A 113,880-nucleotide genomic window follows, 5' to 3' on the forward strand; every position below is an offset into this window, starting at 1 on the left:
CGTACTTCGCGTGCGCCACGGCGAGGTTCGCGTCGATCATCGGCGTGTCTTCGCAGTGCGTGATGATCGGCGTGGGTGCATAACGGAAGATGCCGTCGAGCACCTCCGGATTGTCCACCAGCATGTTGCCGGTCGAGGCACCCATGAACACCTTGATGCCCGGAGCGGCCAGCGGGTCCAGGCTGCGAATCGCCTCCAGGTTGTCGTTGCTGGCACCCATATAGAACGCGTAGTTCACCGCCGAGGTTTCGGCGCCGCGGGCGTACTTGGCTTCCAGGGTGTCTCGATCCAGGGCGGGCGGCTTGGTGTTGGGCATCTCCATGAAGCTGGTGATGCCGCCGGCGGCGCAGGCACGCGACTCGTGGGCGATGTCGGCCTTGTGGGTAAGGCCGGGTTCGCGGAAGTGCACCTGGTCGTCGATCATGCCCGGGAACAACCACAGACCCGTCGCGTCGATCACCTGTTCGCCGGGGCGGGCGTCCAGATCGCCGGCGATGGTTTCAATGCGACCCTGCTCTACGCGAAGATCTGCATGGAAACGGCGGCCTTCATTGACCAGTTCGGCGTTCTTGATCAGCCAGTCAGTGGACATGGTTTTCTCCAGGGGTGCGGCAACGGCGGAAGGTGAATTGCTCGGGAACGGGGTCGTGGCCGCCTTCGCACAAGGGCTGGCAGCGCAGTAGTCGCCAACCAGCCAGTGCGCTGCCGCGCAACGGACCGAAGCGCACGACCGCAATCCGTGCATAATCGGAGCAGCTGGGATGGAAACGGCAGCGCTGACCCAGCAGGGGGCTTAGCCAGCGCTTGTAGAAGCCAAGCAGTAGAAGTATTAGTCGGGTCACGACGGTTTAAAGCTGCCGAGACAGCTTGTGGCATAGAGTGCCGCAAGTATTCCAGAAGCACGGTTGCCGGTGTAAGGCACATGGGCTATAACACCCGGCCGCCAAGGCCAAAATGGTGAAGGGATATGGCGAAAACGACGCGTAGTGCTACAGCCACCAAGTCGCAGAAGGGAAAACCTGCGGGCAAGGTGAAGGACGTCAAGGCCAGCAAGAAAGCTCCTGCCGTCGGGCGGGGAGCGAAGAGTGCGCCGGCCAAGGCCGCCGTCAAGGCGGCCCCGGCCAAGAAACCAGCTGCCAAGAAGGTTGCAGCCAAGCCGGCTGTAGCGAAAAAGCCGGTGGCCAAGAAAGCCGCGAAGTCCCCGGCAAAGCGCGTCGTTGTGAAGAAGGCTGCTCCCAAGCCGCCGGTCAAGAAAGCCACGCCGGCCAAGAAGCCGGCACCCAGCAAGGCCGTTGTGAAGAAAGTGGCGAAGCCCGTTGCCAAGAAGGTGACGGCGCCCGCCAAGAAGCAGCCACCCCAGGCCGTGGCCAGGCCGGCTTCAACCCCGGTGAAGGCCGCCAAGGCGCCACCGGCCAAGCCGGTCGCCAAACCGGCTGCCAAGCCTGCACCGGCCAAGCCCGCTCCCAAGCAGGCGGCGCCGGCTCCGGTGAAGGCAGCGCCAGCGCCCGTCGAGCGGGCCAAACCCGCAGCTCTGCCCTTTACGGGTAAAGTAGCGAGTGCTACCGCTCGTCATACCACTCCTCAAAAGCAGAAAGCCCAGCAGTCCTCGATGAATAATCCTGCAACTCTCGACAATGGCATCACCCGCGAAGACGGCCGCTACGCGCTGCCTTCCACCACCACGATCGACCTGCCCAAGGGTTACCGTCCCTCGAACGACGAGGAGTACATGAACCCGAAGCACCTCGCCTACTTCCGCAACAAGCTTCGCGACTGGCGTGACCAGCTGGTGGAAGAATCGCGCCAGACCATGGAAAACCTCCGTGACGAAGTGCGTGACGTAGGCGACGAAGCCGAGCGCGCCACCCGTGAGACGGAAAACTCGCTGGAACTGCGTACGCGCGATCGTTACCGAAAGCTGATTTCCAAGATCGACAAGGCATTGCGCCGCATCGAGGAAGGCCGTTACGGCTACTGCGAAGAGACGGATGAGGAGATTGGTGTCGAGCGTCTCGATGCCCGCCCGATCGCCACGCTGTCGCTGGACGCGCAGGAGCGTCGCGAGCACCTGCAGAAGCAGATGGGCGACTGAACTCGTCCCTTTCGAACAGGCAAAGCCCCGCCGATGCGCGGGGTTTTGTTTTTCTGGGGGGGCGGGGGATGAGGCGGGTAGGGGGGCGTCTCGATCGCTTCAATGCTTCGACACGAAGGCCTTCAAAGCTGGCGCAGAGGTCGGTTTATGCGCCGCCGCTACCAACCACCCATCCCGCTTTCTCAAGCCAGCGTTGCCGCCGCATAGGCTTTCAGCTTGGCGAGCATGGCCGCCAGTCCATTCGATCGCGTGGGTGACAAATGCTTGGCCAGGCCGATGGCCTCGATAAAGCGAGGTTCGGTCGCCACGATGTCGCGTGCGGAGCGGTCGGAATAAACGCGCAGAACCAGCGCGATCAAGCCGGAGACGATGGCCGAGTCGCTGGTTGCCTGAAAATGCAGCTTGTCCGCGCTGCCATACGGTACCAGCCATACCATCGACTGGCAGCCATGCACGCGGTATTGCTCGGTCTTCAGGTCATCGGGAAACGGGGGCAATTGCTTGCCCAGGTCGATCAGGTATTGGTAGCGCTCAGTCCAGTCGCCAAAAAAGGCGAACTCGTCGACGATATCTTGCTGCGCCTGCTCGGCGTTGGGTGTGGCAATAGCGTTCATGCGTGCATTATCGCGCGTTTTGCCCCGATTCCCTCTCCCTGCAGGGGAGAGGGCTAGGGTGAGCCCCCGAAAGGGGGTAAAGGGCGAGTGCTCGCGATAAGGCTGCTACAACGCCGGCTCTGAATGTGGGTCTATCGCAGGATTGGCCCCTCACCTCAGTCCTCTCCTCGCTCCTCAACGCCGGGGCCATCCATGGCCCTTCCCCGCGTGCCCCGGAGGGGAGAGGAAGTAAGAGCTTCAGCCCTTCACCACGCTCCAGCGCGTGCCCTGGGCACCGTCTTCAATGGCGATTCCCATCGCAGTCAGTTCGTCGCGAATCTCATCGGCACGCTTGAAGTCGCGGGCGGCGCGGGCAGCGCGCCGTGCCTCCAGCAAGGCCTCGATGCGAGCTTCGTCAATGTCCGATGCATCGCTGGACTGCTTGAACCAGTTTTCCGGATCCTGCTGCAGCAGCCCGAGCAGGGCGCCGGCGCCTAGAAGTGCCCGCTTCGCTTCGTGCCGGGCATCTGCATCGCCGGCCTGGCGGGCGGCATCAGCCAGCTGCGACAGTTCAGCCAGCGCCTGCGGCGTATTGAGGTCGTCGCACAGCGCCGCTTCGACGGCGGCGGGTACCGGCAAGTCGGTCATGTCGACCTCGACGTCACCCAGGTCGCGCAGCACGCGATACCAGCCCTCCAGCGTACTGATTGCTTGGGCAATGGTCGCATCGGACCAGTCCAGCGGCTGGCGGTAATGACCCCGCAGCAGCAACAGGCGCAGGGCTTCCGGCGGATGTTGCTTGAGCAGTTCATGCACCAGCATCACGTTGCCCAGCGACTTGGACATCTTGCGGCCGCCGAACGTAAGCATGCCGTTGTGCATCCAATAGCGGGCGAAGATCCTGCCGCCGTGCGCGCAGGTGGACTGCGCGATTTCGTTCTCGTGATGCGGAAACTGCAGATCCACGCCACCGGCGTGGATATCAATGGTTTCGCCTAGGTGCGCTTCGCTCATGGCCGAGCACTCGATATGCCAGCCCGGACGGCCGCGACCCCAGGGACTGTCCCAGCCGGGCAGTTCGGGCGTGGATGGCTTCCACAGTACGAAATCGCCAGGACTCTGCTTGTAGGGGGCAACTTCCACGCGGGCACCTGCCAGCAGTTCATCTGGGTCGCGGCCCGACAGGGCGCCGTAATCGGCGTAGGAATCCACGTTGAACAGCACGTGGCCTTCGGCCGCATAGGCATGTTTGCTGGCGATCAGCCGCTCGATCATCGCGATGATCTGGGGAATGTGCGCCGTTGCGTGCGGCTCCATGTCCGGCGGAGCGATACCCAGCGCCGCCATGTCTTCGCGGTAGGCTTGCGTATAGCGGCCGGTGATGGTCTCGATGCCCACGCCCAACTGCTGGGCAGCGGCATTGATCTTGTCGTCCACGTCGGTGATGTTGCGGGCGTAGACCACATGGGGATAGTGGCGGCGCAGCAGGCGCACCAGCACGTCGAATACCACCGGACCACGTGCATTGCCGATGTGCACGTAGTTGTAGACCGTGGGCCCGCACAAATACATCGTTACCCGGTCGGGATCGAGCGGGCTGAACGTTTCAACGCGGCGCGTCAGGCTGTTGTGAAGCGAAATCGGCATCGGCAGGAAATCCGGGCGGTGGGAGCGGGCGCAGGCGGGCGCAAGCCGGCCGCGCATCTTAACAAGCTGCTGCTGCCGCCGCAGGCACCTGATAGGGGTGGAGTGGGTGAACAGCGACAGTTAATCGCAAGACTTTAAGTGAGTTCTAAGCGTCGATTCAGTGTGAATTTGTTGCAATGGCTGCTATGAGGCGCATAGATGCGCCCAACATGCCCCTGAGCGGAGGTCGTAATGACCAAGATGGTGTTTCCCGCGCTGGTGCTAGCCTTGATGGCCTGTGGCCTGACAGTTACCAGTGCATTTGCGCAGGATGCGCGGTACCAGAGTCAAAATCCGAGTCAAAATCAAAGCCAGAACGACGACAACACCCACTATGGCTGGGCGGATGTGTTGCGCGTCGACCCTGTCTATGGGGTTGCCCGCACCGAGGTGCCACGCCAGGAATGCTACGACCAGCAGGTGGTGCAGACCGCGCCGCCCCAGGGCAGCGCGGCCGGCACCATCTTGGGTGCTGTCGTGGGCGGTGTGCTGGGAAGCACCGTCGGCCGCGGCAGTGGCCGTACAGCGGCCACCGTGGTTGGCGCGGTCGCTGGTGGTGCCGTCGGCAACAGTGTGTCGGCCAGTGGCGGTGGCCAGTACCAGGGCACCGAGACCCACTGCCGCCAGGTGGCTGCAGTGAGCGAGCAGCGCCGCATCATGGGTTATGACGTGGAGTATCGCTATCGCGGCGAAGTCTATGTTTCCCGTCTCAACTACGACCCGGGCGAGCGTCTCCGGGTACGGGTAAGCGTCGCGCCCGCCGACTGACCCTGCAGCCTGACCCATTCAGCAACGCCGCCGCCTTCGGGCGGCGGTTCGCTGTAGGGGCGTCTTCATCCAAGCCGGCTTGTTGCATGGCAGCGAAAATCCCGTCATGATGCGCGTTCAACCTCCCGGAACCTCCATGTCCGCAGCCGTCTATACCGCCACCGTACTCACCAGCGCCCGCATGGCTGCTGGGATGACGTCGCGTGCGCGCCGACCGCTGGTCCGACATTCGGCCGGGTAGGCTGTCGCACGCATTTCATGTGTATCGACGACAAAACCCGGCCTGCAGCCGGGTTTTTTTGTTTTTGGATTTTGAACTGACATGGGCTGGCCCGCCCTGAGACCACTGGCCTTCAGGGCCAACGACAAGACAAAGGTATTCACGAGATGACTCTTCGCCATTTTCTGACCACCCAGGACTACAGCCGCGCCGAGATCGACGCGCTGTTGGAACAGGCGGCCGCCTTCAAGCGTTCCCCGCGCGGCCAGCAGCTGGCTGGCAAGTCGGTGGCGCTGATGTTCTTCAACCCGTCGATGCGTACCCGCACCAGCTTCGAGCTGGGCGCTTTCCATATGGGTGGCCACGCCATCGTGCTGGCGCCAGGCAAGGACGCATGGCCGATCGAGTTCGAGGTGGGCAGCGTGATGGAAGGCGATACGGAGGAGCACATCGCCGAAGTGGCGCGCGTGCTGTCGCGCTATGTGGACCTGATCGCCGTGCGTGCATTTCCGAAGTTCCAGGATTGGTCGGTGGATCGCGAGGACAAGGTCATCAAGGCGTTCGCGCAGTACGCGACGGTGCCGGTGATCAACATGGAAACCATCACCCATCCGTGCCAGGAGCTGGCACACGCGATGGCGCTGAAGGAACACCTGGGCAATCTGCAGAACAAGAAGTATGTGCTCACCTGGACCTATCACCCCAAGCCGCTGAACACCGCAGTGGCTAACTCCGCCTTGTTGATCGCCACCAAGATGGGCATGGACGTGACCTTGCTGTGTCCCACACCTGACTACGTGCTGGACGAGCGCTACATGGAGTTCGGCTACCAGAACGCCATGCAAAACGGCGGTTCGCTCAAGGTCAGCCACAACATCGAAGAAGCCTATCGCGGCGCCGATGTGGTCTACGCCAAGAGCTGGGGTGCGCTGCCGTTCTTCGGCAACTGGGAGCAGGAGAAGCCGATCCGCGAGGCGAGCCGGCACTTCATCGTGGACGAGGCCAAGATGGCGCTGACCAATAACGGTCTCTTCAGTCATTGCCTGCCGTTGCGTCGCAATGTGAAAGCCACCGATGCCGTGATGGATTCGCCGGCGTGCATCGCCATCGATGAAGCCGAGAACCGCCTGCATGTGCAGAAGGCGGTGATGGCGTCGTTGATCGGTCAGCGCTGAGTCGAGGCGAAATCAGCTCATGTATATGCCCACTTATTTCAAGGAAACACGAAGCGAAGCGCTGCATGCGTTGATGCGCGCTTACCCCTTCGCCACGCTGGTGACGCATGGCGATGCAGGCCTCACCGCCAATCATCTGCCGTGCGAGCTGGTCGGTGACCACTTGCATGGCCACGTCGCGCGCGGCAACGAACTGGCGCGTGCCGATGGTGCCGAGGTGTTGGTGATTTTTCGCGGACCGGAAGGCTATGTGAGCCCGAACTGGTATCCGAGCAAGCACGAGACCGGGCGCGAAGTGCCGACCTGGAACTATGCGGTGATCCATGTGCATGGGCGCCTGCGCGTGGTCGAGGATCACACCTGGCTACGACTGTTGCTTGAGCGCCTGACCGATCGTCACGAAGCGGGCCAGCCCAAGCCGTGGCACGTATCCGATGCGCCGGCCGACCATATCGAGAAGTCGCTGGGTGGCATCGTCGGTCTGGAAATCAGCATCGATCGCATCGAGGGCAAGTTCAAGCTGAGCCAGAACCACCCGGCAGCGAATCGCGCCGGCGTGGTCGAAGGCTTGCGTCAGCGCAGCGGTCGGGGCGATGCCGAGCTGGCGGATCTCATGGTTCAACAAGAGGAGAGCAGGTCGTGAGCAAGGGACATCAGCATCGCTACAAAGTGGACGTGACGTGGACCGGCAACCAGGGCACCGGTACGAAGACCTACCAGGGCTACGGCCGTGAGCATGAAATCCGCATCGCTGGTAAGCCGGTGCTGGCGGGTTCGTCCGATCCCACGTTTCGTGGCGATGCCAGCAAGCACAACCCGGAAGACATGCTGGTGACCTCGCTTTCCACCTGCCACATGCTGTCGTACCTGCATCAGGCCGTGCTGGCCGGTGTCGTCGTGACGGCTTATGAGGACAACGCCGAAGGCACGATGGAAACCGATGCACATGGCGGCCGCTTCCTTGAAGTCGTGCTGCACCCGGTAGTGACCATCGCGGCGGGCAGTGATCCGGCCAAGGCTGAGGCGGCGCACGAGCCTGCGCACCACGCCTGCTTTATCGCCAATTCCGTGAATTTTCCTGTGCGCTGCGAACCGCGCATCGTCGTCGAATCCGTCTGACCTTTTGTTCTTATTTCTTCTCCAGGATTGCCAGTCATGAGCAAAGATATCGTTCTCGCCTTCTCCGGTGGCCTCGACACCAGCTTCTGCGTGCCCTACCTCAAGGAGCGCGGCTGGGCCGTGCACACCGTGTTCGCCGATACCGGCGGCGTCGATGCTGAAGAGCGCGCCTATATTGAGCAGCGCGCCAAGGAGCTGGGTGTCGCCAGCCACGTTACCGTCGACGGTGGCCCGGCGATCTGGGAAGGCTTCGTCAAGCCGTTCGTGCAGGCGGGCGAGGCTTACCAGGGTCAGTATCCGCTGCTGGTGTCCGATCGCTACCTGATCGTGGATGCGGCCATCAAGCGCGCTGGCGAGCTGGGCACCAAGGCGATTGCGCATGGCTGCACCGGCATGGGCAATGACCAGGTGCGTTTCGACCTGGCGGTGAAGGCGCTAGGCGACTACGAGATCGTGGCGCCGATCCGCGAGATCCAGAAAGAGCACACCCAGACGCGCGCCTATGAGCAGGCCTATCTGGAAGAGCGCGGCTTTGACGTGCGCGCGAAGCAGAAGAGCTACACCATCAATGAGAACCTGCTGGGCGTGACCCTGTCCGGCGGTGAGATCGATCATTGGAAGACCCCGGGCGAAGGTGCGCGGGGCTGGTGCAAGCCGCGCGCCGAATGGCCGTCCGAAAAGCTCTCGGTGACGATCGGCTTCGTCAAGGGCGAGGCGGTGTCGCTCAATGGCGAAAAGCTGCCAGGCGCGAAGCTGCTGGCCAAGCTCAACGAGTTGTTCGCTCCCTACGGCGTGGGTCGTGGCATGTACACCGGCGACACTACCATCGGCTTGAAGGGTCGCATCGTGTATGAAGCCCCGGGCCTGATCTCGCTTCTCGCCGCGCATCGTGCGCTGGAAGAGGCCGTGCTGACCAAGCAGCAGAACCGCTTCAAGCCCGAAGTGGCACGCAAGTGGGTGGAAGTGGTGTACGAAGGTTTCTTCCACGATCCGGTCAAGACCGATCTCGAGGCTTATCTGAGCTCCAGCCAGAGCTGCGTCAATGGCGAAGTGGTGCTGGAAACCTCGGGTGCCCAGGTCACCGCGGTGGAAGTGCGTTCGCCGCACATCCTCAATGCCAAGGGTGCCACCTACGCGCAGTCGGCCGATTGGGGCGTGGAGGAAGCCGAGGGCTTTATCAAGCTGTTCGGTATGAGCAGCACGTTGTGGGCCGAGATCAACCGCGGCTGATCGTCACCCAGCGAATGCGGGGATCCAGCGCCCAGGTTTCCTGCCTGAGACGCTGGGTTCCGACTTCGCCGGAGCGGCGGACATGAATTGCTGCCTTGAGGAAGCCCACGGGCCGCATCGATGAATAACCATATTAGACGGACTGCATGAGCGCCTTACTGGACGATACCCTCAGACATCTTCGCGCACTGGTCAGTTACGACACGCGCAATCCGCCGCGTGAAATCGGCACGGGCGGCATTTTCGATTACTTGCGCGAAAACCTGCCCGGCTTCGACGTCACAGTCACCGATTTCGGCGCAGGTGCAGTCAACCTGTACGCGGTGCGCGGCCAGCCGAAGGTGCTGTTCAACGTGCATCTGGATACCGTACCCGACTCGCCACACTGGACGGCTGATCCACACCTGCTGCGTGTGACAGAGGGCCGCGCCATCGGCCTTGGTGCTTGCGATATCAAGGGTGCCGCGGCCGCACTGGTGGCGGTTGCCAACGCCACGCAGGGGGACATGGCGCTGCTGTTGTCCACCGACGAAGAGGCCAACGATGCGCGTTGCATTGAAGGTTTCCTCAAGCAGAAGCCGGCCTATGACGCCGTCATCGTCGCCGAGCCGACCAAGGGCGAGGCCGTGTTGGCGCATCGCGGCATTCATTCGGTGCAGATGCGCTTCAAGGGCAGTGCCGGTCATGCTTCGGGCGAGCAGAAACCCAGCGACAGCGCGCTGCATCAGGCGATGCGCTGGGGTTCGGCGGCGCTGGATTTTGTCGAGAAGCAGGCGCACGAGCGCTTTGGTGGCCTGACCGGGCTGCGCTTCAACATCGGCAAGGTCGAAGGCGGTATCAAGGCCAATATGATCGCGCCGACGGCCGATATCCGCTTCGGTTTTCGTCCCTTGCCCACCATGGCGCCCGACCAGATGCTGGAAACGTTTCGCACCCTGGTCGAACCGCAGCCGGTGGCATTCGGAGAAACCTTCCGCGGTGATTCACTGCCGGCTGGCGACACGGCTACGGCCGAAGCACGCCGTCTTGCCGCGCGCGATCTCGCCGACGAGTTGGACATTCCCATTGGCAATGCGGTGGACTTCTGGACCGAAGCGGCCCTGTTCTCCGCGGCCGGCTACATCTGTTTTGTCTATGGCCCCGGCGACATCGCGCAGGCGCATACCGCCGACGAATGGGTCGCCCTGAGCCAGCTCCAGCATTACGCAGAAACCATTTACCGGATCATCGATCGTGGAAGCGCATAAGCACACCCGTAAGACCATCGTCCGCCTGCTTTCGAGCATGGGCAGCGCGAAGGAAATCCAGCAATACCTCAAGCGCTTCTCGCAGCTCGACGCCAAGCGCTTCGCCGTAGTGAAGGTCGGTGGCGCTGTGCTGCGCGACGATCTGCCTGCGCTCACGTCCTCGCTGACCTTCCTGCAGCAAGTCGGGCTGACCCCGATCGTGCTGCATGGTGCGGGTCCGCAGCTGGACGAGGAACTATCTGCCGCCGGTATCGAGAAGCAGACCGTCAACGGCTTGCGTGTGACCACGCCGCAGGCGCTGGCGATCGTACGCAAGGTGTTCCAGGAGCAGAACCTGCGCCTGGTCGAGGCCTTGCAGACCATGGACACGCGCGCCACGTCGGTGCTGTCGGGCGTGTTCACTTCCACCTACCTCGACCGCGACACCTACGGCCTGGTCGGCAAGGTGAGCCGGATCAACCTGGCGCCGATCGAGGCCAGCTTGCGCGCCGGCTCCATCCCGGTGATCGCCAGCATGGGCGAGACGGAAGAGGGGCAGATCCTCAACGTCAACGCCGACTTCGCCGCCAACGAACTGGTGCGCGTGCTGCAGCCGTACAAGATCGTGTTCCTGACCGGGACCGGTGGCCTGCTGGACGACAAGGGTCGAATCATCGACTCGATCAACCTCAGCACCGAGTTCGAGCATCTGATGGCCCAGCCGTGGATCAACGGCGGCATGCGCCTGAAGATCGAACAGATCGCGGATCTGCTGGCCGACTTGCCGTTGACCTCGTCGGTGTCGATCACCCAGCCGTCCGAATTGGCCAAGGAGCTGTTCACGCATAAGGGTTCGGGGACGCTCGTGCGTCGTGGCGAGAAAGTACGTCGCTTCGAGTCATGGGAAGGTATCGACCTGGAGCGCATGCGCAGCCTGATCGAATCCAGCTTCGGCCGCACCCTGGTGCCGGACTATTTCGAGCGCACCAAGCCGTTCCGGATCTATGTCAGCGAGAACTATCGCACCGCGATGATACTTACGATGGAAGACGGCTTGCCCTACCTCGACAAGTTCGCCGTGCTCGACGATGCCCAGGGTGAGGGCCTGGGACGTGCCGTGTGGCAGGTGATGCGCGAGGAGAACCCGCAGATGTTCTGGCGTTCGCGCCACGGCAACTCGGTCAACCATTTCTACTACGCCGAATCGGATGGTTGCCTCAAGCAGCCGAACTGGAAAGTGTTCTGGTACGGCCTTGAGGACTTCGAAACCATCGCCCGCTGCGTCGCGCATTGCGCCACGCGGCAGCCGACCCTGGTGGGCTGAATCATGAGCATGACCAAACAACGCATCGGTATTGTGGGCGCGCGCGGTCACACCGGCGCGGAACTGATCCGCCTGGTGACAGCGCATCCGGCCTTGGAACTCGCCTTCGTCTCCTCGCGCGAACTGGATGGCCAGCGCGTGGCAGACCAGGTGGATGGCTTCAAAGGCGAGCTGCGTTACGCCAACCTCGATCCGACGGCTGTCGCTGCGCAAGATGCGGACGTGGTGGTGCTGGCCTTGCCCAACGGCAAGGCAGCGCCCTATGTCGAGGCCATCGACAAGGCCAAGCCAGAAACACTGATCGTCGACCTGTCCGCCGACTATCGCTTTGACGAGCGCTGGTATTACGGCCTGCCGGAGTTGACTCGTGAGCGCTGGCGCGGCGAGAAGCGCATCAGCAATCCGGGCTGCTACGCCACGGCAGTGCAGCTTTCGATCGCGCCGTTGAAGGATCTGCTGGCCGCGCCGCCGGTGTCGTTTGGCGTGTCCGGCTATTCCGGTGCCGGCACCACGCCGTCGGATCGCAATGACCCGGAAAAGCTGCGCGACAACTTGATGCCGTATTCGCTTACCGGCCATATGCACGAGAAGGAAGCCAGTCGCCATCTCGGCCTGCCGGTGGAATTCATGCCGCATGTGGCGCCGCATTTTCGCGGGCTTACGGTGACCACCAGTCTCTATCTGGTCCGGCCGATCAAGCGCGAGGACGTGATCGCCCGCTTCAACGGCGCCTACGCAGGCGAGAAACTGGTACGCGTACTGGACGAGGCGCCATGGGTCAGCCAGATCGCCCACAAGCATCATGTGGAGATCGGCGGCTTCGCGGTATCCGCCGACGGCAAGCGCGTGGTGGTGGTGGCAACGCTGGACAACCTGCTCAAGGGCGCCGCCACCCAGGCCATGCAGAACATCAATCGCGCGATTGGCGTGGACGAATTCACGGCGATCCCGCGACCGTGACGCTCACGCGCGCACCGTCGTAGGGAAACCCACCATCCGTTCGTCCGGGGTCATCGTCATGCGTCTGTCCCGCTATCTGCTTCCCACCTTGAAAGAAACGCCCGCCGAGGCGCAGATCGTCTCGCATCGGCTGATGTTGCGTGCGGGCATGATCCGCCAGGAGGCCGCCGGCATTTATGCCTGGCTGCCGCTGGGCTTGCAGGTGCTGCGCAAGATCGAGCGTATCGTGCGCGAGGAAATGCATCGCGCCGGTGCGCTGGAGTTGCTGATGCCGACGCTGCAGCTCGCCGACCTGTGGCGAGAGAGCGGGCGCTACGATGCCTATGGCCCGGAGATGCTGCGTATCCGCGACCGCAACGAGCGCGAACTTTTGTACGGGCCGACCAACGAAGAGATGGTCACCGACATTTTCCGCGGGAACGTGCGTTCGTACCGCGACCTGCCGATGAATCTCTATCACGTGCAGTGGAAGTTCCGCGACGAGCAGCGGCCGCGTTTCGGGGTATTGCGAGGGCGCGAATTCCTGATGAAGGATGCCTACTCGTTCGATCTCGACGAGGCCGCCGCGCGTCGCTCCTACCAGCGCATGTTCGTCGCCTATCTGCGCATGTTCTCCCGCATGGGACTGACTGCGATCCCCATGCGCGCGGAAACCGGGCCTATCGGCGGTGACCTGTCACACGAGTTCATCGTGCTGGCCGATACCGGCGAGTCGGACGTCTACTGCGATCGCCAGTTGCTTGAGCTGCCGGTACCGGACGAACTGGTGGACTACGAGGGCGACCTCGCCGCGCTGATTGCGCCTTGGACGCAGCCCTATGCCGCCACCGAGGACGTGCATGACGCCGAGCGCTTCGAGCGTGAAGTGGCGGCGGAACGGCGGCTGCATACGCGAGGCATCGAAGTCGGGCAGATCTTCTATTTCGGCACCAAGTATTCCGGGCCAATGAAGGCCCTGATCGCTGGTGCCGACGGCGTGGAGCGACCGATCCACGGCGGCTCTTATGGCGTGGGCGTTTCGCGGCTGGTCGGCGCCATCATCGAGGCCAGCCACGACGAGCGCGGTATCGTATGGCCGGACGCGGTGGCTCCGTTCCAGGTCGGCCTGATCAATCTGCAGCAGGGCAACGCCGATACGGATGCAGCCTGCGAGACGGTCTATACCAAGCTCAGGCAGTCCGGCATCGAAGTGTTGTACGACGACACTAGTGCTCGGGCTGGCGGCAAGTTCGCAAATATCGATCTGATCGGTCTGTCGTGGCAGCTGGCCGTGGGGCCGCGCGAACTGAAGAACGGTCAGGTCGAATTGAAGCGACGCGCCACCGACGAGCGAAGCGTGCTCAGCATCGATGCCGCGTTGGCGGCCCTGGTCGATGCGCGCCCTCGACGCGATTGAGTTCCACTTTTGCTTAAGCGCAGCGACTGCGCTCTCATCTATCGATACAGCAGGACACGAACATGACTCAGCCGCTCTGGCAAAAATCCAATATCAAGATCGACGCCCGCATCATGAAGTTCCTGGCGGGTGACGACGTCTTGCTGGATCGCGAGTTTTTCCTTTACGACGTCACCGCCAGCAAGGCGCATGTGGAAGGTCTGGCCAATATCGGCGTGGTCAGCGCGGACGAGGCCGCAGCCCTCAAGCGTGAGCTGGACGTGCTGGCGGATGACTTCCGTGCCGGCAGCTTCGTGCTCGATGATCGCTACGAGGACTGCCATTCCGCCATCGAGGCGCGGCTGACCGAACGATTGGGCGATGCAGGCCGACGTGTACATACCGGCCGCAGCCGCAACGATCAGATCCTGGTCGCCACGCGTCTGTGGCTGAAAGACCAGCTGGCCACACTCGAACAGCACTGCCGCGCCATCGCCGGAGTCTGCCTGGATCGCGCAGCCAAGCCAGGATCGCCGCTACCGGGTTACACCCACCTTCAGCGTGCGGTGGTGTCGTCCACCGGCATGTGGTTCGCCGGTTATGCCGAGGGCTTTATCGACAGCGCGCTGCGCGCCCGGCAAACCACTACCCTGATCGACGCCAACCCGCTGGGTACGGCCGCAGGCTACGGCGTCAATATGAAGCTCGACCGCGAACACACCACGGCGGCATTGGGCTTTGCGCGCATGCAGATCTCGCCGATCTATGCCCAGTTGTCGCGTGGCAAGTTCGAAATGGCCGTGCTGGAAGCGATCGGCGGCGCGCTACTGGATGTGCGTCGGCTGGCCTGGGACTTGTCGCTGTTCACCACCGCCGAGTTCGATTTCGTCAAGCTGCCGTCCGAATACACCACCGGCAGCTCGATCATGCCGAACAAGCGCAACCCGGACGTGGTGGAGCTGCTGCGCGCCAGCTACGCCAGCGTCGCTGCCGCCCGCACCGAGATCGAGCAGCTGCTGTCGCTGCCTTCCGGTTACCAGCGCGACCTGCAGTTCTCCAAGGGCTCGCTGTTCCATGGCTGTCGCCATGGCCTGGCTGCACTGGATTTGATGCCGGACCTGCTGGCTCGCATGGAATGGAACGAACCGGCCATGCGCGCCGCGATCGAGCCAGCCATGTACGCGACCGACGTGGCGATCGAACAGGCCGCGGCGGGCGTTCCATTCCGTGATGCCTATCGCGCGGCTGCCGACGCGGCGTCTTCCGCCGGTGCGGGCCGCACGCCGGAGGGCAGCCTGGCGGCGCGCGTGTCACCCGGTTCTGGCCATGACCTGCGCCTGGACGAATTGCGCGCTAGACTCGGCCATCTGGACGGCTAAATGGTGATTGGCATGGGGACCGTCAGTACGGGGAGTGCCGAACATTACCGCTGGGGGCAGGGGTGCGACGGCTGGCATCTGCTGGCCGGCGATGACCTGAGCGTGATCGAAGAGCGCATGCCGCCAGGTGCGGCCGAGATTCGTCATCGGCATGCGCGGTCGCGACAGTTCTTCTACGCCCTCGAGGGCAGGCTGACGCTGGAGCTCGATGGCGTCGTTCACCTGCTGCAGTGCGGCCAAGGACTGCACGTGCCGCCGGGCGCCGCGCACCAGGCCCGCAACGAAGGGAGCGTCGATGCACGCTTTCTGGTGGTCTCGGCGCCGCGCAGCCACGGCGACCGCGTCGCGGCTCCCCTGGATGCCCAGGCATGAACTTCGAGCCGGCACGGCATGCTTTAGTCGAGCAGCCGTTGCCGGCTTGGCGGCGGGCGGTATTGAAGGTCGGCAGCAATCTGCTGGCGGCCGACGGTGGTGGCCTGACCCCCCGTTACGCCGAAGCACTGGCGGCTTTCATTGATGTCAGTCGTGACGAGGGCAGGGAGGTCATCCTGGTGTCTTCCGGTGCCGTGGCGGCAGGACGCGCTTTGCTACGGCAACACGTGCCGCCGGGCAGCGATCTGGCTGCGCGTCAGGCACTGGCCGCGCTTGGCCAGGCGCCGATGATCGCGTTATGGCAATCGCTCAGTACACGGCCGGTGGCGCAAGTGCTGCTGACGCATGATGACTTGCGCAATCGCCGTCGCTACCTCAATGCGCGCGTGACGCTGCGCGAACTGCTCACACTCGACGTGTTGGCTGTCGTCAACGAGAACGATACCGTCGCCGTCGACGAGCTGAAGCTGGGCGACAACGATAACCTCGCCGCCATTGTCGCTGCCCTGGTCGATGCCGACCTGTTGTTGATTGCGTCCGATATCGATGCGCTCTATAGCGCCGATCCACGCCTCGATCCCACGGCGAGGCCAATGGCCCACGTCGATGCGGTGACGCCCGAGATACTGGCCATGGCCGGCGGCACCGGCAGCAGTGTGGGCACGGGCGGTATGCGCACCAAACTCGAGGCGGCCGCCAAGGCCGCTGCGGCAGGCATTCCCACCGCATTATTCAGCGGGCGCGATGACGTTGCAGTCGGCGCGCTCGGGCGCGGCTATCTGCGCGGCACGCTGTTTGCTGCTGGCGGGACTCGCATGCAGGCACGCAAGTACTGGCTTCGCCATGCACCCGCGGCGCCCGGCTGCATCCGGGTGGATGCAGGTGCTGCGCGCGCATTGGCCAGCGGTCGCGCTTCGTTGCTACCGGGCGGTGTGCTTGAGGTGGCTGGCGAATTTCACCGTGGCGACCTGGTGGAGATCGTCGACGCCGCCGACCGGCCCGTGGCGCGCGGCCTCTGCCAGTACGGCGCCGCAGAAGTTCGGCGCCTGTCCGGCCGGCATAGTCGCGATATCGAACACATATTGGGCTATAGCTATGGCGCCGAAGTCGTACATCGCGACGACCTGGCTACCCTGGCCCAGGCGGAGACGGCGGGAGAACGCAGCGCATGAGCGACGTCCGATCACTCGCACTTGCTTGTCGCGATGCGGCGCCTTCGATGGCGGCTTTGGATACGGCCGCCAAGACGACACTCCTGCGTGGCATGGCAGCGTCGCTGGAGCAGCATGCCGATGCGATCCTGGCGGCGAATGCGCGCGACATGCAACAGGCGGTCGACAAGGGATTGCACGGCGCCTTGCTGGATCGGCTGCGCCTGGACGCCACGCGCATCGCGGCCATCGCCCAGGCGCTGCGCGAGGTGGCTGGTTTGCCCGACCCGGTGGGCGTCGTGACTCGGCGCGAGACGCGGCCCAACGGTATCGCGGTGGAGCGGGTACGCATTCCACTCGGCGTGGTGGCGATGATCTACGAGGCGCGACCCAATGTGACGGCGGACGCGGCCGCGCTCTGCCTCAAGGCGGGTAACGCGGTGATCCTGCGCGGGGGGTCGGAAGCGCTGCACTCCAATATGGCGATTGCAGCAGCGTTGCACCACGCACTGCGCGCCCATGGCTTGCCTGAAGCCGCGATCACCCTGCTGCAGGATCTTCGTCGCGAAGCGATGGTGGAACTGCTGCAACTGACCGATATCGTCGATCTCGCCATTCCGCGCGGCGGCGAAGGCCTGATTCGTTTCGTCGCGGAGCACGCACGTGTTCCCGTGATCAAGCACTACAAGGGCGTTTGCCATCTCTACGTGGACGACACTGCCGATGTTTCGCTGGCATTGAACCTGCTGGTCGATGGCAAGACATCACGTCCGGGCGTATGCAATGCGCTGGAGACGTTGCTGGTACACAAGGATGTGGCGGGGGTTTTCATGCCTCGCGCCGCGCAAGTATTGCGCGAGCGTGGCGTGGAGCTGCGCGGTGATCCGGCAACCTGCCGCCTGGTACCAGATACGAAGTCGGCGACGGAGGATGACTACGCCGCGGAATTTCTCGACCTGATCCTGGCGGTGCGCGTGGTGGCGGACCTCGACGAGGCGATCGCTCATATCAGGCGCTACAGCTCCGACCATACCGAAGTCATCGCCACGCGTGACGAGGCCGCCGCACAGCGCTTCGTGCAGGCATTGCGCTCGGCGGTGGTGATGGTCAACGCGTCCTCGCGTTTTTCCGATGGCGGCGAGCTTGGCCTGGGCGCTGAGATCGGCATCTCGACCACGCGCCTGCATGCCTACGGACCGATGGGTGCCGAGTCGTTGACGATCGAGCGCTTCGTGGTGCGTGGCGAGGGCCAGCTACGACATCCACAGAGCCGCGTAGCGAATCCCGACAAAGGCACCTGATTCCTTTGTAGGGGCGCATCCAGTGCCAGAAAGCCAACGGAGCGGGACGCCGTGATCGCGCACAGGGTGCGCTCCTACAACGGCTTCTTTTCGGTCGCGTTCCAGGCCAAAGCAGAAGACACGGGTCCTGGCGCGACCAGCCACCCGCCGTTGCGAGTCGTTAGGAGTTTCAGGCGTCGCGCGCGGCCCATCCCTTGACCGCTTCCACAAAGGCCCAGCAATCCACAAACCGGTTATACAAAGGCGCCGGAGAAATTCGAATCACATCCGGCTCGCGCCAGTCGCCGATGATGCCGTGCTCCATCAGATACTCGAACAACGCGCGCCCCCGCTCACGACCACCCAGTACGCGGATGGACAGCTGGGCACCGCGGCGTTGTGGATCGGTAGGTGTCACCACCTCGAGCACTTGACTCAACTGCGTATGCACCAACCATTCCAGGTAACCGGTGAGTCGCAGCGACTTCTCGCGCAGGCGCGGCATGCCTGCACGGCGGAAGATTTCCAGGGATACGCGCAGGGGAGCCAGTGCGAGGATGGGCGGATTGGAAAGCTGCCAGCCGTCGGCGCCATAGGTGGGCACAAACTGCGGCCCCATCTGGAAGCGGGTGGTCTTGTCGTGGCCCCACCAGCCGGCGAAACGCGGCAACGCCGTGCGCGCGTGGCGTTCGTGCACGAAGGCACCGCCGACCGCGCCGGGGCCGCTGTTGAGATATTTGTAGCTGCACCAGATGGCGAAATCGGCGCCGCTGTCATGCAGTTGCAGGGGGAGGTTGCCCACGGCATGGGCAAGATCGAAGCCGACCATGCAGCCTTGACGATTGGCGAGCCGGGTAATGGCGGCAAGATCGAACGCCTGGCCGGTGCGGTACTGGATGCCGGGCAGCATCACCAGCGCAATGCGAGAGCCATGCTCGGCCAGCATACGTTCGATGGCAGCCATTGACGTGGTGCCGTTCGGTTCGTCGCTTCGAAGTTCGATCAGCGCGGTGGCAGGATCGAAACCGTGGAAGCGGATCTGCGATTCCACCGCGTAACGATCGGTAGGGAAGGCGCCTGCTTCAATCAGGATCGCGTGCCGCTCCGGCGTCGGGCGATAAAAGCTCACCATCATCAGGTGCAGATTCACGCCCAGCGTGTTCATCGCCACGACTTCGGCGGGTTGTGCGCCCACCACGGTGGCGAGGTCGTCGCGCACGAACTCGTGATAGTCCATCCAGGGCAGGCGGCCCTTGAAATGACCTTCCACCCCCAGCTCGCCCCAGTAGTCTAGTTCGCTGTTCAGCGCGGGGCGCACGGCCCGCGGTTGCAGCCCCAGCGAGTTGCCGCAGAAGTAGTGGCTATCGCGGCCCTCATGCGGCGGGATGTGGAACTCATCGCGGAAGTGGCGCAGCGGATCGGCTGCATCCTGGGCCTGCGCCCAGGCGAGGGTGGCTTCGTACGGTGCGGACATCGGAATTCTCGTGCAGTGCGCATGGCGCCCCTTGCAGGGCGCGATGCGATGAACCGGATTACTTCAGGCGCGCGGCGATGGCGTCGCAACCCTTGTCGAAGGCAGCCTTCCAGGCGGGGCCCGCCTGACTTTGGCTTGGGCGCACGCAGCGCAACTGGATAGCGTGGTTGCCCTTGAGCCAGTAGCGCTCGGTGTAGCTGAACTGCGCGCCGTTTTCCTGTGCGGTATAGACGAAGTTTTCCGCCGCTTGAGAGGCGCCGGCCTGAAAGCCGGTAAGGGCCTTGGCCTTGCTCATGGCGCCGCTCACGTACTGCTGGAAGGCGTTGGCGTCGGCGACCTGCTTCACTGTCACGGTAACGCGGGCGAGGCTGCTGGCTGCGGTGGGCGAGGGGTCCGGTACCTGGAATACGCGTACCTCCGGATCGCCCTGCGTCTCCATGATGCTCACCCAGGAGTCCGGCGTGCTGAAGCTGACGCTGCCCTCGGCCATGGTGACATCCGTGGCGTGGGCTGCGCTGGCCAGCACGAGGGCGCTGGCGAGAACCATATGGCGGAAAAAGCTCATGCCTGCTCCTGTGAGGCGGTGGGTTCGAAACGGTGGAGTGACAGCCCCAACCATTCCAGTGCGGTGCCGTGGAAGAGCCGCGCACGGTCAGCGTCGTCGAGACCCAAGGCCTCGATGCCGCTACCCGGATGCTGCTCCCCCAGCGGGAAAGGATAGTCGGTGCCCAGCATGACGCGGTCGACGCCGGTCACATCCAGGAGATAGCGCAAGGCTTGCGGATCGTGCACGCAGGAATCGAAATACAGGCGCTGGAGGTACTCGCGCGGATTGCGCGGGTTGTCGGTGGCCACCAGGTCCGGGCGCATGCGGAAGCCATGCTCGATACGGCCGATGCTCCACGGAAAGCTGCCGCCGCCGTGGGCCAGCATCACGCGTAGCTTCGGCAGCCGCTCAAGCACGCCGCCGAACACCAGGCAGCAACCCGCGCGCGATTGTTCCGCCGGCATGCCCACCAGCCAGGGTAGCCAGTACTTGGGCATGGTGGCTGCGCCCATCATGTCCCACGGATGGACGAGTACCGCGGCGCCAAGATCCGCGGCCGCCTCGAAGAACGGAAACAGCTCCGGCGCGTCCAGGTTCCAGTCATTGCAGTGCGAGCCAATCTGCACGCCTTGGAGGCCCAGTTCGTCGATACAGCGCTCCAGCTCACGGATGGCCAGCTCGGGCGACTGCAGCGGCACCGTGCCGATACCGGCGTAGTGGCGCGGATAGTCGTTGCACAACCGGGCGGTCTCATCGTTCAGGTGTCGATGCAGCTCCAGCGCCTGGTAACCCGCCGCCCAATAGGAGAACAGCACCGGCACGGTGGAGATGACCTGTACGCCGACGCCAAAACGCGCGTAATCGTCGATACGGTGTTGAGGATCGAACGCCGAGTCCCACACCTCGCGAAAGAACTTGCCGTCCTTGTAGATACGGTGGCGCCCATCGTTGTGGATCATCACCGGAAAACGTTCGTCCCCGTATTTGGCCGCCAGATTGGGCCAGTCGCGGGGCAGGATGTGTGCGTGGGTATCGATCTTGAGCATGGGGCCCAGTGTAAGTCCTGGACGGGTGGGCGTCGCGGGGGGGGATTGGGCCATCCATCGCCGCGGCGTTACCCGGGTAAAGGTGGGGTCAGGGCGTTTCCCATGGCCTCCGGCGTGCATTCGCAACCGATTTGCCGGCATCATGCGAAGGGTGATCACGCCAACAGTCGGGGGACACCATGAAATTCCTGATGATGATCTACAACGACGATGCCTTGTTGAACGCGCTGCCGGCGGGCGAATTCGACCGCCTGATGCGCGGTTGTTTCGTTCACGCCGATGAGCTGCGGGCCCAAGGCTGCCTGCTCGATTCGATGCAACTGGAGCCGCCGGCGCAAGCGAAGTCGCTGCGCATTCGTGACAGCAAGATGAGCGTGATGGACGGGCCGTTTGCCGAGGCCAAGGAATATCTCGGTGGCTTCAACCTGATCGAGGCGGCGGACATGGATGAGGCGGTGCAAATGGCCATGGCGTTCCCATGGTCGCGGACAGGGCGGATTGAGATTCGTCCGGTGCGGGATACGGATGCCGTGCGGCGGCGCGTAGGGGCTTGAGCCCTTTACCTTCTCTCCCCGTCGGGCGACCCGAAGGTAGTCCCTGTGGGAGAGATGACTGAGGTGAGCCCCGAAAAAGGGGTAAAGGACGGGTGCTCGCGGATGAGCTGATTCAAAGCCGGCTTCGAATGCTGTTTTATCGCTAGATTGACCCCTCACCCCAACCGTCTCCCCGCAGGGGAGAGGGAGCAGGGAAGTCACACCGTCGCTGCGGATTTGCTGCGACTACGACCCGTGATATGCGCCAAAGTATTCACGTTGTCGACGAGGCGGTCGCTGATACGCGTGAGCAGCCCGGCGGCCTGTCTGTCTTCGGTCATATTGAGCAGCGCCGCGTACGTACGTTGCAGGCTGCGCAAATCAGGCAGGCGCTCCGGTGCGCGTTGCGCACGCAACGCCGCGCCAATCTCGTGCAGCGCGATGGAAACATGATTGACGAAGGCGCACATCTCCACCTGCTCGGGCAGACTGTCGTGATCGTCGATCAGCGCTTCCAGCGCCATCGCGGTGCGCGCGAATCGATTGCCATTGGCAAACAGCGCGTTGGCCAGTTCGAGCAGGGCGGGCGGCGTCGCCGGTTCGGCACGCATGCGGTCCAGTGAAGCCTGCGCGTTGCTGCGTGCCGTGCGTGCAGCCGTGCGTGCTTCGCGCCGGCCGTCACGTCGTTCCGGATTGGCCAGGGCCTGCATGTAGTTCGCATAGGCGTCCAGCATGTCCGACAGCGCGGCGCGAGCGCGCCCGCGCTCCCAGGTGGGCCAGAGCACGTAGGCGATCAACGCCATGCCGCTACCCAGGGCGGTATTGATCACGCGATCCATCACCGCGTCGCTGGAATTGACGCCTTCGAACGACAGCAGGATCACCACGGTGCCGGTCAGTGCCGCCACGGCCACCCCGTAGTGCGCCGTGGCGAGGTAACGGAACGCCATGCAGAGCAGCGCCATCAGGGCCAGATGCGCCCATGCATCATGCGGGGTGTAGTGCAGCAGGGCGGTGGTCAGCACCAGGCCCAGCACCGTACCCACCACGCGCAGCAAGCCAAAGTTGAAGGTCGCCGCGAAGTCGGGGCGCAGCACGATGGCGGCGGTCATTGGCAGCCAGTAGCCATGAGGTAGCTGTAGCTGACGCGCCACCAACAGCGTGGCGGTCAGCGTGACGGCGCTACGCACGGCGTGGCGGAAGGCCACCGAATGCGGGGTGAGATTGGCGCGCAGCGTGGCGCGCGCCGAGCTGCTGCGCAGCGCCGCCGGCAACGGTGTTTCAGCAGCGGCGGCACGCAGTTCACCGCGACTACCGGCCCAGTTTGCATTACGCACGGCAGCGGCAAGCTGACCGGAGAGTGCGTGAATATGTGTCGCCAGACCGTCTGCATCGCCTCCGTTGCCAAGCAGCGCGTTTTCGCTGGCTTGCAGGGTTTGCAGGGCATGTTCTGCCTGCCGGGGTGAGTCGCCCGCCTCCAACGCATCCGCGACCGCCGCGAGCACGCGCGCGGCATCGCCACGGAACATGGCGTGGATGGTGGCGTTGGCGCGCAGCTCCGCCATGGCGGTGAGTTCAAGGCGGATGCGTTCGGCCAGCTCCAGCAACACGCCAAACGCTTCCATCGCGCGACCGCGCGCGTGATGCCGGCCGAGCAAGGTGTGCTGTAGCGTGGTCATGGCCTCGGTGAGTGCGGGAACGTCTGCGTCGTCATGCGCCTGTTGTCGCGCCAACGTGGCCAACCCGCGATACACCGCCGCCAGCGCGTGGCGTTCCGGCCGGTAACGCTGCAGTGGCCACGCAGCGACGGAAAACACGGTAAGCAACAGGCCGCCGGCAAAGATCAGGGCCGATGCACCAAGCGCTTCGCCCAGCGGCCTCGGCGAGGCCGCGGTGACCACCAGCAGGATCATGCTGGTCATGCCGACACGGGTCATGTCGGTGCCGAACACCACCAGCAATCCACCGCAGAAGCCAAACGCAGCGGTGGCGATCAGGATGGGGATCAACTGGTCGCCGAGCAGAAAGCCGATCAACGAGGCCAGTCCGGCCGCCAGCGAGGCCAGCAGCAGGCGTGCCATGCGCTGGCGATACGGTCCTGGCTGGTCGGAGAACATCGTATCCAGCGCGCCGGCGCCGATGCCCAGGCCGACGCCCGGGTGGCCGCTCGCGATGCCGATGGCCAACGGCAGAATCACCGCTGCCGTATTGCGCAGTACGACGCGCACCGGTACGTCGGGCCGCTTGGCGGTGAGCAGGCTGTCGACGACCGTGGCGCGTAGCGAGTAACCGCTGGAAGACATGGGGCTTCGTTCGCTCCTAAACGATAGGCAAATTCTGCACGATGCAGCCTGAAGCTGGCGCGACGGACAACACCGTGACGGGTTACGGAGTCGCCGAACCGCTTGGCTGGCTTGTCAGCGCGTACAGGATGCGCAGGTCTTGCGCGTCCAGGGTGTCACCCTCCATGCCGCGGAAATGATGGTGGAACGAGCGCACCGTCGCGGCGCGGTTATCGAGGGAGTATCCGACCATGCCCAGCGCCATCCACGGGTCGAAGTCCGCTGGCGGGTCCGCCAGCGTTCCCTGCGGCCACCATCCAAAGCCGGCATCCGCCAATTGTTTCCACGGGAACAGCGGGCCCGGATCATCCTTGCGTCCTGGCGCCAGATCTTCGTGGCCGATGATCTGCGTGCGCGGAATACGCAGCCGGGTGGTGAGGTCGGTCAGCAGGCCCAGCAGGCTGTCGATCTGTGCCGGCGCAAACGGCGACTGTCCGTCGTTGTCGAGTTCGATGCCGATGGAGGCGGAGTTGACGTCGGTGATGGTGCCCCAGCGTCCGGCGCCAGCGTGCCAGGCGCGTAGCTCGTCGGGCACCAGCTGAAAAATGTGCCCATCGCGGCCAATCAGGTAGTGAGCGCTCACCGGGCCACTGTCGTTGGACGTGCGTAGCGTCTGAAGGCTCTGCTGGGCCGAATGGCCGCCGGTGAAATGCAGCACGATCAGTACCGGCCGGCGCTGGTCGAAGTTGGGCGAGGGTACCCATTGCGCCATCGGGTTGCGCGCCGGGGCGGTCGCGCAGGCGGCGAGCAGGGCCAGCAGCATCAGCAACAGCAGGGTGCGGCTGATGGGGAGCAGGCGCGCATACCTGGGGCGAACGAAAGGCATGGCAGTCACGGTGGGTGGGGTAGGGGGAACGTGCCGCAGCCACCGAGGAACGTCAAGCCGAAAAGCAAACGGCGCCCGGTTGCCCGGACGCCGCTGTGCCTGTTTCTTTCAGGGAGGGTTTAGGCGCGGCCGGCGAACTCGCCCGTCAGCGTGTTCACCCACACCTTTTCCTCGTTGCTGATGTACTCGGGCACCTGGATTTCGATGCCGGTGTTGAGCTTGGCCGGCTTGGTGCGCTTGGTGGCGCTGGCGCCCTTCATTTCCGGGGCGGTGTCGACCACGGTGAGCGTCACGCTGGTCGGTACCTGCAGGCCCACCGGCGCATCGTCGATCACCTGCACGTAATAGCCTTCCACGCCTTCCACGATGTAGCCGGCGTTGTCGCCCACCAGTTCCGGCGCCAGCATGTACTGCGTGTAATCCTCGTTGTCCATGAAGACGAACGCGTCGCCATCCATGTACGAGAAGTTCACCTCACGGCGCACCAGATCCATTTCCTTCAGATCGTCGTCGGCGCGCAGGCTCAGGTCGAACTTGCGACCACCGGGGATGGAATACATGGTGAAGCGGAATGTGACGTTGCCGCCACGCGCGGTCGGCGAGCTGCGCTCGATGTCGCGCACCTGGTACACGGTACCGTCGTGTTCGATCACATTGCCTTTCTTGACGTCGGAAGCTTTCATGGGAAGAGCTCAGAGGTGAGTAAGTGAGGGGTGAGTAGTGAGGGCGCGAATTCGTGCGCGCACGGCGAATCCGGAGGTCAAGGAACGAGCAACAGGCTGGCGCCCTCGCTACTCGCCCCTCATCCCTCGCTTTACTTCGGCTGCAAACGCACGGCGCCGTCGAGGCGGATGGTCTCGCCGTTGATATACCGATTGCCGAGGATAAAGGCGACGGTGTCGGCGAACTCCTCCGGCTTGCCCAGGCGCGACGGGAACGGAATCGACGCGGACAACGACTCCTGCACCTGCGGCGGCATGCCATCGACCATCGGCGTCCAGAAGATGCCCGGGGCGATGGTCGCCACACGGATGCCGAAGCGCGACAGCTCGCGCGCCATCGGCAAGGTCATGGCGACCACGCCGCCCTTGGAGGCGGAATACGCGGCCTGGCCGATCTGGCCTTCGTAGGCGGCCACGGAGGCGGTGTTGATAATCACGCCGCGCTCGCCGTCTTCACCGGCCTCGTTGCCCTGCATGAGGGCGGCGGCGGCCTTGGCCACGTTGAAGCTGCCCACCAGGTTGACCATCACGGTGGTGGCAAAGGTGTTCAGCGGCATCGGGCCTTCCTTGCCCAGCATGCGGCCAGCGCCGAGGATGCCGGCGCAGTTCATCACCACGTTGAGCCCGCCCAGGGCGTCGCGCGCGGCGGCGACGTTGGCCGTCACTCCTTCCTCGGACGTCACATCGGTGCGGAAGAACGTGGCGCCCAGCGCCTTGGCGGCTTCCTGACCCTTCTCCTCGTTGACGTCGAACAGCGCAACGTTGCCGCCATGGGCGACCAGATGCTGCGCCACCGCGTGGCCGAGTCCGGAGGCGCCGCCGGTAATGATCGCCTTGACCTGATTGAGCTGCATGGGGGTGTCCGTAAAGCTGTAGAAAACCCTTATGTTAGCTGAGTGGACCCGTTGAGGTGCTTACCGCACGGAGCGACGCATGCGACGCATTGCCATCCTCACGCCCGGTGCACGGGTGGCCGGCGTATAAGCCCTGGGTGCAAGTACCGCGTGTTGCGGCGCGGAGTCTGGTCGGCCGGGCGAGGGGTCATGCGCCACTTGGGCTACGGGCGTTGGTGGATTCAGGCGCACCTTGTTGGGGCGCCTGCCAGGACGTGCGCGCTTCGGGCCGTGTGCGGAGCATGCCGGTTGATCCTCCGTCGCTGCGTGCAGTCCGTGGCATGGGGCATGGCCGGCCTACTGGCCGCGTCGAGCTGCGCCGCTGCTGCCCCGGAACCGGCGAGAGCCACGACCGTAGCCAGCTCGATCTTTCCGGTGTCGTCGACGGAGTATTACGCCACCGCTTCGCAGCTTTCCTCCCCGCTGCGGCCATTCGCCCATCTTCCCGAGCATGCCCCGAGCAAGGTGCACACGGCGGTCGTCACTTTGCCCGATCCCGTCGAGACACGGCTCGGACGCGCGTTCGACATCGAAATGACGGCCCTGATCAGTGCCTTCCAGGCCGACGACTACGTACTGGATAGCTTCGCCTTCAGTTGGAAACCGCGCGCCGCGGACGGTAGCGATGTGGGCGTCAGCGCGGCTGAAGTGGCACGCAGGCTGCCCAGCGTGATGTTGTTTCGCAAGGATCTGTGGCGCCAATGTTCCGGTGCCGCCGATCCCGGCTCGACCGGCGCAGTGTCGTGCGACTCGGACTATTACGTGCTGTTTCTCGTCGGTGAAACGCCAAGCTTCGGCATCCATCCGGAGGCCTTCAGACGCGCCGCGCGCTGCGCGCTTGCCCTGGACGGTGGCAACCGGCTGCCCGACGGCGGATTTCCGCAGGCGCTAAGTCGAAATGACTGCGACCAGACCGAGGCAATACTCAAGGATGGATCGCCCGTAGCGTGGAACTGTCAGCTTCATCTGAACGTCATTGGCCCCGCCTTTTCGGGCGCTATGGAATCGATGGTCGCGGCGTTGAGCCAGGTCGCCCAGGATGCAGAGTCGATGGTTTGTGCGACTGGCGCCGCAGGGACGTCAACAGCGCGTCGCCATTTCGGCATTGAGCTCCTTACCCCTTCTGCCAGTGTCGACAGCAATGAAAATGTTCCGCGTCACACGTATCTCGCTGCATCAAAGACCGCTGCCTTCAAGACCGAGCTGACGTATCACTCTTTGGCTTACAGCGTGGCCGATCAGATGAGTCGCGTTCGCCGCTATCTGCAGACCCGCCTGGACAGCGACGATGCGGTCATCCTGCTGAGCGAAGAGTCCAGTTTCGGTCAGGGGGCGACCGTCTCGGCTGCCACACCCGGCAAGACGGGCATGACGGAATGCCCAATCCATGGCAGTGGATGGTTCGATGCGAAGAATTCCCCTGGGCCATGCCTGAATCCTATTGTGAGCGTGCTGTTTCCGCCAAACATCGCGGCAATCCGGTCCGAGCACGTCAAGCTCAAGCAGGACCAGGACAGCCAGCGCCGCGCGTTGTTGCCGAGCCGTGTGCTCGAGCTCGATCTGACCGGTGTGGAAAACGGCGTCGATCAACCGCCGACGTATCAGCCGAGCCTCAGCTCCCGTTCGGATGAACTGACGCTACTCCAGACCTTCGATGCCTTGAACAAGTACGTGCATCCCAAGGCGGCGATTGTCGTCGCTACCGATGTGCGTGACCGCCTATTTCTGTTGAGCGAGTTGCGCGATTCATTTCCCGGTGCGCTGCCGGTCCTGCTTGAGCAGGACAATCTCATCGTCCACCCCGATTACCGCAACACCAGTCGGGGTAGCATCACCATGCCTGCAGGCGACAGCTTGGTATGCATGTCGAAGACCGAAGGATTGTCGAAGGCTGGAAACCTAGTCTCTTGCGCCGGTGCGCCTACATCGCCCCCAGGAGCGGCGCTGCAGGACGATCCTTCGAACAAGCGCTATTTCACGTTTGCGACGGACTACGCCGCGAATACGTTCCGTGCCGTCGTATGCCTCCTGGGTTCGCCTTCGGACCCTGGCGTGCCATTCGGTTGTTCTGGCGGCGATCCTCACATGCTGGTGGCGACCCTTGCGGGCTTTCAATTCATCGACGAGGGCGATTTCATTTCTCCTGGAGGCCTCAAGCGGCATCGGGACCTCCAGATCGTCTCCGACACGCGTATCGAGTTGCAGCAGCCGGTTTACCTTTCGATGCTGGTAGTGCTCGCGATTCTCTTCACGCTCGCGGCCTGGCAGATCTACAACGGACGTGCGGCCACGCTGGTGATGCTGCCGATCAGCCGTTTTGCGCTGCGTTGGATGGATCTGCATAAGCCGGCCGCGGTCTCCGATGGTGTCGGTAGCCCTGCCGTTCCGGATGCTTCGAAGCGGCCGTCCGTAGAGGGGCGTCTGGGCCTGCGACTTCTGGCCATGCACGACGGCACCGGGAGCAAGACGTCGTTTCGCTGGTTGGTTCCTTGGCTAACGTTCGCGCTGGTGGCCATGGTCATTGCGGTGTACAAGATTCTTGCCATGTCTCCACCGGCCTCGCCAAGGGACACGGACCTCGCTCACGGGCGCGATCCACGGGCGGCGATATGCCTGGTCCTTGCGTATTCCTGCGTGCTCATTTTCACTACTTTGCGCATGCGTGTATGGAACGAGCGGTGCCGGGAGATGGCCGAGCATATCTATGCGACGTCGCGACTGAAGGCGCGGCTGCTGCAGCGAGGCCATATCCGCGCACTCATCGCTGCCGTCGTTCTGTTGGTCACGCTCTCGCTATGCATCAACGAATACGAGCCGGCCAGCGTCGACAATATCTGGCTTTCGGGGCTCAGTGGTGCCTTTGCACTGGGTAGCAGCAGCTTCTTTCTGGTGCTGTTTCTGGAAGGCCTCGATCGCTGGCGCTGCATCAGCCTTGAACTCGGCAAGACCGTGCCGGAAGTGCGCCGCCTCTATGGGTGGGCGGATTGGCCATCGCCGCGCCTGCTGGACGAGCGGCCGCGAAGTCCGTTCAACATCGTCTTGCGCATCGACAACTACAACGCCCTGAGCAAGCCTGATACGGCCACTTGGATGGGCCTGACGAATTACCTGCTCGTCGGTTCGTCGTTTGACATAAGCAATCAAGTGAACATCCGGGACTGGCAGGCGCATCTGGTGGCAGAGATGAAGGTTGCCGCCGAATCCGTGCGTACGTGCGTGTGGAGTTCAATCCTTGGTGCAGCCGTGGCGCTAATGCTGATGCAGGTCTACACGCCTGTTTACGAGCGCCTTCAGACCATGGCGGCGACCGTGCTGCTGACGATCGGCTTCGGCGGCATCGTCTATGCGGTGCTTACGCTGGAAAAGGATTTCCTGCTTGGGCGCATGTTCACCAATGACAAGGACGGTCTGACGTTCGCTGGCGCGCTGGCGGCGCTATGGCCCAAGTTGCTTGCGCTCGGTTCGCTTCTGGTCACCGTGTTCCTGCCAAATGCGTGGGATTGGCTCGGGGGCATTGTGAAGGCCGTCAATTCGTTGCATTGAAGGCGTGATGCCGTGAGTACCGCGGAGGCAGGTGAGCATTGCCTCGGATCAGCTCGGTGACGTCGCCGCTCTAAAAAGGTTTTCGAGTGCGCCTGGCGCCAGTGCGGGGAACGGCATCACGGCTACCGGTGGCGTTTCCGGCGCCTGCAATTCCTTCTGCCACACACCCACGTCCCACCAGCGGCCCAACTTGTAGCCCGAGCTTCGCCACACGCCGGCCGGCGTGAAGCCTATCGCCTCGTGCATGATGACGCTGCCTTCGCCGGGCAGGGTGATGACGCCCACTGCCTGGTTCAGTCCTTGCAGGCGCATCGCATCTAGCAGCACGCCATAAAGCCGGCGGGCGATACCTCGCCGACGGGCGTCGGCATGCACGTAGATCGAAGTCTCGGCGATCCAGTCGTAGGCGGCGCGTTCGCGAAAACGGCTGGCATAAGCGTAGGCAAGCACGCGGCCCTCTTCTTCCCAGACCAGCCACGGGTACTGCTTGAGCCGGCCGAGGATGCGTTCGCGCATGGCTTCCACGCCGGGCAATTCGGTTTCGAAGGTGGCCACGCCATGGAGGACCGATGGCGTATAGATGTCGTGGATGGCGGCCGCATCGTCGGCATGAGCGATTCGAATCATGCGAGGGACTTCTCCATGCAAATGCTGAGTGGGTTGGCGCGATGCTCACCGAAAGGCGCGCATCGGCGGTAGCCGGCGCGTCCATAAAGTTCCAGCGCCTCGGCCTGGGCCGTGCCGGTTTCGAGTCGAATCAGCTTGCCACCAGCTCGCGCAACTTGCCTCTCCAGGGCTTCCAGCAGCTGCTTGCCCAGGCCCAATCCGCGACAGGCGGGCAAGACGTACATGCGTTTCACCTCGACGTAGTCCTCGTGCCAGACGCAGGCACCACAGGCGACGGGCGTGCCATCGACGCGAGCGGCAAGAAACGTGACATTGGGTTGCTTGAGCGCTTCCACCGACACCGGCTGGATATTGCCGGTGGGATACAGCTCGGCCAGATAGCCGTCCAGCTCGTGGATCAGCGGGGCGATATCCGGCGAGGCGGGATCATCAATATCAAAGCGGAGCGCGGGTGCTCTCAGCATGACTCGTACTTCCAGTTGCGGCGCTTGCCTTCGGCCAGCCATTCCAGCGTCGTGGCGATGCGTTTCTGCCGCGTGGCCTCGGTTTTGGCTTCAGTGATCCAATCGACGTATTCTCGCTGGGCGCTGGGCGGGAAGCCGTCGTAAGTCTTTCGCGCCGCCGCATGCGTCTTCTGCGCAAGCAGGGCGGCGAGGTCGTCGGGCATGGCGGGCGGCGGCTTGGGGGCGCTCTTGGGGCGCTTCGGCCTGGCACCTGTGTCGATCACAGCCATCGCCTTCTTGATCGAGGCGGAGAATGCCTTCTTTGGCGGCAGGTCTTTCAGCGTCGTGATCCTGCCGAATTGCCCCATGCCTTCGTCGTCCGAGTCTTCTTTGTCGCCGACGACATCCTTGTGTCGCCAGAATCCGAACGCACAGTGTTGCTTGAACGCCGCCATCTGGCACATCGGCGAGCCGCGATAGATAAAGAACGGCATGCTCCACTTGATATCTTCTTCCGCCTCGGGGCAGCTGGCGTGCACCAGCGCGCGCAGGTGTTCGAGTATCGGCTGGGCGAAGAGTGCCGATTTGGCGATATAGCTATCGACGCGTGGATCGTGGCTGCCCATGGCGAGGCCTCACAGTTCGCGGATAAAGTATTTGTCGCAGCTGAAGTGGCCGGTGCCGCCCATCGGCGCGTCCAGCCTGGTGAAACCATGACGACGGTAAAGCGTTTGCGCGGCATCCATGCCGCTCAGGGTTTCCAGGTAACAGCGCTGGAAGCCATGTGCGCGCGCCGTATCGAGGCACAACTGCATCATGGCGCTGCCTGCGCCGATGCCACGCGCCTCGGGCAGGAAGTACATCTTGCGTAGTTCACAGACGTCCGCATCGCCGCCTTCCAGGGGCGCGATGCCACCGCCACCGATCACCACGCCGTCGCGCTCAACCACGAAATACGCGCTGCGCGGTCGCGCATACGCTTCTTGCATGCCGTCCACTTCAGCGTCATGAATGGCAAAGCCCGGGCCGTCGGCACCAAACTCGGGCATCACGGTGCGGATGATGTTCGCCACGGCAGGGTTGTCGCAGGCTTCGATGGGGCGGATAAGAAAGTCGGTCATGGCGTCGTTGGTGGTGTGCGGTAGATGGTGCCGTCCTTCATCACGAAGACGGGCTGCTGAAGATCGTCGATATGCGTGCTCGGATCGCCGTTGAACGCGACGAGGTCGGCACGCAGGCAGGGGGCGATGCGGCCGAAGCGGTCCTGCTGACGGAGAATGCGCGCCGCTACATCGGTGGCTGCATGCATGGCCTGGGGGGCTGTCATGCCGTCGCGCACCATCGCGGCGGGTTCGCGCCAATTCTCGCCATGGGTGAACACGCCCACATCGCTGCCGTTGCCGATGGTCACGCCGAGCTTCAGCGCGGTGCGGAAGGCGCGTTCGGATTCGCGCATGCGCGGCGTGGGTTCGCTCTGTCCAGGCACGTAGTGTTCGAAATACTGTGCGGTCGATTCCACCGCCGTCAGCGTGGGTTCGTAAGCCACGTTATGTTGCTTGAGCAGTCGGAACGTGGCTTCGCTGGCGCCGTAACCATGTTCGATGCTGTCCACCCCCGCTTCCACCGCCAGGCGAACACCGGCATCGCTGGACGCGTGCGCGGCCACCGGCCGGCCCGAGAGATGGGCGGTATCGACGATGGCCTTCATCTCGGCCAGCGACAATGTGGGCTGCGTACTGCCGTCCGTGCCGACGCGGTAGTCGGCATACAGCTTGATCCAGTCCGCGCCGCGCCCGGCCTGTTCGCGCGTGGCGCGTATGGCTTCGTCGACACCGCTGATCTCCTGCGCGCCACTGGGTAGCTCCATGTCGGGCCGGAAGCCGCGAGGGCCGGGTCCATAGCTGGCCGTGGCAACGATGGCGCGGGTCGCCACGAACAGGCGCGGTCCGGGAATCATGCCCTCATCGATGGCGCGCTTGAGCGAGACGTCGGCAAAGCCGGCCCCTTCCGTGCCGAGATCGCGCAAGGTCGTGAAGCCTGCCAACAGCGTGGCGCGCGCATGCGTGGCGGCTTCCAGCGTGCGGTAGTCCTGCGGCTCCTTGAGCACCTGGTCGTTCCACAGGGTTTCGTTATACGGATGCAGGAACACGTGCGAGTGCAGGTCGATCAGGCCCGGTGTCAGGGTGGTGCCGGGCAGGGCGATGTGTCGCGCCTCGGCGGGAGCCTTGATCGCGTCGACCGGCCCCACCGTCGCGATGGCGCCGTCATGGACCAGCACGGCCCAGCCGCTGTGCGCGCTGTCGCCGTCGGCTGTCCAGACGCGCTCAGGCAGCAACAGGATATCGGTGTGGGATGGCACAGCCATCGCGGTCGTGGCGCCAAGCACCAGCGTGGCCAGGAGTGCGCCAGTCCAACCTTTGTTTTGATTCCACCGCATCGCCAGTTCCCACGGGGCCAAGGCCCGATTCTAGCGAGGTGTGGCGTCTGGCGGCGAGCCGGTGGCTCAGCGTGAAGCGTGCCCCGCGTCCGCCATCAGCTGTTTGCAATCCTCATCGGGCGCCGGCGTGGCAGTGACGCAACTCTGGAAGCCGGCAGGCAAGCTGGCATTGACGCGCGTATCGCCCTCGCGGACGGCGAAGTGCAGCGGCGGTGATGCGCAGGCGGCGCTGGCGGGCGCACATTCGTTCGCTACCACGGTGTAGTGGCACTCGCCGCTCTCGCTGCGCAGGCAGCGAAAGCTGGCGAGCGGTCCGGTGACGTTGACCTTGCTGTAAACCACGTCATGGCCATTGGCGATCGAATGAACCACGACCGTACGTCCCTGTTCGCAGCCGGCGAGCAACAGCAGCAGGGGAAGCAATGCGATGAACTTGTTCATGGGGACCTCTTGCGCGGGGCGCTGCGTGGCTTCGCCAGGAAGCTCACATGTTGCGGAACAGCGCCATGAAGGGTTGGCTCACCACCAGCGTTTCCGGACGCTGCTTCAAGCGCAGCGTGCCCTTGCCGGTGTCATCACGAACAATCGACGCGATCGCCCTGAGATTGACGATGGTCGAGCGATGGATCTGCTTGAACAGGCTGGGGTCGAGCATGGCCGCCAGTTCGCGAATCGGCTTGCGCAACAGCGCCTCGCCCTCGGCGGTCATGGCCACGGTGTACTTGTTGTCGGCGCGGAAGTAGGCCACGTCGTCCACCATGATCAGGCGCGTCTCACGCCCATTGCTGGCGGTGACCCAGGTAAGCGGTGGCGTCCCCGGAGCGTTGCCGATGGACAGCTCGCGCAGCAGCTCGGTCAGCGCAGCGGTGTCGGCCGGACGGGCACCCACGCGGGCCTTGAGTCGCTGTACCGTGGCGGTGAGGCGCTCCGCGGTGATGGGCTTGAGCAGGTAGTCCACCGCGCCCCGCTCGAAGGCATCGATGGCATATTGATCGTAGGCCGTGGTGAACACGACTTGCGTGGCGGGGCTGGCCTCGGCGGATGCGGCGGCCACTTCCAGCCCGCTCAGTCCGGGCATGCGGATGTCGAGAAAAGCCACATCGGGGCGCTGCGCGTCGATGGCTTCGAGAGCGCTGGCGCCATCTTCGCATTCGGCCAGCACGTCCAGCTCGGGCCATACCTGGGCCAGCAGGTCGCGCAGGGCGGCGCGTAGCAGCGCCTCGTCCTCGGCAAGAATGGCGGTCGTCATGACGAGGTCTCCGTTTCAGCACTGTCCGCGATTCTTCGTGGCACGGTAATGGTGCTGGCCACGCCTTCCGGTGCGTTGCTGACGACGGACAGCGAAGCAGCGGCGCCGTAGATGAGACGCAGGCGTTCGCGCACGTTCCTCAAGCCGATGCCGGTGCCGCCGCTGGCGGCGCTGAAGCCACGGCCGTCATCGGCGATGGTGATGGTGACGACATCGCCGTCATGGCGCGCGAGTATCCATATGGTGCCGCCACCGGGCTTGGGTTCCAGCCCATGCTTGATCGCGTTTTCGACCAGCGTCTGCAGCATCATCGGCGGCAGCGAGACAGCGCGTAGCGCATCGGGTACGTCGATCTGCAGCGACAGGCGCGGGCCCATGCGCAGTCGCATGATTTCCAGATAGGCGCGGGTGCGCTCCAGCTCATCACCAAGCGTGGATAGCGCGTCCTCGGTGGTAGGCAGGGAATGGCGCAGGTAATGGATCAGGTGCCCGAGCATCTGATCGGCCTGGGCCGGGTCGCTGCGCGTGAGGTACTGCGCGCTGGCCAGCGTGTTGTACAGAAAGTGCGGTTCGACCTGGGCGTGCAGCAGGTTGAGCCGCGCCACCGTGCGTTCTTTTTCGCTTTCCGACTGTGCGGCACGCAGCTTCTCGTGGCGACGCTTTTCGGATACGCGGCGGGTGATGGCGCGGGTGATCGCCTCGGCGTTCTCCAGATTGGTGCCGTCGTCCACGCGGAACCAGTCGCTCCAGGCGCCGGCCTCGGGCTCGCAGATCAGGGTGACGCTGCCGGTGCCATCGCCAGGCGTGATCGTGGCGAAGATCTGGTTGCGCAGATGGCCAAACCAGGTGGACGGATCCAGCCGCCCGAACACGCTGCTGCCGTAGGGCAGGGGACGCTGTACCTTGGCGCGAATCTGCAAGCTGTCGCGAGCGCTCTCGATGTCCTCGCTGCGTGGCAGCTCGCGGATCGCCGCATCGAGCAGGTCGAATGCTTCGTCCGCTTCGAAGGGTATCTCCACGCGCCGCCGCTGCCGGTTGCCCAGGGTGTCTTCGTCGATGTGGCCGGCAATCAGCCTTACGCGGCGCAAGTGCGACACGGCGCCGGTGACCACCATCAGCAGGGCGATGGCGATCAGCAGCACGAACGCACCACCCGTGTCCCGGTAACGGAACGGTGCGCTGTTGGAGATCATCAAGGCCGCGAACAGCAGGACCAGGAACCATGCCAGGACCAGGCGGGCAACGAAGAGCAGACTCTTGATCACGGCGGAACCTTGGGCATCGGTGGAATGGCCGAGAGCATACTCAGCCTGGTTCCGGCCCGGGGGGCCTTTTCGACGAAATCGGGATGGCCGCGACGAAAGCGCCCTGAGCGGGCGTGAAACAGTCGCCCGCCGCCGCTCAGCCGGCGGTGCGAGCCCGCGTCACCCGGCTGGCGGTTTCCTTGTGCAGCTGCGTAGCCAGCCACGCACCGGTGGCCACCAGGATGTCCAGGTCGATGCCGGTGTGCAGGCCCATGCCGTGCAGCATGTAGACCACGTCTTCGCTGGCGACATTGCCGGTGGCGCCCTTGGCATACGGGCAGCCGCCGGTGCCGGAGACGGCACTGTCGACGACGCGTACGCCTTCCTCCAGGCAACTGAGGATATTGGCCAGTGCCTGGCCGTAGGTGTCGTGGAAATGCACGGCCAGTGCGGTCATCGGCACTTCTTGCGCTGCCGCGTGCAGCATGGCGCGCGCCTTTGCCGGCGTGCCGACACCGATGGTGTCGCCGAGGGAAATCTCGTAGCAGCCCAGTTCATGCAGGCGGCGCGCTACGCGCACCACGTCGCTGAGGGCTACTTCGCCCTGATACGGGCAGCCAAGCACGGTGGAAACATAACCACGTACTTTCACCCCGTCCGCGTTGGCGCGCGCGATCACCGGCGCGAAGCGTTCGATGGATTCGTCGATGGTGGCGTTGATGTTCTTGCGGTTGAACGCCTCGGACGCTGCGGTGAACACGGCGATCTCGCTGACGCTGACCGAGCGGGCCCGTTCATAGCCCTGCTCATTGGGCACCAGCACCGGGTAACTCACACCGGGTACCTTGCGGATGCCCTGGTAGACCTCGGCGGCGTCGGCCATCTGTGGCACCCACTTGGGGCTGACGAAGCTGGTCGCTTCGATCGTTTGCAGGCCGGTGCCGGAGAGACGATCGATCAAGGCGATCTTGACGTCGGTTGGCAGCAAGGTCTTTTCGTTCTGCAGGCCATCACGCGCGCCGACTTCGACGATGCGGACGTGGTCGGGTTGAGCTGATGGCGTGTTCATGGCGTGCCTCTGGATCCTGGCGATCAGGGATGAGCGTCTGCAACAAACCGAACCAGCACCGCATCGGCTTCCACGAAGTCGCCTTGGGCGGCGCTGATCGTTTCGATGGTGCCGGCACGGGGCGCTTTCAATGCCAGCTCCATCTTCATCGCTTCCATCACCAGCAGTTCCTGGCCCTCGACCACGCTATCGCCGGGCTTGGCCTTCACCAGCACGATACGACCGGGCATCGGCGCCGCGATCTGGTTGCCGCCACCGCCTTCCGTGGTGTGCCAGGCAAAAGCGGGCGCGCGTTCGAAGCTGTGGCGGTTGCCAGCACGGTCATGCACGGTGACACGGGCGCCGTCGGTCCGCGCCGGCAGGCGCAGCGCTTCGTCGTCAAAACGCGCACTGAGGTACTCGCCATCGTGGCGTGCGCCGCGCACATCGACGTTCGCCTCGCCGTGATGCAGCTGGTAGTTGCCATCGTGGCCGTACGCTTCTATTTCGTAACGCTGGCCGTGCAGTGATAGGGCGACAATGTGCTTGCCTGCATGACCCACGCGCCATGCGTCGGCGCGTGACCAGGGCGAATAAGGGTCGCTGCCATCACGTGCGTTCGTCATGGCAGCGCGCTCGTCGTCTAGCAGAGCCGCCACCGCTGCGGCAAACAGCGCGTGCGGATCCGGCGCCGCATCACCGGCGAGAAATTCCTCAAGATGGCGATCGAGATAGCCGGTGTCGATACGACCCTCGACCACGGCGGGATGGCGTGCCAGTCGTTCGAGAAAGGCGATGTTCGATTTCGGTCCCACGATCTCGCCGCTCATCAACGCATCGCGAAGACGCTGCAACGCCTGTGGGCGATCCTTGTCCCAGACGATCAGCTTGGCGATCATCGGGTCGTAGAAGATCGTCACCGTGTCGCCTTCGATCACGCCGCCGTCGATGCGTACATGCCGCGAGGGCGTGGGCAGGCGAAGCGTTTGCAGCTTGCCCGAGCCTGGCAGGAAGTTCTGGTCGGGATCTTCGGCGTACAGACGCACTTCGATGGCGTGGCCGTGCGCGTGGACCTGATGCTGCGACAGCGGCAGGGGCTCGCCAAACGCGACGCGCAATTGCCACTCGACCAGATCCAGTCCCAGCGTCTCCTCGGTCACCGGATGCTCGACCTGCAGGCGCGTGTTCATCTCCATGAAGAAGAATTCGCCACCCCGGCCGACGATGAACTCTACCGTGCCTGCGCCGACGTAGTTCACCGCCTTGGCGGCGGCTACGGCAGCGGCGCCCATCGCATGGCGGCGCGCGTCATCGAGAAAAGGCGAGGGCGTTTCTTCCAGTACCTTCTGGTAGCGACGCTGCGCCGAACATTCACGCTCGTTGAGGTGGATCACGTTGCCGTGTGTATCACCGAATACCTGGAATTCAATATGGCGCGGATGCTCCACATAGCGCTCGAGGATTACGCGCGTATCGCCGAATGCGCTGGCCGCTTCGCGCTGCGCAGACGCTAATGCGTCGACGAACTCGGACTCGTTGCGCACGATGCGCATGCCCTTGCCGCCGCCACCCGAGGCGGCTTTGATCATCAACGGGAAACCGGTGCGGCGTGCCTGCTCGGCCAGCACCTCGGCCGACTGGTCGGCACCGTGGTAGCCAGGAACGAGTGGCACCTCGTGCTGTTCCATCAAGGCCTTGGCGGCCGCCTTGGAACCCATCGCATCAATGCTTTCCGGGCGTGGGCCGATAAAGGCGATACCCGCATCGGTACAGGCGCGTGCAAACGCCGTGTTCTCGGACAGAAAGCCATAACCCGGGTGGATTGCCTGCGCGCCTGACTTGCGCGCCACGTCCAGGATCACGTCGCCGCGCAGATACGAATCCGTCGGTCGCGGACCGCCAATGGGCCACGCCTCATCGGCCAGCCGCACATGTTGCGCGTTGGCATCCGCTTCCGAATACACGGCGATGGTGCGAATGCCCAGGCGTCGGCAGGTGCGGATCACGCGACAGGCGATTTCGCCGCGGTTGGCAATCAGTACGCGCTCGAACATGCGGCTTCCGGGGTTGTGCGAAGTGCCTAAACGTAGCAGATCGGCGCGACGGAGCCGATGCGCGGCGCAGCATTCAGGCGATGTCCGCCTGTCATCGTTGCCATGCGCGCAGCAAGCTCGCAACGCCCCTCGCCGTCATCTCCGCGAATGCTGGACAAGCGCTAAGCGCGCAGCACGCTCACAGGTCCCCTCACCGTCATCACCGCGAAAGCGGGGATCCAGTGCCTTTCGCTCTGTTGCGATGTGACCGCAACCTGGCTCGCCTGCCGCGGGCTTCCGCTGCCCTGCCGGGCAGCGGGTTACTTTTCTCTGCGTGGCCAGAGAAAAGTAACCAAAAGAGAGGCCACCCCGATAGCGCGCCTTCCGGGCTTGCGCCCTCCAGGTGCGCGGGTGGGTTACGGAGGTTTGTCGACAGGGCATCCTGCCCTGACGACAAACTGGCTTGCATCCATGCAAGCCACCCTGCGGGCTTTTCCTCCACCCACCCGCCGCGCCATAGGGGACCCGGGAAGCAAAGAGCAGCAGCCAGAGCCAGAGCAACCCCCAAAGCCAAAGCCAAAGCCAAAGCCAAAGCCAAGAGCAACTTGCCAAGTGCAACCGGCAAAGTGCGATGAGCAGCGCAACGCGCTGCTCAAGCCTTCGGCTCTGCTTTTGACTTTCGGGGCCCCTGTGCGGCGGTGAGGGGCGGACGATCAGGCCCCGCAGGGGGCATCGGCAGGGATGCCGATGCCTTTTCGTCAGGGCAGGAGCCCTGTCGAAAAGCCCGGCCGACCCTCACGGACTTGCCGAGCGATCAGCTCGGCAAGCGCCAAGCGGGGTGCCTTTTCTCTTGGTTACTTCTCTTTGGGCAAGCAAAGAGAAGTAACCCGGCCTCCGGCAGGAGGACGGAAGCCCGCCGCAGGCGAGCCCGGTCGCGGCAGCCCCACATCAGAACGACGTCGCCGGAACGATGAGCAAACGCCCAAGCGGGCGCTACGCGCCACCCTCACTCCCCCTCCCAATAATCCACCGACGACCCCGGCACATTCACCACGCGAAACACCTGCGGCGAACCATCCGCAGCCGGCCCGTATTCCGCGATCACGCCGTACTTGCCGGTATCCGGGTATTCACAGACCTCCGGCGTCTGCTTGGTGCTCACCGCGAGATAGCGCAACTCGACGGTGCCGGTATTGATGATCTGGTGGGCGCGTTCCGGACCACCGGGCGGGCAGGCGATGACATCGCCGCTGCGGATGGGGTGTCGTTCGCCGCCGATGCGCACCTCGCCGGTGCCTTCGAGCACGAAGAACATTTCCTCGTTGAATCGATGGCAGTGGAAGGGAAACGCGCGCTTGCCCGGTGGCACGGCGGTGATGTTGTAGCCGAGCTTCTGCGCGCCGATCTGGGCCGAGAATCGTCCCATGCGCGCCTCAAAGCGCTCGGCGACATCGCCTGTGGGACCAAGGCCCGGTGGGAACGATTGCAGTTCGACGTCGGCGATATTGATGATGGGATGCGTCATGACGCGGCGTCCGGTGGAGGGGTTGCAGAGTTTCGCCCTGGGGATTCACGTTGGCGGGCGCAGGAAGGCCTGGGCTTGCCGTCATTCCGGTTGGTGACACACCGCTTCGATATTGTGGCCATCCGGATCGAGCACGAAGGCGCCGTAATAGTGCTCGTGGTAGTGCGGGCGCAACCCGGGCGCGCCATTGTCTTTGGCACCGGCAGCCAGCGCGGCGTGGAAGAAGGCATCGACGGCGGCGCGATCAGGCGCGGTAAAGGCGATATGGACCGGTCCGGTTGCCATGCCGTTTGATGACGTACCGACCCAGAAGTTGGGCACGCCTTTCACGCCGAAGCCTGCATGGTCGCCATCGCCGGTTTGCTCGGCCGTTACCTCCATCACCAACGCGCCGCCCAGCGGCGCTAACACCTTGCGATAGAACTCGCGGCTGCGTTCAAAGCCGGAAACCTGCAGGCCGATATGGTCGATCATGGGTTCGTTCCTTGAGTTGCGTGTGGCGACGGGCGGCGAGTATGCCGTGGGCCGCGTCAGTCCTTTGTGCACCAACCGGGTTGGCGCTTGGCGAGGAAGGCGCCGAGGCCTTCCTGCCCCTCGGGCGACACGCGCAGGCGCGCGATCAGTGCAGCGTTTTCCTGGTCGAGGCGTTCCGCTTCGACCTCGCTGGCACCCGCTACCCGCAGGGCGAGCCGCTTTGCCTCGGCCTGCGCCAGCGGTCCTGCCTTGGACAACGAGGCCAGCGCCGCGTCGACCGTTTCATCCAGCTTCTCGGCCGGCACGCACTGATGCAGCAAGCCAATCTGCAGCGCCGTGGCCGCATCGAACAGTTCGCCGGTAAGGAACAGACGACGTGCATGGCGCAGGCCGATCGCCTGGATGACGTAGGGCGAGATCACGGCCGGCACCAGGCCGAGCTTTACCTCGGTAAGACCGAAACGCGCGCCGTCGACGCCGATGGCGATGTCGCAGCAGGCGACCAGGCCGACACCGCCGCCGTAGGCCGCGCCGTTGACGCGGGCGATGGTTGGCTTCGGCAGATACTGCAGGGTGCGCATCAGGCGTGCGAGTCGCAGCGAATCGTCGCGGTTTTGCGCTTCGCTGGCACTGGCCATGCCGCGCATCCAGTTCAGGTCCGCACCGGCGGAAAAACTTGCGCCGGCGCCGCTCAATACGACCGCGCGCACCGCGGGATCCTCGCCGGCCGAGGCCAAGGCGGCGGCGAGCTCGGCAATCAGCGCGTCGTCGAACGCGTTGTGAACCTGCGGGCGGTTCAGCGTGATGCGACGGACGCCGGCCTGGTCGGCAATCTGGATGCTGGCGGTCATGCGGGACTCCCGGAAAAGACGCACATCATAAACAGGGGGCTGGCGGTCCGCGTGCACTGCATGACACGGCGGAATACCGTACAATGCGAACCATTCTTATTTGAGTGGTAGCCAGTGCGCCTGTCCGACCTGCCGAAAGGGTCTCCTGCCGTGGTGGACCGAGTGGACGATGCTCATGCTTCCGACCCGATTGCGCAGCGTTTGCGCGACCTCGGGTTCGTGGAGGGCGAGCCGGTGCGGGTGGTGGCGATCGGCCCGCTCGGCGCCGACCCGTTGTTGATCCAGATTGGCTCGACCCGCTTCGCGCTTCGGCGCAGCGAGGCGGCCCGGGTGATGGTGAACGCGCAGGTGGCGGCATGAGCGCCAGCACCTTGCGCATTGCCCTGGTCGGCAATCCCAACTGCGGCAAGACAGCGCTGTTCAACCAGCTCACCGGCGGTCGCCAGAAGGTGGCCAACTATGCCGGCGTCACGGTCGAGCGAAAGGAAGGCCGCTTCAGCACGCCGTCCGGTCGCGTGCTGTACGTGCTTGATTTGCCCGGTACCTACAGCTTCGACGCGAACAGTCCGGACGAGCAGATCACCCGTGATGTGTGCGAAGGCGTCTATCCGGGCGAAGCGGCGCCGGATCTGATCGTCTGCGTGGCTGATGCCACCAACCTTCGTCTGCATCTGCGCTTCGTGCTCGAAGTGAAGCGCCTGGGCCGGCCGGTGGTGCTCGCCTTGAACATGATGGACGCGGCGCGTCGCCGCGGCGTCGTCATCGATGTGCCGGAGCTGCAGCGTCGGCTGGGCCTACCCGTGGTGGAAACCGTCGCCGTGCGACGCGATGGCGTAAAGGCACTGATCGCCCAGGTGGACGGTGAAATTCCGCAGGCGGCGCCCGCACAGCCCGACGATGCCGACAGTCGCGCCGACCTGCATGCCCAGGTGCGCGAGTTGCTGGCGGCAACGGTGTCGATGCCGCGTGCCACGGCCGAACTCGACGATGCGCTGGACCGCTGGGCGCTGCATCCGGTGTTTGGACTGGCGATTCTTTCGGTGGTGATGTTCCTGGTGTTCCAGGCCGTGTATGCGGCGGGCAAGCCGATGACCGATCTGATCGGCGATGGCTTCAGCTGGCTGGGCGCGCATGCAACCACCTGGATGCCGACCGGACCGCTGCAGAGCCTGATCGTCGACGGCATCTTCGGTGGTCTCGGCACCGTGCTCGGCTTCCTGCCGGTGATCCTGGTGCTGTTCTTCTTCATCCTGGTGCTGGAGGAATCGGGTTACCTGCCACGCGCAGCCTTCCTGCTCGATCGCCTGATGGTGTCGGTGGGTTTGACTGGGCGCTCGTTCATTCCGCTGCTTTCCAGCTTTGCGTGCGCGATCCCCGGCATCATGGGTACGCGCAGCATCACGGATCCCCGCGACCGGCTCGCCACCATCCTGGTGGCGCCCTTGATGACCTGTTCAGCACGCCTGCCGGTGTATGCGTTGCTGATCGGCGCCTTCATTCCCACGCGACGCGTGCTTGGCGTCTTCAACATGCAGGGCCTGGTGCTGTTCGCGCTGTATGCCGCTGGCGTGCTTGGGGCGATGGGCGTGGGTTGGGTGATGAAGAAGCTGCGGCGCGATCGCAGCGAGCACGCGTTGCTGATGGAACTACCGTCCTACCGCCTGCCCAAGGTGCGCGATGTGGCGATCGGCTTATGGGAACGCGGCATGATCTTCCTCAAGCGCCTGACCGGCGTGATCCTGGGGTTGACCGTGCTGATGTGGTTCCTCTCCACCTTCCCGTCGGCGCCAGCCGGTGCCACCGGCCCGGCCATCGATTACAGCTTCGCCGGCTATATCGGTCGTGGCTTGCAGTACATCTTCGCGCCGCTGGGCTTCAACTGGCAGATCAGCGTGTCCCTTATTCCCGCGTTTGCCGCGCGCGAAACCGCCGTGGCCGCGCTCGCCACGGTCTATGCCGTGGGCGGTGATGCGGCGAACGGCGCTGGTCTGGGCCAGGCCTTGGCGGCGAATTTCTCACTGGCCAGTGCGCTGTCGCTGCTGGTGTGGTTTGCGTTTGCGCCGCAGTGCATGTCCACGCTGGCGGTGATCCGCCGCGAAACGAATTCGTGGCGCAACGTGGCGATCTCGTTCGGCTATATGTTCGTGGTGGCTTTCGTCGCCTCGCTGCTGACGTACCAGATCACGAGCCTGCTGACGTGAGCACCGGGCTGATGGTGCAATACATCGTGATCGGCGCGATCGTGCTGATCAGCGCGCTGGTGACGTTCCGCAAACTGGCGCCGCAACTCACCAACCGCTGGCTTGCCGCTGCCGCGCTGCGTTTCGACCAGCCCGGTCATGCCGCCTGGCAACGCTCGCTTGGCCGACAGCTGCAGCCGAAGCAGGCCACCGGCAATTGCAGCGATGGCTGCAGCACATGTGGCGCCTGCGGCCCCAAGCCGCCGGCGGCACATGTCGATGGGCAGCCGCTGGAATTCAGGCCACGCACGAAATAAGCCTGGTTGCCGCACGGCATGACCAGGAAACGCGATGCCTCACCTCATTCACTGGTGATCGGGATTCTGCGTATCCGACGACGGTTTTTTGCCGTCCTTGTAGGGCGTCTGGAAGTCCTGTTTGGTGATCGGGGTGAGGATGCCAACGGTAACCGTGCCTGACAGCAGATCCGTCTCGAACTTCGGGTCGTAAGGATTCCGGCTGGCCCGCAGTTGTTCGTAGGCGATGGCGCCATCGGTGTTGTGGACACCGGTGACTTCGCCAGGCGTCGTGGCGAGGATCCCGCCATTGCCGACGTCATAGTTGGTGGGTTGCTGATGGCCGGCCAGGCCCACCATGCCGCCGGTCAACATATGCGGCGCGGCCGAGCCGACGCGCGATCCGGTGGCCGACATCAGCACTTCGCGCCAGCGTGCCTTGGCCCGCACCAGGGCGGTGGCGTCGCCAAACCTGGGCAGCAACTCGCGCCAGATCTCGTTGGCCTGTTCAAACTGCGCGGGTGTCAGATGCGCGTAAAGCAGCTGCTTGGCATAGACATACTGGGTCTCGCCGCGCTCCGCCGCCAGCGCGAACCATGCCATCGCGCGCGGCAGATCCACGCCCGAACCATGGCCATTGAGATAGAGCACGCCCAGGTTGTATTGGGCCGGCTTGTACGCCCAGGAGGCCGAGATCTCATACATGGCAATCGCGTGCGCATAGTCGTGCCGCTGATTGGCCAGGGCGCCGAGATAGAAGAAATACTCGCCGGGACGGCCGTCATCCTGCGGCGTATTGAACGCGTCAGTACGGCTGGTGGGCACATCCGGCGTGGCGTGAAAGCTGACGACTTTCGGGAGCGGTGTCTGGGCGTCGATCGGAATGGTTGGCAGTGAGGCGTCGCTGTCGTTTGCGTGAGCTGGTGCGAGGGCCAGGCAGAGCAGGACGGGGAGGAAAAACGAGACCGATTTTGTGAACCTTTGCGCAGTCATGGCGGTGCCTATGATGGTCTGCGAGGGGACAGGTTCACGCTACTCCGGTTGCCGCAAAGGGGCAACGTCGGGATGGGCGCTTGTACCGTCCATCACCCGCGAAACCGCTTTCGGCGCTCCGAGAATGATAAGGGTGCGGTCTCGGCCGTGGTGCCGAGGGATAGCCCCGACGCTAGGGATTCGGCAAAGAGTCATATCCCGCACTCTCCGCCGGACCGAGATACGACGGCGGAACCGGTACCCTGCTCAGCACCAGCTTCTGCAGCACCGCGTTGTCGTCGAGACGCCACACCTTGATGACGTGTTTGCCTGCCGTCATGTCCGGGAACGTTGCCCGCAGAACACGCGCATTGTCCTCGACGGCCTGGTCCCAGTCGCGCTGTTCCTGGGTGCTCGTCCCGTTGGCCGCGGGCGTCATGCGGTCGGTCAGTATCTGGATGGCGCCGTCGTCGACGGACACGCCCATCCTGACGCCACCGCTGGCCATCGTGTCGAGCGTGGGCACCATGTAGAGCTGTAGCGCGAGCTCGCCCGACTGGTGCAATGACACGTCGTATTCGAGACGCACGCCATCCTGTGCGCTGGTCGGCGGATGGCCTTGCGGTAAGGCGACGACCGCGCCGAGCGTGCGGCCGAGATGCGCAATGGCGCGCCAGCTCAGGCCTTTGCCGTCGACGGCGCGGCTGTAGTGCGGCGCTTCGATGCTAATGACATCGTCCTTGGCGGTCGTTGCCGAAGCGGTCGAAACGGGCGCGAACACGATCGGCTTCGCGACTCGCTGGGTCGTCACTCGCTTTACCTCGGGCATCACTTGCCGCTCGGGCTGCTGCCAGCCGCTGTAGCCGATATGCGTCTGCGCCATCATGCCGTCCCACTTGCCGCCGTTCAGCGCGTGATAGGCATCGGTAATTTCTTGATCGCGCCGGAAGGCGGCTTCCGCCTGGTCGGCAAAGACGTTGGCGCGTGGATCGCCGACGGCTGCCAGTCGCCGGTTCCACGCCACGGCGTAATAGAGCTGGTAGAAGTTCGACAACGCGAGGATGGGATGCTCCACCAGCTGGAAATAAGCGTCTCGCTGATCCGGCGGAAGCGTGGCCTTGACCTTGAGCATGTCCTGCTCGAGCGCCTGCCACTCGGCGATCATCGTGCCGAATTCGCCACCGTCGAGCTTGTCTCCGGCATCGGCGCCGAGCTGGAAGCTACCGGCGTCGATAAGTTCCGGCTTGCGTCGCGCCGCTAGCTGGCTGTACCGGGTGATGAGTTGCGCGATCGCGCTCGCCTGCGTTGGCCCGAAGGTGGCGCTGGCCCAGGCGTCGGGATACTGCGCAAGCGCATCCGGCGTCATCGCCTCGGGGTTCCAGGCCTGCCTCAAGAAGAAGCTGAGCGGAAACTCCATTGGTTTGAGATCGCCGACGTTGACGATCCACAGGGCGCGGGCGCCGCGCGCATAGGCCAGATTCATCTGCTGCCAGACCTTTTCGATCTGGTTGGTATTGATCCACTTGTAGTTGCGCGGTCCGCCGACGTAATCGAAGTGGTAATAGACGCCGTAGCCGCCCTGGCGCTCGCTGTTCGCCCTGGGAAGTCGCCGGATCTGTCCCCAGTTGTCATCCGCGAACAAGAGGGTGACATCGTCAGGCACCTTCATGCCGTGGTCGTAGTAATCCTGCACTTCCTTGTAGAGCGCCCATGCCTGCGGGGTCTGTTCCGCAGGTTTGCCAGTGACGTCGGCGATGATCTTGCGCTGGTCCGCGACGATGGTTTGCAGCAGCTGCGTGGCGGTGCCTTCGGTCATTGGCTCGTCGCCGTCGCCGCGCATGCCGACGGTCACCACGCTTTCGTAGCTCTGGCCATCGCCCTTGGACATCATCCGCTCGATGCCTCCGCGCCAGAACGTGCGCAGGTTCGCGCCATTGGTTGCATAGTTCCAGGGGCCGCCGGTGATGCCCTGGTCGGTGTGCCGGTGCCATTCGTCCTGCGCGCGCATCATGGCCTCATGATGCGAGGTGCCCATCACGATCCCCATGGCGTCGGCGAGCATCATGTTCTGCGGGTCGTCGTCGTTGAACGCCTTGGGTGCCCACATCGCCGGCCACAGGAAATTACCCTTCAAGCGAAGCTCGAGCTCGAAGACATGCGCATACATCTGATGGTTGATGCCGCCGAAATGTTTCTTCGCCCAGCCGGTGAAGCTCGGGTCCTCGTCGTTGATGAAGAATCCGCGATATTTCACCCGGGGCTGGTCGCGGCGCGATCCGGCGGTGAGGAAGACGTTGGCCTGCTGTCGCACCGGCACGTCGGCGAACCAGTACCAGGGCGACACGCCGATCTTCTCCGAGATGTCGTAGGTGCCATAGACGGCACCGCGTCGATCGGCGCCCACGATCACCAGCGCCCGCGCTACGTGGGGGAAGGGATGGTCGACGACGATCTGGCGAAAGGCCTCCCACTGTCCGGCGAGGTCGCTGGCCTCGATCTTTCCCGCCCGGACCAACCCGTCGATGACCGGGCTGTGGCCGAGCACGCCGATAACGACAAGATTTCCGCCCGCAGGTTGGACTTGCTCGTAGCGCTGCGGAGCATGCCCGCTCACGCGCTGCAGATCCGCGGCGAAGCTCTCCGCGACATACCGCACCGCAGGGTCGGCCGAAGCATCGATAAGCAGATTCGCCGGCTGGCTTTGTTGGATCAGGGCGAAACTTTCCGGCCTATCATGCGAACAGACGGAAACCGGCGTCGTGCACGCATGGGCCACGGATCCGCAAGCCATGGCGGCGAGGCCCATCAGCATGCCCAGGCACTGCCGCGCGCGGCCGATGACCTTGCCGGAAGACTGGCCTCGACGTGTGCCTATGACGAACGGGATCTTGGCCAGCGAAGGCATTCGCATCAATCTCTCGCTTGAAGTTAGCGCTACCATCACTTCATAGCAGGTGACCGTCGCATGCCACAAGCGCAGGCCGTGGGCGAACCGTTCATCGTCGCGGGCTAAAGCGTATCGGCGAGGTGATCGAGGATCATGGCCCAGCCTTCCTTGGTGCGATCGCTCCACTCCGGCAGCACGCCTGCATGCGTTAGCGTGACCATGCAGCCGCCCGCGTCGCGCTCCAGTTCGACCGTCACCTGCGTATACACGGCGGAATATTTCGGCACGGCAAACGTAAAAACCAGCCGCTGCGGCCGCTCGATCGCCAGGTATTCGCCGACATGCTCGACATCCTCGCCGTTGCGCCGGTCGACAAAAATGAAACCGCCGCCGACCCGTGCATCGATCGCCACCTTCACCATCTCGCCGCCGTCCGCACTGAACAGCCAGCGTCCCGCGGTGGCAGGATCGAGCCAGGCATCAAAGACGCGCTCAGGCAGGGCATCGAAATGGCGCGTTACGCGAAGCGTGCGCACGGTAGAAGTATTCATCGCGTTTTACCTTTGCGGTAGGGCTTGCCCCTGGCGCGGCCTTCGGCCTTGAGCAAGGCATCGAGCCAGACACTGCCCGCTGTAGGTCAGGCGGGCAGTGTACACGGCGTCCGCTGGACTCCCCATGTCCCGTTCGATGGTGCTCCTCGCATGGACGATGGCGGGCTGGTTAGAATCGGTGGACTCTCAAGGAACTGGCCATGCACACGCCGCCGCCCACTGACAAACCTTTGCCCGACGGCGATGACACGGAAATCACTATTCCACCGACTGTACTGCGTCACCCGCCCGGCCATGGCCTGATGGACGCACTCGATGTCGCCGGTCACGACGAAGTGCAACACGAGGCGGCGCTGCGCGATTCGGCGTTGCGGCCACCCCGCTAAGCGGCGAAATAAGCCAGCTGTTCTTACATGCGGAACACGCCGTAACGCTGAGGTTCGATCGGCGCGTTGAGCGAGGCGGAGATCGCCAGGCCGAGTACTCGGCGCGTATCGGCCGGGTCGATGATGCCGTCGTCCCACAGTCGGGCGCTGGCGTAGTAGGGATGGCCCTGGCGTTCGTACTGGTCGCGGATGGGGGCCTTGAAGGCCTCCTCTTCCTCGGCGCTCCAGGTTTTACCCGCCGCCTCGATACCGTCGCGGCGCACCGTGGCGAGCACGGATGCCGCCTGCTCGCCGCCCATCACGCTGATGCGCGCGTTCGGCCACATCCATAGGAAGCGGGCGCCGTAGGCGCGACCGCACATGGCGTAGTTGCCCGCGCCGAAGCTGCCACCGATCACCACGGTGAACTTGGGCACGTGCGAGCAGGCCACAGCCGTGACCATCTTGGCCCCATCCTTGGCAATGCCAGCGTTCTCGTACTTCTTGCCGACCATGAAGCCCGTGATGTTCTGCAGGAACACCAACGGTACGTTGCGCTGGTTGCACAGTTCGATGAAGTGGGCGCCCTTGAGTGCGGACTCCGAGAACAGGATGCCGTTGTTGGCGATGATGCCGACGGGGTAGCCATGGATATGCGCGAAGCCGCAGACCAGGGTCTTGCCGTAGCGCGCCTTGAACTCATGAAACTCCGAGCCGTCGACGATACGCGCGATCACCTCGCGGATATCGAACGGGCGGCGCGTGTCCTGCGGAATCACGCCATAGAGTTCTTCGGCGGCATAGCGTGGCTCCGCCGGCGTGCGTAGCGCCAGCGGCATGTCCTTCTTCCGGTTCAGGCTGGCGACGATATCGCGGGCGATCGACAATGCATGCGCGTCGTTCTCCGCGTAGTGGTCGGCCACGCCGGAGACGGACGTATGGACGTCTGCGCCGCCGAGCGCCTCGGCATCCACTACTTCGCCCGTTGCGGCCTTCACCAGCGGCGGGCCGCCGAGGAAGATGGTGCCCTGGTCGCGCACGATGATCGTTTCGTCGCTCATGGCCGGCACATAGGCGCCGCCCGCCGTGCACGAACCCATCACCACCGCGATCTGCGGTATCCCCAGGCCCGACATGCGTGCCTGGTTGTAGAAGATGCGGCCGAAGTGTTCCTTGTCGGGAAACACCTCGTCCTGCAGCGGCAGGAAGGCGCCGCCGGAATCCACCAGGTAGATGCAGGGCAGGCGGTTCTCCAGCGCGACTTCTTGCGCGCGCAGGTGTTTCTTTACGGTGATGGGGAAGTAGGTGCCGCCTTTCACGGTAGCGTCGTTGGCGACCACCACCACCTCGAGGCCGTTGACCCGGCCGACGCCGGTGATGATGCCTGCGGCAGGCGCCGCGTCGTCGTACATGCCGTGGGCCGCCAGGGGCGACAGTTCCAGGAAGGGCGAACCCGGGTCGAGCAGGGCGCGGATACGCTCGCGTGGCAACAGCTTGCCGCGGGCCGTGTGCTTTTGGCGGGCCTTGTCTCCGCCGCCTTCCGCGCTACGCGTCAGCTCGCGATGCAGGTCATCCACCAGGGCGCTCAACTGCGCGCTGCTGGCCTGGAATTCGGATGACCGCGGGTCGATCTGCGAGACGATGACGCTCATGAGCCAAGACTGCCGTTCGGGTTGAACCCTGGATAATAACGGCCCGGGCCCGACAGCTGTACCGGCATCCCTAGGTAAGGGCGAAAAAAAACCGGCCGCGCAAGGCGGCCGGTTTTCGGAAGAACATGTGAAGCTTAGTGACCAGCGGTCGAAGCAGCAGCCGGAGCAGCAGCGGTCGAAGCCGGAGCAGCAGCGGTCGAAGCCGGAGCAGCGGCCGGAGCAGCAGCGGTCGAAGCCGGCGCAGCAGCCGGAGCAGCCTGCTCGGTCGGAGCAGCAGCAGCCTTCTGAGCCTGGTCAGCAGCCTGCTGAGCCTGGTCAGCCGACTTCTGAGCGTCCTGCGCGGAATCCTGCGCGCCGTTGCTGCAAGCCGCCAGCAGCGCGACGAGCGCGGAGGCGAGTAGGGTACGCGTGAACTTCATGGTGAATCTCCTTTGCCGTGGAATGCCGTTTGGCGGGCGTATTAATAACGCTTTCGTGGAAAATGCGCCACAACTTTAGGTAATGCGCCTAAAAAACGGTTAACCGCCTTTCAGCGGCGGCCGTTTGTACGGCCGCCGTGAGGGCCCATCAGTCGATGCACTCGATCGCGATGGCGGTGGCTTCGCCGCCGCCAATGCAAAGCGAGGCCACGCCACGCTTGAGGCCGCGGGTCTTCAGTGCATGGAGCAAGGTGACCACCAGGCGGGCACCGCTGGCGCCGATCGGGTGGCCAAGCGCACAGGCACCGCCGTTGACGTTGAGCTTGTCGTGGGGGATGTCCAGCTCGCGCATGGCAGCCATGGCGACCACGGCGAAGGCTTCGTTGACCTCGAAGAGGTCGACGTCGCTGACCTTCCAGCCGGCCTTTTCGAGCACTTTATGGATCGCCGTCACCGGCGCGGTGGTGAACCACTCCGGCTCCTGCGAATGGGTGGTGTGCGCGACGATGCGCGCCAGCGGCTGCAGGCCACGCGCCTTGGCGTTGTCGGCCGACAGGAGCACCAACGCGGCGGCGCCGTCGGAAATGCTCGATGAGCTGGCGGCGGTGATCGTGCCGTTTTCTTTGCGGAACGCGGGCTTCAGCGTGGGGATCTTGCTGACATCGGAGCGGCCCGGCTGCTCGTCGATGTCCACCTTGACCTCGCCCTTGCGGCTGGCGACGGTGACCGGGGCGATTTCGCCAGCGAAGGCCCCTGCCTGCTGGGCGGCCTTGGCACGTTCGACCGAGGTGGTCGAGAAAGCGTCCTGTTCTTCACGGGTGAAGTGGTACTTGTCGGCACACAGCTCGCCGAACACGCCCATGGCCTTGCCGTCGTACGGGTTGGTCAGACCGTCCCACGCCATATGATCGACCAGCTGGCCGTCGCCGTAGCGAATACCGGTGCGCGCGTTGACCATGTGAGGTGCGTTGGTCATCGACTCCATGCCTCCCGCTACCACGATGGCGGCCGAACCGGCCTTGATCAGGTCGTGACCCAGCATGATGGCCTTCATGCCCGAACCGCAGACTTTGTTGACCGTCGTGCAGCCTACGCCGACGGGCAGGCCTGCACCCAGGGACGCCTGACGCGCCGGCGCCTGGCCGAGGTTGGCGGGCAGCACGCAGCCCATGATGACTTCGCTGATGTCCGCGGCGGCGACGCCAGACTGCTCCAGGGCTGCGCGGATAGCTGTTGCACCCAAAGTAGGGGTAGGCACGCCGGTGAACTGGCCGAGGAAAGAGCCAATGGCTGTGCGCTTGGCACCGGCGATGACAACACTGACGTCCGACATGGGGATCTCCGCAAGTACTTGATGGGGCAGGGGTGCCCGGTAAATAGCTTGCGGATTATCGCAGTCCCCAGCCAACCGGGGCAAACCACGCTTACTTGCGATAGCGGTGCGGCCTTACCGACATTTAGTTGCGTTTCCGTTGTGCCAATATCTCCTCTGTGGCGCGTAATGCGCGTGCGGGGGGCACGCCCTTACGAGATTGCAGAGACGCATGGCACGCTGATGGGGGTTGCTATGACGACGGGTGAGCTGGGTTTGCGGCCGCGCCGCATGGCGGTGCTGGTGGCGATGGCACTTGGCCTGGGCGCCTGTGGTGGGGGTGGCGGTAACAGTCCGGTGAAGACGGTATCGACACCGCCGTCGACGCCACCGGCTACCGCGGTACAGCCGCCCATCGATGCCCAGCTCAGCCTCACCAACACCTATTCGGCGCACGCCGCGGGCTACACCGGCGCCGGTGTCACCATCGGCATCGTCGACTCCGGCGTCATGGCGAGCCACCCGGCCCTGGCCGGACGCGTGGTGAAGGAGCTGACCTATGTCAATCCGAACACCAATAACCTCAGCGTTGATGATGTATCCGGCCACGGCACGTATGTAGCGCAGATCGCCGCGGGTGCGGCGTTTGCGCAGTTCCCGGGCGGCATCGCGCCGGGTGCCGATATCGTGTCGGCGCGCATCATTGACGACAATGCGCCCGATGATAACGGCTCGACCACGCCGACCCCGGTGACTTCGTCGGATGCCATTCCGCTCGGCCAGGTCAACGCCGACCTGATCGCCAATGGCGTGAAGGTGATGAACAACTCCTGGGGCGGCGTCAGCTGGAGTTCTACCGACACGGTCACTACGCAAGGCTTCCATGATGCCTACAACACTTTCATCAATTCATGGGGTGGGCTGGTGGTGTTTGCTGCCGGCAATGATTCGCAAGCCAATCCCAGTACCATCGCGGCGTTGCCCAGCCTGGCTCCCGATCTGGAGAAGGGCTGGCTGACCGTCGTTGCGTTGAACAGCAATAGCCCCACGCAGTTGGCCAGCTATTCCAACAAGTGCGGTATCGCGATGAACTACTGCCTGGCGGCGCCAGGCAATGTCATCGCCACCGGCAAGAACGACACCGCCACCAATGCCTCCTACTGGATTGTCGAAGGCACCTCGCTGGCGGCTCCGCAGGTATCGGGCGCAGCTGCATTGGTATGGCAGGCCTACCCGTATTTCAGCAACGACCTGGTGCGACAGACTCTGCTAGGCACCGCCGATCCCCTGGGTGGCTCACAGCCCAACACGACCTTCGGTTATGGCGGACTGGATGTCGGCAAGGCCGTGAACGGGCCGGAACTGTTCAACTGGGGCGACGTCACGGTCAACTTCAGCGGCACCTCCAGCTGGAACAACCCCATCTCGGGCGCCGGCGGGCTGATCAAGCAGGGCCCCGGGACGCTGACGCTGACCCAGCCCTCGACCTATACGGGATTGACCCAGGTACAAGGCGGCATGCTGGTGGCCAATTCGCTGGCAGCCAATGTCAGCATTGGGGCACAAGGCGTGCTGAGCACGACGCCGAGCATTGGCGGTTCGGTGACCAACGCGGGTGTGCTGGCGGTGACCACCAGCGACACCATGGTGGCGGGTAACTACACCCAGCAGGGCGCAGGTCGACTCGCCGTGGCGCTGGGTTCCGCCTTGCGGGTCACCGGTACGGCGACGCTTGGCGGTGGTGACCTGTTTGTCCTCGGCATTAAACAGGGCTATTTCGCCAACCTGCATACCGACGTGTTGACGGCTGTCGGCGGCATCAACGGCACGTTCTCGGCGCTGAACGAGGCGCCGGGCGTACTGCTCACAGCGTCGCTCAACTACAGCGCCACCGATGCCTGGTTGAACGTAAGTCAGGTGCAGGCGAGCGCGGTGCAGGGCATGGCCTATACGCCGGCCTCGTTCGGGGCGGCCCAGCGGGTGGATGGCGCCTTCACCCAGATCAACACGCAGGTCGGGCAAGGCAGCGCAGGCAGCGGCGGGGCGATTCCTACGAACTTCATCAGTGGCGCGGCGAACCTGCAGCAGACTGCGACGACCAGCGCGCTGCAGCAGTCGCTGTCGAGTCTCTCCGGCCAGTTGCACGCGGCCAGTGCGGCGATGACGTTCGATGCCATCGATGCCGGTACGCGTGCGCTGTCCAACCGTTTTGATCAGCTCGCTGATGTCACGTCGGTGGGCGGCTGGACCCAGTCGCTGGGTGATTACGGCAGCATGAGCCGCAGCGGGTATAGCAACGTGGGCTATGACCTGAATGGCTGGATGGTGGGACAGGATCGTCGCTTCGGCAGCAACGGTGTAGTGGGTTTCGCGGTCAGCCAGAGCCAGGATCTCGGGAGGCTCGACGAATTCGCCGACCAGGGTCAGAGTCGCGCCGTCGAAGGCATGCTCTATGGCGGCATCAGCCAAAACCAGTGGTACGCGATGGGCCGGTTCGGCGTAGGCAGTTACCGCGAAGACATGCGTCGACACGTGGAACTGGGCAGCGATGTCGAGAGCGTGGCCAGCGACACCAATGGCCGCTACCGCATCGCCTATGGTGAAAGCGGCTACCGCATGTCGCTCGGTGGCGTTCACTTCACCCCTTACGTCAATCTGCAATACGCGAATATCGAAACCGATGGTTTCAACGAGCTGGGCGGTGATGGTTTTGGCCTCAAGGCAAATGCGCAAACAGTGCAGCGCTGGCAGGCCGGTGCCGGTTTGCGTGCCGGCAGCGATTGGGCGCTTGCTGGCGGCGGTCATCTGAGTCTTCAGGGGCACGTGTTGTGGCAGCGTGCCTTCAGTATGAGTGGTGACCAGATCAACGCCAGTTTTGCCGTGCTCAACCAATGGGCGCCGCTAGGCGGCATCGGTTTGTCCCGCTATGGCGGCGATGCCGGGCTGAGCCTGGATTGGGCGATGACGGCGCGCTCCACGCTGTCGTTCGGCGTCGATCAGTACGTGGCCCAGCATGATCGCGGGAAGATGAGTACGCTGAATTATCGGTTGGGGTTCTGACGCTTCGCTTTTCCCTCCCCCCTTCGGGTCGCCCAGAGGGGAGAGGAAGCAAGGACGTTACGCCTTGCCGTGGAACAGCTCGCGACCGATCAGCATGCGGCGAATTTCGTTGGTGCCGGCGCCGATCTCGTAGAGCTTGGCGTCGCGCAGCAGGCGACCGGCGGGGAACTCGTTGATATAGCCATTGCCGCCCAGCGCCTGGATCGCTTCCAGCGCCACCTTCACCGCATTCTGCGAGGCGTTGAGCAGGCAGGCGGCGGGATCGATGCGCGATTTCACGTGGCTGTCGAACTGCTGCGCGACCATGTAGGCAAAGCCACGCGACGACTGCAGCGCCGTGTACATGTCCGCCACCTTGCCCTGCATCAGGCCGAACGTGCCGATCGGCGCGTTGAACTGCTTGCGCTCGCGCACGTATGGCAGGGTGATATCCATCGCCGCCTGCATCAGGCCGATCGGACCACCCGACAGCACCAGGCGCTCGGTATCCAGGCCGCTCATCAGCACGCGTACGCCTTCGTTGACTTCACCAACGATGTTTTCGGCCGGAATCTCGCAATCTTCGAACACCAGCTCGCAGGTATTGGAGCCGCGCATGCCGAGCTTGTCCAGCTTCTGCGCGGTGCTGAAGCCCTTCATGCCTTTTTCGATGATGAACGCCGTCATGCAGCGACTGCCGGCCGGGCGCGGCGCGGTGCGCATGTACACCAGCAGCACATCGGCGTCGGGGCCGTTGGTGATCCACATCTTGGAGCCGTTGGCGACCCAGACGTCACCTTTCTTCTCGGCCTTGCAGCTCATCGATCCGACCACGTCGGAGCCGGCGCCGGGTTCGCTCATCGCCAGCGCGCCCACGTACTCGCCCGAGCACAGTTTGGGAATGTACTTGCGACGCTGCGCTTCGTTGCCGTTGTGGAAGATGTTCTGCACGCAGAGGTTGGAGTGCGCGCCGTAGGAAAGACCTACCGAACCTGATGCACGCGAGATTTCCTCCATCGCCACCAGGTGCGCGAGGAAACCCATGCCGGAGCCGCCGTACGCTTCGGGAATGGTGACGCCAAGCAGGCCCATCTCGCCGAACTTGCGCCACAGGTCCACGGGAAACAGGTTCTCGCGATCGATGTGATCGGCACGCGGGGCAATCTCCTTCTCTGCGAAGGCATGCACGCTTTCGCGTAGCAGATCGATATCTTCACCGAGAGGAAACGGGCGCATCGCAAACTCCGGCCTGGGGATAGGGTGGGAACGAAATGGTAGCGCAGTAAGCTCTCGGAGCTTTGGCGCAGCGCATCACGGGCAGGCCGGCGGCGGCACGACGCGTCGGGGGATGCGTGTCACGGGCTGCTTCCGCCCCGTGCACGAGGACGCCTCACGGGTCGGTGACAGGCTGCGTTCCTGCCGGCCGCGCGCCGTCATTCCACCTTGGCGAGGTTGCCCTTCAGCTGTACGCCGGACATCAGGAAGCCGACATGGCATTCGTAGGTCTGGCTGTCGCTGTACTCGACGTTGTCGTAGTTGCTGACGATGCCCACGACCGCATTGGCCCCAGCCGCCTTGGCCTGGTCCTGCAGGCTGATCAGCACCGATTGCAGCACCCACGCGCAAGTCACGGGATCCTTCTTGCCGAATGCATTCGTCTTGCGACTGACTTCGGCGTTTTCTTTCAGAACGTTCAGCTTGCCGCTCGGCTGGGTGCCGGCGAAATAGAACTTCACGCTACCGTCGAGCTTGCCGCTCTTCTGTCCTTCGGCGAGCGCCTGCTCGATTGGTAGATGCACCACGCGGTCGGCTGCCATGCTGGCAACCGGCACGGCCATCATCAACAGGGCGCTCAGGCTTAGGTGTTTTGCTTTCATGCGATGGATCTCCTGGTGTGCAAGGAACAGCAAGTCATCAGTGAAGAGCAGCGGGAGATGGTCATGACATGCTGCCATCCCTGCCGTGCAACAGCTTCAGCACAGGCCACCATTCACCGCCAGCACCTGGCGCGTGATGTAGCCGGCCTCCGCGCTCAGCAAGAACTGCACGGCGGCAGCGACGTCGTCGGGCGAGCCCATGCGCTGCATCGGAATCATCGCGAGGATTTCGTCCAGCGGCAGTTCCGCATCGAGCATGTCGGTGTCGATCAGGCCGGGCGCGACGCAGTTGACGGTGATCCTGCGTTTGGCCAGTTCGACCGCCAATGCCTTGGCGGCACCGATCACGCCAGCCTTGGATGCGCTGTAATTCACCTGGCCGCGGTTGCCGATCAGGCCCGATACCGAGGTGATGCAGACGATGCGGCCTGCAGCGCGGCGACGGATCATCGGCATGATCAAGGGATGCAGCACGTTGTAGAAGCCGTCCAGATTAGTGCGCAGCACCTGGTCCCAATCGTCACCGCTGAGGGCAGGAAACGCGCCGTCACGGGTGAGGCCGGCATTGCAGACCACGCCGTAGTAGGCGCCATGGTCCGCGACATCCTGTTCCAGCGCGATGGCGCAGGCGGCGCGGTCGGCGATGTCGAACTGCAGCACGCGCGCCTGTCGACCCAGCGCCTGGATGCTGTTCTGCACGGCCTCCGCTTCGTCGCGGCGAGAGCGGCAATGCAGCACCAGATCGTAGCCAGCCGCAGCCAGGCGCAAGGCGATGGCGCGGCCGATGCCGCGACTGGAGCCGGTGACCAGGATGGTCTCAGACATGGTGGAGTTCCTCTGCATCCGGTGGACTGAAAACGGTAAGTCGTGCCTCAGCGCGCACGCCCGGCGCGTCGATACGGCAGGCGAATACCCCCATGCCTGCTTCGTCATGGAAGTGACGCAAGGCTTCGATGCGCAGTTCGCTGCCGGCGGGAAACGCGTCGGCCGTCGCATGGTAATGCCGCGTGCCGAGCAGGAAGCCGAGACGTATCGGCGCGCCGGCCGCCAACGCATGACAGCCGGCCCAGGCGGCGATGGCCTGGGCCATCAGTTCGAGCCCGGCCCAAGCGGGCAGGCTGCCATCGTCGGCCACGAAGGGTTCGCCAGCGCGTACGCGGCGGGTGCAGACAATTCTCTCGGCTTCGCATGCCTCGACCTGGTCGAGCAGGATCATGGCATCGGCATGCGGCAGCACCTCGGCCATCGCCCACCGGCTCACCTCGCGTCGCCCAGGATCAGGCAGGCGTTATTGCCGCCGAAAGCGAAGGCATTGCTCATCAGGTGGCGCTTGCCGCCAGCAGGCAGATGGTCGCCGACGCCGGTGAAAGCCAGCGCGGGCAAGGCCGGATCCGCTTCGCCGTCCCATACGTGGGGCGGCAGGCGCCGCTCGGCGCGTGTATCGCTGAGGCTCAGCCAGCAGAATGCGGCTTCCAGCGCGCCGGCCGCGCCCAGCGTGTGCCCGGTCATCGACTTGGTCGATGAGCAGGGCAGGCCCGCTGCGAAGACCGCCCTGACGGCCTGACTTTCCATCGCATCGTTGTGCTCGGTCGCCGTGCCATGCAGGTTGAGGTAGTCGATCTGGCCGGCGTCCAGGCCGGCGTCACGCAGAGCGTCACGCATGGCTTGTTGCGCGCCCAGACCCTGCGGATCCGGCGAGGACATATGGTACGCGTCGCTGCTGGCGCCGCCGCCCAGGAGCTCGACCGGGCCAGGCTCGCGCGTCACCAGGAACAGCGCGGCCGCCTCGCCGATATTGATGCCGCGCCGGTGGCGCGAGAACGGCTGGCAGCGCGCCACGTCCAGGGCCTCCAGTGCATGAAAGCCGTTGATCGGCAGACCCGCCAAGGTATCGGCGCCGCCGCACAGCACGGCGTCACACAGGCCCAGGCGAAGCAGTCGTCGCGCGCTCAGCAGCGCGCGGGCGCCTGACGTGCAGGCAGTGGAAATGCCGTAGCAGGGACCGGCCACATCCAGCCATTCGGCAAGACATTCGGCCGGCGCGCCCAGTTCCTGGTGGGCGTAGCGGTAGTCCGGCGGCCAGGCGCCGTCGCGGCGATAGCCGGCGATGCCGTGGCAGGCTTCATCGATGCCGGTCGTGCTGGTGCCAATGATGACGGCGACGCGTTCGCTGCCGTAACGGGCGATGGCAGCGCGAATCGGCGCCTCGATCTCCTGTGCGGCGGCCAGCAGCAGGCGGTTGTTGCGATTATCGCGATGACGGGCCAGGGCGGCCGGGATGGCAGGCAGGTCGATGCGCGCGGCGGCCAGCGGCAGACTGCCCTGTGGCAGCCGGCCCGATTGCGGACGGATGCCGCTGTCATCGCCGGTAAACAACGCTTCGGCGACGGCGGCCTTGCCGGCACCGAGCGTGCAGACCACGCCGAGTTCGTTGAGGTAGGTTTTCATGTGCTCGCGAGCGGTTTGCGCGCCGCCACGTTGACCAGGGTTTCCTCGCGCTGCCCGGGCGGCGGTGGCGCGCGCAGGCCCCAGCGTTCCAGCAAGCCGAAATCGCTGGAGCGGCTCCACCACAGATAGGGCAGGGATACATGCCGCGGCTCGATCTCGAAACCCTGTCCACGCAACATGGCAAGGTATTCGTCGGCACTCTTCTGCACCTCCATCGGATGGCGGAAGAACCAGCGGATCACCCAGCTATCGATATACGCCTTGGTCGACTCGGCGAACAGCAGCAGGCCGCCGGGCTTCAGCACGCGCCAGAACTCGGCGAGCGCGCGCTCCTGCTCCACCAGATGGTGAAAGGTCTGGTGACAGAACACGATGTCGGCGCTGGCATCAGGCAGCTGGATCTGTGCGCAGTCGGCGGCAAGCAGGGTCGCCTCGATGCCTTCACGTTGCGCCTCCGCGTGCGCCAGCGCCAGGCTGTGCGGATCGGCGTCCAGACCGATCAAGCGGTCAGGCTGGAACGCGTCGCGCAGCAGGCGGAATGATCGCCCCTGACCGCAGCCGACGTCGAGCAGGGTGCCGCCGTGCGGCAACGGCTCGCCGATCAGGCGTTTCAAATCGTTGATCGCGACGCGCAGCACGTGATGCTGCCAGGTCTGCGTGCGCAGGAACTGAAAGCCGAGACGGGTTTCTTTCACATACGTTGGGCTGGCGTAAGTCATGCGTGGCGGGTCCGCGCGGCGTCGTCGGCCGTAGCCGTCGACAAGGAGAGGGGATCGGCGTCAAGCGTCGCCAGGCGACGCTCGACGATATCGGTGAAGACGCGCGGTGACAGCAGCTGCATCTCGCCCGCAGTCGTTACGGCGACCTGGATGGTGCTGGCGCGCGTGACGCGCTCGCCGGTCTGTGCGTCGCTCAACAGATAATGCAGCTTGAGCCGGTTGTGCCACTCGATCAGTTCGGCGCGCACACGCAGCCGTTGGCCGAAACGAGCGGCGCGTACATAGCGCAGCTGCAAATCGATCACCGGCCATACGTAGCCGGCGGCCTTCATTTGCACGTAGTTGTGGCCGATCTCGTCAAGCAGCGCGCAGCGTGCCATTTCAAGGTACTTCACGTAATGGCCATGCCAGACCACGTCCATCGAGTCGACGTCGAAGAACGGCACCTGCACTTCGATGTCCGTGCCCAGCACGCCTCTAGTGCGCATCGTCGGTCTGTGCATTCGGTGTCTGCCAGTAGGGGTAGAAGTTGAACCATTGCAGCGGCGCTTCGAGGCAGCGCCGGGCCAGCCGCTCGGCATAGCCTTGCACCCAGCCGCGGATCGCCTCGTCGCGTTGTCCGCGCTGCCAGGTGGGTGCCTCGAGGAAGCGCTCCAGGTGGATGCGGTAACGCCCGTCGACCTTCAGGCAGCAAATCAGATTGACCGGGCAGCGCAGCAGCCCGGCCATCAACCACGGGCCTTGCGGGAACGGCGCGGGGTGTCCAAGAAAATCGACGGTGACGCAGCGTCCACCATGCAGGGGCACGCGATCGCCGGCGATCGCCAGCCATTCGCCCCGCTCGATGCGCTGCGAGAGATCCATCATCAGCGCGGTGTCGAGGTCGCTGACCTGGATCAGGCGCAAACGCTGCTCGCCGGCTTCGCCAAGCAGGCGGTTGAAGCGGTCGACATGCCGATTGTGCACCAGCACGTTAAGCGGTACCTGGTCGCCGAGTTCGGCCATCGCGCGGCTGACATCCTGGTTGCCCATATGCGTGCACACCAGGATCTGGCCGCGGCCGCTATGCCGGCTCGCCAGCAATTGCGTACGCACGCCGTCGGGATCGTTCAGCTCCACCTGTTCCAGTCGCAGCTTGCCGTTCCATACGTCCAGCCGGTCCAGCAGGTACTCAGCGAAGGCCATATGCTGGTCGAACACGCTACGCAGGCGAGGGCGCAAGTGGTCGTTGCCACTCCATGCCGCCAGGCGCGACTGGTATTGCCGCGCGGCCTGGCGCGTGCGAGCGCTAAAGATGAAGAAGTACGCCACGATCAGATAGAGCAGCGGCGACAGCGCGCGTCGCCCAAGGTGTCTGGCGGCCGCTGCCGTGAGCTTCATGAGAACGAAGCTGCCGCGCTCCTTCTGCGCCGCCCAGTGACGTTCATGCGCGAGCGGTTTAGTCATGTTCGGCGGAGTTCCAGGCAAAACGGCCGGAGGAAGCTTCACCATCGCCAAGCCGGTAAGCGAAATGCAGCTTGTGCGCGGCCGCGTCGTGGCGCAGCTGCAACTGCAGCTCGTCGCCCGGACGCAGCAGGCGCTGGAATTTGAGCATGTCGATGCGCCGACACTGGCGCGGCGTACCCAGGCGCTCAGCGGCCAGCTCCAAAGCCCAGGCGAGCTGCACGACGCCAGGCAGCACCGGCAGGCGGGGGAAATGGCAGGTGAAATGGCGCAACTCCAGCGGCAGCCGAAGTTGCAGCAGACTTTCATCAGCGTGCGTGTGGTCGGCCAGCAGCAAGGCGTGCGCGGGCGGCGGCTGCCGGATCAATGTATCGATGTGCTGCGGATCCTGCACCTCGGGCCAGTCGTCGCACAGACGCCAGGACGACGGTGCTTCGATGGCTTGTTCCGCGAGTCGTCGTTGCAGGGCGTCGATGCAGGCCAGTCGCCCCTGTCGACGCAGCGCGGCCACGCCGTCGGCATTAAATTGCAGCAGTACACCGCTTCGTGCGACGGCGACGCGTTCCACCCAGGGATGCGTTGCCAGCACGGTCGCGTTGCCTTGCGCCTTGATCATGCTGCGGTTCTCAGGCGCTTGCGCAGCAGCCACTCGCCGCCGAACAGCGTGCCCATGATGAAGTAAGCAATCAGGCCGTTGTAGAGCGTCCACCAACCCAGCGGCGCCCATAGCGTAAGTACGGCGGAGACCAGCCCATTGAACATGAAAAAGCCCACCCACACCCAGGTGACCTTGCGCGTGTACGGGATCGCTTCCGCTGGAAGCTCGGGTTCGCTGACGCGCGCAATGCGTTCCACCATCGGCGGGCCGTACTTCAGGCTGATGCCGAAGACGAACAGCAGCAAGGCGCTGATCAAGGTGGGGTACCAACGCAGCATGGCGGCTTCGCCGCTGAAGGCGAGCAGTGCGCAATACGCCAGTGCAGCAGTGATCATCCAGCGGCCGCCCGGCTGTTTCAGCAGGCTCGGTGCCCGGATCAGCCAGATCGCACCCAACACGAGTGCAAAGAGCGGCGTCGACACATGCTCCATCCCGAAGTAGACCAGGAACGGGTACAGCAGGCCGACCACCGGCAACAGCAGGGAAGTCAGCTTGCGCATGCGACTTGCTGCGCCTCGACGAAGGCCGCCAGGCTCGCCACGGTGGCGAAGTGCTGGCGTGCATCGCGCGAATCGGAGGCGATCTGGATGCTGTAGCGATTCTGCAGCGCCAATGCCAGCTCCAGCGCGTCGACCGAATCCAGGCCCAGGCCCTGGCCGAACAACGGTTGTTCCGGCGGGATGTCGGCAGCTTGCAGGTGCTCAAGGTTGAGCGTGTCGATGATCAGCTGCGCAATGTCCTGTTGCAAGGCATTCATGGCGAGGCTAGCTCCTTGGAATAGAGGTCGTGTAGATGGTCGTTGAGTCGACGGGAGGCTATCGGCAACGGTGCTTGGGCATTGAATGTGGCCGGATCGATGTCCGCGCCCACGCGCAGGCGCACATGGAAGCGACGGTCGGGAATGCTGTGCCAGGACTCGGCCTTGGTCAGCGTGGTCGGCTGTACCGTGATGAATACCGGTGTGATCACCCGCGCGCCGCGCAGTGCGATGGCCGCCGCGCCGCGATGAAATACCGGCGACTGGTCCGGCATGGTGCGGGTGCCTTCAGGGAACACGATCAGCGTCTGTCCTTCGCGCAGGACTTCGGCAGCTTGCTCGAGCATCTCCGGGCTGCCGCTGTTGCTGATGTATTCGGCGGTGCTGATCGGGCCGCGCATGCACGGGTTGCGCCACAAGCCCTGCTTGACCACGCAATTGGCGTCGCGAATCTGCGAGATCAGAAACACCACATCGATCAGCGAAGGATGGTTCGCGATCACCATCTGTCCGGGCTGGTTCAGGCGCTCCGCGCCTTCCACGGTAAACGTAAGTACGCCGCTGCGATACATGAACTGCACGTGCCAATGGAACGCGCGGCTGATCGAGGCGCGCACGCGGCGGCGATGTTGCAGCCGTCCGCCCGGCAGCACGGAGAGCAGCGGAAACCACACCAGCCGCAGCAGCAGGCCGCCGATACCGAACAACAGAAAGCTGAGGCCGGTCGCGACCAGCCGCCACAGATAGAAGTCGCTCTTGCGGAATGTCAGGTCGTCGGCTGCCAGATCCATCGTCTCATCTTCCATGCATGTTGCAGAGGCTCGCGCGGACCGTGCAGGGCGCGCAGGAACGCGAGCGCATGCGGCCACGCGCTGGTGTAGCCCTGATCCGAATTGCGTTGCAGCCGCAGCTGCCAGCGCGAGTTGGGCGGTTCGCCACGATCGGGCCCTGTCTTGTCCACGCGCAAGGCGAGGGCGTAGGAGAACGGTACGTCGTCGATCCAGCCGGCGTAAGCCGCGGGTGGCCGTTCTTCGGCGAGCACCACGATGGCCGCAGGTGCGCCCTGGTCGAGCAAGGTGGCGGCCTCGAGCATGGCGTGCTCGAAGGTATCCGCTTCGCCCGCGATGGCACTGGCTTCGCCGCGCTGGCCGCGCAGGATCGACCATTGCCCGGCAATCGCGTTGTGCACGGACAGGCCGAACTGGGTCGGCGACAGCGGCTTCTGATCGATCACGTCGCCAAGCAAGGCATAAGTGCGCGGCGTTTCGCCATGGCGCGACGCGAAGACCAGCGGCAGCTGTTCGTTGTCATCGCATAGCGGCCATGCGACCGCCAGCGCCATGCGCGCCATGCGGCTCAAGCGCCGGCGTTGCATCGCTGGCAGGAAAGCGCAATCGGGCTGCTCGCCCTGATCCGGTGGAGTCCATGGTTCCCGCGTCCAGGCCTGCCAGGCGTCGTTGGTTTCGAGGGAAGGCGCCCAGGCGCGCCATTGGGCAATGCGCACATCGATCATGCGTAGGCTTCCTCAGCTGCGCGGAACAGCAGGGCCGCGCAGCTGCCGCCGAAGCCGAAGCTGTTGGACAAGACGCTGCGGATGCGCCGAGGGACGGATTCCTTGATCAGCGGCGCCGCCGCGAAGGCGGGGTCCGGCGTTTCGATGGCGCTGCCGGCAGCGACGAAGTGGTGCCGCATCATCAGCAGGCCGGCGATGGCATCCAGCGCGCCGGCCGCGCCGGGGGCGTGGCCGATCAAGCCCTTGATCGACGACATCGGTGGCGGCGCGGCACCGCGTTCGCGGAACACGCGCTCGATCGCCTGCCATTCGGCCAGGTCGCCCTGCGCGGTGGAGCAGGCATGTGTGTTGATGTAGTCGGGGCTGGCGTGAGACGCGAGCGCCTGGCGCATCGCCCGCGCGATGCCTTCCGCACCGGGGCCAACCATGCTTTGCGCATCGGTGCTGGCGCCGTAGCCGCACAGTTCGGCAATCGCGGTGGCGCCGCGCCGGCGCGCATGCTCCAGCGATTCGAGCACCAGCACGCCCGCGCCCGCGGCCAGCACGATGCCGTCGCGATTGGCGTCGTAAGGGCGCGAGGCCGCGACCGGGCGTTCGTTGCTGTTGACTGACAATGCACCCATCGCGTCGAACCACAGCGCGGTGGTGTCGTGCAATTCCTCGCTGCCGCCGCAGATAACCAGATCCTGCTTGCCCAACTGGATTAGCTCCATGGCCTGGCCGATGGCATGCGCACCACTGGTGCAGGCGGCACTGACGACGTGGCTGCGTCCGCCAATCTCGAAGGCGTAGGCCAGGCCCGCCGCTAGCGCGCTGCTCATGCCGCGCGGCACGATAAACGGCGACAGCTTGGCGATGCCGCGCTTGTGGAAACTGTCGAGCGCGAACTCATGCTCGCTCATCGCCGCGCCACCGCCCATCACCAGACCACAGTGGGGTGATTGCAGGTCGCTGGACGTGAGTTGCGCCTGCGCGATCGCCTCGCCCATGGCCTGCCACGCATACCACGTCGTGGCGGAAAGAAACCGGCGCAGCTTGCGCGATGGGGCATCCAGTGCCGTTTCGTCTACCGGACCACCGACACGGCAGCGCATACCGAGCGCCGCCAGCGTATCCATAAAACGGATACCGCTGCGCCGATCCTGCAAGGCGCGAAGCAGCGCGGCATTGCCCGTGCCCGCGCAGGACACCGAACCCATGCCGGTCACGACGACGCGCGGCGGGTGGCGATGTCCGTCTGCGCCTGTCATGCGGCGCAGGCCTTGAAGATCAGCGACGTATTGATGCCGCCGAAGGCGAAGTTGTTGTTCATCACGTAGGCAGTGTCGATATGACGCCCTTCGCCGATGATGTAATCCAGTACCGCGCATTCCGGGTCGGGCTGCTGCAGGTTGATGGTGGGGGCGAACCAGCCTTCGCGCATCATTTCGATGGCCCACCACGATTCCAGCGCACCGCAGGCGCCAAGCGTATGGCCGACATAACTCTTCATCGAGCTGATCGGCACCTGCGCGCCGAGCACGCTGGCGGTGGCATGGCTCTCGGCCACGTCGCCGCGATCGGTGGCGGTGCCATGCGCGCTGACGTAGCCGATGGCCTCGGGCGCCAACCCTGCATCGCGCAAGGACATGCGCATCGCCACCGCCATGGTCTCGCTGGTGGGCTGGGTGATGTGGCTGCCGTCGGAATTGCAGCCGAAGCCGACGATCTCTGCGTAGATGCGTGCGCCGCGTGCACGCGCATGTTCGTACTCTTCAAGCACCAGCGTGGTGGCGCCTTCGCCCACGACCAGGCCATCGCGGGCGCGGTCGAACGGACGCGGGGTCAGCGCTGCTTCGTCATTGCGCGTGCTGGTGGCAAACAGCGTATCGAACACCGCCGCACCGGGGCCGGACAATTCCTCGGCGCCGCCGCACAGCATCAGCGTCTGCTTGCCTTGCTGGATCGCCTCGTAGCCATAGCCGATGGCCTGGCTGCCGGACGTGCAGGCGCTGGAGGTCGGCACGATGCGCCCCTTCAAGCCGAAGAACACGCCGACGTTCACGGCGGTGGTGTGCGACATCATCTGGATGTAGCTGGTCGCGGTGACGCCTTGCATCGATCCCGTCGCCAGCATGTGGCCCATGGCGCGAATCGGCTCCACGCTGCCGCCGGACGAGCCATAAGCCACGCCCATGCGCCCATCGCGTATCGCTTCGTTGCCGTGCAGTCCCGCGTCATGCAGTGCCCGCTCGCTGGCGGCGACGGCGAGCTGTGCGACGCGACCCATCGAGCGCACTTGCTTGCGCGGCCAGGCCGGCAGCGTGAAATCGTCGACGGGACAGCCGAGGCGACCGTTCAAGGCATCGAAGTAGTCCCATTCCGGCATGCGGCGAACGGCATTGCGATAGTCGCGCAGGCGCGCGGAGATCGTGGCCCAGTCATGACCGAGCGGTGTGATGCCGCCGATGCCGGTGACGACGACGCGCTTCATCGGCGGGCATCCTGTGTGGAAGAAGATAAGTTCATACGTCTACGTACTCGTGGACAGGGCTGGCTACCGGCACCAGCAGCGCGGTGAAACCGATACCCAGCAGTAAGGTGATGCCGAAGTGCTGCAAGGCCGGCATCGAACTTAGGGCCAGCAGACCAAAAGAGAGCAGGGCGGTGACGGCTGACAGCAGCACGCCGGCATAGGCCGCACCGGGCAGGTGCGCCGCATGCGGCTCACCCTCGTGCAGAAACACCGCATAGTTCGCCCCCACGCCGAGCACCAGCATCAGCGCCATCCAGTGGAACAAGGTCAAGGGCTGGCCGAGGTAACCCAGCGCAGCGAGGGTCAGGCCGATGCCGAGCAGCGGCGGTGCGATCACGCGCGGCGCGGCGCCGCGATAGCGCCAGCCGAATACAGCCGACACCAGCGCGAGTGCCGCAAGCAGCCAGACGCTGGCGTATTCGCGATAGCGGCTGAACAAGGCCGAGATGCTGGCGGGTTTGTCGACCAACTCCACTCCGGCCAGACCCATGGCGGCTGCTCGCAGGATGCCGGCATCGTCCTGACCCTGCGGCAGTACGATGGAACCGATGTTGCCGTTGCCCTGGTCCATCCACAGATAGCGGAACGGCGTGGAGACCGGCATGGCCAGCCACTCGGACAGGCCAAGCGGTTTGCCGGGCCAGGCGTCCACGTACGCGTTGACTGCGTCAGGGCGCAAGCCCGCGTGAAGCAATAGCGTTTCGATGTGCGCACGGCTGGCGAACAGCGACGCGAGCGCTGCCTGGTTGGCTTGTTGCCGCTGCATCGACGGCAGCATGCCGGCCACGCCGGTCCAGCTCTCCAGTTGCCCTTGTTGCACCAGCGTTTGCAGGCGAGCTTCCAGCGTTTCTTCGCGCTGCAGTACCTGCTCGGCGCTGTCGCCGTGGACGAGATAGAACTGGCTGGTATTGCCGATACCGGTGACGTCGCGGATGCGCGCCTCCTGTTTGGCGAGTTCCGCGGGAGACGTAATCAACAGATGAATATCGTCGTCATGGCTCAAGAGCAACCAGCCGGGCAGTGCTACCAGCAACAGCAGCAGTGCGGCGAACATCCCCCGTCGACCGCGACCAAGGCGGCCGGCACGACGCTGCAGCGCCAGTGCGAGGCACACCAGCGAAGGTGCCAGTGGCTTGCTCGCCGGCTTGACCAGCAAAGCGGGCAGCAGACAGAACACACTGAGGCATGCCGCGAGCATGCCGACCATGGCGAAGCAGGCCATCTGGCGCAGCGCCGGAAACGGCATCAGGCCGAGCAGCGCATAGCCGAGCAGCGAGGTGGCCAGGGCCAGCAGCAAGGCCGGTCGCACCTGGCGCACGCCACGTTCGGCCTGCCACGCCGCGCCGGCATTGGCGCGTGCACACAAGTACTGGATCGAATAGTCCACCGCCTCGCCCAGCAAGGCTGCGCCGAATACCAGGGTCAGCAGATATAACTGGCCGAAGATCAGCAAGGTGACGGTAAGCGCGCAGACCACGCCGATGGCGGTGGAGAGAAAGGCCAGCAGCAGCGGACGCGGCGAACGATAGGTCCACAGCAGCAGGACGGCTATGCCCAGGGTCGAGGCGAGACCGACGACATGCACATCGCGCTCGGCGCCGGCGCGCGCTTCGGCGGCATGGAAAACGGCCCCGGCGCGCAGCAGCCGGACGCCCGGATGGTGTTGCGCCATGGCCTGTTCGGCCCGTGCCAGCGCGGCCAGCGCCGCTCGCTGCACGCTGTCGTCGTAGGAGGAGCCGCCCAGTGCGGCCAGCACCATCACATAGCTGCGATCGTCGCGATGCGCGGTGAGCAGATTGTCCTCGGGTGTAAGCGGCGAGCGGCTCCAGGGTTGCTGGTCCAGCCAGTGTTGCAACCAGCCGAACGGATCGTCCTGCAAGGCCACGCCGACGCCAGCGAGGAAGGGTTGATTGAACCGGCGCGCCAGCGCCTGTGCCGGGTCGTAATCGGGACGCAGCAGCGCTTCGCGGTCGGCGTCGGTGAGCAGATGGAAGCGGTGCGCGAGATACGGCGCGAAAGCGGCATCAAGGTCGAACGGCGGCAGCTCGGCGGTGACCGCGGAGAACGCAGGTTCGGCGGCGAGCCGCTTGCCCAGTTCGCGCGCTGCATCCTTGGCGGTCGCGTCGTCGGCATGTTCCACCAGCAGCACCATGCGATCGCCGTTCGCATGGGCGAGGCGCTCTACCGCTGCTTCCGCCAGCGGGTGGCGCTCGGTGGCCGGCAGCAGCGCCAGCAGGTCGGTCTGGATCGGAGAACCGCCGCGCCCGACCAGCAACCAGGCGCCCAGGCCGGTCACCATCAGGACGAAGGCGCCGAACAGGATGGCGCGCCACGGCGAGGTGAGGCGGTTCACCGAGGTACATCCAGCGCACGCTTCTCCAGCGCACTCAGGGGGCCGGCGTCGCGGGTATGGGCAAAGCGGATGGTGGTGCTCTCGCCGCTGGCCAGTTCAACGCTGATGCCTTGCAGGAATTGGTCGCCGTCGAGTTCGATCCGCCGCAGCACGCGTGCCATGCGCTCCTGCCGCGGCGTAAAGCGCAGGGTCCAGTGCGCCGGCGTGCCTTGCGCCTCCACCGCGAACTGCCGCAAGGCATCGTCCGGCTTGCCGGACAGCATGGATTGCAGCATTTGCGACACCTGGGCCACGCCGCGGTCACCACCGCGCACGCTCTGCAGTTGCCCCTGTTCATCGATGCGAAGTGTGCGTGCACCGGTGAGGGCGATACTTTCGCGATAGGGCTCGGTGACCTGCCACAGCATGCCGTGGCCCACCACGAACAGCAGCTCGCCGCGGCTGAACTGCGGTTGCGTCAGTGCGGGATTCTCGCGGCTCTGGGTGAACGCTGCGCGCACGCTGGTGTGGCTGCCCAGTTCATCGAGGACGTGCTGCAACAGGTTGGCATCCTGCGCATGCGCAGGCAGGCCGAACGCGAACCAGCAGAGCAGGGCGGCGATCAGGCGGCGCACGGCGCCTCCCGCCGGCTCACTCGGCGCCATAACAGCCGCGGCGCGCGTGGCAGCATGCCCAGCAACAGGCGCGTATGCATGGCCGAGATGCGCAGGTTGTCGCGCCACATGCGGAAATGCGAAAGCCCGTTCTCCGGGTAGATCACCCGCGTAGGCAGGTTGCGCACCGGCAGGCCACGCCAGCTCAGGCGCACCGCGACCTCAGTGTCGACATCCATGCGCGCTGGCAACGGCTTGCGCGCAATTTCGGCGCAGGTGGCGTCGAGGGGATAAAGACGGTAGCCGCACATGGAATCCTGGATCGCCATCGACAACGTCTCGATCCACACGAACACGTGGGTCACATAGCGGCCGTAGAGGCGTGCGCGCGGCACGCTGTCGTCATAGATCGGCTTGCCACAGACCAGCGCCTGCGGATAGGTCTGGCTTTCGGCGAGGAAGCGGGGCGCATCGGCCACGTCATGCTGGCCATCCGCATCGATCTGCAAGGCGTGGGTGAAGCCTGCCGCGCGCGCGGCCAGCAGGCCGGCGGTGAGTGCACGTCCCTTGCCCTGGTTGTGCGGCAAGCGCAGCAACTGAATGTCCGCCTGGCCGAGCGCCAGCGCGTCCAGCACCTCACGCGTGGCGTCATTGCTGCCGTCGTCCACGATCACTACAGGCAAGCCCTGCGCGCGCAGCGACTGCACGGTACGCACGATCGTGTCTTTGTGGTTATAGATCGGGATCAGCGCGCAGGGCGCGTGCGCCCCGTTGCGGGTGGTATTGCATGCCTGCATGGACGGAGCCGGCCCAGTCAGCGGTCGAGCAGGGCTTTGACCGTTGCCACCACGTCGCTCACCGTGCGCACGCTCTTGAAATCCTCGGGCTTGATGCGCGTGCCGGTCATGTCTTGCACCTGGATGGCCAGATCGACGGCGTCGATGCTGTCCAGTTCGAGGTCGGTGAAGAGGTGCGTCGCCGGCGTGACCCGGGCCGGTTCGATCTCGAAGGTGTCGTGCAGCACCTGCCGAAGCCGGTCCAGGATGTCCTCGTCGCTGACGCCGCTTGCCATGGTCGTGCTCATAAATCCCTGTTCCCGTCGTGCCCGCTACGTTCCCTGTCATGTCGTGCCGGTTCCCCGGCTGGCTTTTACGCACGATCACGAGAACGCGACAGCGTCGTTGGGCGCTGTCGAGATCGGAAGTCCGCTAAATGTGCACCCGCGTAACGGGTCCCCTGTTAATCCGGCTTACCTTGGTAGGCAAAGCCGCACAATTTCACGTTTCTTCGACAATTCTAGCAGAGCTCTTGTGACCAGCGTGATGGCCGGGGCTGGCTCAGGCGTCTCACACGAGCGTAAGTTCTCTCGATAAGGCGGCGAGGCGATCGCGCTGGGCGAGCACCTGGGAGAGCTGTCCGAGCACCAGTCTGGCCGTTTCATCGCCAGCGCTCTGGAGGCAAGGGGCGTCCGTTGGGACCTGTCCGCATTCGTCGCCGGACGTGGCGCTGCGCTTGGCGAGGGCTTGCGCCAGTTGCTCCAGCGCCTTCACGGTGAACCCGCCAACCTGGACAACGGTCTCGCGCGCGGGGCCCGCTGGCATCGCCTGGCGGTTCGCGCCCAGTGCCGAGAGTTGGCCCAGCAAGACATGGGCGGTGGCCAGAAAGCGCAGCAGCGTCTCGCTGCCGCTACGGTGCCGCCCAGGTTCGCGCAGCATCTTGGCCAGCGCACTGCTGAGTGTGGCATGGGCGTTGTGTGCCTCGCGACGGGCCACGCGATAGTCCAGATCGTCGCGGCGACCGCTGGCGTATTGCGCCATGATCTGGGCGAGATAGCGCGCGTCGCTACGCACCGTGTCGGCCAGCACATCGTCAAACCGGCGGCCCTGCCAGTCCGGCAGGATAAAGCGCATCGCCAGCGCGGCGATGGCGGCGCCGATCAGGGTGTCGAGCAGGCGCGGCAATATGACTTCGTAGCCGTTGCCGACCTGATTGAAGCAGAGCACGACAAACAGCGTGATCGCTGCGGTGGCCGTGGCATAGCGGCGCAAACGGGCGGCAAAAAACATCACGCCCGACGCCACGATCAGCGGCATCTGCCAGGGACCGAACGGCAGCAGCCGTAGCGTGGCCCAGCCAAGCACCAGCCCGATGAGGGTGCCGATCATGCGCTGTACCAGCCGGATGCGCGTCGCACCATAACTGGGCTGGCACACCAGCAAGGTGGTCAGCAGGATCCAGTAACCGTGCCGTGGATGCACCGCGTGTAGCACGGCATAGCCCGCCAGCAGTGCGATGCCGAGTCGTAGCGCATGGCGAAAGCGGAACGATTGTCGGGTCAGCTGGAGGCGGATGCGCGTCCAGGCTTCGCCGAGCGATTGCGGGCTGGGATTCTGCAGGGTGCTATCTGCCCCGGCAGCGGGCAACCCGACAGGCGTTTCACCTTGCAGCTGCGCCTGGATCGCCAGGAGGTTGCGCACCAGCGCATCGAGCGAGCGCAGCACGTGCTCGGCGGGTGGATGGACTTGCGCGCGCAGCGCCATGACGGCGCCTTGGAGATCCCGTGCCGATGCGCGGGTCTCGATAGCCACGGGCGTCTCCGCTCGCAGACGCAACGCTTCCGCGCGCTGGCGACAGTTGCGCGCTTCAAGTTGCAGCAGGTGCTCGCAGCGAAATAGCACATCACTGTGGAACAGCGCTTCGGCAAGCGCGTCATACGGGTAATGCGTGGAGCTGATGCGCTCATGGATATCCTGCGCCATGAAATACAGTCGCAGGCGTTCGGCCGTGGCGCCCCGCGGACGCCTCGCGCCGATGCGGTCGATCAGGACCAATCGCGTGTCGTTGAGCGCTTCCACCACGCGTTCGTTCTTCATGGCCAGCGCAAGCTGCAAGGCTTCCCGATCGACCCCATGGACTGGCATGAACAGAGCGGCCTTGCCCGCGAGGCAGTCGGCCAGTGCGTCGAACAGACGCGCCAGCGAGTGCCGTACGGCTTGTTGCGGCGCCACCACGCTCCATGACAGAGAAAGCACGCCGTACCAGGCCGCGCCTGCCAGCAGGATCAATGGCTGGTGCCACGGGTCGATGACCATGCCGGCCTGGTCGGCGCCAATCATCGCGTACACCGCCAACAGCAACGTGGCGCCTGCCACCGTGGCGTAGCGCTCGCTGATGGCGCCCAGCATCACCAGCACGAAAGTGGCCAGCGGCAGGCCTAGCGCGAACGCGATGGGGTAAGGGAATAGCCATTGCACCGCGAAGGACGACACGGCGAAGCAGGCCAGTGTCACCAGCAGGGTACTCAGGCGGTTGCGCCAATGGTCCTCGGTCTCCGCCAAAGCGCAGGCAATCACGCCAAGCAGGGCCGGGCTCACGGCGTCGAGACGGTCGACGGCGAAACACCAGGCCGCAGCACCGCCCAACGCGAGCAAGACGCGCAGACATTCGGCAAAGCGATCGGAACCGCGCAGGCGGCGCCAGCGATGGGCGAGAGTGGCAGCAGGCATGCGCGCCAGCATACGACGTAGGCAGTATGGGCAGGCGGGACCAATAAAAACGCCGGCCAGGGGCCGGCGTTTTCGGGTAACGCTACGCGTGCTTACTGACCGCGCATGCGACCGGCGAAGCGCGGACCATGGTCGCCCATGTTCGGCAGCTTGATCTTGCCGATGGCCGTGATGCGCTCTTCGGCCAGACGGTCGGCCGCCTTGTAGGTCGGCACGCCTTCGTTCTTGGAGATTTCGAAGATGCGACCCAGGTTGTAGTAGATCGTGCGCATCATGCGCATCGCACGTTCGCGGTTGTAGCCGTCGATTTCCAGCGACACGTTCATCACGCCGCCCGCATTGACCGCATAGTCCGGCGCATACAGCACGCCGCGACGCTGCAGCTCGTCACCGATGGCGTCGGTGGCCAGCTGGTTGTTGGCCGCGCCGCAGATAATCTTGGCCTTGATGCGGTCGATGGTCTGCTCGTTGAGCGTACCGCCCAGTGCGCACGGCGAGTACACGTCGGCGTCGACGTCGTAGATCTCGTCCAGGCCCACGGCTTCGCAGCCCAGCTCGTCGACGCAGCGCTGCACCGCATCCTTGTTGATATCGGTGACAAACACCTTGGCGCCCTGCTCACGCAGCAGCTTGATGAACTCGCTGCCCACGTGGCCGCAGCCCTGCACGGCGTAGCTGTACTTGCCCACGTCTTCGTTGCCGTGCTTGACCTGCAACGCGGCCATCAGGCCCTGCAGCGTGCCGAACGCGGTGAACGGCGACGGATCGCCCGAACCGCCATGCACCTGGTGCACGCCGGTCACGTATTCGGTTTCACGGAACACGTATTCCATGTCGTTGACGTCGATGCCGACGTCTTCGGCGGTGATGTAGCGGCCGTTGAGCGAGTTGACGAAGCGGCCGAACGCGCGGAACAGCGCCTCCGACTTGTCCTTGCTCGGGTCACCGATGATCACCGCCTTGCCGCCGCCCAGGTTCAGGCCGGCCACGGCGTTCTTGTAGGTCATGCCGCGCGACAGGCGCAGCACGTCGTTCACCGCGTCCTGCTCGCTCTTGTACGGCCACATGCGCAGGCCGCCGAGCGCCGGACCCAGCACCGTGTTGTGGATCGCGATGATGGCCTTCAGGCCAGCGTCCTTGTTATGGCAGAAGACGACTTCTTCGTGACCCGTGTTGGCGATGGTTTCGAAAATCATTGGAACGGTGACTCCAAGTTGAGTGCCCGGGGATGGCACGCTGGAATGGAGGCGGGAACGATGCAGCACGGCCCCGCCAAGGCAGAAAACGCCTGAAACTCAAACGCCCCAGCAGAGCTGAGGCGATGAGGTTAGATCCCGATTGTAGTACGGCGCGCGGCAGGGCTGGTGTCGCGGCGCATCAAAGCGCTGGCGTATGGGCCCTTTGTGCGCTGACACGCCGTGGTTTTTGGCGTGCCACAACACGCCAGTGGCTTAGCCGGCGACCCACACACCCACGTTGAGATGCCAGCCGTCGTTCCGACGCTCATAGTGCGGGTGCACATAGTGATAACCGGCGCGCTCGGCTTCCCAATGGCCGCGATGAGCAATGTACTGATGACCGTCCCAGTGCCAGTAGCCGCGGGCCCAGACGTAGCCGTGACGCGGTGCCGGCTCGACTTCCACCACTTCCACCGGCGGCGGTTGCGGGGCGATCACTTCAACGTACTCGCGCTGCACGACAGGCTCGCGTTCCACCACGACCGGGCGCGGACGGGCCGGCTGCTCGACGACACAGCCACTGGCCAGCAGGGTCAACGCCGTGAGGGCGACTAGACGAATCGACATAGTTGAGATGCCTTATGTGAAGGAAAAGTGAGTGTTGTGGTTGAACAATGACGTCCATAGCTGAGGCTTAGCTTTCTCGAACCGATCATTTTCATTCGACATTTTCTTTGCCGGCAAGGGCTTGCGTTTTGTCCTTGCTCTCTTTCCCGCACCAGTGCGTGATTGACCCGGCTATCTCGTTGACATGGCTGGCGGCCAGGCGGTTTGGCAGCGAAAAGATCGGGTTTCATCGCCTCATGGTTCGCAAGTTATTGCTTGCTCAGCGTCCCCAGTAACCCTCGTGCAGATGCCAGCCGTCGTGATGACGTTCCCAGCGGGTCTGGTGATAGACGTAGCCGGGACGGACCGCCATCCAGTTGCCACCGACCCACACATGGCGCTGACCTTCCCAGCGCCAATAGCCAGGCGCCCAGACAAAACCCGCGCGCGGCGGCGGAATCACTTCAAACGCGGGCGCCGGCGGCGCCACGTCGATGCCGATGTCCACGGCGACACCCGCCGCTGCGGTTGGGGAATAGACCGCGCTCGCGCTGGCGATACCGAGTGCTGCGAGCAGGGCGAGTTTGCGGGTGGTGCACAGCATGTGGGGTCCTCCTTGAGGTCGCCGCACCGCGCGGCTTTAGGGCGGAAAACGACCGCCCCCCAACCGTGTTGACCGGACCCAGCTGTCTCGTTCAGTTTCGCGCAGACTGGATATCGGCGGCCATTCATAAACTGAGCCTTGAAAAAGAACGAACGGTCGTGCTATTTTTCAGCTATGAGTGCGATCCCGACCAGCAAACGTGCGGCCACCCGCGAACTGATCCTTGAGCATGCCTACGAGCTGGCCCGTCGTGAGGGGCTGGAAGGCCTGTCCATTGGCTCGTTGGCGCAAGGCGTCGGCATGTCCAAGAGCGGCGTCTTCGCCCATTTCGGTTCACGCGAGGATTTGCAGCTGGCCGTCCTGGAAGCAGGGCAGTTGCGCTTCCTGCAACGAGTGAAGTGGCCCGCGCTGAAGTTGCCGCGAGGCCTGCCACGGTTGCGAGCGATCGTGTCCCACTGGATCGACTGGTCATGCGAGTACGCGAGCGGTTGCGTACTGCTCACCGCGGTCAGCGAATACGACGGCCGCGAAGGTCCGCTGCACGACGCCGTCACCCGTCAGCAATCGGGATGGCGCCAGGAAATGTGTCGCGCGATCAACCATGCCATGGAGAACGGCGAGTTGGGCGAGGACACCGACCCGGCCCAGCTCGCCTTCGAAATCTACGCACTCATCCTGGGCCTGCATCACGACGCGGGCCTGTTTGGTTTTGAACAGGCCCGCCAGCACACGCAGACGGGCTTCGAGCGTTTGCTTGCCAGCTATCGTCCTGCCCCTGATCGGAGGGCCGCGCCATGACTCGCACCACCACCGCCGCCAAACATCATCACGCTACCGACGCGCTCAAGCTCAAGGCCGTGCGCGCCGGTTTCGCACTCGCCAGCCGGCTTGCACCAGCGCGCGCAGTGAACCGCGCGGCACAGCTTTTCGTCACGCCATTCGGCAGCAGTCGCGCGCGCGCCCAGCGTGCCCAGCCCGATGCGGACATGACCTTTGCAGAGCTGGATATCGCTGGCCAGCGCATCGCCACCTATGTCTGGGGTGACCCGAAGCGGCAGCCTTATGCCTTGCTGGTGCATGGCTGGTCGAGTTTCGGTTTGCGCTATTTGCCGTGGGTGAAGTCGTTGCGGGCACTGGGTTACGCGGTGGTGACGTTCGACCAGCCGGGCCATGGCAAGAGTGGTGGGCGCTATTGCTCGCTGCCGGATTTCGTCAACACGGTGCGCGAGGTCGGCAAGCACTTCGGCGATGCCGCGCTGACCATCGCCCATTCGCTGGGCGGCACCGCGGCCGCGCTGGCGCAGGGTGATGCGTGGCATGCGCAGAAGCTCATCCTCATCGCGCCTGCTGCCGATCCGGTGGACGCCACCCGCCGCTTCACCCGCTTTGTTCATCTCGGCGGCCATCTCAATGGGCGCCTGCACGATCGCCTGGAGCTGATGTCCGGCGTCAACATCCACGACCTGCAGGTGCATCGTCATTTGCCTGCGCTCGGCCAGCCGGCGCTGATCGTTCATGACATGGATGACCAAGACGTGCCCTGGGCCGAAGGTGAACGCTACGCACGCTACTGGCGCGGCGCGCGCCTACTCACCACGCAGGGGCTGGGTCACCGCGACGTGCTCGACGCACCGGAAGTCATCGAGGCCTCGCTGGCGTTTTTGCGTGGCGAAGTCGTGGGTGAGCGCGTGGTCTCGTCGCCGAATTTGCCGTTTGGCGATAGCTGACTTGGCGAACTCGCTGCCGGGATGACGATAGGTGGTTGTCTCGGCATCAATACCCAGGCGAATGGCCGCCCCGCGCCCCCGTTACATTGCAGCGCAAAACCCTTGCGAATCATGGCCTCTGCGCCTGGAGGGCATGGGCACCCCGCGCCGCAACATGTTCCGAACGTAACCATCCATTAAAATCGGGGACTACGCCGCACTGCAGTTTCGGAGTCCCCATGAGTTCCCCCGCCCAGCACGTTCCCGCCAGCGCCGCCCAGGCGGAGACCCGTCCACTGCGCTTCGTCACGGCAGCCAGCCTGTTCGACGGCCACGACGCGGCCATCAACATCATGCGTCGCATCATCCAGTCGCAAGGTGCGGAAGTGATCCACCTCGGCCATAACCGCTCGGTGGAAGACGTGGTGCGGGCCGCACTGCAGGAAGACGCCGATGCCATTGCGCTGTCGTCCTACCAGGGCGGCCATGTCGAGTATTTCAAGTACATGGTCGACATGTTGAAGGAGCATGGCGCCGCGCACATCCGTGTGTTCGGTGGCGGTGGTGGCACCATCACGCCGGAGGAGATTCGTGAGCTGCAGGCGTACGGCGTGGAGCGTATCTACCACCCGAACGACGGCATGAAGCTCGGTCTGGTCGAGATGATCGAAGACGTCATGCAGCGCACGCGTGCGGCCGCCACCCAGCGCGCCAAGCTGGAGCAGGCCACCACGGTGGTGCCGCTGGTCGACATCGACGACGAGATTTCCATTGGCCATATGCTCTCCGCCATTGAGGAAAGCGAGCTGCCGGAAGCGGAGCTGGAACACCTGCGCAAGCAGTGGAAGATGGCCGGCAAGCAGACGCCGGTGCTCGGCGTGACCGGCACCGGCGGTGCGGGCAAGTCGTCGGTGGTGGATGAACTGCTATTGCGCTTCCTGCACGCGTTCCCGCAGATGCGCATCGCCGTGCTCGCGGTGGACCCCACGCGTCGCCGTAGTGGTGGTGCTTTGCTGGGCGACCGCATCCGCATGAATTCGTTGCGCAGCCATCGCGTGTATATGCGCTCCATGGCCACGCGCCGCCAGCACGCCGCCACCAGCGCGGTGCTGCACGACTGCATCGATTTTCTCAAGGCGCAGCCGTACGACCTGATCATCGTGGAAACCGCGGGCATCGGCCAGAGCGATTCGGAAATCGTCGACCTGGTAGATTTCCCCACCTATGTGATGACCAGCGACTACGGCGCCGCCAGCCAGCTCGAGAAGATCGACATGCTCGACTTCGCCGAACTGGTGGTGCTGAACAAGTTCGACAAGCGCGGCGCCGAAGACGCGCTGCGCGACGTGCGCAAGCAATGGAAGCGCAACCGCACCGCCTTCAGGCTCACCGACGAGCAGGTGCCGGTATTCCCCACCATCGCCAGCCAGTTCAACGATCCGGGCGTCACCTGGATGTTCTCCAACCTGTGCCGCCTGCTGCGCGAGAAGCTCAGCCTGCCGGCCGAGAAGTGGACGCCGAACCTCGACACCACTTTGAAGGAGCCGCGCGCCACCGTGCTGATTCCCGGCAGCCGCGTGCGCTATCTCGCTGAGATCGCGGAGCAGGGTCGTGGCATCAACAAGGAAATCGAGCACGAGGCCGAGTTCGCGAGCAAGGCGCAGCATTACTACGAGTCGTTGAAAGATCTGGGCGACGACAAGTTGCCACGTGCTCTGGCTCGCTACGAGTCCGCCGTGTTGCACGAGGAGGGCGCCGACCGCACCTTGCTGACGCTGCGCCAGCGCTATAACGAAGCGTTGAAGGAACTCAGCCACGAAGCCATTCACCTGCTGCACGAGTGGCCCGCGCGCTACAAGTCGGTGACCGACGAAGTCAATGAGTACAAGGTGCGCGACAAGGTGATCCGGGTGGAGAACTACCGCATATCGCTGAGCCACCAGAAGGTCCCCAAGGTGTCGCCGCCCAAGACCAAGGACTGGGGCGACCTGCTGCGCTTCCTGATGCGCGAGAACCTGCCGGGCCATTACCCGTACACCGGTGGCGTGTACCCGTATCGCCGCACCGGCGAAGACCCGACCCGCATGTTCGCGGGCGAAGGTACGCCAGAGCGCACCAATCGCCGCTTCCATTACCTGAGCCAGGGCGGTGCGGCCACGCGCCTGTCCACCGCGTTCGACTCGGTCACGCTGTATGGCGAAGATCCGGCCCCGCGTCCGGACATCTACGGCAAGATCGGCAACTCCGGCGTCAACATCGCCTCGCTCGACGATATGAAGAAGCTGTACTCCGGCTTCGATCTCAGCGCGCCGACCAGCTCGGTGTCGATGACCATCAACGGTCCCGCGCCGATCATCCTCGCGATGTTCATGAACACCGCGATCGACCAGAACGTGGAGAAGTACCTCAAGGCCGATCCCGCACGTTGGGCTGCGGCCGAAAAGCATATCGCCGAGTTGTACGCCCACGGCCAGCGCCCGACGTATTCGGGTGAGCTGCCCAAGGGCAATGAAGGTCTTGGCCTTGGCCTGCTTGGCGTCACCGGCAACCAGCTGGTTGACGCCGAGACCTATGCGCGCATCAAGCAGGAGACCCTGCAGAGCGTTCGCGGCACCGTACAGGCGGACATCCTCAAGGAAGACCAGGCGCAGAACACCTGCATCTTCTCCACCGAATTCGCGCTGCGCATGATGGGCGACATCCAGCAGTACTTCGTCGACCACAAGGTGCGCAACTTCTACTCAGTATCGATTTCCGGTTATCACATCGCCGAAGCCGGCGCGAACCCGATCAGCCAGCTCGCCTTTACGTTGAGCAACGGCTTCACCATCGTCGAGTACTACCTTGCGCGCGGTATGAACATCGACGACTTCGCGCCGAACCTGTCGTTCTTCTTCTCCAACGGCATGGACCCGGAATACACCGTGATCGGCCGCGTGGCCCGTCGCATCTGGGCACGCGCCATGCGCGAGCGCTACGGTGCCAGCGCGCGCAGCCAGATGATGAAGTACCACATCCAGACCTCCGGCCGTTCGCTGCACGCGCAGGAGATCCAGTTCAACGACATCCGCACCACGCTGCAGGCGCTGTACGCGCTGTTCGACAACTGCAACAGCCTGCATACGAATGCCTACGACGAAGCCATCACCACGCCGACCGAAGAAAGCGTGCGTCGCGCCGTCGCGATCCAGATGATCATCAACAAGGAACTGGGCCTCAACTTCAACGAGAACCCGTGGCAGGGCAGCTATATCGTCGATGCGCTCACCGACATCGTCGAAGAGGCCGTCTACAAGGAGTTCGACGCGATCAGCGAGCGCGGTGGCGTGCTCGGTGCGATGGACACCATGTACCAGCGCGGCAAGATCCAGGAAGAGTCGATGTTCTATGAGCACAAGAAGCACGACGGCAGCCTGCCGCTGATCGGCGTGAATACGTTCCTGCCCAAGGACCATGGCGGCGAGATCGCCACCGAGATCGAACTGATCCGTTCGACGGAAGGCGAAAAGGGTCAGCAGATCGACAACGTGCTGGCTTTCGGCAAGGCGCGTAACGACATGGCCCCGCATAGCCTCAAGACCTTGCAGAACACCGCGCGTGACCGGAAGAACGTCTTCGAGCAGCTCATGGAAGCGGTGAAGTACAACTCACTTGGCCAGATCAGCCACGCGCTTTACGACGTGGGCGGCGAATATCGGCGGAATATGTAATTGCCGTCAGGCGGCATGAAACCCCTCTCCCCCATGGGGAAGGGGTTTCATGGATGAAGCAAAAACCCGTCCCACTCAGAGGTACTGGGTGGGGCAGGGGAGTAAGCGGATAAGTGGGCCAGCAACGCCTCAAGCCGCCGTCCGCGACACTGGCAACGTCACCACAAAACAATTGCCCGTCTCCCGTGCCGATACGCAGCGGGCCGTCCCGCCGTGGTGCTCCGCGATCTGTCGCACCAGCGACAAGCCCAAACCGACGCCCACGCTGTAGCTGCTGCCCGCTCGCCGATAGAACGGCTCGAACAGCCGTTCGTTGTCGGTGCCTTCGAGAAGCTCACCTGCATCGCGAACAGCGACGGTCACCGAGTCGTCGTCATGGACTATCTGCAAAGCGATGGGTGGCTTGCCGTGGCGTTGCGCGTTTTCCAGCAGGTTACGGACAAGCCGGCGCAGCAGGCGAGAGTCGCCTCGTACCGACACCGGGTCGCCAGAAAGTTGGACATCGTCAAAGCGCGCGCACTCTTCGGCGGCCAGCGCAAGCACGTCGATGTCTTCGGTGGCCCGGATATCGGCAATCGCATCGAGGCGACTCGCCAGCAAGATCTCATCAATAAGCACGTCGAGCTCGTTGATATCTTGATCCAGCCCGATTCGCCGTTGCGGATCGATGGTTTCCTTCATCAGCTCGGCGGCCATACGGATGCGCGCCAGTGGCGTGCGCAATTCGTGCGACGCGTTGGCGAGCAGGGTCTTGTGCGCACCCACCAGCTTTTCGATGCGTTCGCTGGCCTGATTGAAGCTGAGCGCGAGCCTGGCCACCTCATCCTCGCCTTCCACCGCTACGCGGACCGATAAATCACCCGCTCCAAGCGCTTCGACCCCGTGCTGCAGTCGTTCCAGTCGGCGCGACAGGCGCCGCACGATCGGATAGGCGCCAGCGCCTATGGCGAGCGCGAGGATGAGGAAGACCAGCATGACCGCGAGCATCGAATGGCCTGCCGGCATGCGCATGCCTGCGGCGATACTGAGGTGCCATGCCGCGCCCGCGATCAGCGCGAAGGCCACCAGGCTGCCGAGGAGGGCGAGATAGAAGCGGAGATACAGGCGCACGCCGTCAGTCCTGCGCCCGGGCAAACACATAACCCGCGCCGCGCACGGTGATGATGCGTCGAGGGCGCTTGGGGTCGTCCTCGATCAGCGCGCGAATGCGCGAGATATGCACGTCGATGGAGCGGTCGAACGCTTCCATATGCTCGCCCTTCAGCAGGTCCATCAAGCTGTCGCGCGACAGCACGCGGCCACTGTGCGTGGCCAGCGCCACCAGCAATGCGAACTGATACGAAGTAAGGCTGCGCAGCTCGCCGTCCACATAGAGTGCGCGCGCGTCGCGGTCGATTTCCAGGCGCCCGAAGCGCAGCAGCTGCTCCGGTGCAGCGCCGCCGCGCCGCCGCATGATCGAGCGGAGGCGCGCCAGCAGCTCGCGCGGTTCAAACGGTTTGGGAAGGTAATCGTCGGCGCCCAGTTCCAGTCCCAGGATGCGGTCCATGGGCTCGCCGCGCGCCGTAAGCATCAAGACCGGCAGGTCGGAACGGCTGCGCACACGGCGGCACACGTCGAGCCCGTCCATATCGGGCAGCATCAGGTCAAGCACCATGGCCTGAAAGTGTGCCGTGGCCAGGCGCTGCAGCGCATCGGCTCCCGAGGCCGCTGCAGTCACATGAAAGCCCGCCTGGCCCAGGTAATCCTGGAGCATCTCCGCCAGACGGGCGTCGTCTTCCACCAGTAGCAGGTGCTCAGCCATATGGCCTGGCACTGTAGGTGCTCCGGGGCGCAAACGCGAGATCGGTCACCGGCTCAATGCTCGGCGTGATGCTGGGCCATCGCATCCCTCGCTTGCTTGCGCTGCGCGGGCGTCAGCGCATCCGCCACGTCGGCAAGGTGGTCGACCAGTCGCTTGGAGGCAAGGTCCATTTCGTGCATCTTGGCGACGCGCAGTCGCTCCAGCGCAGTACGGTCAACGGTATTCGCCGTCAGCAGCGACATGATCTCACCATGCCCCGATTCGAGCTGCGCATGAAAGTCACCGAAGTCGGTGGCGGTCTGCTTCATCAAGGGGTCGAGCTTGGCTTTTTGTGCATCGGTGACGTTAAGCGTGCTGTACAGGTGCTGGCTCATCGCATCGGCCGAGTGGCCGGCCGCCATGCCGGCGTGGGAATGAGCGGGCGGGGGCGTGCCAGCAGGCGACGTCTGGCCCATGGCGCTGACGCCCATGGCAAGTGCGCCGGCCGCCAGCAGCGCCAGGGCCCATGATTTACGGGCAGCACCGTTGGAACGGCCGGCAGCTTGCGGAAGGTAAGTCTTCATGAGGGTTCTACTTTCGACGAAGCACATGCTTCAAGCCCAATGTGCTTCACCCTCGTAACTGGCGTTTTTCGGGAATGTAAAGTTTTATGAAGAGGTTAGCGAAAACGGGCGGAGCCCGCTTTGGCTAGAAGCGCGCTCCGCCCGTCGATAGGTTCAGCCCTGGATCGGAAACCCTGGTTGGCTAAATGGAAGCCTGGAAAGCCGCAAAACGCGACTTAGTGGGTCAGTGCGATATCGATGATGACGCCAGTGGCGATCGCCGTCAGGATGAGTTGACCATCATCGCTACGCACCCAGCGATAGCCCGGATCGGGGCGGCGCACGTGATATCGCTCGTAATCGGTGACGTAATACTCATGCGAGTAATAGCGATCCGGCATCCGTTCGCCACGTCGATAGGCCTGCTTCTCCCAGCCGCGGTGTTCACCGTTGTCGTGGTGCCCTTCATCCCGATAGTCACGATCATGGCCATGATCATCATGATCATGCCCGTGATCATCACGATCGTGGCCATGATCGTCGCGATCGTGGTCATGATCGCGGTGATCGCGATCATCATCGTGGTGTTGGTCATGGTAGCGACCATCGTCCTGGGGGGATGCATAGGTAGCCGCACTGCCGGCGAGCAGGGCGGCCGTCACGACGTAGATAAACAAGCGTTTCATCAATCCTCCAGAGTCAAAGTGACCAAGGCGGATGAATGCATCCGCCATCTCAAAATAAACACTGCCACCCTACAAGGTCGATGCGCGAAGCTCGAAGCCCATGTCCGGTCGGGTACCGCGAATGGGGCAACGATCGCACAACTGGCAACCCGCAACAGCACAAACTCGCGCTTGGCTCGTAAATAGTAATGGACCCGTTCAGCATGCGATTTCCGACCGGAGGTCGGGTTCGAGAAAACCGGATCAATTTTGCGATGGAGTGCACAAAAGTGCGGAGGTCTCAGCGCCGCATCGCCAGGACTCCATCCAGCGCCAGCTGCGCCTTGAAGCCCGCTTTTTCCAGGCGCTTCGCCACCTCACGCGGGACATCGCGGTCGCTGGTGAGCTTGTTGGGGCTGCCGGTGTAGTGGAACAGGCGCCCGCCCCGGCGGAGCACGCGCGCCAGCTGGTCGTAGAACAGCTGTGAGTAGAGCTCGCCGGCGATGCCGAAGCGCGGCGGATCGTGCAGCAGGGCGTCCACTGAATGGTCGGCCACTTGCGTGATCGCCTGTGACACGTCGGCATGGGCGAGCCGCAGGCGGCCGCCATGGGCAGGCTCTTCCGGGTCCGGTGACCATGGGTTAAGCGTGCGAAGCCACAACACGTCAGGGTTCTTCTCGAACGACTGGATGCTGGCCACGCCAGCTTCCAGACAGCAGGCCGCGAAGTAGCCGAGGCCGCCACAGGTATCCAGCAGCACCTTGTCGCGCGGCTCGACCAAGGCCACTTTGCGGCGCGCGTCCTCAAACGGCGATTCCTTGGATGTGGGCAGCATCTTTATGCCGTCGATCTCGAAGGTGGGCGCGCCCCATTCGGTGGGCACCAGCTTGATCAGCGAGCCGGAAAAACGCGATACCGGCGCGAACTCGTCGCCGTCCCAGTAATAAATCGTGCGGTCTTTCAGCTTGTGCGGATACGGGTAGCGCTGGCCTTTCCACTCCCAGGTGTCCGTCTGCAGTGGCGCGCTGCCTTTTGTGCGGCCCAGGTCCAGCGAACCGAGCCATTCGTTCGCATCGGCTTCGCGTGCAGCCAGCAGCGTTTCGGCGATGGGGCGCGTGAGCAAGGGGCCGGAATAATGCGACAAGACGGGTAATCTCCTGGAGTGAGCGTGCGCAGATGTTCGTGTTAGCGGGATCGGAGCTGGGTCCGCGGACGTTGCCCCGCGAATCTGCCGGCGCGAGTGGCGCGTGCTGGGTGGACGCGCACAGTCGAAGGATATCGGTGCGCCTGCAAGGGCGCAAAGACAAGCTTCGACTGGCAACGTCCCCGCCATCGAGGTGGCGGGTTTTGCTGGGTCCGCGCGACGAAGTCAGGTCGCCAAGCGCTTGCGCAGGTTTTCCGCAAAGCGCTCGGCCGCCTCCTGGCGACCCTCGAAATGCAGGCAGGGTTCGATCATTTCCAGCTCCATCAGCAGGAAACGGCCCTGCGTGATTACGCCGTCCACGCGTGCATAGGCGGCATCGGCATGGCCTATCGCGGCCGCTGCTGCCAGGACTCGTTTGGCGCTGGCGACAAGCGCTGCGTCGGGCTCGATCGCCTGGGTGGTGCCGCCGAATTCGCTTTGCACCCGGTAGTCGCCCGTTGCCGGCCGCTTGATCACCGCGTGGCTGAATTCGCCATCGAAGAAGAGCAGGGACCACTCGCCATCGCTCACGACTTCGGGCACGAAAGGTTGCACCAGGTAGTCGAACTCCGGCGGAAGCTGGGCGACGATCTGCTTGAACAGCGCGTCATCGCTGCTGCCGCGAGCGGTGTGTCTGGCGGTGCCACTGACGGTCGGCTTAACCACGACTTGCTGCGCTGGCATGGCAGCCAGCGTTTGCAGCAACTGGCTGGCCGGAACCATCTGCGTGGGAATGATTTCGACCCCACGCGCGGCCAGCTCCAGCAGATAGCGCTTGTCGCTATTCCAGCGCAGCAGTGCCTTGTTGTTGATGGTCGGAACCGGCAGCTGATCCAGCCATTGCCTGAAGGCCGGGTAGTGCTTGAAGTAGTCCCATGTCGTGCGCATCAGCACCGCGTCGAACTGCGACCAGTTCACCTCGGGGTCGTTCCAGACGCAGGCGATCGGTTCGATGCCGAGGCGTTGGAGCGAAGACGCGAGATGAGCGTCGTCGGGATGTATGTCCGGGATAATCACGGACGTGGCAATGGCGAGTCGATGGACGGGGGAAGCAGGCATGGCGAAACCTCCTGTCATGGAGGGCGCCCTTATCAGAGATCCAAGCCGAGCGTGGCGGATTGACTCCGTCGCAGCACCCCTCGGCATTGGCTGCGCGACGACCAGCGTGCGCGCAGTGGGAAGCATCAGAAAACAATGCATGGATAGTCTGTCCGAGCACGTGCTACCCGTCAATCTTGAACCACCCGTCCCATTGGCAGACGCAGCCGCGCGATGGCAAATGCGACCGATAGCCCGCCAGATATCGCCTTGGGTGTCATCCGGCGTGGCCCTCGGCTACGGTTGCTCGGAAGAGCTCAGGCTCGCATGTGGAGTCGTCATGCGAGTCCCGTCGCGCGCGTCAACAGGAGTAAGCCGGCGGCTACGACCAACGCTCCGATCACTCGCGCCACGCGCTCACCTTCGGGTGCGAGGCGTTCGGCGGTAATGGCGGCCGTCACCAGCGCCATCGCACGCCAGTCCATGACGCCGACAACCAGCAGGATGGCCGTCATGCCAGTACAGCAGACGAGGCAGTGCCGGCCCAGGCGCAGGCCGTGTCGCCATGCCGTGGCGGCGTCTGCCGGCAGCGGAGCGTCGCATGCCGGCGTCGTCCGGCAGTGGGCCAGGTGGTGCGCTTTCCACGCCGTGAACTGCAGCGCGCCGGCGATCAGGACAACGACGCTGGTCGCCACCGGTACGCCGCGCGCCAGTTCTGGCAACTGCATTGCGATGGCGGCCAATGCGACGCCCAGCGCAAAGGCGGCCAGGCCAAATACGCTCCATACGAGGAAGTAGCCCGTGCCCACCAGCGCGCTCAGCTGCCCCAGCTGCGTATGGCCCAGCCTGACCAGCGCCTGGCGGTAGTACCAAAGCGCGGGCACTAGGGATGGCAGCATCATCGCCACCATCATCATGGTCCACATGCCGAGGAACGACGCCGCGACACCGATCCACGTCTGCCCGGGCATCCGCATCCACGCCATTGACATGGTCCAGCCGCCAGGCATGGGCATCTCGCCCATTGCCGACATGGATCGGCAGCGGACGATGGTCACCGTTGTGCTGGCGGCGAAGAGCAGGGCAGCTCCGCCGATGAAAGTGCGCTGGGATGCTCGCGCGCAAGCCATGCCGCGCGAGGCCTGCCGTTCCCTGATGGTGCCGACGGCGTTCATGATGCGGCTCGATGCTCGCCGTACTCGTCATGGCGGCGCCACCAGACACCTTGCTCGTTGCGTCCCAGCGGCGCGCGATCGAGCCACTGGTACATGCCCCACAGGCCATCCAGCCCGCGCGCATAGGTGGAATACGTGTGGTAGACCACGCCATCCTGGAATACGAAGGCGCTCACGCCCGGCCGGTCGCGTGTATAGGTGGCCACGTCGGTTCCGGTCATGGCCGCCATCTGCGCGACGGGTCCCTCCTCACCGCGCAATTGCCACTCTTGTACGGACTTTCCTGCCAGCGGCGCCTGTGCCGGCGCTGCCGCTTCGCGACGGTAGTTGTATTCGATGCCGATCTTCTGCTGTTGCTCCTCGGTGAAGCCGACGTCGAAATCGAAGTTGAAGTCGCCACCGCGCGTGGACGCCCACGGAAACTTCCAGCCCATCCGGCGCTTGTAGGCCTGCAGCTTGGCCAGCGACGCGCGCGACACGGCCGCCAGCGTGACGTCGTGGTTCGCCAGGTGCACGGCGAATCCGTCGAAGCCGTCGGCTATCGACGAGCAGGACGGGCATCCCGCGGTGTAGTCCGGTCCGAACATGAAGTGATAGACGAGCAGCTGCGAGCGTCCCTGGAACAGATCCGCCAGTGAGGCGATCCCTTTATCGGTATCGAAGCGGTACGCCTTGTCGACCTTGACCCAGGGCAGCTCCTGACGCTGCCGCGCCAGCGCGTCGCTGTGCCGCGTCAGCGCCTTCTCCGCATCGAGCAGCTCGAGTCGTGCCGCCAGCCATTCTTCACGTGTCCCCGTCTTGTGCATGGTCATCGTCGTGCCCTCCGTTAGGTGTGCTTCGTCGTACGCAAGCATGTCGATACGACGTGCTGTTGGGTGCTCGTGAGGTAGATTAGGCGCGGGTATCGACGGGTGGGAGTGACAAGTGTGGCGGGATTCCGATGGACTCTCTGATCACAGCTGCAGCGCGTTCACTCGCGGCGGGTGACCCGCTCGGCGCACTGAACCTGGTCGCCTTGCGCGACGATGCAGCTGCGCTCGCGCTGCGCGGCATTGCGATGGCGCAGCTTGGCGACTTCGTTCGCGCCAAGGCGCTCGTGCGACGAGCGGCGCGCGCCTTCGGTGCCAAGGAAGCCGTGGCCCGCGCGAGGTGTGTTGTCGCCGAAGCCGAGATCGCGCTCATCTCGCGCGATCTCGGCTGGCCCGCCAACGCGCTCGATACGGCACGCGCGACGCTCGAAGCGCATGGCGATCGGGTGAACGCGGCGCATGCGCGCTATCTCCAGGTCAGGCGCCTTCTGCTGATCGGGCGTCTCGACGAGGCCGAACGTACGCTCGACGAATTCGACCCCCGGTCGCTTCCACCCGCATTACGTGCCGCCCACGAGTTGGTCATTGCGGGGATCGCGATGCGGCGACTGCGCACGAAGACGGCGCATGCCGCCCTGGTGCAGGCCGCGCACGCCGCACGCATCGCGGGTATTCCTGCGCTCGTGGCGGAGGTCGAAAGCGCGGCCCACGTATTGAACACGCCAGCGGCACGCCTGTTGGCGGGCGGCGAGGAGCGCCACCTCCTGCTCGACGAGGTCGAAGCGTTGCAGGCGTCGAAAGCGCTCGTCGTGGATGCATGCCGTTATGTCGTGCGTGACGCACTCACCGTGGTTTCGCTTGCGAGGCGCCCGGTGTTGTTCTCGCTTGCACGTACGCTGGGCGAGGCGTGGCCCGCCGACGTGCCACGCGACATACTCATCGCGCGGGCGTTCAGAGCCAAGCGACCCGACGAATCGCATCGTGCGCGGTTACGCGTTGAAATCGGACGGCTTCGCACGCTGTTGCACGCGTTCGCCGGCGTCAGCGCCACGCAGCGCGGGTTTGCGCTGGCTCCGCATCACGCGCGCGAGGTCGTCGTGCTGACCTGGCTCGTCGAAGAGCAGCATGCCGCGGTGCTGGCGTCGCTTGCCGATGGCGAATCGTGGTCGAGCTCGGCGCTGGCGCTTGCGTTGGGCATTAGCCAGCGCACGGTGCAACGCATACTCGATTCGCTCGCAGCGGTTGGCAAGGTGCAATCGTTTGGCCGCGGCCGAGCACGTCGTTGGATGACCCCACCCATGCCAGGATTCACGACGATCTTGTTACTCCCCGCAGCGCTACCGAGTGACTAGGATGGACGCATGAACAAATCAACCGCCGAAATCCTTCGCGAATATGGCCCCTTTCCGGGTGTCGACCACGTGCATGGCGTCTCGTTTGACGGCCAGCACGTCTGGTTCGCATCCGGTGGCAAATTGAACGCCATCGACCCTGAGAGCGGGAACACGGTGCGCTCCATCGATGTCGCGGCACATGCAGGAACGGCCTTCGACGGCGAGCACTTGTTCCAGCTCGCCGAGGATCGCATTCAGAAGATTGATCCGAAGACCGGTCGTGTGCTCGCAACCATCCCGGCACCCGGTGGCGGCGCTGATTCGGGGCTTGCCTGGGCCGAAGGATCGCTATGGGTCGGGCAGTATCGCGCCCGCAAGATCCATCAAATCGATCCCGAGACCGGGGCAACGCTTCGCACGATCGAGTCCAACCGCTTCGTCACCGGTGTCACCTGGGTCGACGGCGAGCTCTGGCACGGCACCTGGGAGGGTGACGAGAGTGAATTGAGGCGAATCGATCCGCACACGGGCGAGGTCCTGGAAAGACTCGCCATGCCACCCGGCGTCGGCGTGTCGGGGCTCGAGTCCGACGGCGGCGATCAGTTTTTCTGCGGCGGGGGAGCGAGCGGGAAACTGCGCGCCGTGCGCCGACCCAAACGAGTGTCCTCGGCAGGGCGCAAGTAACCGCGGGGATGAGGACAGAAAGACGAAGTCTCGTCCGCGGAGCCGAAAGCGTTGCTGCTGCGATGGGTCACCACACGCCGGGCAACAGGCGAAAGCGGACCTTGCTGGCGTAGTCGCGATAGCCAGGTAGGCCGTCCATGAGCATGGCTTCTTCGCCGAATATGCGCAGCGCCAGCAGCGGCAGGAACACGACCAGCCCCAAGAGTCCCCATAGCGAACCCAGCAACAGGGGCGCGCCGATAAACAACAGCAGCGCGTAGCTGTACATCGGATGGCGTACCACGGCGTAGGGACCGCTGGAGATGACGGTTTGGGCGCGTTCCTTTTGCAACCGAATCATGACTGACGCGAAGTGATTCGTCCGAAGGACCTGGGCCCAGCCGCAGAACGCGACGATGATCAGGCATGCGCCGAGCACCTGCGCCCAGGTCGGCGTATGCGACCAGCCGAATCGTCGTGCATCCAGGCCCATCAACATGAACCAGGCAAAAAAGCACAACACCATCGCGATGATCACGGCCCGATCCCGGGCTGCCTGATCGCGGCTGATCGGCGACTTCATTCTTTCGGCCAGCAGATCGGGATTCGTCTTCAGCAGCCACACACCGATGGCAAAGCCGCAACCGGCGAAAAGCGCCAGAAAAATCCACGCCTGCGGCCACGCCAGAGTACCGGCCGGAAGGAACAGCAAGCTCCACAGCAGAAGCAGGCGAAAGGTCTGACCGAAAAGCTTCTGGGCCATGAAGCGGACTCCCGGCTGGCTGAGGCGGAGTCTAGAGCCAAACGTGCATGGCGAGTGCCGTGCGCAGGGCTTACGCGCGTGGGCGGAGCGTCCCTCGGCCGCTTGCCGGCGTGGGGTACAGAAGCGCATCGCAGGGATTGGTCGCCGCGTTGAAGGCAAGGTCCGCATCTGGTTCATGGCGGACACATGGGCCGCTGTCCGTGCGCTGTCCGGACAATCCGTGCAGTTGTCCGCGGACAATCCGTCGCCGTCGGCTGATATGCGTGAAATGGCTTGGTTACGCGGCTTTCCGAGGATGCCGGTGCTTGGCACGGGGCTTGCCATATACCTGGTGAGAGCTTCCCAACCCGATCACGGAGAACGGCCATGAAATTCGAGACCCTGATGCTGAAAAGCCTTTTTGCCGCCAGCCTGCTGGTTTGCGTGCTGACGATGGGCTCCATGATCGCGTCGCAGACGAATGCGCCGGGCGCCGTGGCCACCCAGGTTTCTGTTGCTGCCGCGACGAATGCGCAAGGCTGAGTTGTCGCCCAGGCAGAAGGTGTGTTGAGCTTGTTGTTTGGCCATCCAAAGCGGGCCACTGGCGATGGCGGCCCGGTTTGGATGGTCAAGTCGGAAGGCCAGATCAAAAGGCAAGGCGCGCCGCCGAGAAAGCAGCGCCGGTCGTCGCTGATTACTGTTCCCGCGTAAAGTCCATGGTCCAGTTGACCTCCCACGTCTTGCCCTCGTCGGCAGAGTAGGCCTGTTCCCAGTGCGCCGTGGTGGGCGTGATCTTCGACCAGACAAAGCGGACACGGACCGGTTTTCCACGTAGCGTGTCGGTGGAATAGAACGTGCCGATGCCGTTCTCAAAGTGCCCCTTCACCGGTGGGTCGAGTTCGCCAAAGGGATCGCGCCCATCGAGCCACCAGATGGCCCATTGTCCGGTCTTGGTGTCGTATGAACGCAGGCCAACGCCTCGGTAAGTACCCGCGGGCGTGTTGAACACGTTGTCGTCGACATTGGCATAGCCATCCATCAGCTTGCGCATGCGGAGCGTGCCCTCGAACTCTTCCCAGTCATGGCTGTTGGCCAGCTTTTCCTTGAGCTTGCGATGGTGGCCGTGCCAGTTGCCGACCAGAAAGTCGAAGTCGTGCAGGCCGGAGAGATTGGTCTTGCCGATCACGGCTTTGGGGGTGTCCTGCGAGGCATGCAGGAGCGTTGCCGATGCGATGACGCTGGCCGCCAGGGCAGCCATAAACACGACGCGAAAGCCTTTCATGGGGCGGTCCTTCTGCGGTGGTGTTCGCCTATCGTCTCTCCGTCGAGGATCACGGCACCAGGGCCTTCCGGCGCGAGGCCCAATTCGTCAGCTCAATGAAAGACGGACTTGTCATCATCACCTCTTTCCCGGGCCATCCTTGGACGGCTCGGGTGAGGTTTGTTGCTCATTAGCAGCAAGGGTTACTGCCGCGTGAATGAGATGTTTTCCACGCGATACGTTCACTGCCGACAGCTACGCGTAAGTTTCGCGCAAGTTAATCGCCGATGAGCGGATCTTCGGTGCCCAGCGCGCTAGGTGCGGCAGCCGATCTCCAAGTTACCAGTCGTCATCAAGATCGATCGTGAAAATACCCATTTTGATGTATCACAACATCGCCCAGGTGCCGGATGGCGTGCGGGTGTACCGCAGCCTTTACGTGTCGCCTGCATCGTTTGCGCGGCAAATGGGCATGTTGAAAAGCCTTGGCTACCGCGGACTGTCGATGTCCGATGCCATGCCCTACCTGAGTGGCGACCGCGAGGGCCGCGTTTTCGTCATCACGCTGGACGACGGCTATGTGGACAACCTCGAGTCGGCGGCGTCGATCCTGCAGCGATTTGGCTTCACGGCCACCTGCTATGTCGTCAGCGGATCGCTCGGTCAGTACAACTCGTGGGATGACGAGAAGCTAGGCATACGCAAGCCGATCATGTCGGCGGAGCAACTGCGTGCATGGCATGCCGCGGGTATGGAAGTGGGCGCACACACGCGCACGCACGTCCGACTGAGCCAATGCAACGACGAACAGCAACGCGACGAAATTCAGGGTTGCAAGGCGGAGCTTGAACAGCACCTTGGCGCGCCCGTCACGCAGTTTTGCTATCCCTACGGCGACTACGACGAGCGCGCTGTCGCCGTGGCCCGGCAGTCTGGATTCGCGGCTGCAACCACCACCGATCGCGGTCGCGCCAGCTCCGGGAGTGACATCGATCTCTGGCGCCTGCCACGCATTCAGGTGGCCCGGCATCATCTGCTTCCGCAGGTGGCCGCCAGGATGTTGACTCGTTACGAAGACCGACGCGCATGAAACTACTTTTTGTTGGCACCAACCCCGAGAACACCGGCGCCGCCACCCATTTCGTCACGCTGGCCAAGGCCATGTCGGAGGCGGGGCACGCGGTTGAAGGCATCGTGTCGCGGCGCGGTCTGATTGGCGAAGGCTTTGAGGCCGCGCGCATTCCCGCGCACTACAGCTCGTTTCGCAACGTCTACGACCTGCGCGGTTACGCTGCCGTGCTCAGGCGCATAAGGACGTTCTCGCCGGATTGGCTGGTCGGCAATTTCGGCAAGGAGTACTGGCCGCTGATTGCCTGCGGCCGCCTGACGAATACGCCGGTGGCCTTGTTCCGCCATCGCACGCCGCGCATGAGCAAACTCTCCGAATACGGCGTGCCACGCATGGCGCAGCGCTTTATCGCTGTCTCCAACTATGCGCGCAACGCGTACCTCAAGTGGGGCGTGCCTGCCGATCTGGTGTCCATCTCGTACAACCCGGTCGACACGGCTCAGTTTCGGCCGAATCCCCAGCTTCGGGCGGCCGTACGTCACCAATGGGGCATTGACGACGATGCCATCGTGCTCGGTTACGTGGGGCGCATGCACGGCGGCAAGGGCGTGACCACGCTCATGCGCGCGGCGAACGAAGCCATGGTCAGCAACAGAAAGTTGCACGTGCTTTGGGTCGGCAACGGCCCCGAAGAGCAGGTGCTGCACCAGATGGCGGCCAGCAGCGGTGTGGCGGAACGCCACCACTTCACCGGCTGGGTGGCCGATACCGAGCGCTACTGCAGCGCGATGTCGATGCTCGCGTTCCCATCGGTGGAGCCGGAAACCTTTGGTCGCGTCGCCATCGAGGCCCAAGCCTGCGGCGTGCCGGTCCTGGGCAGTGATATCGGCGGTGTCCCCGAGACGTTGCAGGACAAGGTCACTGGTTTTCTGATCGAGCCCGGCAACGTCGCTGCATGGCGCGATGCGATCATCAAGCTGTGTGATCCGCTGCGTCGTGACGAGATGGGCCAGGCCGCGCGCGCATTCGTCATCGAACATTTCGGCAATGCCGCCGTGGCGAGGGATTTTGCCGAGCTGCTAGGTCGTGCTGGCCACGCGCATCCGCACGGTGATCATGCCCACGCGTAAGGCGTGGGTGGTACGCACGCTACGACGCGAACGTTGCGGTGGCGCTAGGTCCGACCTCGCTCGCTGCCACGGCCAGACCCGACACCACGCCTAGCGACGGGTCGCCCTGGACCAGCGGAATCTCTGGGAAAGAGGCTTCCACGCGCGCCTTGATCTGCGGTGAGCGGGAGGTGCCTCCGGTGAGAAAGACGCTGGCGGGCAGGCTGTCCAGGTCGTCGCGTACCGTCGCCAGCGTGCGCTCGAGCTGGCTGAGGAAGGTTTCGATGGCGGCGTTGAAATCCTCGCTGCTCGTATCCACCGCCAGGCCCGGCTCGATGAAGTCCAGCTCGGCGCGGTAGTGCGGCGAGCCGCTCAAGGTGATCTTCGTGCGCTCGGCCACCTGGTTGAGGCGGGTGGTGGCGCCAAGTTCCTGCAAGGCGCGCAGGCGTGCGCCGTAGGGCGCGGGCACGAGGCGATAGTTCTGCTTGCGGAACTCGCGCTGCTTGGGCAGGTTGTGCACGCTGGCCGCTTCCACAAACTGATGCTGTGGCACGCGAATGGTGTCCTTGCCCAACAGCGGCATGAAGCTGTGCAGGCTGACGCTCACATCCAGGTCGGTACCGCCCTTGGGCAGGCCCCAGCTGCGCGCGATATTCGGTGCCACGCCACCGCCGAGCTCCGCATGCGCCACGTCCGTGGTGCCGCCTCCGATATCGACGATGAGCGCATGCTGCCGCGCCTCGAGGCTCTTGTGGTAATGCATGGCGGCCGCGGCAGGCTCTTCCAGGAAGATCACATGGTCGAAGCCGGCCACCGCTGCCGCTTCTCGCAGAATCTCAATCGCCTGCTCCGAACCCTGCGCTCCCATGGAGCTGCGAAATTCCACCGGCCGGCCGATGACCGCGCCGCGCACCGGTACGCCAAACTGCTTGCTGGCGGTAAGGCGGATGTGTTCCAGGATATGCGTGGCGATATGCACGATCACCTTGCGCACTTGCGAGTCCAGGCGGTAGCCGAACATCGACTTGGGTGACTCGATAAGGTTGCCGCCACCGCTATCCAGATACCCCTCCACCGCATCCTCGCCAAACAGCGCATGCTGGAAGCTGGCGACCGAGGCCGTGGCTTCGCGCGTCTGGTCCTCCATCCACTGCCGGCGCACCACGCGCAGCGCCTCATGGCGCAGATCGTCTTCGCTACGCGACACCGGCACCTGTCCACGGGCCGCCGCCGCGGCGGCCTGCTGGCGCTGCTGGGTACGGGACAGACGCAATTGGGCCTCAAGCTGGGCTTCCAGCTCTGGCGTCAGCGCGAAGTCATTGGGGTCCGGCACCAATTCCGGAAAGAACACAGCCGTACGGAACTGCTCAGCCTCGCCAAAGCGGACCATGGACAGCTTGCCGTTGACGATGGCCGCGGCCGCCGAATAGCTGGTGCCGAAGTCGATACCGATATACATGAGATCACGAGGTTGCGGGGTGGCAACCTGCCATTATGACGGGTGCGCGCGGATTTGCCCAAACTGAGCGGATTCGGCCCGTCTTTCCCCTGGGGCGATGGGCGTGCACCCATAGCCCCGCGGTACTTGTTTACGGCGACTTCAGAGGTTCTCTCGAATCATTTCCACGACGTCCGCTCCGCGCCCACGAAGGATGGCTCGCGTGGTGTACAACGCCATGCCCATGACCGCTTTGGGCTCGATAAACGGTGGTTTGAACAACTCGAGCGGATTGACGATGACGTTGAGCAGGGCCGGCCCGGGCTGAGCGAGCCACTCGTCAATGGCGGCTTCCAGTTCAGAGGCCTTGCTGACGGTTTTGCCCCAAAGGCCGATGGCCTGGGCGACTTTGCCAAAGTCGGGATTCTTCATGCGCGTGAACGTGTCGAGCATGCCTTCCGACATCTGTTCGATCTCGACGAAGCCCAGCTTGCTGTTGTCGTAGACGACAATCTTGACCGGAATCTCTTCTTGTATCGTCGTGAGCAATTCGCCAAACAGCATCGACAAGCCGCCGTCGCCGCAAAGCGCGATGACTTGACGCTGCGGTGCGGCTTTTTTAAGTCCGAGCGAACCGGCAAGTGCGGTCGCCATGGTGCCGTGCAGAAGGCTGCCAAACACGCGGCGCTTGCCCTTGGTGTCGATGCAGCGCGTCGCCCAGAAAATCGGCGTGCCATCGTCGCCCGTAAAAAGCGCGTCGTCGTCCGCGCGTTCGCTGACCAGGGTGGTTAGGTACGATCCTGCGATGGTGTCGTTACGACCCGGCCCGACCTGCTTTTTCCAATCCGCCATCAGTTCGTGATAGCGATGCACATAGGTCTTCTGGAAAGTGTCGTCCGTCTTTTGATGCAAAAGAGGAAGCAGGGCGAGCAGGGTAGGTTTGATGTCGCCGACGGCACCTAAGGTCACATGGTGACGTCGACCGAGATGCGTGGGATCGATGTCGATCTGAATGATGTCGGCCTTGTCGGGGTAGAACTGGCGCCAGGCGAAGTCGGCTCCCAGCAGGAGCAGCGTGTCGCAGCCCAGGATGGCCTTGTAGCCAGCCTCGTTGCCGAGAATACCCGTCATGCCGATGTTGTACGGGTTGTCATGCTCAAGAAAGCTCTTCCCTCGCGATGTATGTGCGATAGGCGCCTTGAGCCGTTCCGCGACCGCGAGGATCTCGCTCAATGCGTCTTCGCATCCGGACCCGCCATAGATCGCGATCTTTTCGCCAGCGTTGAGGATCTTGGCTATCGCCGCGAGCTCATCGTCGTTGGGACGAATGGTCGGACGTGGCGAGTGAACGCGATAAGGAAAGTCTTCATGAACTTCACCGTGCGAAATATCGACGGGAACGATCAGCACGGCGACACCGCGCTTGGTGATGGCGGCCTGGCAAGCCATCACTGCCTTTTTGCGGGCTTGCTCCGGGGTAAGAATCATCTCGCAGAAGACCGAGCACTCCTTGAACACTGACTGGAAATCCACCTCCTGGATGAACTCGAACCCCATCTCGCTCATCAGGACCTGACTGGCGATCAAGACCATGGGTGAGCGATTGCGGTTGGCCTCGTACAGGCCATTGATGAAGTGCAGGCTTCCCGGGCCGCAGCTTCCTGCGCAGGCGGTCAATTCGCCGGTGAAAAGTGCCTCCGTGCCGGCGGCGATAGCGCCTGCTTCTTCGTGACGAACATGCACCCAATCAATGGAGCTTTTAGCAAGATATTCGGCGATCAAATTCAGGGTGTCGCCGACGATGCCGTAGCAGCGTTTGACACCGGCTTGCTCAAGGACTTCCACGATGATTTCGGCGACTTTCTTGCTCATGGTTTGCTCCGCGCTATGACGTGTTGGAGAAGTCCCGAGGACGTGCCGGCGGGGTAAAGGCGAGACGGGGCCTGGCCCCCATGGCCAAGCCCCGTTTCGCTTGCGCGGAGACGCTACTCGTGGCGGCGTCGTCGTTAGGTGGACAGTGAGCTCTGTCCCGAGATGGCGCTGAGCTGATCGCTTGCGCCGAGGCGGCCCATCAGGCCGCGCGTGCCGGATAGTCGGTGTAACCCTTCGGGCCAGGGGTGTAGAGCGTTGCCATGTCGACGCTATTGAGCGTCGCGTTCGTCCGCATGCGCTCCACCAGGTCCGGATTGGCGAGGAACGGACGTGCGAAGGCGATAAGATCTGCGTGGCCGCCGTTGAGCGCCTCTTCAGCGCTCGCACGGTCGAAGCCGCCTGCAAGAATAAACAAGCCCTGGAACGCAGCGCGCAGCTGCAACTTGAACGCGGCAGGCACGGGCGGCGCGCCCATGTAGTTATCCATGGCCGAATGATCCAGCACATGGAGGTATAGCAAGCCCAGATTCGACAGCTCCCGCGTGAGCGCCAGGTATTGAGCCTCGACGTCGGGGAATGCGCCCGTGCCATTGAACACGCCGTAAGGCGATAGCCGGATGCCGACGCGATCGGCACCAATGGCGGCGACGGTGGCGCGAGCGACCTCGAGTGCAAAGCGATTACGGCCGTCGATGCTGCCACCATAGGCGTCAGTGCGCTGGTTCACATTGGCGTTCAGGAACTGCTCGATCAGATAGCCGTTGGCCGCATGCAACTCGACACCATCGAATCCCGCTTCGATGGCGAGTCGAGCCGACCTCGCATATTCATCGACGGCATGGGCGATGTCGGTCGCGCTCATTGCTCGCGGTGTGCTGCGCGGCTGCATACCCTGCGAGTCGGTGTGCATCTGTCCTGGGCTCGCCGCGGCCATCGGGCCGATCACTTCCGCACCGGTAGGCAGGTTGGCCACATGGGACACGCGGCCTGTATGCATCAGCTGCACGAAGATCTTGCCGCCTTTGGCGTGGACTGCATCGGTGACCCTTTCCCATCCACGCACTTGCTCATCGTTGAAGAGTCCGGGAATCCGGGCGTAGCCCAGGCCGTTTGGTGACGGTGACGTGCCCTCGGTGATGATCAGGCCCGCCGAGGCACGCTGACCGTAGTATTCAGCCATCAACACGCTGGGAACGTTGGCGTCGCCGGCGCGACTGCGTGTCATCGGTGCCATCACCGTGCGATTGGCGAGCTGCATCGAGGTGGTCGCGAGAGATTCGAAAAGCATGACGGTTCCTCTGCAAGTGCAGAATGTTCGAAAACCTGTGGTTGGCCGGGGGCAAACCCGGCAATCGCATGCCGGCCTCAGGAGGCTTGCGGTAGATAGATGGGTCTGGCCGCCGCCAGGCCTTGCTGCACTTGCACGGTGCGTTCATCAGCCAGCACCTCATCCTGGCCCGCTTCGAGCCCATCGAGCGCACGCTTGACGATCTCCTCTGCGCTGGACTTTGGGGCGTCGAAAGCACTCGCAAGCTCGGTATCGACAAAGCCCATGTGCAGTGCCGTCACTTGCGTCTTCTGCGCCGCCAGTTCGATGCGCAAGGCATTCGTGAGCGACCACGCGGCCGACTTGCTCGCCGCATAGGCGGCCATCGAGCCGCTGTTGACCCACGAGACGACCGACAACACATTGAGCAGGGCACCACCGCCGTTGGTCTTGAGTACCGGCGCAAAGTCCTTGCTCATGCGCAACATCGAGAAGAAATTGGTCTCGAAGATGCGTCGTGTGACCTCTTCGCTGTCTGCCGCAAGAAAGCCGCCGAGCTGCGTGATGCCGGCGTTGTTGATGACCAGCGTCACATCCGACGCCAGTTCCGCGGCTGCCGCCACGTCGGCCGGGTTGGTGACGTCGAGTCGCAGGGGCTCAACGCCGGGTAGCGTGATGGTGGCAGGGTCGCGCGCGCCGGCGTAGACCTTGCGGGCGCCGCGGGCGAGTAATTCGCGTGTGAATGCCAGGCCGAGCCCGCGATTGGCTCCAGTGACAAGGACGGTAGCGTTCTCAATGTTCATAAGAAACTCCAAGGATAGGGGAAACAGGTTCATTTGATCTTGATGACGGCTTTGCCCTTTGTGCTGCCTGCGGCCAAGTAAGCCAGGGCCCCGTTGATTGACGCGTATGCGGAGACGCGATCGATGGCGGCACCGATGACTCGTCTTGATGAGTTTGGGCGTCGCTTCGGAAACGGTTGTTTCGCAGGCATTCGGGATGGGCAGGAAAAGTAGACCCTTCCAGGTCCATCCACTAGACAGTAAATTCGGGAGGCACCCTTCCAGCGATGAAAGGGTGTGGCCCAACTTGAAGCCAAGACGATCCGGTTGGCAGCGGTTGCTTGCACCGTGGGCACCTCCGCCGCGTCGGTAAGCCGACCTAAGAAGCGAACCGAAACTCGCCCGCGATGGTCGACATCGGCTTGGACGCGGTGGGGCGGATATGCATCGCTTGCCGTAGCAAGGCGGCATGGCCGCCGGCCGCCATAATGTCGAGCGCGGTATGGATGTTCTCGTCGCTGCTCAGGCCCAGGATCGCGGCGCCCAGGATGGCGTTGGCTTAGGCATCCACCACGATCCTTACAAGGGCAGGTCCTTGCCCGCCTGCTCGCTAATGAGGAACTCGGCGTACCAGTCCGGCCAATTCTCATCGCGTTGGCCGCCGGTCCGCTTCTCGTGCTCGCCGTGCGCGGCCTCCGCCCGCCGCAGTGCCGCCGCGAGGTCCTTCGACGAGGCGAAGGTCGTGATGCCGGTGTCAATGCGCCCGGGCAGCCGATGGGTGAGCTCCTGGAACAGCCAGCCATTGCCGTCCGGATCGCTGAACGAGGCGAACGAGCGGTAGCTTCGACGCTCGGGATCCAGGCCGCTAACCCTGGTGCGCCCGAACAGGAAGGGCTGGTCCGGGCCGGCGTACACGCCAGCGGCGTCGTGGAACACGTCGCTGATCTCCACGCCGCGACCGACCAGTTCTTTGCGGGCAGCCTCGACGTCGGAGACGATCAGGTACAGGCCCTGCGCGGAACCAGGAGTGGCCGCGGTGACATTCTTGCCGAAGATGACCGAGCACCCGGAGCCGGGCGGTGTGAACTGGATGACGCGAAAGTAGCCATCGTCGGACGCAAAGTCAGCGTCTAGCCGCCATCCCAAGTCGCCGTAGAAGCGCTTGGCGCGATCGACGTCCGAAACCGGGATGACCACGATCTCGAGTTTCATGTCCACGCCCCGCGCATGCGGGGTCTCGGCTGCAGCGCTGCTCATGTGAACCTCCGATGGCTTGGGCCGCGACGCGGCCCTCGGGTTGGATGACAGGAAGGCTTGGTGAACGACCGGGCGGTGGAGGTCGAAGCGGCAAGCGTAGCGTGGGCTAGATGACGCGCTCGTCGTCACCGCGGGCAAAGTCGGCGCTGAGCTGTCCTCAGCAAATGACCGCCGAGGTCCGCAAATCCACTAAGCGCTGAGCTCTAAGGCGGTGGTGGAGGGCGGCAGGTAGACGATCGCTTGCATGGTCGCCATGCGACTGGCTTACCTCGGCATATCGACCTTGAGAGCGGCGTGCGTCGCTCTATCCGAGTCGTCTGCTGTCGCTCTCTTACTGACGAAACCCGGCTCGCGAAGCCGCATGTCCTGAAACAGGGCCGGGCGTAACGATGGCACCTGGGCGGCGCGATGCCGTCGGGGACCCGGCGCTATCTCCGGGCGGGAGAGATCATTGGAGGCCGGGACATGTCGGCGCTCCCAGCAGGTTTTAGTCTTCCGCAGCCATTTCGCGGCCCTGCTGTCGGATCAGCGCTTCCTCACGTGCATCGTTGATGGACTGGCGGATGCTGTCCAGATCAACCTCGGTTTCGTCCGGCTCGAACTCGCCGGTCAATTCCGTATCGGGTCGCAGCTCGCCGGCCTGGAACAACGCCCACATCTCTTCGCCGTACCACGTGTCGAACAGCTCCGGTGCCCAACGTCCAAGATGTGCAGTGAGGTTGTTGACGTCGCGCAGCAGCATCGAGCGCGCCGCATTGTTGCCGCCGGCACTGACGACTTGCGGGAAATCGATCACCACCGGTCCATCCGGATCGACCAGTACGTTGTACGCGGACAGATCGCCATGAATCAGCCCGCAGCACAGCATCAGCACCACCTGTTGCATCAGCACGCGATGGTATTCACGCGCCTTCTCCGCACTGAGTTCAATCTCACCCAGGCGTGGCGCGGAGAAGCCTTCGGCGTCGGTGACCAGCTCCATCACCAGGACACCGTGGAAATAGCCATGCGGTTCAGGCACACGTACGCCAGCGACGCGCAATTGGTAGAGCGCATCAACCTCGGTGTTCTTCCAAGCTACTTCCTGCTGCTTGCGCCCGTACTTGCTGGCCTTGCCGATCGCACGCGCCTCGCGACTGCCTCGTACCTTGCGACCTTCCTGATACTGCACGCGCTGCTGGAAGCTGCGCTGCGCCATGTCCTTGTAAACCTTTGCGCAGCGCACTTCGTCGCCGCTGCGGACGACGTATACCGCCGCTTCCTTGCCACTCTTGAGTGGTCGCAGCACTTCATCAATGACGCCGTCATCGATCAGCGCCTGCAAGCCTTGGGGGGTCTTCACGGTGTCTCTGGGGGGTGGTTGGCGCAGCGACGGCGGCCATTAACCCCCAAGTTTCGCATTTTCGGGCAGGTGTGGCCATCGAAAGATGGGGTGGGTGCAAACAGCAGCCCTGGTTCAGCACCTGCAAACGTCCGTTTCTGGCCGCGAACCGGGCATTGCAGCTGGTTTTTCGGGTATTGAGCCTCAACGAAGGGTAGGCACACCTGAACAGCCCTATTTTTCTTTTTACGGGTTTTCGATGCGCGTATATCGACTCGAACCCTTCACGCGCTCTTGCGGTCACGTCGCGCAAAGTTCCCTTGGTCTGCACGGTCCTATAACGGCTAAGTAGAAGGGGCTTTTGCGCGAATGGCTACGGTTGAAGCTATCGCCCCGTCCCGCGCCACGATCGATCGGGCTCACCGACATGGCGATGACGAGCGCTGATTTCGCGGATAAGGGTTGACGCCACGCTCAACGCGTCATTTCGCGTGACAAACGCCCGTGCACTCGACAAGTGAACCTTCTCGCGAGGGCCGCCCGAGCGGGCTTCCGCGAGCGATCAAATCGACGAGGGAGTGCTCATGGCTACCGATTCGAGCGCACTGGTTGAGCGTAGCGAGCGCGCCTGGCGCGGCTTCGCAACGGGTTCCTGGCAGAGTCGAGTCAATGTTCGCGAATTTATCCAGCGCAACTACGATCCCTACGAAGGTGATGGTACGTTTCTGGAAGGTCCTACCGAGCGTACACGCGACCTCTGGCAAACGTTGCAGCCTTTGCTCGCTGAAGAACGGGAGAAGGGCATCCTCGATGTGTCGCAGGTCCCCTCTGGCATCCTGGCCCACGGACCCGGCTATATCGACAAGGAACACGAGCTGATCGTCGGGCTGCAGACGGATGCGCCCCTCAAACGCGCGATTATGCCGTTTGGTGGTTGGCGAGTAGTTGCCGCGAGCCTTGAATCGTATGGTCGCACGCCTGACCCTGCGCTGGGCGAAATCTTCACCAAATATCGCAAGACGCACAACGACGGCGTCTTCGACGCCTATACCCCAGACATCAGGAAGGCGCGCTCGTCAGGCGTCATTACAGGCCTCCCTGACGCCTATGGGCGCGGCCGTATCATCGGTGACTACCGACGAGTCGCGCTCTATGGCGTCGACTTCCTCGTCGCGGACAAGAAGCGCGAAAAGGCCGAGCTGGACGACCGCCACTCGACCGAGGATGTCATACGCCTGCGCGAGGAACTGTCCGAGCAGATCCGCTCGCTCAAAGAATTGAAGCTGATGGCGTCGAACTATGGCTATGACATCGCCGTGCCGGCGACCAATGCGCGCGAGGCGGTGCAGTGGACTTACTTCGGCTATCTAGCCGCGATTAAGCAGCAGAACGGCGCCGCCATGTCGGCAGGGCGCCTGTCTAGCTTCTTCGACATCTATTTTGAACGCGACCTGCGGGACGGTACGCTCACCGAGTCACAGGTACAGGAGATCATCGACGATCTGGTGATCAAGTGGCGCATTGTGCGGTTCTTGCGTGCCCCTGAATACAACCAACTTTTCTCCGGCGATCCCGTATGGGTCACCGAAGTGATCGGTGGCAATGGAGAGGACGGGCGCACTCTTGTCACAAAGACCGCCTTCCGCATGCTTAATACCTTGTACAACCTCGGCCCCGCACCGGAGCCCAATCTCACGGTCTTCTGGTCGCCGCGGTTACCCGACGGATTCAAGCGATTCGCGATCAAGACTTCCATTGATACCAGCTCGATCCAGTACGAATCCGACGACCTCATGCGGCCCAAGTGGGGCGACGATTGCGCGATTGCCTGCTGTGTGTCGGCGATGCGTGTTGGCAAGCAGATGCAGTTCTTCGGGGCGCGCGTCAATTTGCCCAAGACGCTGCTGTATGCGCTGAATGGCGGACGCGATGAAGTGAGCGGCGAGCAGGTGGGTCCCAATCTCGCGCCAGTGACGGGTGACGTGCTGGTCTTCGACGAGGTGATGAAGCGGCTCGATCCGATGATGGATTGGTTGGCGAAGACCTATGTCAATGCGCTCAATATCATCCACTACATGCACGACAAGTACTGCTATGAAGCGATCGAGATGGCGCTGCATGATCGCGACATCCTGCGCACCCTCGCCTGCGGCGTTGCCGGGCTTTCACACACGGCGGATAGCCTGTCGGCAATCAAGTACGCGACGGTGAAGCCCGTGCGTGACGAGCGCGGCATCATCGTGGATTTTCAGACCGAAGGCGCCTTCCCGTGCTTTGGCAATAACGACGATCGTGCTGATGACCTGGCGAAGACGCTGGTGTCGATGATGATGAACAAGATTCGCATGTACCCCAGTTATCGCGATTCGGTCCACACGCAATCAGTGCTCACGATCACGTCGAACGTGGTGTACGGCAAGGCAACGGGCAACACCCCTGACGGGCGCAAGAAGGGCGATCCGTTTGCACCTGGCGCGAATCCATCCAACGGCCGCGACACGCATGGTGCACTGGCAGCACTGATGTCAGTCGCCAAAATTCCCTACGACGATGCCGAGGACGGTATCTCCCTGACCCTATCCGTGGTCCCCTCCGCCCTCGGGAAGGAAGAAGATCGCATCACCCGGGGAGTCAACGCGCTGGACGCCTATTTCTCGAGCGGCGGTTTTCACGTCAACATCAACGTTCTTAATCGCGAAACGCTGCAAGAAGCGATGAAGCACCCGGAGAAGTACCCGCAGCTCACCATCCGGGTGTCCGGCTACGCGGTGAATTTCGTAAGACTGACGAAGGAGCAGCAGCTCGACGTCATTAACCGCACCTTTCATGGCGCCATGTAGGGCGACATATGAGCGAGCCGCGCGTAGGCAGCCGCTACGAACTCCACATCACCCGCGAGGGCGCGACGGAGAGCAGGGCGGAGCGCGACTATTTCGCCGTACATCCAGGCGATGTCGAGGAGGTCAAGGACGAGGACGACCTGGTGGGCTATGTCCACTCCTACGAAGTCGGGAGCACGGTGGATGGGCCCGGCATCCGCTTCGTCGCCTTTCTCAGCGGCTGCCTGCTCCGATGCCAGTACTGCCACAACCCGGACACCTGGCATAAGCGCAACGGCCACCCGGTGACCGTTTCGCGAGCGATGCATGAGATCGGCAAATACGCGCAGGTGCTCAAGACCTGCCGTGGCGGTGTCACCCTCTCCGGCGGCGAGCCGATGGTGCAGCGACCTTTCGCCATGCGCATCTTCCGCCACTGCAAGGAGCTGGGGCTGCACACCTGCATGGACACTTCGGGCCGCCTTGGCGATCGGTTGAGCGATGACGAGTTGATGGACATCGACCTGAACCTGCTCGACATCAAGTCGGGCGACCCGGCCATCTACGAGAAGGTCACGCGTCAGCCGCTGCAGCCGACGCTCGATTATGCAAATCGCCTGTCGGCGCTCGGCCGCCCCATGTGGGTTCGCTTTGTGCTCGTTCCAGGCCTCACGGACGACTACGACAACGTCGAGAAGGTGGCCGATATCTGCGCCGGATTGAAGTCCCTCGAACGGGTGGAGATCTTGCGCTTCCACCAAATGGGCAGCGACAAGTGGCACAAGCTCGGCCTCGAATACCCGCTGGAGCATTGCGAGACACCCAGCCCGGAGTTGACTGAACGCGTACGCGGACAATTCCGCCGCCGCGGTTTGACTGTGTACTAAGGATTGAAGGAGAGGCAACGTGGAATTCGTCAAGGCGCTGCTTGAGCACCAACCCATGATGGCGATGTTCCTCACTATCGCCATCGGCTATCTGGTCGGCGAAATCAACGTCAAGGGATTCTCCCTGGGCGTGGGTGCCGTCCTCTTCGTCGCCCTCGCCATGGGCTGGTTCGCGCCCAAGTCGGCACCGTCACCGATGGTTGGCACGCTCGGACTTGCGTTGTTCCTGTACACGGTGGGCGTCCAATACGGCAAACAGTTCTTCCTGGGTCTGACCAGCGCGGCTGGCCGACGGGCAAACCTGATGGCACTCATCGGCGTGCTTCTTGCCGGCGCGGTAAGTGTCTTTATCGCCAGGTCTACGGGCATGAAGCTTAGTTACGCGCTCGGCCTGTTCGCCGGTTCTGGCACCAGTACACCCACGTTGCAGGCGGCTATTGCCTTCGTCGGCAACGACGATCCCGCCGTGGGCTACTCCGTTTCCTATCCGTTTGGTGTAGCCGGGCCCATCCTCTTTCTCTACTTTGCATTTCTGTTGCTCAAGCCAAAGATCGAGGCCGCCACGACGGCTGGACTCGAGCTCATGGAGATCGCGCTGCGCGCCCCGGACATGGCAGGCAAGACGCTCGCAGATGTGACATCGGAGCTGCCGTCTGGTGTGCAGATCGTGGCTCTACGGACGGCGCATCATAATCAGCCGGTGTCGCCAAGCATGGTCGTTGCGGAGAATGATGTCGTGCTGGTCGTCGGCCCCTCAAAAGAGGTACTTCAGACGGTAAGCAAGCAACTAGGAGAGGCCGCACCAGGTCGCGTCGTCAGGGATCGCGGCGACCTCGATTATGTGCGTGTATTTGCCTCTCGCCCGTCCGTGGTCGGCCGGATGATTGGAGACCTGGCGCTGCCGGGAGGAATCGCTACTGCCATTGTGCATGTCCGCCGCGGCGACACAGAACTCACTCCGCGTCCCGATCTTGTGCTCGAATTCGGTGACCGCGTTGGCCTGCTCGCCAATCGGAGCGAGTTTGGGCCCGTGCGCAAATTATTTGGCGACTCCATCAAGGGCACTGCGGAGTTCAGCTACATCTCGATCGGGCTCGGCATGACGCTGGGCTTTCTCCTCGGCGCCATCCAGTTTCCCATCCCTGGTATCGGCAAGATCGCCATCGGACTGTCCGGTGTGCTGATCGTGGCGCTTATTCTTGGCCAACAGCGGCGAACCGGGGGCATGAATTGGACAATTCCGCTTTCGGCGAACCTCGTGATGCGCAACCTCGGTCTCACCCTCTTTCTTGCGCAGGTGGGCATGTCCTCGGGGCCGAAGTTTGCTGCGACAGTTACCGATACTGGGCTGCAGATGCTTGGTCTCGGCGCAATCGTCCTAGTCGCACTCGTCTTGCCCATACTGCTCATGGGCTTTCTGGTCTACAAGCTGCCGTACGACGAGGTCGCCGGAATAGTTTCCGGTGCCTGCGGCAACCCGGCGATCCTTGCCTATGCGAACAAGCTCGCACCGACGGATCGACCTGATATTGGTTACGCGATGATCTTCCCCGGCATGACGATCGTGAAGATCCTGTTCGTGGATATCATTCTGGCGCTGTTTTCCGGATAGATAGCGCGCACCACTGTTCAGCGATGACGTACGAGGGCAGCGTGCTACCCAGTGACAGACGGGCCAGGGCCTTCCCTCGTAGCCGATTGGTCGCTATTCCCGGGGTCATGCGGCGTCGTCGTTAAAGGCTTCACGCGGAAGCGGCCCGAATTAACGCATGGCCAGCGCCGTCTTCAAGGTATGGCGGGCAATCATCAGCTCCTCGTTGGTGGGGATTACCCATGCAGACACTTGGCTGGCCGGTGTGCTGATGCATGGCCCACCCGACTGGTTCGACGCTGAGTCGAGCTCCAGGCCCAGCCACGCGGCGGCATGGCATACCTGTTCGCGTATGGTGGGCGCGTGCTCGCCTATGCCTGCGGTAAAGACCAAGGCATCGACTCCACCGACGGCGGCAGCCAGCGATCCCAGTTCCCGCCCGATACGGTAGGTGTACAGAGCGATAGCGAAGCGCGCGCGCTCGTCGTCGCTGTCGAGCAGCGCCCGCATATCACTCGACAGGCCGGATACACCGAGCAACCCAGAGTCCTTGTAGATCAGTTTTTCGATGGCCCGCGCATCCATGCACAGTTCATCCATCAAATAGAGGATGACGCCGGGATCGATGCTGCCGCAACGGGTTCCCATGGGTAACCCGTCCACGGCTGTGAAACCCATCGTGCTGGCCATGCTGCAACCACTCAGCAGTGCACACATGCTGCTGCCGTTGCCCAGATGCGCCACGATCGTACGTCCCGCGGCCGCCTTCGGATCGAATTGCGCCAGCACGCTGGCGATATATTCGTAAGAAAGGCCGTGAAATCCATAGCGCCGCACACCGAGCCCCGTAATGGACGGCGGAAGCGCAAAGGCCTGCGCCACTTCGGGCTGCGCGCGATGGAAGGCGGTGTCGAAGCAAGCCACCTGAGGCAGGTCCGGACGCAGGGCGGCAACAATGGCGACGGGCTTGAGGTTGTGCGACTGATGCAGGGGCGCGAGCGGGACGAGCATCTCGAGGGCGGCGATCACCTCCGCGGTCACCAAGACGGCATGCGTGAACTTCTCGCCACCGTGCACAACCCGGTGGCCGACAGCCACCAGCTTGTGATTCCCGCGGTGGTCGCGCAAAAGGTCCACCAAATAAGCGATGGCGTCGGCGTGCCCAAATTCGACGCCCTTACCCCAACTCGTCGAATCGATCTCTCCACCATGTGCGTCCCTGACCGTCGAACGCGGCGTCGTGTAGAGGCCTTCAATCTGGCCGCGCATCACCAGCGGAAAAGCTTCGTCGCCTGCTTCGAATACGCTGAACTTGATGCTCGATGAGCCGGCATTGAGTACGAGAATGACATCGGCCATAGGCTCACCCCAGAACCTTCCCGGCCTGACGGCGGGCTTTGGCGACCAAGACGGCGACGGCACAGGAAGCAAGTCGGCTGATGACCGAATCGGCTCGACTCGTCAGGATGATGGGTACACGGGCACCAAGCACAATGCCAGCGGCATCTGCCCCCGCCAGAAATGACAAGCTCTTCGCGAGCATATTGCCCGCCTCGAGGTCAGGCACCAGGAGCACGTTCGCGCGTCCCGCCACCGGTGAATCAATCTTCTTGATTCTTGCAGCCTCGATGTCGATGGCATTATCGAGGGCTAGCGGGCCGTCGACGATCGCGCCCGTAATCTGGTGGCGATCGACCATCTTGCACAGCGCCGCTGCATCAATGGTGGATGGGACCTTGGGATTGACGGTCTCCATCGCCGACAGAATGGCCACACGTACCTCTGGCACCTGCAGTGCATGTGCGAGATCGATCGCATTCTGCAGAATGTCGGCCTTTTCCTCGAGCGTGGGCGCGATATTCACTGCGGCATCAGTGATGATCAGTGCATCAGCATGGCCAGGCACGTCCATCACGAAACAGTGGCTGACGCGCCGCGCGGTCCGCAGCCCGGTGTCACGTCGGACAACCGCCCCCATCAGCTCGTCAGTGTGCAGGCTGCCCTTCATCAGGGCTTCGGCCTTGCCCTCGCGCACTAGCTGAACCGCCGCGGTCGCTGCCGCATTGCTGTGGGGTGCATCGACGATTTGCACTTGGGACAGGTCAATCCCGCCAGCGCCCGCGACGGCCTCGATTCGCTCGCGTGGCCCGACGAGAATCGGCTCAATCAACCCCAGTTGTGCAGCTTCCATGGCTCCCCCCAGTGAAGCCAGATCGCAAGGATGTGCGACCGCTGTTGGCGTGGGCGGAATCGTCTTGCAGAAATCGATCAGCCGTTGGTATTTCGCGTGCTTCGTATCCATCGTGGTTGCCCTCGCTGCCCGGTGCAGGGGCATGTTGGGTCGGCCTTGATGCCCGCATCACTCGTCACACGCGATCAGTCTCTCGGGGAAATGACGCCCCGATGGCGACGACGAAACGACCTGGCTCGACTTCCGCGATCATTTCCCAGATACCGTGAACGCCGCGCAAAACATCGAGAGGAACATCAGGCTGGCAATTCGCTGACTCTGAAACTGGCATCTATCGCGTGACGAGGCAAAGCGCGCCCCGCGGATTCTCGAGTCAATCCAGCCTTAAACTCAGCGCACGTAGCGTGTAGTCGCCAGGGCAGGGCGCATCCGTGAAACCAAGCCGCTTAGCAAGGCCTCGCATGCTGGCATTGGTCGACAGGACATAGCCTTCCATACGCTTAAAACCCTGCGAACGCGCAAGGCCAATGAGCGATTCCATCAGACGTCGGGCCAGACCGAGCCCGTGCCAGTCGTCCGCCACCGTGACGGCAAACTCACAGATATCGGTGCCGGGCGCCGTGACGCAGCGAGCACCCCCGACGGCGATCTCCCGTGGATCTTCCCCACTAAGGGCTATCAGCGCAATACACCGCTCTGGAGCCGGGCTGACGGTCGAATCCACAATGTTCTCGGGCACGGCGCGTACCGCGGTGAAGAAACGTGTGTAGCGCGCTTCGGAACAGAGACGATCAAACGCAGCCTTGATCTCGTCCAGGTCGTCAGGACGGATCGTTCGCACCAAGACGCTGCGGCCATTGCGAAGCGTCACCGAAAGCGGATGAAAATCGGCCTTCTTCTCATCGTTTTCCATGGCTACCTCCTGCAAAGCCAGGCCTGAGTGCGGAAGGTACAGATATCACGATTTTCTACCGAACATTTTCTCCCTACAACGGTTGGTGCGCGGCCGTTCTGTCAGGCAGGAACTTCGATGCCGCCAGTTTCAACTCTTTGCCCGGCAGAGCAATGAGGGCGGAGGGGGTTCATGCCCTAGGCCACCGATGTTTGTACATCGTGTACATATAGGGGTGTCATGCGCAAAGCCTGGGGCCGGTCAGTGGACAGAACTCCATAGGCGGTGCGCCTCAGCGTCCCATAGTTTGTGTTTCTGGCCGTGCGCCTACACAGATCATGGCGTCTGTAGAGAACCATAGTCTGTGCATGCCTCATCGCTTCAACGAGTTACGTTTCGTGCCAGATCGGAAAAGCGAGCCGATGTGATCGCATAGTGTGTGTATTCTCATCAAGCTAGAGGGAGACAGTTGCCCGTTGGAACGCGCCTGGACGATGTGATTAGCACGCGTTATCGCGGGTAGAGGCTACCTGGAAGGGGCGTTCGAGGAGATCAATGTTGCAGCCAGCAGGCAGTGGCCACTAGCGATCAAGCAATCCGACCTTACACAATCCTACGACGATCACCATGCCGGAGCTCCAAGCCGCCGCCAAAGCAAATGCCTTGTACCACCGCCTCGCCGCCATCGGATCGGCGCTCCACATGCCCTCAATACTCGTACTGATCCGGGACCTGGTAGGGGTCGGCCGCCAGGCCATCCAGCAGTTTGGACTTGAACTTCTCCACCGCCAGCGGAAGCTGGGCGACCGGAAAGTTGCGTGAGTCTAGATGGACCACTTCTGTCGCCACCAGGCGCGGACCATCACATAGAGCTCCTACCACTTGCGGGTCATTCTTCTGGTTGTTAACCGATTCGAGCAAAGGTGCCGCCGCGCAGTAGCTGTCAGCCTGAGGCAATTGATCAGCATCCACGTAGAGCTCGATGCGAGGCGATTGTTCGAGAGACAACCTTCCTCGGTGTGCAGTGTCGAAAGTCGCCATGGTCGTTCCATCAGTCACTTGATTGACGGTTTGATCCGCACTCTCACCAGGGATCGCGCCGTGCACATCGATGGGAATATGGGTCATGCTTGTCTGCCAGGCCTCAGCAGAATCCTGATTCTCAGCCCAACGGGTATTGACGGTGGCATTGCAACCAGTAAGCGCTGCCAACGGAAGCACGAGTAGGAAGGCTGCCCTAGAACGAACAGAAAGACGGTGTTTTAGAAAGTTCATGGAACTGTTATCTCGTATGGCATTAGGGGAGGGGGGCTATATCGCCAGGTTTGCCAGGGAGGCCGAGCAAGAAACCTCCGTGACAACACCGAAAGACGTTGCCCTAGGGAGGAAATTCGGGGCTACCGCTCGCCCACCTAGTCATCTGTGGCCACAGGTGTTAGCGCGCGTAACTCCGTATGGCGGCGCAGGCCGGACCTCCTGCCGTCACGGCGGTGTCCCGAGCCTGAGGCTGTTCCAACGCCTCCGGTGCGAGCTGCGAGGGATAATCGGTATCCCAGTCCACGCGCCCGTTGATCCGGCTAGGCGGCGAAGCGCATCCATCGTCGGTGTGGGACACCTGAAGCAACTGGCGCGGCTCAATGACGTGTGCCGAATCATTCGTTCCAATCGGTTGCCCAGCCAGCAATGGGCCACCAGAAAGGCCGATGATCAGCAAGACGACCCTCGCTACAGTGCGTGTATGGGAGTGCGCCGTATTTACAGAGAAGCGTGAAGTGTTCATATGAGATTCGCTGTTCAATGGCGAGGAATCGCCGTGAGATGAGCCCCTGCGTCTGTGCGTCAAATTGTGATGATTACTCGTCCAAATGGGCGTCCCTCGACCTGGCACCGAATCGCCTCTGCCGCATGTTCAAGCGGAAAGGACTTGGCTACGATCGGATTGATCTGGCCAGACTTGAGAAGATTAACGATTGCTTCCCATGCTTCTGTCCAAGCAGAAGGTTGATTGTTGAAAAGCAAGAAGCTCTTTAAGCTGGCACCCTTCCAGATCAAGTTCGTCACATCGATCGTCGATTTTGTGCTTGCCGCGTAGCCGAGCGTGGTGACGTTGCCGCCTGGGGCCAATGCCTCGAGCGCGGCAATCAGAATCTCGCCATCGACACCGTCCATGGCCTAGCATCCGCGCGCGAGGGTTATGCCTGCTTTCGGCTGGAGACACATTTGCTTAGTGCCACCCGTGAATCGTACAAGTGACGTTTCTCGTGCGACATGTGCGCGCTATCGCGGGTACGTGCGACACAGGCAATCTGCTACTGCGCGGCCACTGGGCCAAGCGTCGCCGAGCGAGCTTGGCCCCGCGGGGAGGGAGGTAGGTCGTTTCCCCAATTAGGCTAGGGGGCGCAGGCGTTCCTGAAGCTCGATGGGGAGCTTCGCGAACCAGCTGTCTTCCTCACCAAGCGGCGGCAGGATGTGGCCAAACTCCAGCACGCCATGGCTAGGAATGTCG

Annotated in this window: 107 protein-coding genes, 1 pseudogene and 1 riboswitch (2 of these 109 running past the window's edge); of the genes and pseudogenes, 33 read left to right on the plus strand and 75 right to left on the minus strand. The window is 63.7% G+C overall.

Annotated features, from left to right (window positions below):
- Together OUZ30_RS05775 and yidD are read right to left on the minus strand one after the other, a co-directional pair.
- Positions 1-592, minus strand: the 5' portion of a protein-coding gene (locus OUZ30_RS05775; RefSeq protein ID WP_266181243.1) for a dihydroorotase. The gene continues 746 nt to the left of window position 1, outside the view; the window shows 592 of its 1,338 coding nt (coding positions 1-592); the start codon lies at positions 590-592; the stop codon falls past the left edge of the window.
- Entirely contained in the window at positions 582-842 is a 261-nt protein-coding gene (gene yidD / locus OUZ30_RS05780) for a membrane protein insertion efficiency factor YidD (protein WP_266181244.1), read from the minus strand. Before yidD ends, OUZ30_RS05775 begins: the two co-directional genes overlap by 11 nt.
- Positions 843-967: 125 nt before the next feature.
- On the opposite strand from yidD, the gene dksA reads away from it, so the two are divergent.
- Positions 968-2,092, plus strand: a complete 1,125-nt coding sequence (gene dksA / locus OUZ30_RS05785; RefSeq protein ID WP_266181245.1) for an RNA polymerase-binding protein DksA — start codon at positions 968-970, stop codon at positions 2,090-2,092.
- A 182-nt stretch (positions 2,093-2,274) separates the two neighbouring features.
- On the opposite strand, the gene OUZ30_RS05790 is transcribed toward dksA, so the two are convergent.
- Positions 2,275-2,706 (minus strand): SufE family protein, encoded by a 432-nt coding sequence (locus OUZ30_RS05790; RefSeq protein WP_266181246.1) that lies wholly within the window; start codon positions 2,704-2,706, stop codon positions 2,275-2,277.
- A gap of 237 nt (positions 2,707-2,943) precedes the next feature.
- On the minus strand, positions 2,944-4,332 hold the full coding sequence (gene cysS, locus OUZ30_RS05795; RefSeq protein ID WP_266181247.1) for a cysteine--tRNA ligase: 1,389 nt from the start codon (positions 4,330-4,332) through the stop codon (positions 2,944-2,946).
- A 231-nt stretch (positions 4,333-4,563) separates the two neighbouring features.
- Here cysS and OUZ30_RS05800 point away from each other — a divergent pair, with 231 nt between their 5' ends.
- From OUZ30_RS05800 to OUZ30_RS05860, 13 genes are all read left to right on the plus strand, one after another.
- On the plus strand, positions 4,564-5,139 hold the full coding sequence (locus tag OUZ30_RS05800) for a glycine zipper 2TM domain-containing protein (protein WP_266181248.1): 576 nt from the start codon (positions 4,564-4,566) through the stop codon (positions 5,137-5,139).
- A gap of 387 nt (positions 5,140-5,526) precedes the next feature.
- Positions 5,527-6,534, plus strand: a complete 1,008-nt coding sequence (locus OUZ30_RS05805) for an N-acetylornithine carbamoyltransferase (protein ID WP_266181249.1) — start codon at positions 5,527-5,529, stop codon at positions 6,532-6,534.
- A 19-nt stretch (positions 6,535-6,553) separates the two neighbouring features.
- On the plus strand, positions 6,554-7,177 hold the full coding sequence (locus OUZ30_RS05810; protein ID WP_266181250.1) for an FMN-binding negative transcriptional regulator: 624 nt from the start codon (positions 6,554-6,556) through the stop codon (positions 7,175-7,177).
- A complete protein-coding gene (locus tag OUZ30_RS05815) occupies positions 7,174-7,653 on the plus strand; it encodes an OsmC family protein (protein WP_266181251.1) in 480 nt (159 codons plus the stop codon). Before OUZ30_RS05810 ends, OUZ30_RS05815 begins: the two co-directional genes overlap by 4 nt.
- Positions 7,654-7,689: 36 nt before the next feature.
- The gene (locus OUZ30_RS05820; protein WP_266181252.1) at positions 7,690-8,883 is read left to right on the plus strand and encodes an argininosuccinate synthase; all 1,194 of its coding nucleotides are present in this window, start codon (positions 7,690-7,692) and stop codon (positions 8,881-8,883) included.
- Between the two features lie 146 nt (positions 8,884-9,029).
- Positions 9,030-10,130: an acetylornithine deacetylase gene (locus OUZ30_RS05825; protein ID WP_266181253.1), complete on the plus strand. Its 1,101-nt coding sequence runs from the start codon at positions 9,030-9,032 to the stop codon at positions 10,128-10,130.
- Between the two features lie 37 nt (positions 10,131-10,167).
- Positions 10,168-11,433 carry an acetylglutamate kinase gene (locus OUZ30_RS05830; protein WP_283255982.1) on the plus strand — a complete coding sequence of 422 codons (1,266 nt, stop codon included), beginning with the start codon at positions 10,168-10,170 and terminating at the stop codon, positions 11,431-11,433.
- 3 nt (positions 11,434-11,436) lie between these two features.
- Positions 11,437-12,393 carry an N-acetyl-gamma-glutamyl-phosphate reductase gene (gene argC, locus OUZ30_RS05835; RefSeq protein WP_266181256.1) on the plus strand — a complete coding sequence of 319 codons (957 nt, stop codon included), beginning with the start codon at positions 11,437-11,439 and terminating at the stop codon, positions 12,391-12,393.
- A 58-nt stretch (positions 12,394-12,451) separates the two neighbouring features.
- Positions 12,452-13,789: a proline--tRNA ligase gene (gene proS, locus OUZ30_RS05840; RefSeq protein WP_266181257.1), complete on the plus strand. Its 1,338-nt coding sequence runs from the start codon at positions 12,452-12,454 to the stop codon at positions 13,787-13,789.
- Positions 13,790-13,851: 62 nt separating this feature from the next.
- Positions 13,852-15,147 carry an argininosuccinate lyase gene (argH, locus tag OUZ30_RS05845; protein ID WP_266181258.1) on the plus strand — a complete coding sequence of 432 codons (1,296 nt, stop codon included), beginning with the start codon at positions 13,852-13,854 and terminating at the stop codon, positions 15,145-15,147.
- Positions 15,148-15,159: 12 nt separating this feature from the next.
- On the plus strand, positions 15,160-15,519 hold the full coding sequence (locus OUZ30_RS05850) for a cupin domain-containing protein (RefSeq protein WP_266181259.1): 360 nt from the start codon (positions 15,160-15,162) through the stop codon (positions 15,517-15,519).
- Positions 15,516-16,691 carry a glutamate 5-kinase gene (gene proB / locus OUZ30_RS05855; RefSeq protein ID WP_266181260.1) on the plus strand — a complete coding sequence of 392 codons (1,176 nt, stop codon included), beginning with the start codon at positions 15,516-15,518 and terminating at the stop codon, positions 16,689-16,691. Before OUZ30_RS05850 ends, proB begins: the two co-directional genes overlap by 4 nt.
- On the plus strand, positions 16,688-17,971 hold the full coding sequence (locus OUZ30_RS05860) for a glutamate-5-semialdehyde dehydrogenase (RefSeq protein WP_266181261.1): 1,284 nt from the start codon (positions 16,688-16,690) through the stop codon (positions 17,969-17,971). Before proB ends, OUZ30_RS05860 begins: the two co-directional genes overlap by 4 nt.
- Positions 17,972-18,140: 169 nt before the next feature.
- Here OUZ30_RS05860 and kynU read toward each other — a convergent pair whose 3' ends face one another.
- Genes kynU through OUZ30_RS05875 form a run of 3 tightly spaced genes read right to left on the minus strand, consistent with a single transcriptional unit; the run spans position 18,141 to position 21,017 of the window.
- Positions 18,141-19,424 carry a kynureninase gene (gene kynU / locus OUZ30_RS05865; RefSeq protein ID WP_266181262.1) on the minus strand — a complete coding sequence of 428 codons (1,284 nt, stop codon included), beginning with the start codon at positions 19,422-19,424 and terminating at the stop codon, positions 18,141-18,143.
- Between the two features lie 58 nt (positions 19,425-19,482).
- The gene (locus tag OUZ30_RS05870; RefSeq protein WP_266181263.1) at positions 19,483-19,989 is read right to left on the minus strand and encodes a hypothetical protein; all 507 of its coding nucleotides are present in this window, start codon (positions 19,987-19,989) and stop codon (positions 19,483-19,485) included.
- A complete protein-coding gene (locus OUZ30_RS05875) occupies positions 19,986-21,017 on the minus strand; it encodes an amidohydrolase family protein (protein ID WP_266181264.1) in 1,032 nt (343 codons plus the stop codon). Before OUZ30_RS05875 ends, OUZ30_RS05870 begins: the two co-directional genes overlap by 4 nt.
- A 179-nt stretch (positions 21,018-21,196) precedes the next feature.
- Here OUZ30_RS05875 and OUZ30_RS05880 point away from each other — a divergent pair, with 179 nt between their 5' ends.
- The gene (locus OUZ30_RS05880) at positions 21,197-21,571 is read left to right on the plus strand and encodes a YciI family protein (RefSeq protein ID WP_266181265.1); all 375 of its coding nucleotides are present in this window, start codon (positions 21,197-21,199) and stop codon (positions 21,569-21,571) included.
- A gap of 197 nt (positions 21,572-21,768) precedes the next feature.
- Here the strand turns inward: OUZ30_RS05880 and OUZ30_RS05885 are convergent, their stop codons facing one another.
- The 4 genes from OUZ30_RS05885 to OUZ30_RS05900 form a co-directional block, all read right to left on the minus strand.
- Entirely contained in the window at positions 21,769-23,853 is a 2,085-nt protein-coding gene (locus tag OUZ30_RS05885; RefSeq protein ID WP_266181266.1) for an FUSC family protein, read from the minus strand.
- A gap of 82 nt (positions 23,854-23,935) precedes the next feature.
- Positions 23,936-24,718, minus strand: coding sequence for an N-acetylmuramoyl-L-alanine amidase (locus tag OUZ30_RS05890; protein ID WP_266181267.1), 783 nt, complete (start codon positions 24,716-24,718; stop codon positions 23,936-23,938).
- Between the two features lie 119 nt (positions 24,719-24,837).
- Positions 24,838-25,401, minus strand: a complete 564-nt coding sequence (gene efpL, locus OUZ30_RS05895) for an elongation factor P-like protein EfpL (RefSeq protein WP_266181268.1) — start codon at positions 25,399-25,401, stop codon at positions 24,838-24,840.
- 131 nt (positions 25,402-25,532) lie between these two features.
- Positions 25,533-26,294, minus strand: coding sequence for an SDR family oxidoreductase (locus tag OUZ30_RS05900; RefSeq protein ID WP_266181269.1), 762 nt, complete (start codon positions 26,292-26,294; stop codon positions 25,533-25,535).
- A 327-nt stretch (positions 26,295-26,621) separates the two neighbouring features.
- Between OUZ30_RS05900 and OUZ30_RS05905 the strand changes: the two genes are divergently transcribed.
- On the plus strand, positions 26,622-29,876 hold the full coding sequence (locus OUZ30_RS05905; RefSeq protein ID WP_266181270.1) for a hypothetical protein: 3,255 nt from the start codon (positions 26,622-26,624) through the stop codon (positions 29,874-29,876).
- A 48-nt stretch (positions 29,877-29,924) separates the two neighbouring features.
- Here the strand turns inward: OUZ30_RS05905 and OUZ30_RS05910 are convergent, their stop codons facing one another.
- The 13 genes from OUZ30_RS05910 to OUZ30_RS05970 all read right to left on the minus strand — a co-directional run bounded on the left by OUZ30_RS05910 (position 29,925) and on the right by OUZ30_RS05970 (position 41,807).
- On the minus strand, positions 29,925-30,503 hold the full coding sequence (locus OUZ30_RS05910; protein WP_266181271.1) for a GNAT family N-acetyltransferase: 579 nt from the start codon (positions 30,501-30,503) through the stop codon (positions 29,925-29,927).
- Positions 30,500-30,967 (minus strand): GNAT family N-acetyltransferase, encoded by a 468-nt coding sequence (locus OUZ30_RS05915; RefSeq protein WP_266181272.1) that lies wholly within the window; start codon positions 30,965-30,967, stop codon positions 30,500-30,502. Before OUZ30_RS05915 ends, OUZ30_RS05910 begins: the two co-directional genes overlap by 4 nt.
- The gene (locus tag OUZ30_RS05920) at positions 30,961-31,572 is read right to left on the minus strand and encodes a YdeI/OmpD-associated family protein (RefSeq protein ID WP_266181273.1); all 612 of its coding nucleotides are present in this window, start codon (positions 31,570-31,572) and stop codon (positions 30,961-30,963) included. Before OUZ30_RS05920 ends, OUZ30_RS05915 begins: the two co-directional genes overlap by 7 nt.
- Before the next feature lie 9 nt (positions 31,573-31,581).
- Positions 31,582-32,067 carry a GNAT family N-acetyltransferase gene (locus OUZ30_RS05925; RefSeq protein WP_266181275.1) on the minus strand — a complete coding sequence of 162 codons (486 nt, stop codon included), beginning with the start codon at positions 32,065-32,067 and terminating at the stop codon, positions 31,582-31,584.
- Positions 32,064-33,311 (minus strand): metal-dependent hydrolase family protein, encoded by a 1,248-nt coding sequence (locus tag OUZ30_RS05930; protein ID WP_266183114.1) that lies wholly within the window; start codon positions 33,309-33,311, stop codon positions 32,064-32,066. The genes OUZ30_RS05925 and OUZ30_RS05930 overlap by 4 nt, the downstream gene beginning before the upstream one ends.
- A 138-nt stretch (positions 33,312-33,449) precedes the next feature.
- A complete protein-coding gene (locus OUZ30_RS05935; protein WP_266181276.1) occupies positions 33,450-33,824 on the minus strand; it encodes a hypothetical protein in 375 nt (124 codons plus the stop codon).
- Positions 33,825-33,867: 43 nt separating this feature from the next.
- Complete coding sequence (locus tag OUZ30_RS05940) at positions 33,868-34,632, minus strand: LytR/AlgR family response regulator transcription factor (protein WP_266181277.1); 765 nt, start codon at positions 34,630-34,632, stop codon at positions 33,868-33,870.
- Positions 34,629-35,897, minus strand: a complete 1,269-nt coding sequence (locus OUZ30_RS05945; protein ID WP_266181278.1) for a sensor histidine kinase — start codon at positions 35,895-35,897, stop codon at positions 34,629-34,631. The genes OUZ30_RS05940 and OUZ30_RS05945 overlap by 4 nt, the downstream gene beginning before the upstream one ends.
- A gap of 136 nt (positions 35,898-36,033) precedes the next feature.
- Positions 36,034-36,945, minus strand: coding sequence for a hydroxymethylglutaryl-CoA lyase (locus OUZ30_RS05950; RefSeq protein WP_266181279.1), 912 nt, complete (start codon positions 36,943-36,945; stop codon positions 36,034-36,036).
- Positions 36,946-36,968: 23 nt separating this feature from the next.
- The gene (locus tag OUZ30_RS05955; protein WP_266181280.1) at positions 36,969-38,978 is read right to left on the minus strand and encodes an acetyl-CoA carboxylase biotin carboxylase subunit; all 2,010 of its coding nucleotides are present in this window, start codon (positions 38,976-38,978) and stop codon (positions 36,969-36,971) included.
- Positions 38,979-39,963: 985 nt separating this feature from the next.
- Entirely contained in the window at positions 39,964-40,482 is a 519-nt protein-coding gene (locus tag OUZ30_RS05960; RefSeq protein ID WP_266181281.1) for a cupin domain-containing protein, read from the minus strand.
- A gap of 81 nt (positions 40,483-40,563) precedes the next feature.
- Positions 40,564-40,956 (minus strand): VOC family protein, encoded by a 393-nt coding sequence (locus OUZ30_RS05965; RefSeq protein WP_266181282.1) that lies wholly within the window; start codon positions 40,954-40,956, stop codon positions 40,564-40,566.
- A gap of 56 nt (positions 40,957-41,012) precedes the next feature.
- On the minus strand, positions 41,013-41,807 hold the full coding sequence (locus OUZ30_RS05970; RefSeq protein ID WP_266181283.1) for an enoyl-CoA hydratase-related protein: 795 nt from the start codon (positions 41,805-41,807) through the stop codon (positions 41,013-41,015).
- 114 nt (positions 41,808-41,921) lie between these two features.
- Between OUZ30_RS05970 and OUZ30_RS05975 the strand changes: the two genes are divergently transcribed.
- Genes OUZ30_RS05975 through OUZ30_RS05985 form a run of 3 tightly spaced genes read left to right on the plus strand, consistent with a single transcriptional unit; the run spans position 41,922 to position 44,304 of the window.
- Complete coding sequence (locus tag OUZ30_RS05975; protein WP_266181284.1) at positions 41,922-42,167, plus strand: FeoA family protein; 246 nt, start codon at positions 41,922-41,924, stop codon at positions 42,165-42,167.
- Complete coding sequence (gene feoB, locus OUZ30_RS05980) at positions 42,164-44,008, plus strand: ferrous iron transporter B (RefSeq protein ID WP_266181285.1); 1,845 nt, start codon at positions 42,164-42,166, stop codon at positions 44,006-44,008. Before OUZ30_RS05975 ends, feoB begins: the two co-directional genes overlap by 4 nt.
- Positions 44,005-44,304, plus strand: coding sequence for a DUF6587 family protein (locus OUZ30_RS05985; RefSeq protein WP_266181286.1), 300 nt, complete (start codon positions 44,005-44,007; stop codon positions 44,302-44,304). Before feoB ends, OUZ30_RS05985 begins: the two co-directional genes overlap by 4 nt.
- 48 nt (positions 44,305-44,352) lie before the next feature.
- On the opposite strand, the gene OUZ30_RS05990 is transcribed toward OUZ30_RS05985, so the two are convergent.
- From OUZ30_RS05990 to OUZ30_RS06000, 3 genes are all read right to left on the minus strand, one after another.
- Positions 44,353-45,276, minus strand: a complete 924-nt coding sequence (locus OUZ30_RS05990) for a tetratricopeptide repeat protein (protein WP_266181287.1) — start codon at positions 45,274-45,276, stop codon at positions 44,353-44,355.
- 172 nt (positions 45,277-45,448) lie between these two features.
- Positions 45,449-48,067 carry a glycosyl hydrolase 115 family protein gene (locus OUZ30_RS05995; RefSeq protein WP_266183115.1) on the minus strand — a complete coding sequence of 873 codons (2,619 nt, stop codon included), beginning with the start codon at positions 48,065-48,067 and terminating at the stop codon, positions 45,449-45,451.
- Between the two features lie 197 nt (positions 48,068-48,264).
- A complete protein-coding gene (locus OUZ30_RS06000) occupies positions 48,265-48,693 on the minus strand; it encodes an SRPBCC family protein (RefSeq protein ID WP_266181288.1) in 429 nt (142 codons plus the stop codon).
- A 200-nt stretch (positions 48,694-48,893) separates the two neighbouring features.
- Here OUZ30_RS06000 and OUZ30_RS06005 point away from each other — a divergent pair, with 200 nt between their 5' ends.
- The gene (locus OUZ30_RS06005) at positions 48,894-49,079 is read left to right on the plus strand and encodes a hypothetical protein (protein WP_266181289.1); all 186 of its coding nucleotides are present in this window, start codon (positions 48,894-48,896) and stop codon (positions 49,077-49,079) included.
- Positions 49,080-49,102: 23 nt separating this feature from the next.
- Here the strand turns inward: OUZ30_RS06005 and OUZ30_RS06010 are convergent, their stop codons facing one another.
- The 3 genes and pseudogenes from OUZ30_RS06010 to OUZ30_RS06020 form a co-directional block, all read right to left on the minus strand.
- Positions 49,103-50,710 (minus strand): carboxyl transferase domain-containing protein, encoded by a 1,608-nt coding sequence (locus tag OUZ30_RS06010; RefSeq protein WP_266181290.1) that lies wholly within the window; start codon positions 50,708-50,710, stop codon positions 49,103-49,105.
- 143 nt (positions 50,711-50,853) lie between these two features.
- Positions 50,854-51,129 (minus strand): annotated as a pseudogene (locus OUZ30_RS06015) (hypothetical protein); the annotation flags it as partial.
- A gap of 148 nt (positions 51,130-51,277) precedes the next feature.
- On the minus strand, positions 51,278-52,462 hold the full coding sequence (locus OUZ30_RS06020) for an acetyl-CoA C-acyltransferase (RefSeq protein ID WP_266181292.1): 1,185 nt from the start codon (positions 52,460-52,462) through the stop codon (positions 51,278-51,280).
- 234 nt (positions 52,463-52,696) lie between these two features.
- On the opposite strand from OUZ30_RS06020, the gene OUZ30_RS06025 reads away from it, so the two are divergent.
- Complete coding sequence (locus tag OUZ30_RS06025; RefSeq protein ID WP_266181293.1) at positions 52,697-55,501, plus strand: autotransporter serine protease; 2,805 nt, start codon at positions 52,697-52,699, stop codon at positions 55,499-55,501.
- Between the two features lie 57 nt (positions 55,502-55,558).
- On the opposite strand, the gene OUZ30_RS06030 is transcribed toward OUZ30_RS06025, so the two are convergent.
- The 23 genes from OUZ30_RS06030 to OUZ30_RS06140 all read right to left on the minus strand — a co-directional run bounded on the left by OUZ30_RS06030 (position 55,559) and on the right by OUZ30_RS06140 (position 76,250).
- Positions 55,559-56,716: an isovaleryl-CoA dehydrogenase gene (locus tag OUZ30_RS06030; protein WP_266181294.1), complete on the minus strand. Its 1,158-nt coding sequence runs from the start codon at positions 56,714-56,716 to the stop codon at positions 55,559-55,561.
- A 197-nt stretch (positions 56,717-56,913) separates the two neighbouring features.
- Positions 56,914-57,357, minus strand: a complete 444-nt coding sequence (locus tag OUZ30_RS06035; protein ID WP_266181295.1) for an excinuclease — start codon at positions 57,355-57,357, stop codon at positions 56,914-56,916.
- Between the two features lie 96 nt (positions 57,358-57,453).
- Positions 57,454-58,182, minus strand: a complete 729-nt coding sequence (gene fabG, locus OUZ30_RS06040; protein ID WP_266181296.1) for a 3-oxoacyl-ACP reductase FabG — start codon at positions 58,180-58,182, stop codon at positions 57,454-57,456.
- The gene (locus OUZ30_RS06045) at positions 58,175-58,618 is read right to left on the minus strand and encodes a hotdog family protein (RefSeq protein WP_266181298.1); all 444 of its coding nucleotides are present in this window, start codon (positions 58,616-58,618) and stop codon (positions 58,175-58,177) included. The genes fabG and OUZ30_RS06045 overlap by 8 nt, the downstream gene beginning before the upstream one ends.
- The gene (locus OUZ30_RS06050) at positions 58,615-59,805 is read right to left on the minus strand and encodes a beta-ketoacyl-ACP synthase (protein ID WP_266181300.1); all 1,191 of its coding nucleotides are present in this window, start codon (positions 59,803-59,805) and stop codon (positions 58,615-58,617) included. The genes OUZ30_RS06045 and OUZ30_RS06050 overlap by 4 nt, the downstream gene beginning before the upstream one ends.
- The gene (locus OUZ30_RS06055; RefSeq protein ID WP_266181302.1) at positions 59,802-60,524 is read right to left on the minus strand and encodes a class I SAM-dependent methyltransferase; all 723 of its coding nucleotides are present in this window, start codon (positions 60,522-60,524) and stop codon (positions 59,802-59,804) included. The genes OUZ30_RS06050 and OUZ30_RS06055 overlap by 4 nt, the downstream gene beginning before the upstream one ends.
- Positions 60,521-61,012 (minus strand): acyl-CoA thioesterase, encoded by a 492-nt coding sequence (locus tag OUZ30_RS06060; RefSeq protein ID WP_266181303.1) that lies wholly within the window; start codon positions 61,010-61,012, stop codon positions 60,521-60,523. Before OUZ30_RS06060 ends, OUZ30_RS06055 begins: the two co-directional genes overlap by 4 nt.
- Positions 61,002-61,970, minus strand: a complete 969-nt coding sequence (locus tag OUZ30_RS06065; protein WP_266181304.1) for a lysophospholipid acyltransferase family protein — start codon at positions 61,968-61,970, stop codon at positions 61,002-61,004. Before OUZ30_RS06065 ends, OUZ30_RS06060 begins: the two co-directional genes overlap by 11 nt.
- Positions 61,963-62,583, minus strand: a complete 621-nt coding sequence (locus OUZ30_RS06070) for an ApeI family dehydratase (RefSeq protein WP_266181305.1) — start codon at positions 62,581-62,583, stop codon at positions 61,963-61,965. The genes OUZ30_RS06065 and OUZ30_RS06070 overlap by 8 nt, the downstream gene beginning before the upstream one ends.
- Positions 62,580-63,125, minus strand: a complete 546-nt coding sequence (locus tag OUZ30_RS06075; RefSeq protein WP_266181306.1) for a COG4648 family protein — start codon at positions 63,123-63,125, stop codon at positions 62,580-62,582. The genes OUZ30_RS06070 and OUZ30_RS06075 overlap by 4 nt, the downstream gene beginning before the upstream one ends.
- A complete protein-coding gene (locus OUZ30_RS06080; RefSeq protein WP_266181307.1) occupies positions 63,113-63,382 on the minus strand; it encodes a phosphopantetheine-binding protein in 270 nt (89 codons plus the stop codon). The genes OUZ30_RS06075 and OUZ30_RS06080 overlap by 13 nt, the downstream gene beginning before the upstream one ends.
- Positions 63,379-64,173 (minus strand): lysophospholipid acyltransferase family protein, encoded by a 795-nt coding sequence (locus OUZ30_RS06085; protein ID WP_266181308.1) that lies wholly within the window; start codon positions 64,171-64,173, stop codon positions 63,379-63,381. The genes OUZ30_RS06080 and OUZ30_RS06085 overlap by 4 nt, the downstream gene beginning before the upstream one ends.
- Positions 64,149-64,895, minus strand: a complete 747-nt coding sequence (locus OUZ30_RS06090; protein ID WP_266181309.1) for a beta-ketoacyl synthase chain length factor — start codon at positions 64,893-64,895, stop codon at positions 64,149-64,151. Before OUZ30_RS06090 ends, OUZ30_RS06085 begins: the two co-directional genes overlap by 25 nt.
- A complete protein-coding gene (locus OUZ30_RS06095) occupies positions 64,892-66,145 on the minus strand; it encodes a beta-ketoacyl-[acyl-carrier-protein] synthase family protein (RefSeq protein ID WP_266181311.1) in 1,254 nt (417 codons plus the stop codon). Before OUZ30_RS06095 ends, OUZ30_RS06090 begins: the two co-directional genes overlap by 4 nt.
- Positions 66,142-67,368: a beta-ketoacyl-ACP synthase gene (locus OUZ30_RS06100; RefSeq protein ID WP_266181312.1), complete on the minus strand. Its 1,227-nt coding sequence runs from the start codon at positions 67,366-67,368 to the stop codon at positions 66,142-66,144. The genes OUZ30_RS06095 and OUZ30_RS06100 overlap by 4 nt, the downstream gene beginning before the upstream one ends.
- A gap of 31 nt (positions 67,369-67,399) precedes the next feature.
- Entirely contained in the window at positions 67,400-69,763 is a 2,364-nt protein-coding gene (locus tag OUZ30_RS06105) for an MMPL family transporter (protein WP_266181313.1), read from the minus strand.
- Positions 69,760-70,377: a LolA family protein gene (locus OUZ30_RS06110; RefSeq protein ID WP_266181314.1), complete on the minus strand. Its 618-nt coding sequence runs from the start codon at positions 70,375-70,377 to the stop codon at positions 69,760-69,762. Before OUZ30_RS06110 ends, OUZ30_RS06105 begins: the two co-directional genes overlap by 4 nt.
- Positions 70,365-71,153, minus strand: a complete 789-nt coding sequence (locus OUZ30_RS06115) for a glycosyltransferase family 2 protein (RefSeq protein WP_266181315.1) — start codon at positions 71,151-71,153, stop codon at positions 70,365-70,367. The genes OUZ30_RS06110 and OUZ30_RS06115 overlap by 13 nt, the downstream gene beginning before the upstream one ends.
- A gap of 17 nt (positions 71,154-71,170) precedes the next feature.
- On the minus strand, positions 71,171-71,440 hold the full coding sequence (locus OUZ30_RS06120; RefSeq protein ID WP_266181316.1) for an acyl carrier protein: 270 nt from the start codon (positions 71,438-71,440) through the stop codon (positions 71,171-71,173).
- Between the two features lie 262 nt (positions 71,441-71,702).
- Positions 71,703-73,862, minus strand: a complete 2,160-nt coding sequence (gene yccS, locus OUZ30_RS06125) for a YccS family putative transporter (protein WP_266181318.1) — start codon at positions 73,860-73,862, stop codon at positions 71,703-71,705.
- 92 nt (positions 73,863-73,954) lie between these two features.
- Positions 73,955-75,058, minus strand: a complete 1,104-nt coding sequence (locus tag OUZ30_RS06130; RefSeq protein ID WP_266181319.1) for a Glu/Leu/Phe/Val dehydrogenase dimerization domain-containing protein — start codon at positions 75,056-75,058, stop codon at positions 73,955-73,957.
- Positions 75,059-75,313: 255 nt separating this feature from the next.
- Entirely contained in the window at positions 75,314-75,667 is a 354-nt protein-coding gene (locus OUZ30_RS06135; RefSeq protein ID WP_266181320.1) for a hypothetical protein, read from the minus strand.
- Between the two features lie 259 nt (positions 75,668-75,926).
- Complete coding sequence (locus OUZ30_RS06140) at positions 75,927-76,250, minus strand: YXWGXW repeat-containing protein (RefSeq protein WP_266181321.1); 324 nt, start codon at positions 76,248-76,250, stop codon at positions 75,927-75,929.
- Positions 76,251-76,424: 174 nt separating this feature from the next.
- Here OUZ30_RS06140 and OUZ30_RS06145 point away from each other — a divergent pair, with 174 nt between their 5' ends.
- The 3 genes from OUZ30_RS06145 to OUZ30_RS06155 all read left to right on the plus strand — a co-directional run bounded on the left by OUZ30_RS06145 (position 76,425) and on the right by OUZ30_RS06155 (position 81,666).
- Complete coding sequence (locus OUZ30_RS06145; protein WP_266181322.1) at positions 76,425-77,048, plus strand: TetR/AcrR family transcriptional regulator; 624 nt, start codon at positions 76,425-76,427, stop codon at positions 77,046-77,048.
- On the plus strand, positions 77,045-77,977 hold the full coding sequence (locus tag OUZ30_RS06150) for an alpha/beta hydrolase (protein WP_266181323.1): 933 nt from the start codon (positions 77,045-77,047) through the stop codon (positions 77,975-77,977). Before OUZ30_RS06145 ends, OUZ30_RS06150 begins: the two co-directional genes overlap by 4 nt.
- Before the next feature lie 218 nt (positions 77,978-78,195).
- On the plus strand, positions 78,196-81,666 hold the full coding sequence (locus OUZ30_RS06155) for a methylmalonyl-CoA mutase family protein (RefSeq protein WP_266181324.1): 3,471 nt from the start codon (positions 78,196-78,198) through the stop codon (positions 81,664-81,666).
- Positions 81,667-81,795: 129 nt separating this feature from the next.
- On the opposite strand, the gene OUZ30_RS06160 is transcribed toward OUZ30_RS06155, so the two are convergent.
- From OUZ30_RS06160 to OUZ30_RS06175, 4 genes are all read right to left on the minus strand, one after another.
- Positions 81,796-82,776 carry a sensor histidine kinase gene (locus OUZ30_RS06160; protein WP_266181325.1) on the minus strand — a complete coding sequence of 327 codons (981 nt, stop codon included), beginning with the start codon at positions 82,774-82,776 and terminating at the stop codon, positions 81,796-81,798.
- Positions 82,777-82,780: 4 nt separating this feature from the next.
- Positions 82,781-83,467, minus strand: coding sequence for a response regulator (locus OUZ30_RS06165; RefSeq protein WP_266181326.1), 687 nt, complete (start codon positions 83,465-83,467; stop codon positions 82,781-82,783).
- A 53-nt stretch (positions 83,468-83,520) separates the two neighbouring features.
- Positions 83,521-84,030: a Spy/CpxP family protein refolding chaperone gene (locus OUZ30_RS06170; protein ID WP_266181327.1), complete on the minus strand. Its 510-nt coding sequence runs from the start codon at positions 84,028-84,030 to the stop codon at positions 83,521-83,523.
- A 215-nt stretch (positions 84,031-84,245) separates the two neighbouring features.
- A complete protein-coding gene (locus tag OUZ30_RS06175) occupies positions 84,246-84,410 on the minus strand; it encodes an RcnB family protein (protein ID WP_266181328.1) in 165 nt (54 codons plus the stop codon).
- Between the two features lie 90 nt (positions 84,411-84,500).
- Here OUZ30_RS06175 and OUZ30_RS06180 point away from each other — a divergent pair, with 90 nt between their 5' ends.
- On the plus strand, positions 84,501-84,881 hold the full coding sequence (locus OUZ30_RS06180) for a hypothetical protein (RefSeq protein ID WP_266181329.1): 381 nt from the start codon (positions 84,501-84,503) through the stop codon (positions 84,879-84,881).
- A gap of 94 nt (positions 84,882-84,975) precedes the next feature.
- On the opposite strand, the gene OUZ30_RS06185 is transcribed toward OUZ30_RS06180, so the two are convergent.
- The 4 genes from OUZ30_RS06185 to OUZ30_RS06200 all read right to left on the minus strand — a co-directional run bounded on the left by OUZ30_RS06185 (position 84,976) and on the right by OUZ30_RS06200 (position 88,882).
- On the minus strand, positions 84,976-85,818 hold the full coding sequence (locus tag OUZ30_RS06185) for a class I SAM-dependent methyltransferase (protein ID WP_266181330.1): 843 nt from the start codon (positions 85,816-85,818) through the stop codon (positions 84,976-84,978).
- A gap of 225 nt (positions 85,819-86,043) precedes the next feature.
- Positions 86,044-86,916 (minus strand): ATP-grasp domain-containing protein, encoded by an 873-nt coding sequence (locus OUZ30_RS06190; RefSeq protein WP_266181331.1) that lies wholly within the window; start codon positions 86,914-86,916, stop codon positions 86,044-86,046.
- Between the two features lie 14 nt (positions 86,917-86,930).
- Positions 86,931-87,004: riboswitch (S-adenosyl-L-homocysteine riboswitch) on the minus strand.
- Positions 87,005-87,233: 229 nt separating this feature from the next.
- Positions 87,234-88,070 carry a DUF2182 domain-containing protein gene (locus OUZ30_RS06195; RefSeq protein ID WP_266181332.1) on the minus strand — a complete coding sequence of 279 codons (837 nt, stop codon included), beginning with the start codon at positions 88,068-88,070 and terminating at the stop codon, positions 87,234-87,236.
- Positions 88,067-88,882: a DUF899 domain-containing protein gene (locus OUZ30_RS06200; protein WP_266181333.1), complete on the minus strand. Its 816-nt coding sequence runs from the start codon at positions 88,880-88,882 to the stop codon at positions 88,067-88,069. The genes OUZ30_RS06195 and OUZ30_RS06200 overlap by 4 nt, the downstream gene beginning before the upstream one ends.
- 128 nt (positions 88,883-89,010) lie before the next feature.
- Between OUZ30_RS06200 and OUZ30_RS06205 the strand changes: the two genes are divergently transcribed.
- Both OUZ30_RS06205 and OUZ30_RS06210 read left to right on the plus strand, forming a co-directional pair.
- Complete coding sequence (locus OUZ30_RS06205) at positions 89,011-90,231, plus strand: helix-turn-helix domain-containing protein (RefSeq protein ID WP_266181334.1); 1,221 nt, start codon at positions 89,011-89,013, stop codon at positions 90,229-90,231.
- Positions 90,232-90,240: 9 nt separating this feature from the next.
- On the plus strand, positions 90,241-90,897 hold the full coding sequence (locus OUZ30_RS06210) for a Vgb family protein (protein WP_266181335.1): 657 nt from the start codon (positions 90,241-90,243) through the stop codon (positions 90,895-90,897).
- A gap of 67 nt (positions 90,898-90,964) precedes the next feature.
- Here the strand turns inward: OUZ30_RS06210 and OUZ30_RS06215 are convergent, their stop codons facing one another.
- Positions 90,965-91,639, minus strand: coding sequence for a methyltransferase family protein (locus tag OUZ30_RS06215; protein ID WP_266181336.1), 675 nt, complete (start codon positions 91,637-91,639; stop codon positions 90,965-90,967).
- Positions 91,640-92,005: 366 nt separating this feature from the next.
- Between OUZ30_RS06215 and OUZ30_RS06220 the strand changes: the two genes are divergently transcribed.
- On the plus strand, positions 92,006-92,161 hold the full coding sequence (locus OUZ30_RS06220) for a hypothetical protein (protein WP_266181337.1): 156 nt from the start codon (positions 92,006-92,008) through the stop codon (positions 92,159-92,161).
- 151 nt (positions 92,162-92,312) lie between these two features.
- On the opposite strand, the gene OUZ30_RS06225 is transcribed toward OUZ30_RS06220, so the two are convergent.
- Complete coding sequence (locus OUZ30_RS06225) at positions 92,313-92,900, minus strand: hypothetical protein (RefSeq protein ID WP_266181338.1); 588 nt, start codon at positions 92,898-92,900, stop codon at positions 92,313-92,315.
- A 361-nt stretch (positions 92,901-93,261) separates the two neighbouring features.
- Between OUZ30_RS06225 and OUZ30_RS06230 the strand changes: the two genes are divergently transcribed.
- Together OUZ30_RS06230 and OUZ30_RS06235 are read left to right on the plus strand one after the other, a co-directional pair.
- Positions 93,262-93,969 carry a polysaccharide deacetylase family protein gene (locus tag OUZ30_RS06230; protein WP_266183117.1) on the plus strand — a complete coding sequence of 236 codons (708 nt, stop codon included), beginning with the start codon at positions 93,262-93,264 and terminating at the stop codon, positions 93,967-93,969.
- A complete protein-coding gene (locus tag OUZ30_RS06235) occupies positions 93,966-95,078 on the plus strand; it encodes a glycosyltransferase family 4 protein (RefSeq protein WP_266181339.1) in 1,113 nt (370 codons plus the stop codon). Before OUZ30_RS06230 ends, OUZ30_RS06235 begins: the two co-directional genes overlap by 4 nt.
- 19 nt (positions 95,079-95,097) lie before the next feature.
- Here the strand turns inward: OUZ30_RS06235 and OUZ30_RS06240 are convergent, their stop codons facing one another.
- The 6 genes from OUZ30_RS06240 to OUZ30_RS06265 form a co-directional block, all read right to left on the minus strand.
- Positions 95,098-96,516 (minus strand): Hsp70 family protein, encoded by a 1,419-nt coding sequence (locus OUZ30_RS06240; protein WP_266181340.1) that lies wholly within the window; start codon positions 96,514-96,516, stop codon positions 95,098-95,100.
- 141 nt (positions 96,517-96,657) lie between these two features.
- Positions 96,658-98,367 (minus strand): thiamine pyrophosphate-dependent enzyme, encoded by a 1,710-nt coding sequence (locus OUZ30_RS06245; protein ID WP_266181341.1) that lies wholly within the window; start codon positions 98,365-98,367, stop codon positions 96,658-96,660.
- A gap of 199 nt (positions 98,368-98,566) precedes the next feature.
- A complete protein-coding gene (locus OUZ30_RS06250; protein WP_266181342.1) occupies positions 98,567-99,655 on the minus strand; it encodes an alkene reductase in 1,089 nt (362 codons plus the stop codon).
- Between the two features lie 77 nt (positions 99,656-99,732).
- Positions 99,733-100,437, minus strand: coding sequence for an SDR family oxidoreductase (locus OUZ30_RS06255; protein ID WP_266181343.1), 705 nt, complete (start codon positions 100,435-100,437; stop codon positions 99,733-99,735).
- A gap of 558 nt (positions 100,438-100,995) precedes the next feature.
- The gene (locus OUZ30_RS06260) at positions 100,996-101,673 is read right to left on the minus strand and encodes a VOC family protein (RefSeq protein ID WP_266181344.1); all 678 of its coding nucleotides are present in this window, start codon (positions 101,671-101,673) and stop codon (positions 100,996-100,998) included.
- A gap of 487 nt (positions 101,674-102,160) precedes the next feature.
- A complete protein-coding gene (locus OUZ30_RS06265; protein ID WP_266181345.1) occupies positions 102,161-103,015 on the minus strand; it encodes a PA4780 family RIO1-like protein kinase in 855 nt (284 codons plus the stop codon).
- A 563-nt stretch (positions 103,016-103,578) separates the two neighbouring features.
- Between OUZ30_RS06265 and pflB the strand changes: the two genes are divergently transcribed.
- From pflB to OUZ30_RS06280, 3 genes are read left to right on the plus strand one after another with little or no spacing between them, the layout of a single operon-like run.
- Positions 103,579-105,834 (plus strand): formate C-acetyltransferase, encoded by a 2,256-nt coding sequence (gene pflB / locus OUZ30_RS06270; protein ID WP_266181347.1) that lies wholly within the window; start codon positions 103,579-103,581, stop codon positions 105,832-105,834.
- An 8-nt stretch (positions 105,835-105,842) separates the two neighbouring features.
- Entirely contained in the window at positions 105,843-106,700 is an 858-nt protein-coding gene (pflA, locus tag OUZ30_RS06275) for a pyruvate formate-lyase-activating protein (RefSeq protein WP_266181348.1), read from the plus strand.
- 19 nt (positions 106,701-106,719) lie between these two features.
- Entirely contained in the window at positions 106,720-108,312 is a 1,593-nt protein-coding gene (locus tag OUZ30_RS06280; protein WP_266181349.1) for an aspartate:alanine exchanger family transporter, read from the plus strand.
- Positions 108,313-108,462: 150 nt separating this feature from the next.
- Here OUZ30_RS06280 and OUZ30_RS06285 read toward each other — a convergent pair whose 3' ends face one another.
- The 6 genes from OUZ30_RS06285 to OUZ30_RS06310 all read right to left on the minus strand — a co-directional run.
- Positions 108,463-109,650, minus strand: coding sequence for an acetate/propionate family kinase (locus tag OUZ30_RS06285; RefSeq protein WP_266181351.1), 1,188 nt, complete (start codon positions 109,648-109,650; stop codon positions 108,463-108,465).
- A gap of 4 nt (positions 109,651-109,654) precedes the next feature.
- Positions 109,655-110,593 (minus strand): phosphate acetyltransferase, encoded by a 939-nt coding sequence (locus tag OUZ30_RS06290; protein WP_266181352.1) that lies wholly within the window; start codon positions 110,591-110,593, stop codon positions 109,655-109,657.
- A 262-nt stretch (positions 110,594-110,855) separates the two neighbouring features.
- A complete protein-coding gene (locus OUZ30_RS06295) occupies positions 110,856-111,395 on the minus strand; it encodes a GNAT family N-acetyltransferase (protein ID WP_266181353.1) in 540 nt (179 codons plus the stop codon).
- Between the two features lie 687 nt (positions 111,396-112,082).
- A complete protein-coding gene (locus OUZ30_RS06300) occupies positions 112,083-112,649 on the minus strand; it encodes a hypothetical protein (RefSeq protein ID WP_266181354.1) in 567 nt (188 codons plus the stop codon).
- A gap of 564 nt (positions 112,650-113,213) precedes the next feature.
- A complete protein-coding gene (locus OUZ30_RS06305) occupies positions 113,214-113,543 on the minus strand; it encodes a zinc-binding dehydrogenase (protein ID WP_266181355.1) in 330 nt (109 codons plus the stop codon).
- A gap of 216 nt (positions 113,544-113,759) precedes the next feature.
- On the minus strand, positions 113,760-113,880 hold the 3' portion of the coding sequence (locus OUZ30_RS06310) for a tautomerase family protein (RefSeq protein WP_266181356.1). 398 nt of this gene lie beyond the right edge of the window; the window shows 121 of its 519 coding nt (coding positions 399-519); its start codon lies off the right edge, out of view; the stop codon is at positions 113,760-113,762.

The sequence above is a fragment of the Dyella humicola genome (assembly GCF_026283945.1).
GTDB classification, from domain to species: domain Bacteria; phylum Pseudomonadota; class Gammaproteobacteria; order Xanthomonadales; family Rhodanobacteraceae; genus Dyella; species Dyella humicola.

Coding starts and splice junctions, on each gene's coding strand:
- OUZ30_RS06230 (WP_266183117.1), top strand. CDS start 93,262: ATGTATCACAACATCGCCCAGGTGCCGGATGGCGTGCGGGTGTACCGC.
- OUZ30_RS06210 (WP_266181335.1), top strand. CDS start 90,241: ATGAACAAATCAACCGCCGAAATCCTTCGCGAATATGGCCCCTTTCCG.
- OUZ30_RS05870 (WP_266181263.1), bottom strand. CDS start 19,989: ATGAGCTTTTTCCGCCATATGGTTCTCGCCAGCGCCCTCGTGCTGGCC.
- OUZ30_RS06225 (WP_266181338.1), bottom strand. CDS start 92,900: ATGAAAGGCTTTCGCGTCGTGTTTATGGCTGCCCTGGCGGCCAGCGTC.
- proB (WP_266181260.1), top strand. CDS start 15,516: ATGAACTTCGAGCCGGCACGGCATGCTTTAGTCGAGCAGCCGTTGCCG.
- OUZ30_RS05965 (WP_266181282.1), bottom strand. CDS start 40,956: ATGATCGACCATATCGGCCTGCAGGTTTCCGGCTTTGAACGCAGCCGC.
- OUZ30_RS06140 (WP_266181321.1), bottom strand. CDS start 76,250: ATGCTGTGCACCACCCGCAAACTCGCCCTGCTCGCAGCACTCGGTATC.
- OUZ30_RS06145 (WP_266181322.1), top strand. CDS start 76,425: ATGAGTGCGATCCCGACCAGCAAACGTGCGGCCACCCGCGAACTGATC.
- OUZ30_RS06155 (WP_266181324.1), top strand. CDS start 78,196: ATGAGTTCCCCCGCCCAGCACGTTCCCGCCAGCGCCGCCCAGGCGGAG.
- OUZ30_RS06150 (WP_266181323.1), top strand. CDS start 77,045: ATGACTCGCACCACCACCGCCGCCAAACATCATCACGCTACCGACGCG.
- OUZ30_RS06205 (WP_266181334.1), top strand. CDS start 89,011: ATGGACTCTCTGATCACAGCTGCAGCGCGTTCACTCGCGGCGGGTGAC.
- yccS (WP_266181318.1), bottom strand. CDS start 73,862: ATGCCTGCTGCCACTCTCGCCCATCGCTGGCGCCGCCTGCGCGGTTCC.
- feoB (WP_266181285.1), top strand. CDS start 42,164: ATGAGCGCCAGCACCTTGCGCATTGCCCTGGTCGGCAATCCCAACTGC.
- OUZ30_RS06240 (WP_266181340.1), bottom strand. CDS start 96,516: ATGTATATCGGTATCGACTTCGGCACCAGCTATTCGGCGGCCGCGGCC.
- dksA (WP_266181245.1), top strand. CDS start 968: ATGGCGAAAACGACGCGTAGTGCTACAGCCACCAAGTCGCAGAAGGGA.
- OUZ30_RS06200 (WP_266181333.1), bottom strand. CDS start 88,882: ATGACCATGCACAAGACGGGGACACGTGAAGAATGGCTGGCGGCACGA.
- OUZ30_RS06085 (WP_266181308.1), bottom strand. CDS start 64,173: ATGGATCTGGCAGCCGACGACCTGACATTCCGCAAGAGCGACTTCTAT.
- OUZ30_RS05920 (WP_266181273.1), bottom strand. CDS start 31,572: ATGGGCAGCCACGATCCACGCGTCGATAGCTATATCGCCAAATCGGCA.
- OUZ30_RS06130 (WP_266181319.1), bottom strand. CDS start 75,058: ATGATTTTCGAAACCATCGCCAACACGGGTCACGAAGAAGTCGTCTTC.
- OUZ30_RS05860 (WP_266181261.1), top strand. CDS start 16,688: ATGAGCGACGTCCGATCACTCGCACTTGCTTGTCGCGATGCGGCGCCT.
- OUZ30_RS06075 (WP_266181306.1), bottom strand. CDS start 63,125: ATGCGCAAGCTGACTTCCCTGCTGTTGCCGGTGGTCGGCCTGCTGTAC.
- OUZ30_RS06115 (WP_266181315.1), bottom strand. CDS start 71,153: ATGCAGGCATGCAATACCACCCGCAACGGGGCGCACGCGCCCTGCGCG.
- OUZ30_RS05935 (WP_266181276.1), bottom strand. CDS start 33,824: ATGAACAAGTTCATCGCATTGCTTCCCCTGCTGCTGTTGCTCGCCGGC.
- OUZ30_RS06100 (WP_266181312.1), bottom strand. CDS start 67,368: ATGAAGCGCGTCGTCGTCACCGGCATCGGCGGCATCACACCGCTCGGT.
- OUZ30_RS05830 (WP_283255982.1), top strand. CDS start 10,168: ATGGGCAGCGCGAAGGAAATCCAGCAATACCTCAAGCGCTTCTCGCAG.
- OUZ30_RS05960 (WP_266181281.1), bottom strand. CDS start 40,482: ATGACGCATCCCATCATCAATATCGCCGACGTCGAACTGCAATCGTTC.
- OUZ30_RS06190 (WP_266181331.1), bottom strand. CDS start 86,916: ATGCCTGCTTCCCCCGTCCATCGACTCGCCATTGCCACGTCCGTGATT.
- OUZ30_RS06290 (WP_266181352.1), bottom strand. CDS start 110,593: ATGGATACGAAGCACGCGAAATACCAACGGCTGATCGATTTCTGCAAG.
- OUZ30_RS06180 (WP_266181329.1), top strand. CDS start 84,501: ATGATCATCATGATCATGCCCGTGATCATCACGATCGTGGCCATGATC.
- OUZ30_RS05850 (WP_266181259.1), top strand. CDS start 15,160: ATGGGGACCGTCAGTACGGGGAGTGCCGAACATTACCGCTGGGGGCAG.
- OUZ30_RS06000 (WP_266181288.1), bottom strand. CDS start 48,693: ATGAATACTTCTACCGTGCGCACGCTTCGCGTAACGCGCCATTTCGAT.
- OUZ30_RS05790 (WP_266181246.1), bottom strand. CDS start 2,706: ATGAACGCTATTGCCACACCCAACGCCGAGCAGGCGCAGCAAGATATC.
- OUZ30_RS06025 (WP_266181293.1), top strand. CDS start 52,697: ATGACGACGGGTGAGCTGGGTTTGCGGCCGCGCCGCATGGCGGTGCTG.
- OUZ30_RS06250 (WP_266181342.1), bottom strand. CDS start 99,655: ATGCTTTTCGAATCTCTCGCGACCACCTCGATGCAGCTCGCCAATCGC.
- OUZ30_RS06175 (WP_266181328.1), bottom strand. CDS start 84,410: ATGCCGGATCGCTATTACTCGCATGAGTATTACGTCACCGATTACGAG.
- OUZ30_RS06195 (WP_266181332.1), bottom strand. CDS start 88,070: ATGAACGCCGTCGGCACCATCAGGGAACGGCAGGCCTCGCGCGGCATG.
- cysS (WP_266181247.1), bottom strand. CDS start 4,332: ATGCCGATTTCGCTTCACAACAGCCTGACGCGCCGCGTTGAAACGTTC.
- OUZ30_RS06055 (WP_266181302.1), bottom strand. CDS start 60,524: ATGACTTACGCCAGCCCAACGTATGTGAAAGAAACCCGTCTCGGCTTT.
- OUZ30_RS06090 (WP_266181309.1), bottom strand. CDS start 64,895: ATGATCGATGTGCGCATTGCCCAATGGCGCGCCTGGGCGCCTTCCCTC.
- fabG (WP_266181296.1), bottom strand. CDS start 58,182: ATGTCTGAGACCATCCTGGTCACCGGCTCCAGTCGCGGCATCGGCCGC.
- OUZ30_RS05820 (WP_266181252.1), top strand. CDS start 7,690: ATGAGCAAAGATATCGTTCTCGCCTTCTCCGGTGGCCTCGACACCAGC.
- OUZ30_RS05800 (WP_266181248.1), top strand. CDS start 4,564: ATGACCAAGATGGTGTTTCCCGCGCTGGTGCTAGCCTTGATGGCCTGT.
- kynU (WP_266181262.1), bottom strand. CDS start 19,424: ATGTCCGCACCGTACGAAGCCACCCTCGCCTGGGCGCAGGCCCAGGAT.
- OUZ30_RS05940 (WP_266181277.1), bottom strand. CDS start 34,632: ATGACGACCGCCATTCTTGCCGAGGACGAGGCGCTGCTACGCGCCGCC.
- OUZ30_RS06005 (WP_266181289.1), top strand. CDS start 48,894: ATGCACACGCCGCCGCCCACTGACAAACCTTTGCCCGACGGCGATGAC.
- OUZ30_RS05890 (WP_266181267.1), bottom strand. CDS start 24,718: ATGCCTTTCGTTCGCCCCAGGTATGCGCGCCTGCTCCCCATCAGCCGC.
- OUZ30_RS06305 (WP_266181355.1), bottom strand. CDS start 113,543: ATGGACGGTGTCGATGGCGAGATTCTGATTGCCGCGCTCGAGGCATTG.
- OUZ30_RS06135 (WP_266181320.1), bottom strand. CDS start 75,667: ATGTCGATTCGTCTAGTCGCCCTCACGGCGTTGACCCTGCTGGCCAGT.
- OUZ30_RS06170 (WP_266181327.1), bottom strand. CDS start 84,030: ATGAAGACTTACCTTCCGCAAGCTGCCGGCCGTTCCAACGGTGCTGCC.
- OUZ30_RS06235 (WP_266181339.1), top strand. CDS start 93,966: ATGAAACTACTTTTTGTTGGCACCAACCCCGAGAACACCGGCGCCGCC.
- OUZ30_RS06060 (WP_266181303.1), bottom strand. CDS start 61,012: ATGCGCACTAGAGGCGTGCTGGGCACGGACATCGAAGTGCAGGTGCCG.
- OUZ30_RS05955 (WP_266181280.1), bottom strand. CDS start 38,978: ATGTTCGAGCGCGTACTGATTGCCAACCGCGGCGAAATCGCCTGTCGC.
- OUZ30_RS05925 (WP_266181275.1), bottom strand. CDS start 32,067: ATGACCGACTTTCTTATCCGCCCCATCGAAGCCTGCGACAACCCTGCC.
- OUZ30_RS06070 (WP_266181305.1), bottom strand. CDS start 62,583: ATGATCAAGGCGCAAGGCAACGCGACCGTGCTGGCAACGCATCCCTGG.
- OUZ30_RS06020 (WP_266181292.1), bottom strand. CDS start 52,462: ATGTCGGACGTCAGTGTTGTCATCGCCGGTGCCAAGCGCACAGCCATT.
- OUZ30_RS06295 (WP_266181353.1), bottom strand. CDS start 111,395: ATGGAAAACGATGAGAAGAAGGCCGATTTTCATCCGCTTTCGGTGACG.
- OUZ30_RS05900 (WP_266181269.1), bottom strand. CDS start 26,294: ATGCAGCTCAATCAGGTCAAGGCGATCATTACCGGCGGCGCCTCCGGA.
- proS (WP_266181257.1), top strand. CDS start 12,452: ATGCGTCTGTCCCGCTATCTGCTTCCCACCTTGAAAGAAACGCCCGCC.
- OUZ30_RS05885 (WP_266181266.1), bottom strand. CDS start 23,853: ATGTCTTCCAGCGGTTACTCGCTACGCGCCACGGTCGTCGACAGCCTG.
- OUZ30_RS05805 (WP_266181249.1), top strand. CDS start 5,527: ATGACTCTTCGCCATTTTCTGACCACCCAGGACTACAGCCGCGCCGAG.
- OUZ30_RS06260 (WP_266181344.1), bottom strand. CDS start 101,673: ATGAGCAGCGCTGCAGCCGAGACCCCGCATGCGCGGGGCGTGGACATG.
- OUZ30_RS05905 (WP_266181270.1), top strand. CDS start 26,622: ATGGCCGGCCTACTGGCCGCGTCGAGCTGCGCCGCTGCTGCCCCGGAA.
- OUZ30_RS05875 (WP_266181264.1), bottom strand. CDS start 21,017: ATGCTCAAGATCGATACCCACGCACACATCCTGCCCCGCGACTGGCCC.
- OUZ30_RS06010 (WP_266181290.1), bottom strand. CDS start 50,710: ATGAGCGTCATCGTCTCGCAGATCGACCCGCGGTCATCCGAATTCCAG.
- OUZ30_RS06095 (WP_266181311.1), bottom strand. CDS start 66,145: ATGACAGGCGCAGACGGACATCGCCACCCGCCGCGCGTCGTCGTGACC.
- OUZ30_RS06255 (WP_266181343.1), bottom strand. CDS start 100,437: ATGAACATTGAGAACGCTACCGTCCTTGTCACTGGAGCCAATCGCGGG.
- OUZ30_RS05880 (WP_266181265.1), top strand. CDS start 21,197: ATGAAATTCCTGATGATGATCTACAACGACGATGCCTTGTTGAACGCG.
- pflA (WP_266181348.1), top strand. CDS start 105,843: ATGAGCGAGCCGCGCGTAGGCAGCCGCTACGAACTCCACATCACCCGC.
- argH (WP_266181258.1), top strand. CDS start 13,852: ATGACTCAGCCGCTCTGGCAAAAATCCAATATCAAGATCGACGCCCGC.
- OUZ30_RS06065 (WP_266181304.1), bottom strand. CDS start 61,970: ATGACTAAACCGCTCGCGCATGAACGTCACTGGGCGGCGCAGAAGGAG.
- OUZ30_RS05995 (WP_266183115.1), bottom strand. CDS start 48,067: ATGCTGATGGGCCTCGCCGCCATGGCTTGCGGATCCGTGGCCCATGCG.
- OUZ30_RS06050 (WP_266181300.1), bottom strand. CDS start 59,805: ATGAAAACCTACCTCAACGAACTCGGCGTGGTCTGCACGCTCGGTGCC.
- OUZ30_RS05990 (WP_266181287.1), bottom strand. CDS start 45,276: ATGACTGCGCAAAGGTTCACAAAATCGGTCTCGTTTTTCCTCCCCGTC.
- OUZ30_RS06300 (WP_266181354.1), bottom strand. CDS start 112,649: ATGAACTTTCTAAAACACCGTCTTTCTGTTCGTTCTAGGGCAGCCTTC.
- argC (WP_266181256.1), top strand. CDS start 11,437: ATGAGCATGACCAAACAACGCATCGGTATTGTGGGCGCGCGCGGTCAC.
- OUZ30_RS05970 (WP_266181283.1), bottom strand. CDS start 41,807: ATGACCGCCAGCATCCAGATTGCCGACCAGGCCGGCGTCCGTCGCATC.
- OUZ30_RS05915 (WP_266181272.1), bottom strand. CDS start 30,967: ATGCTGAGAGCACCCGCGCTCCGCTTTGATATTGATGATCCCGCCTCG.
- OUZ30_RS06030 (WP_266181294.1), bottom strand. CDS start 56,716: ATGCGCCCGTTTCCTCTCGGTGAAGATATCGATCTGCTACGCGAAAGC.
- OUZ30_RS05950 (WP_266181279.1), bottom strand. CDS start 36,945: ATGAACACGCCATCAGCTCAACCCGACCACGTCCGCATCGTCGAAGTC.
- OUZ30_RS06120 (WP_266181316.1), bottom strand. CDS start 71,440: ATGAGCACGACCATGGCAAGCGGCGTCAGCGACGAGGACATCCTGGAC.
- pflB (WP_266181347.1), top strand. CDS start 103,579: ATGGCTACCGATTCGAGCGCACTGGTTGAGCGTAGCGAGCGCGCCTGG.
- OUZ30_RS05910 (WP_266181271.1), bottom strand. CDS start 30,503: ATGATTCGAATCGCTCATGCCGACGATGCGGCCGCCATCCACGACATC.
- OUZ30_RS06245 (WP_266181341.1), bottom strand. CDS start 98,367: ATGAGCAAGAAAGTCGCCGAAATCATCGTGGAAGTCCTTGAGCAAGCC.
- OUZ30_RS06035 (WP_266181295.1), bottom strand. CDS start 57,357: ATGAAAGCAAAACACCTAAGCCTGAGCGCCCTGTTGATGATGGCCGTG.
- efpL (WP_266181268.1), bottom strand. CDS start 25,401: ATGAAAGCTTCCGACGTCAAGAAAGGCAATGTGATCGAACACGACGGT.
- OUZ30_RS05930 (WP_266183114.1), bottom strand. CDS start 33,311: ATGGCTGTGCCATCCCACACCGATATCCTGTTGCTGCCTGAGCGCGTC.
- OUZ30_RS06215 (WP_266181336.1), bottom strand. CDS start 91,639: ATGGCCCAGAAGCTTTTCGGTCAGACCTTTCGCCTGCTTCTGCTGTGG.
- OUZ30_RS06285 (WP_266181351.1), bottom strand. CDS start 109,650: ATGGCCGATGTCATTCTCGTACTCAATGCCGGCTCATCGAGCATCAAG.
- OUZ30_RS06220 (WP_266181337.1), top strand. CDS start 92,006: ATGAAATTCGAGACCCTGATGCTGAAAAGCCTTTTTGCCGCCAGCCTG.
- OUZ30_RS06080 (WP_266181307.1), bottom strand. CDS start 63,382: ATGAATGCCTTGCAACAGGACATTGCGCAGCTGATCATCGACACGCTC.
- OUZ30_RS06165 (WP_266181326.1), bottom strand. CDS start 83,467: ATGGCTGAGCACCTGCTACTGGTGGAAGACGACGCCCGTCTGGCGGAG.
- OUZ30_RS05825 (WP_266181253.1), top strand. CDS start 9,030: ATGAGCGCCTTACTGGACGATACCCTCAGACATCTTCGCGCACTGGTC.
- OUZ30_RS05810 (WP_266181250.1), top strand. CDS start 6,554: ATGTATATGCCCACTTATTTCAAGGAAACACGAAGCGAAGCGCTGCAT.